This window comes from Paenibacillus xylaniclasticus (assembly GCF_004001065.1).
In the GTDB taxonomy this organism is placed as follows: Bacteria; Bacillota; Bacilli; order Paenibacillales; family Paenibacillaceae; genus Paenibacillus_T; species Paenibacillus_T xylaniclasticus.
Genome location: NZ_BIML01000007.1, coordinates 1 through 115,343, shown reverse-complemented (window position 1 = coordinate 115,343; position 115,343 = coordinate 1). Strand labels below are relative to the sequence as shown.

Below are 115,343 nucleotides of genomic sequence, written 5' to 3'. Positions count from 1 at the left end.
ACCGGAACCCTTTGTTCTGCAGCAGCAGCACGAGAAAAACGTCAATAACCGTAATAAGAACGCCGTATATGATCGGAATGCCGAACAGCAAATTAAGCGCAATAGCTGTACCGAGCACCTCCGCCAAGTCGCAGGCAGCAATAGCAAGCTCGCACAGCACCCATAGTGCAACGGCCACAGGCTTACTGTAATGATCCCGGCACGCTTGCGCTAAGTCTCTTCCCGTGACAATGCCAAGCTTCCCGGCGAGCCCCTGAAGCAGCATGGCCATCACATTCGACAGCAAAATAATGAAGAGCAGTGAATAACCGAACATCGAGCCGCCGGCAATATCGGTAGCCCAGTTTCCGGGATCCATATATCCAACCGCGACGAGGTAACCGGGACCGGCAAACGCAAGAAATTTGCGGAACCAAGATCCGGTCTTCGGAATTTTCATGGAACGATGCACTTCAGGAAGACTAACGGCATCCTGCTCGCGGTTCCAGCCCTGCTTGTGTATGACCATTCTGGATTCTTTATTCAAGATGAATCACCTCATCTCTTATAAGATGCTAGTTTTTGTACTAGGCAAATGGTTTTGCTCTAGGTCAACTTTTATCGTAAAAAAAAGCTATGTCGTCATTGTATGCCTCGAAATACAGTAATGTGCCTAATTTCATTGTACATTGCCAAAAAAGTTTGTCAATTGCAACTTTTTTGGGACTAACATAATTTCGAGCATATATGAGTAGATTAATGTCCACTACCTGCTAGTGTACCGATTTCTTCAGCCCTTACTCTTCCAAATGAAGGGCCTGAATCTCAATGTAGATCATGGATAACAAAAAAAACAGCACGGTTTCCCGATGCTGTCTTGTAATCCAGCCTTATTCATTTATTTCTTCGCCCGCTTATCCTTATTACGTCTAAGCTGTTGATTCTGGCGGATTTTATCCTCCATCCCCTGCTCAGAAGCCTCGTAGAAATGCTGCCCATGTAGAGAATCCGGCAAGTATTGCTGGGTTACATAATTTCCCGGGAAATCATGCGGATATTGATAGCCGACATGCCCGAGCTTAACGGCTCCTTTGTAATGCGCATCTCGCAAATGAAGCGGAACTTCCAGCGTTCCCGACTGTTCGATGATGCCCATCGCTTTACTAATCGCAACCGCCGTTGCATTCGACTTCGGACTTTCGACCGCGAACAGAATGGCCTGCGCGATATTGTATTTGGCCTCCGGCCAGCCAATCTTCCGATAAGCCTCCAGCGCTGTTGTCGCCTGCACCATCGCTTGCGGATTCGCAAGACCTATGTCCTCACTGCATGCAACAATAAGACGGCGGATGAACGTCATCGGCTCCATGCCAAGCTTCTCGACAGCATACAGAAACCAGAATAATGCAGCGTCGCTCGATCCACGGACACTTTTATGAAAGGCGGAAAGCACGTCGTATTGCGTCGACTCATCCGCCTTCGCGATTGGCTTGCGCACCGATTCCTGCGCAACTTCTAGAGTAAGATGTACGGAACCGTCTGGCTCAGACGGCGTCGTGACGGCTGCTAGCTCCAGCGCATTCAGCGCCCGTCGGATGTCTCCCCCGGCCGTCTGGGCAATATGCTCAAGCGCATCCTCGTCTACCTTCAGCTTCATAAAGCCGAGCCCTCGTCCTTCGTCGGCCAATGCTCGGAGCATCGCTTCGCGGGCATGCTTCTTCGTAAGCGGCTCCAGCTGAAACAACGTAGACCGGGACAATAATGCACCATTCACATAATGAAACGGATTCTCCGTCGTTGCACCGATAAAGATAATAATTCCCTGCTCTACTGCTGGCAATAGCGCGTCCTGCCGGGAGGAGTTGAAACGATGCACCTCGTCCAGAAACAAGATCGTCTTACGCCCGTACAGCGACTTCGATGACTTCGCCCGGTCGATAACGTCCCGCACATCTTTAACCGATGCATCGACAGCATTCAGCTTTACGAATTCAGCTTCTGTACGACGCGAAATAATGTGTGCCAGCGTCGTTTTGCCGCATCCGGGCGGACCGTACAATATAATCGACGATACCCGATCGCCCTCAATCGCACGCCTAAGCAGCTTACCTGGTCCTACGATATGCTCCTGCCCAATATATTCGTCCAACGTCTCGGGACGCATTCGATCCGCAAGCAGCCTCGCCCTCGGCGTCTGCTCCTCGCCATAGCTGAATAAATCCATGATGGCTGCAGCTCCTTCGTTCCATATCCTAATCTTTATTTTAGCACATCAGCCAATGGCCCGCACATTTGTTCGACTAAGAAAACCGTTCATCACTCTCTAATTGAAGAAAAAGCTGACCGATTACCAATAGGCATATCGGTCAGCTTTATATCATTTATCGCTAGGCAGCTTCAGGCTGAACGACAGCTTCTCAGCGCTTGCGTCAACTCAGTTCTGCTCACTCTGGCGACGGGCCTACAGAACCGCTGCCTTCATGCCTTTTGTAAGCCGAACCATCTTGAGCGCGTTATCTGCCGTCATTACACACCTGCCGCCCTCGCTTCTGCTATTTGGGTTTCGCTTCCAGCAGCTCCTTAATGCAGACGCTGACCATAATCAAGCCGGCCACCGGCGGCACGAACGCGTTACTTGCAGGCGGCTGCTGCGCCTTGCGAATTTCTGGCGCATTCTCCGGCACGATCCGCTGCGTTACGTCCTCACGCGGCTTCATTGGCTCCTCCGACGAGAAGACAACCTTCACGCCTTTCTTAATCCCATCCTTACGCAGCTTCTGACGTACAACGCGTGCAATCGGATCGGTATGCGTCTTGCTAATATCGACGACCTGGAACTTCGTCGGGTCCATTTTGTTCGCTGCACCCATGCTGGAGATGACTGGAATATTACGCTCCAGGCACTGCTTGATCAGATGGACCTTGTACCCGATCGTATCTGAAGCATCAAGCACATAGTCCAGTTTATATTCGAACAGCTTCTCGTACGTCTCCTCCGTATAGAACATGCGAAGCGCTACCGCATCACATTCCGGATTAATCAGCTTGATCCGATCACGCATCAAGTCCGCCTTCGGCTGACCGACCGTCGTCGTCAACGCATGAATCTGTCGGTTAATATTCGTAATGTCTACGACATCTTTATCGATCAAAATGATACGGCCGACGCCCGTACGCGCCAGCGCTTCCGCCGCGATCGAGCCGACGCCGCCAATACCGAGCACCGCCACCGTGCTTCCTTTCAGCACTTCAAGTCCTTCCGGACCGATGGCCAGCTCCGTACGCGAGAATTGGTGCAGCATAATCAGGCCTCCTCATACTTATGCAGGATAGGTCGTATTTATGGAAAAATGTCCGGCGCTATGCTGCCTGCAAGATGCAGCAGCCTCGAACGCCGGACGTAATACTTCGCTTGAAGGCAGCTGCCGCCTTCATCCAAGCAGGCGACATCGGCTACCAGTAGAAGCGCAGCCTTATGCTTTCGGCGCGCCGGCTGCTGCTGCAGGCTTCGCGCTAGGCTTCGGCACGGTACGGACGTGCAGCTGCTCGAGCTGAGACAACTCGACCTGAGACGGAGCACCAACCATAACGTCGGTTGCGCTAGCTGTTTTAGGGAACGCGATCGTCTCGCGCAGGTTCGAACGACCCGCCAGCAGCATGACAAGACGGTCTAGGCCGAACGCAATACCGCCGTGCGGAGGAGTGCCGTACTCGAACGCTTCGAGCAAATATCCGAACTGTTCATAGGCCTGCTCCATCGTAAAGCCAAGCGTCTTGAACATAAGCTCCTGCACATCACGCTTATAAATCCGCATCGAGCCGCCGCCGATCTCATAACCGTTAAGCACGATGTCATACGCTTGTGCGCGCACTTTGCCTGGATCTGTCTCAAGCAGTGCGAGGTCATCGTCGTTCGGACGCGTGAACGGATGGTGCATCGCCACATAACGCTTCTCCTCTTCGTCCCACTCGAGCAGCGGGAAGTCCACAACCCACAGGAACTTGAACTTCGAATCGTCGATAAGGCCAAGGTCACGGCCAAGCTTCAGACGCAGATTGCCAAGCACGTCAGCGACAACCTTCGGCTTGTCAGCCGAGAACGTCAGCAGGTCTCCTTCCTCGACACCCAGACGCTCCGTCAACGCTTCGATTTCTTCCGGCTTCAGGAACTTCACGATCGGACCTCTCCATTCGCCGTCCTTCACCGTAATCCAGGCTAGACCTTTACCTCCGTAACGGGCTGCGAATGGCTGCAGGTCGTCAAGCTCCTTGCGGCTCCAGCTCGCGCAGCCCTTGGCATTCAGCGCTTTAACGACGCCGCCGGATGCTGCTACGGATGCGAATACTTTCACGTCGCTGCTTGCAACAATGTCCGTAATATTCTTAATTTCGAGATCGAAACGAAGGTCCGGCTTGTCAGAACCATATTTGTCCATCGCTTCAGCATACGTAATGCGTTGGAACGGCAATGGAATTTCAACGCCGATCGTCTCGCGGAAAATACGAGCCATCAATCGCTCCATCATCTCGAGCAGCTGATCCCGTGACATGAACGACGTCTCAATGTCCACCTGCGTGAACTCCGGCTGACGATCAGCGCGAAGATCCTCGTCGCGGAAGCAGCGAGCAACTTGGTAGTAACGCTCCAATCCACCAACCATCAGCAGCTGCTTGAACAGCTGTGGAGATTGCGGAAGCGCATAGAACTCCTCCGGATGAACGCGGCTCGGCACGAGATAATCGCGTGCACCTTCCGGTGAACTTCTCGTCAGAATCGGCGTTTCTACGTCGAGGAAGCCTTCAGAGTCAAGGAAGTCGCGGAACACCTTCGTCGTCTTCGAACGGAGCAGCATCGTACGCTGCATCTCCGGACGGCGCAGGTCGAGATAACGGTGCTTCAGACGAATTGGCTCGTCAACCTCAACGCCATCCTCGATTGGGAACGGCGGCGTCTTCGCTGTGTTCAAAATTTCGATTTCTGTAACGCGGATTTCAATCTCGCCTGTCGGAATGTTCGGGTTGAACGTTTCTGGATCGCGCTCAACCACTTTGCCGCTAACGGCAAGCACATACTCGTTGCGCGCCCGATCGGCGATTTCGAGTGCTGCTCCAGAGAAATCTGGATTAAATACGATTTGAACGAGACCCGTACGGTCACGCAGGTCGATGAACAATACGCCGCCAAGGTCGCGACGGCGCTGTACCCAGCCGTTTAGCGTAACGACTTGGCCGACATCGGCTTTCGTTAACGTGCCGCAGGAATGAGTTTTCAACATCATGGTCAATCATTCTCCTCTATAAAAATGTTAGAATACTTTACTTTTCTTATTTACTTGCTGCTTTTAATCTCGTCCGCCAGCTCGTGAAGCGCAACGAACCGCTGCTCGCCTGTCGCCATATGCTTCAAAGCGATTTCCCCACGGGCCAGCTCATCATCGCCGAGAATGACCGTATAGCGGGCCTGCAGCCGGTCGGCCGATTTCATCTGTGCCTTCATTTTACGGCCCTGGTAATCGCGCTCGACAGCCAGCCCTTCGAGCCGCAGCTGGTGAATAAGCTTCGCTGTTTCCCGTTCTGCCGCTTCGCCAAGCGCAATGACGTAAGCATCAATGGCATGCAAATTCGGCAGCTCCGCCTGCTGATGCTCAAGCAGCATAACCGTTCGCTCAAGACCTAACCCGAGACCGACGCCAGGCTGATCCGGACCGCCGATCTCTGCGACTAAGCCGTTATAACGGCCGCCGCCGCCGATCGTATCAATTGCTCCAATGCCTTCCGCCTTGTACTCGAACGCCGTATGCGTGTAATAATCGAGACCGCGAACGAGTCGTGGATTAACCGAGAACGGAATTTTCATATCGGTCAAATAAGCTTGCAGCTTCTCAAAATGCGTCCGGCACTCCTCATCAAGGCTGTCCACAATAGACGGCGCACCTTCGAAATGAGCTTGGTCTACCTTACAGTCAAGCACACGCAGCGGATTGCGATCTATACGCGACTGGCAATCCTTGCACAGCACGCCGCGCTTCGGCTCCAAGAATGCAAGCAGCCGCTCGCGGAATGCGGAGCGTACGGACGGCGTACCGACGGAGTTAATTTCGACGCGAACGCCCTTCAAGCCAACCTCCGTATAGAACGTATAACCGAGCGCAATGACCTCTGCATCCAGCGCTGGATCTACTGCACCGAGCGCCTCGATACCGAACTGATGAAATTGACGGTACCGTCCCGCCTGCGCACGTTCATAACGGAACATCGGACCGATATAGTACAGCTTCGTCAAATCCGGCTCGCCGTACAGTTTATTCTCTACGAAGGCACGAACAGCGCCAGCGGTTCCTTCTGGGCGGAGCGTCAAGCTGCGGTCGCCTCGATCGGTGAACGTATACATTTCTTTCTCGACGATATCCGTCGTCTCGCCGACGCCCCGCTGGAACAGCTCGGTCGCTTCGAAGATCGGCGTCCGGATTTCGCGGAAATTGAAGCGGCGGCATATATCGCGCGCTTTGCTCTCAACGAACTGCCAACGCTCTACAGCGCCTGGCAGAAAGTCCTGCGTTCCCGGCGGTTTCTGGAATGCCATGTCAATCCCCCTGATTCTGTTCAATAATAAAAAAACTCCCGTCCCTGAAGATCGATTGCCCGATCTGTCAGGGACGAGAGATTGCTGCTTCTCCCGTGGTGCCACCCACATTCCGGTCCCGTCTGCATCGTAACAGCTTAACATCTGTTCGATCAGCAGAACCGCTTCAAACGGTTAACGCCCGTTACACGCGCTACGGCTAATGATGACGGTGTCTCATGCTTACAGCCTCTACTGAAGCCGCTGCTACCATCCGTCCGTTCACCGCACGTTCTCCGGGAAGTCCTTCCCCACCGCCATCATAAAGACGCTTCCAGCCTAGACGTCTCTCTCTGTATACGTGCACGAGGGTACTCTATCCCATCATCGAATCGACCACTTATTCCTTTAAATTTTACTCGTACCTGCATCCGAAGTCAAGCCACAAATTGCTCACCCTAAGGACAGAAAAAAGCCTGCAGCACCAATCTGCAGGCTATCCAAATATATTATTAAAAAGGGGGTCGAGATCTAGTATAGACCGGTCATGTTAAAACAAGATGATAATCGGATTACAAACAGATTACAATAAATAAAGCGTTTACTTATGTAAACGTTTAATATCCGAATGAGCAGCCGTTCATCCGGTATATGAGTCTACCTCACAGCTTTATTCGGATCCTTGCTCCCTGCCATGACGCCTCGCCGGCATCGTGCCGTACGCCCATTCGGCGGCGGCCTCCATCTCGTCCTCCCACTCATCGAGCAGCATCGCTTCCTTACGGTCAGCCGACAGCAGCCTGTTAGATGCCCGCTGAATACTCTGCTCCTTACGCGATTGATGCATCGGATACACTCCTATCCGGTTAAGTAGTTACGCACGTGTACTCTACCGATAGTGTTTCCGAATTTTGAGCATCTATTCTATTCGTAAACAGCAAAACAGCCGAAGCTACTCGCTTCGGCTGTCCAATATAAGCGTAACCGGGCCCCAATTGATAAGGGATACGTCCATCATTGCCCCGAATACACCGGTCGCAACGCGCAATCCTGAAGCCTGCAACAGCTCATTGAACCGGTTATACAACGCTTCTGCCGGCTCCGGCCGTGCTGCGGTCATAAAGTTCGGACGCTTGCCCTTACGGCAATCCCCATACAGCGTAAATTGCGAAATCGACAAAATATCACCGCCGACATCCTGAACGGAAAGATTCATTTTGCCGGACTCATCTTCGAAAATACGCAAGCCTGCAACCTTATCCGCAAGCCACTTGGCGTCCGCCTCCGTATCCTCATGTGTTACGCCGACGAGCAGCACGAGCCCTTGTTCAATCTCGCCGACAACGCTGCCTTCCACTTCAACCGAGGCGCGCTTGCTTCGCTGCACAACAACTCTCACATTCAGCCCTCACTTACCGCTATTGCATAATCCTCTGTACAGAATAAATATCTTTCACTCGTTTAATCTTCTCGACTACCGATTCCAAATGCTGCACATTGCGAATCAGAATCGTCATATGAATCATCGCCATCTTATTCTTGACGGCGCGGCTCGTCACCGCCGAGATGTTCGTCTTACTCTCGGACACCGCCTGCAGCACCTCGTTCAATACACCTCTGCGATCATGACCGGTAATCTCGATATCAACGCTGTAGTTCGCTTCAATCGAATCTTCCCATTCGACCTCAATTACACGTTCTGCCTCTTCACCTTCACCGCTCACTGGTATATTCGTACAATCCAGCCGATGTACGGACACGCCTCGTCCCCTCGTAATGTAGCCGATAATCTCGTCTCCAGGCACCGGGTTACAGCAGCGGGCGAACCGAACGAGCAGGTTGTCAATGCCTTTGACGGTAACCCCGTAATTCGGCCGTTTCTTATTAGCACCCGGCGTCTTCATCTCACGCGGCTCGCTCGTCAGCTCAATAAGGCTCGCTTCCTCAGCCTCCTTGCGGAGACGCTCCGTCAGCTTGGAGCATACCTGTGCAGCTGTAATCCCATTAAAGCCGATCGCTGACAGCATATCCTCTACATCATTGAACGTGAACTTCGTCGCAACCTCCTGCAGCTTATCGTCAGTCAGCCAGACTGAAGCCTCCAGACCGAGACGTTTAATCTCACGCTCAAGCAGCTCGCGTCCCTTAGAGACGTTCTCTTCACGCTTCTCTTTCTTGAACCATTGCTTAATCTTGCTGCGGGCGTGCGATGACTGTGCAATTTTGATCCAGTCCTGACTCGGTCCATACGAGTGCTTGGACGTTAATATTTCAACAATATCACCCGTCTTCAGCTTATGGTCGAGCGGCACGATACGTCCGTTCACCTTCGCGCCAATGGTCCGGTTGCCAACCTCGGTATGGATGCGATAAGCGAAATCTAGCGGCACAGAGCCTGCCGGCAGCTCGAACACTTCCCCCTTCGGCGTGAACACAAACACGAGGTCGGAGAAGAAGTCCATCTTAAGCGATTCAACAAACTCCGAGGCATCCTTCGCATCCTGCTGAAGCTCCAATATTTCACGGAACCACGACATTTTATCTTCAAAATTGCCGCTGGCGACGACATGGTTGCCGCCTTCCTTGTAAGCCCAGTGTGCTGCTACGCCGTACTCGCTCGTCCGATGCATGTCCCACGTACGGATTTGCACCTCGGTCGGCTCGCCATTCTGTCCGATAACCGTCGTATGAAGCGACTGATACATATTAGCCTTCGGCATTGCGATGTAGTCTTTAAAGCGGCCGGGCATCGGGCGCCAGAGAGTATGGATGATTCCGAGCGTTGCGTAACAATCTTTAATATTGTCCACAATAATACGAATGGCAAGCAGGTCATAAATTTCGTTGAACTGCTTGTTTTTCATAGTCATTTTCTTATAAATACTGTATATATGCTTCGGCCGTCCCGATATATCGCCCTCAATGCCCATCTCATCGAGCTTCTCCTGGATTCGCCCGATTACTTCTGCAATATACTGCTCCCGCTCAGTCCGCTTCTTCTTCATCAGATTCGCAATCCGGTAGTACTGCTGCGGATTCAAGTAACGAAGCGCAATGTCCTCCATCTCCCACTTGATCGCACTGATCCCGAGCCGATGAGCAATTGGACAAAATATTTCGAGAGTCTCGTAAGCAATGCGGCGCTGCGCTTCCTCCGATTGAAACTTCAGCGTACGCATATTATGAAGCCGGTCCGCCAGCTTAATTAGAATGACCCGAATGTCCTGTGCCATTGCGACGAACATTTTACGGTAGTTCTCATTCTGCTGCTCTTCCTTAGACCGGAATTTAATTTTCTCCAGCTTGGTCAATCCGTCGACAAGCATCGCGCATGTATCGCCGAAACGGGTCCGGACCGCTTCAAGATCTACTGTCGTATCTTCAACAACGTCATGAAGCAAAGCCGCAATAATCGACATGACGTCCATCTGCATGTCGACAAGAATATCGGCTACGGCAACAGGATGCAGAATATACGGCTCACCCGATTTGCGGACTTGGCCGTAATGCGCCTGCTCCGCAAATTCGTACGCTTCGCGCACGCGCAGCAGATCCTGTTCCTTCATATAGGTCGATGCCTTTTCAAGTAACTGCTCTATGCCCATGCAACGTCCCTTTCCGAAACGAGCCGCTTACGTCTTCGTCTAACGCACCCGTTTACCTATTCAAACTTACTACCGTACCCGCTAATTCCATAACATTAATGGATTAAAGCTATTATGCCTTCTATGTATGCGCTGCGTCAACTCTAGAACGATACCGGCAGAGTAAGGCAAGCAGATAAAATTGACTCTAATCGATTCAAAAAGCCCGCAACCGCTTTTTCGCGTTTACGGGCCAATCTTTAAATTAATACGTGATGAGAGAATTGACCTCGATACCTTGGAGCTTTTCGCGGCCTGGCAAATAGCCAAGCTCAATCAAGAAAGACGCGCCAACAACCTCGCCGCCCAGTTGGCGGATCAGGTTGATCGTCGTTGCGATCGTACCGCCTGTCGCAAGCAGATCATCCGCAATAAGTACTCGCTGTCCTGGTTTGATCGCATCTTTATGAATCGCAAGGCTGTCTTTGCCATATTCAAGATCATAGCTGGCCTGAATCGTATCATAAGGCAGCTTGCCGGGCTTCCGGATCGGCACGAAGCCTACGCCCAGCGCGAGAGCCAGCGGAGCGCCGACAACGAAACCGCGCGCTTCCGGACCTGCCACAACATCAATCTCCTTATGCTGGACTGCTGCTTTCATCGCATCGATCGCTTGTCGGTATACTGGTCCGTTCTGGAGCAGGGTCGTAATGTCCTTGAAGCGGATACCCGGCTGCGGGTAATCTAGAATAACACGAATATGGTCTTTAAAATTGGTCACATCAATCTCCCTTTCGTAACATACTGAGCAAATGACTCTATAGAATCATAAATGATACCGTTCATAGCTGCTTCCTGCTGCGACTGCCGATATATCGTAGACGCAGACAGCTCTGTCTTGGCCGGTGATTCCACGACCGTCACGATACCGTCTTCTCTGCGTATAAATAATAATTCCTCGAATACACTGAGCATCATTGTCATTGTTTCCGGCGGCCAGCCGCTTAGCTCGGCCAGCCGCTCTGGAAGCCCTCGCTCTGGAGCTCTCCTCATTCTTCTCAGCGCTTGGTAGACCACTCCGAAATCGGCTCGATCGGGAAAACCATTCCTGCCGGTTCGATTGCTCTGCGGCTTCATGGGATAGAGTAAATGTATCGCCTTTATTTCAGGCAGCAACTTCACCGCCGAGAGCAAGCTGCTCGCGGACGGTGGAGTACCGTATACGATAAGCTCGCGATATCGCGCACAGTCATCAGGAGGCGTACCACCATACTGCCACAATGTATACCCTTCACTACCAGTATCTATTCTAGCACAAGCCGCAGCCGTTTCACTGACAGACTCTGCCGCCGTTACAATCGCTACCGGCCGGCCGCTCCTGCTTGAAGCTTCAAGCAGCTGCCGAAGCAGAGCGTGCGGCTCTCGTTCCTCGCGCCAGTCGAATAGCTGAAGCTGATCAATACGCAGATCCTGCAGCATCAATTGGGGCTTCCGGCTGCCGTTCCATTCGTTAACTGACAACTCGCCAAGCAAATCAACCGCAGCGCCATGAGAAATTCGCTCCGCTAACTCGCCGAAGCCGAACCCGACAGCTTCGATACGGCCTCGGCCGCTCCCAACGGTCAACCGGAGATGACGGTTATCCTTGCCCATCGTTCGCTTGTCGACAATCGGCTGTGTAGCAATCATAATGCGCGGAGCAGGGTTGCCTGCACCGAACGGCTCGAGCATTGCCAGCTGATCAATCGTCTCAAGTGTCAGTTCGTTCAGCTCGCACACGATATCAATTGTCGTTCTCGGAATCCAATCGTCCGGCGTCAGCCATGCATCTGCAGACCGCACTAGACTAGCCTCAAGCTCCTCCAGTCGATCACGGTGCAGACTCATGCCTGCTGCCGCCTGATGTCCTCCGAAATGCTCAAAGAGCTCTTCACATTCCGTCAGGGCGGCATGCAAATCAAAGCCGTCTATTGAACGTGCTGAGCCTTTACACATTCCGGTCTCCGAGTCAATGCCTAATACGACGGTCGGTTTATAGTGCCGTTCTAGCAGCTTGGAAGCGACGATACCGATGACGCCGGCATTCCAGCCTTCGCCGGCAACAACGATGACGGATGGCTCCGGCTTACCTGCCGCGGCCGCAGCTGTACATTTATCCGACCACTGGCGCATCGCCTCCTCGACGATTTGCTCTACAATGAGCTGACGTTCACGGTTAAGAGTATCCAATCTTGCAGCAAGCCGATCAGCCGATTCACGATCGGAGGTCGTAAGCAGCTGCACCGCTCCATCTGCATGATCCAGCCTACCGCTAGCGTTGATTCTCGGTGCCATTGCGAAGGCAACATTCGTTGCTGTGATACGCGCAATATCGACTCCAGCTATTTCAGCTAATGATACAAAGCCCGGACGAGCGCCGAACGCCATCTTCTGTAAGCCCAGCTTGACAAGCACTCGGTTCTCTCCGGTCAACGGCATTACGTCGGCAATCGTGCCAAGCGCTGCGATATCGGCCCACTCGACAGGTGGTCTTCCCAATAGTGCCGTCGCCAGCTTGAATGCCACACCGACTCCCGCAAGCGACTTATAGGGGTAAGAGCATCCCGGCTGCTTCGGATTGACGATTGCATAAGCGTCCGGCAGCTTCTCTGGCGGTTCGTGGTGATCGGTTACGACGACATCAATACCTAAAGTACTCGCATATTCAATCTCGTCCACGGCACTAATACCCGTGTCGACCGTGACGATCAACGAGACGCCTGCTTCAGCGGCAAGCTCAACTGCCGCTCGATTCATTCCATAGCCTTCTCGAGTACGATGTGGAATATAATAATCGTAATCTGCACCGAGTTGTTTCAACAAGTGGATCATTAAGGACGTACTGGATACACCATCGGCATCATAATCCCCGTATATCCGAATGCGCTCTTGCTTCTCCAACGCCCGGCGGATACGCTGCACCGCTAATTCCATACCGGCCAGCTTATACGGATCATGCAGTTGCTCAATTCCGCCGTGCAAAAAAGCGGAGGCTTCCTCTGCCGTCTCGACGCCGCGGCCGACCAATAGCTTGGCGACGAGCGGCGGAAGCTTAAGCGACTGCATAATAGCGGCCGCCGCCTGTTCCCGGCGTTCATCCCATTCCGGGTGAGACCACCTCGTTCTGGACTCGATCATCGGCGTAATGCCTCCTGTTCTTACACAATGAAAGACGCTGCGGCTACTGCAGCAGCGTCGGCATATGTTCTTGATTCGGATCATGATTCGATTTGTACGGATAGCCTGGATCGTACGGCTCAACATGTACGGTTGCCTCGGTGACGTGAATATACCGTTTCATAATGAGCTCTTTTACCCGTTTTGCAATTTCGTGGCCCTCCAGCACAGATATGCGCGGATTTACGCTTATAACAATTTGAACGACAATATAATGTCCATGCTCACGGGCACGAAGCGATTCGACCGTTACAACGCCTTCTACGCGCTGAATAATTTCCATAAGCTCAGATGCCTGTTCCTCTGCTCCGATCGATTGACGCTTGTGCGTCGTAAGCTGCAGCAAGCAGCCGTATCCTTTATACACAACAATTAATGCAACGACAATAGCTGCACAACAATCAGCTGATTCCAACAGCGGAGCATTAGCATAGCGGCTGTACGCCGAACCGCCTGCACCGATAATCGTAACGATGGAGGCGATCCTGTCGAACAGCTGTCGTCCGTGCGACGGCAGCAGCCACTCTTTTAACAGCAGCGCAGCTGCGGCGAACGCTGCAGCCGTCCAATCCGGAACTGGTACGGAATCGTTACGCAAGCTGCGTATCGCTTCGAGACCAATCTCGACGCCCAGCAGCAACGTAATCGCAGATACGATTATAACAGCGGCTGCACCGTTGTTATCACGCGACTTCTTACTTCCGCGCAATCTGCTCTCATCGGCTTGAAATCCGCCTGCAAGCGATTCAGCACATCCGGCGATAGACCGAATGGAATCTGCCATTAATGCCGTGCTTCCCGATAAAAGCGCTACAGCCGCCTTACCAAGCGCCAATGCTCCATTACCCCATATCCCTGCATGCATCGCAGAGAACCGCTTGTCTGATAATCGATTAGCGCTCATGCCAGCCTCCTCTTACGAAGCGACCGGTGCTTTTGCCGTCTTACTCGGTTTTGGTTTATCGCCGCGCAGGATGAGCCATAGCGGGCTTGCGATACAGACGGAAGAGTAAGCACCGCTCGCAAGACCGATAATTTTCGCAAGTGCGAACAGCTTGATCGATTCGCTGCCGAACAGATATAAGCTCACTGCAACAATCAATACAGTAAGAACGGTATAGATGTTACGTGCCATCGTCTGCCACAGACTCGCATTGACGAGCTCAGCCAACTGCTCTTTATTCTTCTGCTTACTGAACCGCAGGTTTTCACGGATTCGGTCGAAAATAACGATTTTGTCGTTGATCGAGTAACCGATCGTCGTCAACACCGCCGCAATAAACGGAAGATTTACTTCTAGACGAAAAATCGAGAACAACGCTACGACTACGAAGGCGTCATATAGAATCGCGATGTTCGCAGCAAGTGCAAATCTCCATTCGAAGCGAATCATGACATAGATCATAATCGCGATACTAGCGATAATAACCGCATAGATCGTCTTGACTCCGAGTTCTCGTGCCATATCCGGCGATACGACGTTTACTTCTTCGGTCACTTGATCGCCGAACTGCTCTCTGAACGTCTTCAAAATTTCGGATACTTGTGTCTGCTCAAGCACTTCGTCGAAACGGACGGATACGCGCTGATTGCTTGCACCGCCGAGCGTAAGCTCGATGTTGTCATAGCCGAGCTTATCAAGCGTCTCCGCTGCCTGCTCTTTCGTAATAGCTGCTCCGACTTCAAGGTCCATATGGGTACCAGCTTTAAAGTCAACGCCAAGATTCAATTGAACTGCGAACAGCGAAATAATGCCGATGACGACAAGAAGGGCTGACGCAATGAAAAATTTCTTCTGGTGCTTAATAAAATCAAAGCGGATTTTCGTATGGAATCGTTCGTTATAGTGCACGGATCTCCGCCTCCTTCACGCCATAATAGCTTGGTTTCTTAAACATATTGCTCTTAATGAGCAGATGAATAAGGAAACGGGAGAAGAAAATATTCGTAAGGATACTAACAAGAATACTGAAGATCATCGTCAGCGCAAAGCCGCGAATCGCGCCGTTGCCGATGACATACAGAACAACGCTGGCGATAATGTTCGTAATATTCGCATCCATAATCGTACGCAGAGAGTTCTTCGAACCCGCCTTAAGCGAAGACAGCAAGCTCTTGCCGCTGCGAATCTCCTCTTTAATCCGTTCGTACATAATGATGTTCGCGTCAACTGCCATCCCGACACCAAGCACGAATGCCGCGATGCCTGGCAGTGTAAGCGTTGCGTTCATGAGATTGAATACAAGCAATAGCAGCCATATATACGACACAACCGTAATGCCTGCCACAACGCCTGGAATACGAAACAATGTGATAAGCAGAATCAGAATGATGGCGGAGCCGATCGCACCGGCTTCGACCGTCTGGTGCAGCGACTGCTGACCGAGCTTTGCGCCGACGCTTTGCGTATACTTCTCCGTCAGCTTCAGCGGAAGTGCGCCAAGGTTGATCGTATCCTTCAGCTTGGTTGCTTCCTCAGTCGTATAGCTGCCGCTAATTTGCGCCGTGCCGCCGCTGATTGGGTAATTAACCATCGGAGCGGACAGCAGCTCTTCATCGAGATAAATCGCCATCGTCTTGCCCGTCAGCTTCGTCGTCACATCCTCGAACTTCTTCGCATCCTTCAGCTTAATGGTGATGATTGGATTACCGAACTCATCACGCTGCAGGCCTGCACCATTCTGTACGAAGTCGGTGCCGTTGAGCACGACATTGCCGTCAGGATCACGGAACGTCAGGTTGACCGGCTTCTTCAGCATATTACGAACTTCTTCTTCATTCGTTACACCGGCCAGCTTAACACGAATTCGGTTGCTGCCCTCAGTCGTAATCTCTGGTTCGGCGATGCCTTGTGCGTCGATCCGTTTCTCCAAGCTCTTGCTTGTTTCTTTCAAAGACGAAGGCGTTACCTTCTCTCCACCTTCAATAGGCGAAGCTTCATACAGCACCTCGAAGCCGCCCTTCAAATCCAAGCCTAGCCTAACATCGTTGACCAATCCCGGGGTTGTCCAAGCGAATACGCCGGCCATAATGACGATAATACCCAGGAAGGCAATAAACCTGCTGCTTCCTTTCATAACCCGATGATCCCCCTTATATTCACAATAGTCCTATTATACCGAGTGGGCAAAATGCAGTCAAAAAAATGCCGTTTCTCGTCAGAAACGGCTGCCTCGATACGCATTCAACGTCAGCTGATTCATGAAGGTTGTGACCTTGAGTGATAAAATGTCATTCACGATTGTATGCAGCGCCGGTTGACCGCTCTTATGATACTTGCTGCTCACACAAGACCATATTTCTTCCGCCTCAACATGCTCGTATCCGATAAGCCGAAATTCTTCCGCCTTACTTTCGCACAACGTTTGCACCACTCGTTCAAACTCTTCTTCCACCATCGCCCGCACTTCCTTTCCATTGCCATCCTTTCAATCATGCTTTGGGCAACATTTATGTTAATTCGCCTTGGCAATATCGAAATCCTGCCGGGAAATTTTGAAAAAACAGTCGCACTTCGCTACTCTACTTTGGACATGCGCCTTCACTTGTCCGCATATGGATGGTGTATGGAGCTTGTTCATGAAGAGAGGGAAGAATGTGACGAAACAATCATTTATGAAGGGCGCTATGATTCTGCTGATCGCGGGCGTCGTGAACCGACTGCTCGGCTTCGTGCCGAGAATTGCTCTGCCGCGCATCATCGGCGCTGAAGGCGTCGGCATTTATCAGCTCGGCTATCCGTTTCTATCGGTGATGCTGACAATCGTCATCGGAGGCATTCCTCTAGCTGTCTCCAAATGGATTGCCGAAGCAGAATCGCTCGGCGATTCGCGCAGAGTCAAGCAAATCTTCAGGGCTGCCATGGCACTAACCCTCTCGCTCGCGCTTGGGTTGACCGTGCTGCTTGTGTTGTTCGCGCCGATGATATCGACTCGTATTTTGCCCGATGCCCGGGTCTATCAAACGTTCTTATGTATGACGCCGCTCGTAATTATCATCGGTATTTCGTCTGTCTATCGCGCATACTTCCAAGGCAAGCAAAATATGATACCAACCGCCGTTTCCCAGGTGACGGAGACGGTCATCCGTATCGTTTTCCAGCTCATGCTGGCCGCGTTACTGCTGCCATACGGCTTAGAATGGGCGGCAGCCGGCGCAATGCTCGGAACGGTGGCAGGCGAAATCGCCGGTCTAGGCGTTACGCTGTACCATTATTACAAGGATCGCAGGCTGCAATCCAAGCAAACGGTCGATTCGTACCCTCCATCCCATCAGCCTTCGACCAAACGTCACGCACCAGTTACACGCCGGCTGCTGCGATTGTCCATTCCGGTAACGGGAAGCAGAATGGTCGGGTCCATGTCGTATCTGCTCGAGACGATCTTTACGAACCGCAGTCTTGCGATTGCCGGCATCGCCGTTGGAGCAGCAACCTCCCAGTATGGTGCCCTTCAAGGAATGGTCGTCCCGTTAGTGCTGCTCCCTTCCGCGTTAACCTACTCGTTATCCGTTTCGCTTATTCCTTCCTTAGCCGAAGCTGCTGCTCGCGGGGATTGGCCGCTCATTCAGAAACGAATTCATCAATCGCTTAGATTATCACTCGTCACCGGCGCCCCGTTCGTCGTCGTCATGACCCTGTTCGCTGAGCCGCTTTGCCGGATAATATATCATCATCCCGATATAGCGCCAATGCTAAGGCTCATTGCGCCTTTCGGACTATTTCTCTATCTGCAAGGGCCGTTCCAAGCAGCGCTTCAAGCGCTCGATAAGCCGGGCACCGCCCTTATGAATACATTTATAGGTGCAATTGTTAAGCTCGTTCTCATTTTGCAGCTGGCCTCGAAGCCTGAGCTTGGAATTTACGGCGCGGCGATCGCGATTTGTCTCAATATCGTGATCGTCACCGTATTGCACGGCTGGAGCGTCTCAAGGCTCATTGGATACCGGATGAAATTGTTAGACCTCGTCAAGGTAGCTGCTGCGATGACGATCATGAGCGCTTTCGCTCTATGGTTAATGAGAAGCGCTTGGCTGCCGCATGAGGCGCTTAATTTGATGGTTGCTGCCTTGGGAGGCGTATTGCTCTACACTGTCATCATGGTCATGACGGGAATCATTGACCGTTCGGATATGGTCCGGGTGCCGCTTATCGGTAAATGGTTTAAGTCTTAAGCTCATTTTTTGATCCGTTTTCCATCGACATACCATCTTCCACGATGATCGATCGTACACAGGAACACGTCCTTAAAATCGGTAACCCCATATTTTTGCAGCTCATTTTTGAGCCAAAATCTTGTTTTTTCCATCTTCTTCAGGTTCTCGTCCTGAACCTTGCCATCCATGATAAGCGGTACTGGAAGCATCTCAAACCGGTACTTTTGCGGAAATAGATCGGACTTGCGCTCTTCCTGCTTAGTCACCATCCCGAGCGGGGATGCCGTTTCGAATTGCATAAGCCTTGTATCGAGCCTTCCGAAACCTTTCGAAGGCTCCGCCGTACGGTGCACATGTTCCTTTTCTTTTTTAATAACCGACAGCTTGCCGCTTGTCTCCAATATCGCGAAATCGACATCCCCTACCGTGCTGACGCCGTTTTCCCTAAGCTGCAGCATCAGATCGTCCAAATTATAACGGCCCTTTCTCATTACACTCCGATTCAACTTGCCGTTCTGAACAATAATACTCGGTTTGCCATCGAACAACAGCCGGATCTTTCGGTTCTTCATCGCGATGAACGAGATAATGATCTGAATGACCATTAACAACGCCATCGGGAAGACGCCATGCCACATGGAACGACTCGTATCCTCAATAACGATGACCGCAATTTCAGCGATCATGAACGAGATGATAAGATCAAGCACCGACATTTTGCCAATTTCTCTTTTACCCATAAAGCGCATGACCAAGAAGACGACGAGGTAAATCAGAACCGTTCGAATAAACAGACTTCCGAACTCAGCTGCTTCCACGCCTAAATCGACCTCCTTTTCCTGCGTCCATCTTGTACTCGGTATTGTCACCTGCACTGCGTGCCGTCATGCGGCCGAATTGTTTCGAATTATTGCCACGCTTGTACTAAACGGACTTCCTGAGCCATAAAGTGAAAGTAAGTCCAATTATCGATCCGTACGATGGAAATGGGAGGTTGGTTCGGTCGTGAATCCTATCAAAAATGTATCGAAGGTCAGTGTTTCTTCACCAACTCTTGCCGGCGCCATCACAGCGTGCATTTGGCTAGCGGCAGGCGCACTGCTACTTTCGCTGTTTCTCCGTTTCGGCAGCATGCAGGAATCGTCGCTCCCGATGTACGCCTTGACGGTTCATGGTTGTTCCTCACTCGCTGGAGGATTCTCCTCAGGCAAGCGCTCTGGCCGCAAAGGCTGGTATTACGGCGGAGCACTCGGCATTATCTATTCGCTGCTAATCATTTTGATCGGCTTTCTCTCGATTAACGCGGGCTTATCTGCTCATACTTGGAAAATGCTTGCCATTGTTATTCCAGCTGGCGCCATCGGAGGCATGATCGGAGTGAATATGAAAAAATAATGGCTTCATCGTGTTCTTCCCCCTAATTGATGTATACGAATACAGTCGCTCAGGACATCATGAACTACATAGGGGGTTCTTTAATGGTTTTGTTCGACAATATGGGAACTGTGGCGCTGTATACAACAGTTGCCGTTATTGTACTGATTGCATTCAGCATCGCTGGTAATCCATTCGCTGCGGGCATTGAATTTATAATAAGTCTAACTTCTTCCCCGCGATACATGTTCCACTTCATTGCCATGCTAGCCATACTCGTGCTGAACAAGAACGAAATGAAGCTCGAAAGAAGTATGGAGTACAACATCAACTTCACCCGATGGTTCCATTCCATTGAAGGAGACTTCGTCGCGAACCTGCAGCACACGTTTCAGAACGCTATGTTAACCGCTGTGCTTTCTTTTCTCTATATCGTCGTGTTCCAGGCGATGTTAATTGCTTCGATATTTATCTATTCGTACAAGAACAAATCGAAGCAGCTGTACTATGCAACTTGCTATGCGGTAATGATTAACTATTTTGCTGCGATTCCGTTCTTTCTGTTCTTCCCGGTTGATGAAGTATGGGCGTACGCTCCGAACGTCGATTTTCTAATGCTGGACGTATTTCCTAATTTCGAGACCCAGTACCGCGCACTATCAGGACTTAACAACTGCTTCCCAAGTCTACATACTTCGATGTCCGTTACGATCGCGATTCTAGCTGTCTATTCCGGAATTAAGAAATGGGCAGCCTTGACCTGTATGATGGCAGCGGCGATCATTTTCTCGATCTTCTACTTAGGAATTCATTGGTTCATCGACATGTGCGGAGGAGTAATACTAGGCGTATTCGCGTCCTGCCTCGCAATCAAATTGTCCCAAATGAACCTATTCCGCTTTCCGGATCGTCTCACGTCCCACCCATTTGCACCAGAAGAATTGAAATAGGAATATATGAAAAAACACACCTAACGGTGTGTTTTTCGTTCTCTGTCCTATTCTGTCTTCTCCAACGATTTCTCCAGCTTATCTGCTTTCTCCGGCTTCTCAGCCGGTGCAGGTGCACTGGAGACAACATTGCCGATCGCACTGCGCTCGAACGTCATCTTAACCGTATCGTTAACACGAAGAACGACTGTATCGCTGTTGAGCTCTACGATCGTACCGTGCAAACCGCCGATCGTCGTAATTTTGTCGCCTTTCTTAAGCTGGTTCATCATCGCGTTACGCGCTTTCGTTTTCTTCTGCTGCGGACGCAGCAGCAAGAAATAGAATACGGCGAACATAAGAATGAAAGGCAGGAGCAAACCCCAAATACCACTGCCTCCGCTGGTAGCAGCTTCTTCTGCAAGATACATTGTGTAACCTCCTTTGTTAGAATCCTCTCTCATTGTCATTCAGTCCGTACTGAGCGAAGAACTCATCCCGGAAATCAAGTAGCCGGTCGTCCATTATCGCTTGGCGTACATTCCTCATGAGCTGCAATAAGAAGTGCAAATTATGGTACGTCGTCAGTCGAATGCCGAATGTTTCATCGGCTTTGATCAGATGACGAATGTACGCGCGTGAATAATTGCGGCATGTGTAGCAATCGCAGGCAGGATCCAATGGTCCAAAATCATCTGCAAATTTAGCGTTTCGGATGACAAGACGACCTTCGCTTGTCATCGTCGTGCCGTTGCGTGCTATTCGAGTCGGCAGCACGCAGTCGAACATATCGATGCCGCGAATAGCGCCTTCGACCAGCGCATCGGGCGAACCAACGCCCATCAAATAACGTGGCTTGTTCGCAGGTAAAAGCGGCACCGTACAATCGAGCATCTCATACATGAGCGGCTTGGATTCACCTACGCTAAGTCCACCTATAGCATAACCCGGGAAATCCATAGCGGTCAATTGCTCCGCGCTTTGCTTGCGCAAATCGGCGTACATCCCGCCTTGAACGATTGCAAACAGCGCTTGGTCATGCTTGCGGGCATGTGCATTCAAGCATCTCTCAGCCCAGCGTGTCGTCCGTTCAAGCGATTGCTTCACGTAATCGTAATCAGCCGGATACGGCGGGCATTCATCGAATGCCATCATAATGTCGGAACCAAGTGCGTTCTGAATTTCCATCGCGACTTCCGGGGAAATAAACAGCTTGTCCCCGTTCAGATGCGAACGGAATGTTACGCCTTCCTCGGTAATCTTACGCATGTTCGCTAGACTAAACACTTGGAAACCGCCGCTGTCCGTCAGAATTGGCCTGTCCCAATTCATAAACTTATGCAAGCCGCCCGCTTGCCGAACGATCTCGTGCCCAGGGCGAATAAATAGATGGTACGTATTGCTCAATATAATATGGGCATCCATCGATTTCAATTCTTCCGGGCTCATCGTCTTGACCGTCGCCTGCGTGCCTACCGGCATGAACGTCGGCGTGTCAATTACACCATGCGGCGTATGCACCCGTCCGAGACGAGCGCCCGATTGCTTGCACACTTTAATCAACTCGTATTTAACTGCCACGTTGTCCCTCTTCCGTTCCTCAATCGAATTCGATCGATCTTAATAGATAAACATTGCGTCACCGAAGCTGAAAAACCGATATCGTCGTTCAACCGCTTCCGCATACGCCTTCATAATCGCTTCCCTGCCGGCGAGTGCACTAACAAGCATGACGAGCGTCGATTTCGGAAGGTGAAAATTCGTCAACAAAGCATCTACAAGCTGAAAATCGTAGCCCGGGTATATAAAAATGTCTGTCCACCCGCTGCAAGCTTGAATGGGTTTACCTTCAAACCGACGGGCAACGCTCTCCAGTGTGCGGGCAGATGTTGTGCCCACCGCAATAATACGTCCTCCGTTCGATTTGGTTTCAACGATTTGCTTTGCTGTCGTATCCGAAATTTCGTAATACTCACTGTGCATGACATGCTCCTCGACCGTATCAGAGCTCATCGGCCGAAACGTACCCAGCCCGACATGCAGCGTTACATACGCTATCTTTACGCCTCTTCGCTGGAGCCTCTCAAGCAGCTCCTTCGTGAAATGCAGCCCTGCCGTCGGAGCGGCAGCCGAGCCTTCGTGACGTGCATAGACGGTCTGATAACGCTCACGGTCCTCCAGCTTCTCCTTAATATAAGGAGGAAGCGGCATCTCGCCCAGCTGATCTAGCAGCTCATGGAAGATCCCTTCGTACACGAAGCGCACGATTCTTGCTCCATGCTCGCCTTCTTCTTCGACGACCGCCTTCAAGAGCGTACTTCCATCCTCCTTGCTTCCGAAAGCAAGTGTCGAGCCAGCCTTCAACCTCTTTGCCGGCTTCGCAAGCGTCTCCCATCGGTTGTCGCCGAGCTCCTTGAGCAGCAGCAGCTCAACCTTAGCTCCGGTATCCGGCTTTATACCGAACAGCCTTGCCGGAATAACGCGCGTGTCGTTAAGTATAAGCAGATCGTTCTCGCCCAGCTGCTGCTCAATATCAACAAACGTACCGTGCCGAATATCGCCCGTCTCCTTGTTCAGCATAAGCAGACGCGATGCAGTCCGCTCGGCTAAAGGCGTCTGAGCGATTAACTCCTCCGGCAAATCGAAATCAAATAAATCTACATTCATTGTGTCCGTCCTAACTAATCTAATAGAGCCTGTCCCTTACTGCCCTTCGATCGTAATATCTTTATAATAGTATTTCAAGATGTAAGCATAGTCATACCCAAGCTGTGCCAGCCCGAGCGCGCCGTACTGGGACAAACCGACGCCGTGACCATTACCATATCCATTGAAATAAAATTGCGGATCACGGGTTGCAGCACGTACATTACCGTCGCCGTCTGCAATGTAGAAATCAGTGGAGGACAACGCTTGACTCGTTCCTGCCGCTCCCTGGATGTACAGCGTTGATGGACTATTCGGCCGCTCGCTCGTTGCCCCGTTAGCGCCTAGCACCGTAACTCTTGCCGTCTCATCGATCGTAAACCGTGTGCTCGGCAATCCACCCATCAGCGTTCGGTAATTAATTGGCGACTTCGTCGTCAAAGGCGAACCATTAGCCTCCATCGCGATCACCCGTCCTGACGGACCGAATGTCGCTTCCAGTGTACGAACCGGCGAGGAAAGACCGGCCGATTTCATAATATCCTCTGCCGAATAAGGTCCCTTCACCCAAGACATCGTGTTGGATTCCACAACCTTACCGAGTACAACGACCTCTGTCCCTGATGCCAGCTTAGCGATCGGCGTTAGTTTATCGTCGACGACCGGCGTTAACCGAACATTCACATTGTCCGTATTCGTAGCCATCACTACAGCGCCGACCGGGTTCTTTTTGCCTGTCTCCTTGAGTAGATCTTCCCGTATGTACCCTGTTCTTCCAGCAGGTATGGCGACCTTATACCATCGCTTTAAATTTTTCTCTGCACTCTGATCCGGGCTTGGCACCGACTTTAAATAGGAAACTGCGTTACCCCATATTTCGGTTGCGTCAGCCGTCTGACCGCCTGCATTCGACGAGAACAAGGCTTCAATCGGCTTGCCGTTATAGAGCGCAACCTGCCCCTCCGTAGCCTTCACCGCACTCGTCGTCGATTCCTTCTCGGCCCCGATTCCTTTATATACTTGACTAAGCTCTGTATCGTTCACATGGGCAATACCAAAGCCAAGTCCTTGATACAGCGCGTATGAACGAGCTGCGACAGCCTGTGATTTCAACGCTTCAGCAGGCCAAGATGCCGGCATCTCTGATGGAACAACAGAATATAAATACTGCTCGAATGGCAGTTCATTAATTATAGCAAGCTTGCCGTTATAAGCACTCGCCTCGAAGCTTCCACGATATGTTTGCTCAGAACGCTCCTTCAGCGAAATGCCCTTCGATCCATCCGTCGACAGCCATACTTTGGCTGATCCCGCTGGGAACGAAAACGATCGATACGACGACTTCGCAGTGCCGGTAACGGTATGATCGTCACGAATAAGCAAATAAGGCGATGAGCTATCCGCCTCATGAAGCGCAATCGAGCTGCTCACCTTAGCCGCTTGGCCTTTGATTGCCGACAACGCTGCAGCATCTGCTGCTGAACCGACCATTACGCTATATACCGTCTTGCCGCCAGTGCTTCGAATCACCGGATAGGCATCCAGCCCCGCCGAAGCGAATTGCAGCGCGACTTTTCTTGCTTCCGATTCGCTGGCATATCTTCCGCTTTCAAGATGAAGCGGTCCCATGACGATGCCTTTCGTCTTGCCAAGCAGCGAGCTGATTGTGCCGTCCGTACTCCACTTATCAAGTGCTGTTTTGGCTTCAGCTGCTGTACTATAGCTGCCTTCCGCAACGACAAAAACCGTCTTGCCGCTCTTGCTCTGCGAAGTGATAACCGCTGAACCGCCAAGCGCATTCAGTCGCTTCTGTATGGACTGCGCTGTAGTAAACGTAGTCGTTTCAATTAATTTCGCTTTGTAATCATCAATTGAAATTCGAATCGGATCACTACCTGCTGTAAACCACGGCTCTATAGCAGCTGGCGTCCGCATGCCGATCTGAAGCTCGTTTGCTGTGAACGTTGCTGCTGATGTTTTGAGGCTGTACTTGCCTGGAACATTTATAAACAGAGCAACGCGTATCGTCTCCAACCTTGGAACCGATGCCCCTTCTGACGGCGGTGCCGTCCATACCGACACGGATATCGCAATTGCTGCCGTCAACACGGCAGCAACCGCCCCTCTCTTCAACTTCGCCCGATTAATTGCCACTTTAGAAGTCCACCTCCTCTGTCCATTCCGTTATCCGATAGGAAAGGCAATCGGAATCTACGATTCACCAGGAACCGGAATACCTAAATGACGGTATGCCTGATGAGTTGCAATTCGGCCGCGCGGCGTTCGCTGCAGCAAGCCAACCTGCATCAAATAAGGCTCGTACACGTCCTCGATCGTTTGGCTTTCTTCACCAATGGTCGCCGCGATCGTATCAAGACCAACCGGCCCTCCCCGGAAACCCTCGATCATCGCTTTCAGCATCTTATGATCGATTGCATCAAGCCCCATCGGATCGACGCGCAGCAGCTCAAGCGCATTACGCGCCAGCTCGTGCGTAATAATACCGTCGCCACGTACCTGAGCGAAATCGCGTACCCGCTTCAGCAGCCGGTTCGCAATACGCGGGGTTCCGCGAGAACGAAGCGCAATCTCTGTCGCAGCCTCGCCGACGATGGTGACGCCAAGAATGTCAGATGCACGAGAAATAATGAACGCTAACTCATCCGTCTTATAATATTCCAATCTACTGACAACGCCAAACCGATCGCGAAGTGGAGCAGACAGCAAGCCTGCCCGCGTCGTCGCACCGATAAGCGTAAACGGTGGCAGATCGAGCCGGACTGACCGAGCGCTTGGTCCCTTGCCGATCATAATATCCAGCGCGAAATCCTCCATCGCCGGATACAGTACCTCCTCGACCGAACGGTTCAACCGGTGAATCTCATCAATGAATAGGACGTCACCTTCCTGCAGATTGGTCAGCAGTGCGGCAAGATCGCCCGGTCTTTCGATCGCCGGACCTGAGGTCGTTCGCAAATGAACACCAAGCTCATTGGCTATAATGTTCGAGAGCGTCGTCTTGCCAAGTCCCGGTGGACCGTACAGCAGCACATGATCAAGCGCTTCCTTCCGCATCTTAGCCGCTTCTATAAAAACTTTCAAATTATCCTTCACACTTGACTGGCCGATATATTCGGCCAAATATCGGGGACGGAGACTCAGCTCAACCGCCTGATCCTCCATCATTAAATTGGCGGATATTAATCGTTCATCCATGCCTCATCCCCCTTTCATACATCCCTTACCCCTTGAACAGCTGCTGCAGCGCACGCTTCATCAGTGAGTCGATTGACTCCTCCGGCGTTATCGTGTCTCGTAGTCCAGCATACGCTTTGTCCAGTTCCGCTGCAGTATAACCAAGCGCACCGAGCGCTTCACGCGCTTCCGGCCAAGCGCCGGCCGCTGCCTGCTCGCCCGAGGCTCCACCGACTGCAGCAGCGTCGTTCCACGCGGAAGCATCGGCACCGAACGCCAATGGCGCATCGCCGAGCTTATCCTTTAAGTCCAATATCATTCGCTGCGCCGTTTTCTTCCCGATACCAGGCAGCTTCGTTAGAAAATTAACGTTCTCCTGCTGAATAGCCGCTACGATCGATTCCGGCTTGCCTCCCGCAAGAACGCCAAGCGCCACACGCGGTCCAATACCCGAAACCTCGAGGAGCTTACGGAACATCGTCTGTTCTTCTCTAGTTGAGAAGCCGAACAGCTGAATCGCATCTTCCCGGACATGATGATGAATGTATACAGTAATTGGTTCACTGGAACGGGCGAACGAATAAGGGTTCGGTGTAAAGATACGATAGCCGACGTCCCGAACATCCATTACAATGTATTCCGTCTCCCAATGAACGACCGGTCCTTTTAAATAATCAATCATAATTTCGGCACCCCGTTCATTCTGTTATTCAAGACAACGGAGTGTGCATGACAGATGGCAACAGCCAGCGCATCCGCGACATCGTCCGGCTTCGGTATGGCGCTAAGCTTAAGAAACATACGCACCATCTCCTGCACCTGCCGCTTCTCCGCCTTACCATAGCCGACTACGGCCTGCTTCACCTGCAAAGGGGTATACTCCGCAACCGGAAGCCCCCGCTGGGCAGCAGCCAATATGATGACGCCGCGAGCTTGACCAACAGCAAAAGCCGTCGTCACGTTGCGGTTGAAAAAAAGCTTCTCTACCGCGACGGAGTTCGGCTTATATTTATCCATGAGCGCTCCGGCAGACTCGTATATCTGTACCAGGCGCGTTTCTTGCGGGGTACCCGCCTTGGTCTCGATCGAACCGTACTGCACGGGCGTGAGCTTGTGTCCATCCTTGTCTATAAATCCGAATCCCGCGATCGCGATCCCGGGATCTATGCCAAGCACGCGCAATGACGTCCTCTCCTTACGAACCTATTAACGAAAGCTATCTTCCATTATAGCAAAAGTTCGTTCACATGAGAACACGCGTTTCTCTTATCCTGCTAACAACACGAACTAACAAGCGGCCGCTCCATCATGGAGCCGCCGCTAATGCAGCATCTCTATCGCTTACTGCGGGAAGGAAGCATAACATCTCTCGAAGCATCGATCGCAAAATCGCTGAACGAGGACAGAACACTATAATAGGTTTCTTTGTCTTCAATGCGAATGCCATCTGTTAACCGCTTTACCTCCTCCCTCGGCAGCCTGCTTTCCATCACCCGGATGTCGAGCTGATAGAACGTCCGGACGACCTTCTCTTTGCGGGGAGGACCATCATACAGAGTAAGTCTTCCTGCCCGGTCCAAACCGAATACGGCATGCTGCTTGCACGCTTCTGATAGATCGCTTACTTTTTCCTCAAGAACAAGAAGCGGTACTCCATTCTTCGGCTGGTTAAGCCTAGCGAATGACACGGACGGCCTTTGCGCGGCTCGTTTGGCTCGCTCGACGGACAATAGGCCTAGCGAACGGAATTCTTCTCCGCACAAGTAAGTACGGTGAATGCGAACCTTCAGGGGACGATTAACCTTATCAATCGCTTGTGCAATCTCCTCCGCTTGAATTGGCGTAAGGTCAGACGCTCCATGGGCATGCTGCCCGTCCCCTCCTGCCAGCAAACTATATCCAACGGCAGCAATGATGCTAGCCAGCGTCCATACCGGGCGTCCGTTGCGGCGAAGCTTACGTTTGAGCTGTTTCCATAGACTAAGAGCCCTCATGGCGAATAACCCCTTACATCCCTTTTTTCCGTTAGTGTGGCACAATGTAAGGGAAATATTCACCGCTCATACCAAACCAAACAGCACGGCCGCAAGACCGCGCTGTTCGAAGGTGTCATTATTATCTATCATTAATCCAAGGCTTGCTGCGGCGGCGAACCTGTGGACGCGGCACAACGCTGCGTACGGACACCTTTTTGACCGGCTTGCGAGGCGGGTTACGTCTCACCGGGTTCGTCGTGTTCGTCGTATTCGCCGTGTTCACCGTCGGTCCCGTATCCACTCCAGCATCCGACTGGCTTAGCTGCGCATCTTCTTCGTCCCGGCTGCCGCAGCCGCATGATTGGTCAGATACCGCTTGCTGCACCGGCCATGTCGGATAGGCGCCATACGGCCAAGTCGATTGACCCGTCGACCATGGATCGACAGCCGTCGGTGAGCCGTAGCCATATTGCTCCGGGCTAATGCCTGCAGGCGATACGCTTGGAATACCGTAACCAAACGGCTCTATGCCGGCTGGCGATAGCGCAGGATTGCCGTAACCGTAAGAATCCGAACCGACATTAGCAGGTGAGACGAGCGATGGAGAACCATATCCATGCTGCTCATGACCAATACTCGCAGGTAAGACGGTCGGTGCTCCATAGCCATAATGCTCCAGACCGACGCTGGCTGGCGACACGACAGACGGTGTGCCGTAGCCGTATTGCTCCGGTCCAACGTTCACGGGCGACACCTGCGATGGCGCTCCGTAACCATAATGCTCCGGCCCAACGCTCGCTGGCGACACCTGCGATGGCGCTCCGTAACCATAATGCTCCGGTCCAACGTTCACGGGCGACACCTGCGATGGCGCTCCGTAACCATAATGCTCCGGCCCAACGTTCGCTGGCAATACCTGCGTCGGAACTCCGTAGCCATAATGCTCCGGCCCTGCATTCACCGGCGAAACGAACGATGGTGCTCCATAGCCATAATGCTCCGATCCAACGTTGGCCAGCGAAACATCAGGTGCTCCATAGCTCGTATGATAACCTGTATCAGCAATCGGACTTACGGCAGGCTGATCGCCATACCCATAACCGTACTCACCATACCCATAGCCAGTCGAAGCAGGCGAGATGTGCTCTGGCATATGCGGAACACCGTATATGGCACCAGCTTCAACAGCTGGAATACCGCATTGCTGAAACAGGTGGACATTCTGCTGATGATATTCCACATGAACAGGATAAGGCTGAGGCTTCTCAACAACGAGCTTTTCTGGTGCAGGCATTGGGGCCGGGATCGGCGCAGGTATCGGTGCAGGAGTCGGCGCCGGAAGCGTTATTGGGGGCTGCTCTGCTGATTCCGCCTTCGGCGCTGTCGGTGTCTTTCCAATTGGCGCTGTTGGAGTTTTTTCAATCGGCGCTGTCGGCGTTTTGCCCGTCGGTTTCTTCCCTGGGAGGATACCGGTAGGAATTTTACCCGCCAAGTCTTGCACAGTGTTCAGGATCGAAGAAGGCTTAAACGGATTGTGGCCGCCTGAAGATACAGGGTTCAATTGAGCATGCACATGATGTTGATTCACCTTTGGAATGTTTACGATGTCGCCTGTCAGCAGAACATTCGGATTTTTAAGCTGAGGGTTTGCTTTAATGAGATCGTTCAGCGGAACTCCCCAAGCTTTGGACAGCTTCCATAACGTATCGCCCTGCTTCACGACATGCTGATGCATGATCGCTCCGCCTCCCGAATGCTTGCTGCCCCCAGACCCATGTTTAGAGGAAGGCACCTTCACCTTCATTCCTACGTCAATGACATCGGGGTTTGTAATACTCGGATTTAGCTTTAAAATTTCTTCGAGGGTAACGCCGTATTTTTGCGCGATCGCATACAACGTATCCCCTCTTTTGACAATATGGATTTTCACTCCCCGCAAACCTCCTGTCACGGTCTTATCGCAGGCGATGCAGCACTTATAGGGCATCTGCCCGCCAATCATTACATCCTATGCAGGACGTAGGCCAATGTCCCCGACCGGACGAAAAAAATTTGCAGGCCAAATTATGGACTGCCGAAAGTCAATAAAACCGACAGACAGTCGCCCCTTTTATTTGAACTCATGAGTGTGGGCTTATACTTTCGCAACAGATGAGTATGCGACTGTCGCGATTCCTGCATTGCGTGCATGCTTTGGTCAACTCGCATTCCACAAATGGCCCAGTTAGTACGCTAAGTGCAGGAATTTTCCCTTCATTCCAGATCACAACGAGCTTCTTGCGCGACTTTTTATGTATTTGGTGCAGACTTCTCGAGTTCAACAAAAAAAGGTTGGGCAGAAAACAAACACATTGTTCTCTACCCAACCACCATTAATTCATTATCATTCAGGCTTGTATGTAAAAGTCGGATACGACCCCAGCAACCGCACCTGAAATCCAATGGCTTCGATCTCTGCAACCGCGGATTGCAGCAAAATCGAATCCATAGACATTTCGATATCGATCAAAAAATAGTACGTACCTAGACGTTTCTTCGTCGGACGGGACTCGATGCGCGACATGTTGATACGGCGCCATGCGAGCGCCGATAACACTTGATGCAAGCCGCCCGGGTAATCCTCTTGATGCGACACAATGATCGTCGTTTTATGCTTGTCAGATAATTTGCCTTGAAGCGGCTTCGGTCCGACGAGCAAGAAACGGGTAAAATTGTTATGATGATCCGTTATCGATTCCTGCAAAATATCAAGGCCATTGTTCGCAGCAGCCGTTTTCTGGCCGATCGCCACCCAGCCCCGTCCTGGATTGTCCCGTACGATACGTATCGCATCAGCCGTCGAGCTGACATGCTCCAGCTCCGCGTTCGGCATATGATTACGAATAAATTGCAGGCATTGCGCCATCGCAACAGGGTGACTCATCACTTTAACGATCGGGCTGTAATCAAGCTCACCGGTATCCGGCAAACGATCGAGCTCCGATAGTCGACCGACGAGATTTTGTACAGAAGGATATATCCATTCAGCCTGAATAGGCAGATCGACCTCGTTCACTAAAATCTCGGTATGGAGGCTCACAGAGCCATCAATCGTATTCTCAATCGGGATGACGCTGAAGTCCGTCTTGCCCTCTACCGTACTTGCAAAGACGTCCGCAATCATTTGGTAATAGACAAACTCTACACCTTCAACATCTTTGAGGAGATAACGGGCTGCCTCGTCCGATGTAGAGCCTTTGGTCAATACGGCAACCTTCATTATACAGTCGCCTCTCTTCCGATCCGGCTCATCAATGGCGTTAGATCCTCTTCCGCAATCCGCTCCCATTGTGCGCCATGCGGATACGGCTTCAGCCATAACGTTTCTGCTTCAATGCCTTCTTGTCCAAGCGTATCCTTCAAGAAACGCTCCAGCTCCTGCTTACGGCTGCTGCCGCTGTCCACGAAGCTGATCAGCGTCGGGCCTGCACCGCTAAGCGCCGCGCCGAGCGCCCCGTGCTCCACAGCCTGTTCCAGAATAGTCGTCATACCCGGAATAAGCGCCGCACGATATGGCTGATGAAGCCGATCACGCATTGCTTTGCTAATCAAATCAAGCTTGCCCGCTCCAAGAGCAGCAACGAGCAGCGAGCTTCGTCCAATGTTGAACACCGCATCCTTCAGATCGACTGTCTTCGGCAGAGCATGACGCGCTTTCTCCGTTGACAGCTGGAACGACGGTACCGCTACGAGCGTCTCAAGCGACGGATGCGGCTCGATACGTACGTGGTCGGCGCGTTCTCCGTCCCATGACGAGACAACAATGCCGCCGAACAACGACGCGCCGACGTTGTCGGGATGGCCTTCCAGCTTCGTAGCGAGCTGAAACAGCCGGTCATCGGACAACGGCGACCCGATTAGAGCATTCGCTGCAACGAGCGCACCGACAATAGCCGATGCACTGCTGCCAAGCCCGCGTGTAAGCGGAATGTCACTGTACATCGAAATGGCGAGCTCCGGCACCGATACGCCCGCTTCCTCAAATACCATTTGTGCTACTTTATAGATCAAATTCGTCTTATCTGCAGGTACGCCTTTCATTTGGTCTCCGTGCATAGTAATACTCGTTTCCTTCGCAGCCGACATCTCGATCCATGCGAACAGAGACAGCGCCATTCCGAGTACGTCAAATCCCGGTCCCAAATTGGCCGTACTGGCCGGCACTTTAACGATTACACGTGATCCGTTCATAATTCCCCTCTTTTCAGCCTATTTCAAACGTCGAACCGGACGTCCGCATCATCGCGCCGTCCGGTCCCGATAAATCCGGTAGTATAGATTCGTATGGCATTAGCCTTCGACACGATAAACACTCTTCACTTGGCGAATGACGTCCAGCGATTCGAAAGTATGGAGTACCTTCTTCATCGAAGCCTTGCTTGCATCATGCGTAATAACAATAATTTCCGCCTCAGGGTTGTCCGGGTTCGGCTGCTGCAGTACCGATTGCAAGCTCACTTCATGCTCTGCGAACACTTGCGTAATGCGGGCCAGAACGCCTGCACGATCCTCTACATGGAGAAGCAGGAAATATTTCGAGCAGATTTGCTCATCGGTTTTCAGCTTCTTCTCTTTGTATGCCGTAACGCCCTGCAGGCCGTTAACGCCGAGCTTCATGTTTTTCACGACGGCCACCAGATCGGCTACGACTGACGTTGCTGTCGGCAACTCGCCTGCCCCGGCGCCGTAGAACATCGTCTCGCCTACCGCTTCGCCGTGAACGTACACAGCGTTGAACACGCCATTGACCGATGCGATAGGATGGCTCAGCTTCACCATCGTTGGCTGAACGCTGACGCTGATGTAATCATCTTGGCGCTCCGCGATGCCAAGCAGCTTCACTTCGTAGCCAAGGCGTTTCGCGTACGCAATATCTTCTTGGCTGACAGATGAGATACCTTTGACGTCCACATCCTCCAGCGCTACGTTCGCACGGAAACCAAGCGTCGATAGAATCGTCATCTTGCGAGCAGCGTCGAGCCCTTCCACGTCGGAAGTGGGATCTGCTTCGGCATATCCGAGTTGCTGCGCTTCCTTCAGCACACCTGCGTAAGAGGCGCCTTCCTGACTCATCTTCGTCAGAATATAGTTCGTTGTACCATTGACGATACCCATAATTTTCGTAATACGGTCCGAAGAGAAGCCTTCAATCAGCGTGCGGATAATCGGAATGCCGCCCGCTACGCTAGCTTCGTACAGAATGTCACACTTATTCTCCTTAGCTGCCGCAATGATCTCCGGCCCGTGCAGCGCCATCAAATCTTTATTCGCCGTTACGACATGCTTACCGAGCTTCAACGCTTCTAGGATGTACGCTTTCGTATCTCCGATTCCGCCCATTACCTCGACGATAACGTCGATTTCAGGATCACGGATAATTTCCCAAGCATCCTCAGTCAGCTTCGACGAATCGATGCTGATCGCACGCTGCTTGGATTTATTTTGGACTAAAATCTTCTCAATTACGATAGCGGAGCCCACTTGACTCTGCAGATCCTCCTGATGACCTTCAACAATACGGACAACGCCCGTTCCGACCGTTCCTAGACCAAGCAATCCTACTTTAACTGGCTTCATGCATGTATCCTCCATCAACCATTAATTTATCCTTGCCCGATAATTGACGCCTTCCGGACGCCATCTAGCTGACGAAGACGCGTAAGCAGCTCCGACAGCTCTGCTGTCATGAATGAAGTATCGACCGACAGCACGACATTCGCAAGCCCTTGAAGTGGTATGCTCTGATTAATCGTCAGTACATTACCTTCCAATCCAGCCACAAGTCCAAGAACCTTGGACAGCATGCCCGCCCGGTGCTCAAGATCCATCGACACCGTCACTAGCCGTTCCCGATCCAGCTCACTCAGCGGATATACGCCATCCTTATATTTGTAGAACGCGCTTCGACTAAGTCCGACTCGTTCCACCGCCTCATGTACCGTTGCCGCTTCGCCCCGCTTCAACATATCCTTCACCTGAATCGTCTTCATGATCGCTTCCGGCAGAAGGTCCTCGCGGACGACATAATAAACCTCTGTCATCATCGTCCTCCCAGGAAAGACAACTGTTCATCTATAGTGGACATTATACCCGACTTCAACGAATGCGGCAATAGGCAAAAAGAAAGAGGGACAGCTAGTCGTAATATTCCTCGAAATAAAAAAGACGGGCGGCCCCGTCCTTGTCTAAAATATATAGTCACTGCCTTCGAAAAATTCAAACTGGTAATGTCCAATCCGGCAAATGTCTCCGTCCTTCGCACCAATCTTCCGCAGCGCAGCGTCGACACCAAGGTTGCGCAGAATGCGGGCAAAACGCATAACGGCATCATAGGAGGTCAAGTTCGTTCGCTTCAAGATACGTTCAATTCCTTCGCTCTCGACGACGAAAATTTCATCTTCTTTATAGACACGGAAAGTAATTTCATCCCGTTTCTCGAACTTGTACACCTTACGCTCAGCGAGCTCGCTTACTTCCTCCAGCAGCGGCTGCTCCGGTACCGTCTCCAACACATCGGCTGCCTTATAGAGCAGCTCCTGTATTCCTTGTCGCGTTAGCGACGATATTGGCACAATGTCGTAATGACGATCTCCTGCTGCTTCCGCAAGCTGCTCCTTGAACAGCTCAAGCAGCTCCTCGGCGCCCGGCATATCCATCTTGTTCGCAGCTATAATTTGCGGACGATCCGCCAGCTTCTCGTTGTACTGGCGAAGCTCGTTATTAATTTTGACCCAATCCTCGAACGGATCGCGTCCTTCCGTTGCCGCCATGTCGACGACGTGAATGATAACACGTGTACGCTCCACATGGCGTAAAAATTCGTGACCGAGCCCGACACCTTCACTTGCGCCTTCAATCAGGCCTGGCAAATCTGCCATCACAAAGGTACGGTCGTCTCCAACGTCCACAACACCGAGATTAGGCGTAATCGTTGTAAAATGGTAAGCGCCGATCTTCGGCTTCGCGCCGGATACAACCGAGAGCAGCGTCGACTTGCCCACGCTTGGGAAGCCGACCAGACCAACATCGGCCATAACCTTCAGCTCAAGCACAATCCAGCGCTCTTCGCCTTCTTCTCCGTTCTCTGAAATATCCGGCGCTGGGTTAGCAGCGGTTGCGAACCGCATATTACCGCGTCCGCCCCGACCGCCTCTCGCGACGATAACCTCTTGCCCCTGACGGGTCATATCGGCGATAATTTCCTGCGTATCATCATCAATAATAACAGTGCCCGGCGGAATCCGTACGATCATATCTTCCGCATTCGCACCATGCATGCCTTTCACTTTGCCCCGTTCGCCCGGCTTTGCTTTAAAGTGCTTCTGGTACCGGAAATCTACCAACGTACGCAGCCCCTCGTCAACACGAAAAATGACGTTGCCGCCGCGTCCTCCGTCACCGCCTGCAGGACCGCCGTTCGGAACGTACAACTCCCGACGGTACGATACGATCCCGTTGCCGCCATCGCCGCCTTTGACAAATATCTTCGCTTTATCTACAAACATGCTGTATCTAGCCTCCGTTTCAACCGCGCAGTTCAGCCTTTAGCGGCAGTTCCGCAAGCGATTGCTCCGAACTGATCGGCTGCAGCGGCGAATTTCTTAGCCGCTGTTTTATTTTGTGCATCGAATCACCGATGTCATTCCATTCTCCATCGCAGAAAAAGACGGCATGCAGCGATTTATCGTCCCGGTACAATCGGAGCGTCAGCTTAGCCGGTTCCCCGGTTCCTTGCTTAATGCCGCTTCTGTACATATTCAAAAGATCGATTAAGGTAAGCGCTACGCCTTCCCGATCGATCGGTAGTTCCTCCAGATCCAAATCGCCGTCGATATCTACGGACAACTGAACCGAATGAGTCATCGTCCGGAACGATTGCAAGTACGTCACAAGCGACGGCACTCCAAGCTTCGCGATGCGGCTCTCCGCCGCCATCCGTTCCCGGTTGCCTTCGATGTACTGTACAATTCTTTCCTGCTTATTCATCCGGATATACCCATAAAGCACCTGAAGATCGTTCATCCAATCGTGCCGATGATGATTGATCGTGCGGATCGATGCGATCTGCAGCGCCCTTTCTACCCTTTGAAGCCTAATTCGCTGCTCCTTGCGCTCCGAGTAAACCCATACCACAATCGTAATGAACGTCCATAGAGCCGCAGTAACGATCGGCCACCAAGCGTTTCTCCAAACGAATAATGAAATAAAGGGAAGCAGCAACGATATGGACACGATATATTTTGCCGATCCTATCCGATTCATTCGTGATAATCCCACTTTCTATGTAGGGCATATAGGCAATATAACACGGATGAGCTGCTAAATCATGAAAAACCCGGCCTGTTACTTCAGGCCGGGCACTTGTTGAAGCGGTATTATTCGACTGCTGCAGCTACCGCTGCTTCAGCAACTGGATATACGCTAACTTTTTTACGATCGCGTCCCCAACGCTCGAATTTAACGACGCCTTCCACTTTCGCGAACAGCGTGTCGTCTTTACCGATGCCTACATTGTTACCCGGGTGAACTTTCGTTCCGCGTTGACGGAACAGAATGCTGCCCGCTGTAACGAGTTGGCCGTCAGCGCGCTTCGCGCCCAGACGCTTCGAGTGGCTGTCGCGTCCGTTCTTCGTCGAGCCTACACCCTTCTTGGATGCGAACAGCTGAAGATCCAATTTCAACATGGTGGTTTCCCTCCTCTATTGTACGAATTGCTCTTGAATGGTCACGTACTTCCTGTACGATTCCTGGATCGATCCGATCATGACCGCCATACTTTCAAGCAGCAGCTGAACTCGTTCGTCGACGGACGAATCAGCTTGCGCCGGTATATCCGAACTCACCCATCCGTCACGTACCGAGTAGGGCAGTACAACGCCTGCAACTGCTTCAATCGCATTCACTGTACCAACGGTTACGGCGGAGACGCCCGCACAGACAATATCTTGTCCCCGCTTCGCATAGTTCGCATGTCCAGAGACTTCGAACCTTACGATTCGGCGAGTCGTAACGTTCCGCGTTAATGTGACCGTAATCATGCAGTAATCCGATTACGCTTGAATTTTCTCAATCGTCACTTTCGTGTACGGTTGACGGTGGCCTTGCTTGCGACGGTAGTTTTTCTTCGCTTTGTATTTATAAACGATGATTTTTTTACCGCGGCCTTGCTTCTCAACTTTAGCAGAAACCGATGCGCCAGCTACAACTGGCGTACCTGCTACGAGTGCGTCGCCTTTGGAAACGGCAAGAACGCGGTCGAACGTGATGCTCTCGCCTGCGTTAGCGTCGAGTTTCTCGATGTAGAGTACATCGCCCTCTTGAACTTTGTATTGCTTGCCGCCCGTTTCGATAATTGCGTACATGGATGGTGCACCTCCTTAATAGTGAAGACTCGCCTGATGCAGGTGGCAACGCATAACGTTGCACTTCTCATACCTGATCGGTGCGGTACCTGTGCGTATGAAAAATATACTCAAAACATACACCCGATCATTATAGCATGCCCAATAGTCTATTTCAACGATTATTATTGAGTTTCACGCTGCTTACAGCTCGATTCGGACGCTTCGCCCCTTGCTGTGCGCTTCGTAAATCTTGCTTTCTTCCTGGTTATTTCAAGTAAACCCAGTCTTGTCCACCCGACAACTGTACAGCGGCTTCGATCTCCTCTTGTCAACGTTTCGATACGCTGTGAGATGCGCTGGCGGTTCGCCTCTTCCTCCATATCAATGAAATCAACGATAACAATACCGCCGGTATCGCGAATTCGGAGGAGCCGCGCAATGAGCTCTGCCGCTTCTTCGTTCGTTCGGTACATCGTTTCCTCTAGGCTGCCGCCTCCCGTAAATTTTCCGGTATTCACATCAATTACAGTGAGCGCTTCTGTCTCCTCCCAGACAATATACCCGCCGCTAGCCAATTGAATCATTCTCGCGAAAGCCTTCTCCAACTGAACGTCGACGCCGAATTGGACAAACAGCCCCGCCGCTTGCTCACTGCGCCGCACGATTCCCGCAAACCCGGACATCGGCGATTGCTTCATCAGTTCCTTCATTTCAACAAGAATATCGTCATTCTCTACCCAAATCTCGTCCGTATCCGTCGTCAACATATCCCGGATGACGCGGCGGACAAGCCCCGACTCCCGATGCAGGACGGCAGGGGCTTTCACCTGCTGTGACTGACGGGCCGTTTCTTGCCACACTTCTCGTAATGACGCAACCTCCTCGGCTAATGCCGAATCCGGCACGCCGCTTGCAGCGGTCCGGATAATAAGGCCCTCCTCTTCCGTCCGCAGCCGCTCACCTAATACACGAAGCCGTTCCCGTTCCGCTTCGTCTCCAATCTTGCGCGATACGCCGACATAAGCAGCCTCCGGCATATAAACGAGCCATCTTCCAGGTAACGAAATATGCGTCGTAATACGGGCACCTTTACCGCCACCCGGCTCCCGCATCACCTGCACGATCAGCTCCTGCCCAACCCGCACGACATTCTGGATCAACGGCTTCTGCTTGCCTACAGCACGCTCACGCTTTTCCAAATTCGGATGCAATACATCATCAATATAGAGGAAGGCGTTTTTGGACAGTCCAATATCAACAAATGCCGCCTGCATGCCTGGCAGCACATTCATTACCTTTCCTTTGTACACGTTGCCAAGCAAGGAGCTAGAACCGCCGCCCGGACGATCCTCCTCACGCAGCTCCGAAGCATAATCGATTAGTACACCATCTTCTAATACTGCGGCATGAATTCCATCATCCTGATTTTGAATTAATAGCTGCCTCATCTGTTCATCCTGCTCCTTGCCAGTCCGCATATCAATCTAGGACGATTATAGCATGAACAGTATAACGGTCAAACGATCAATTCAATGACAGGCTGATTTGGACTAGGCGAAATAAAAAAATGGTACAGCAGTACATTCTCGGGCAATACACCAAGCAGCTCTCCTCGCGGAGTCGTCACGTAGACAAGATGTACATAATCCCTACGCAAGCGGCGCAGTATCGATTGTACCGCTGCTTCCGGACGCACGATAATCGGCGATGGGCCTGATTCTTGCGAAAGTCGCCTTGCGGCAAAGCGTTCCCGATTGACTAGAAAGCGGATGAACAAAAACGGCAGATGACGAAGCTGAGTCCAGTTCGTGGCGAGAAGAAACAAGGCAATCGTCAACACGTTTAGCTGAATACCGCCTCCAGGCCATAGGGGTCCAACAAGCGCCGCCGCGGCAAGCATAACACTCATCGCAATACTTAGGCGGATTGACCATAATAATGACTGATGATATGACAGCAGCCGTCCCAGCAAGCATTGCAGCAGCTTGCCACCATCCAACGGGCTGATCGGAATAAGATTGAACATCATAATAAGCAGATTGGCTTTCACCAATTCTTCCGACCATGGCAAGCCCCATCCGATCGAATGTCCGAGCACCCATGCCACTGCTGCCATCCAAGCATTCTGCAGCGGACCTGCGATCGCGACGATCACCTCCTCCTTCGTCGGCATACCGCCCGCTTCCTCCACCTCTGCTACGCCGCCGAACGGAAGCAGCTTCACCTCGCGGATCGTCCAGCCCAAAGCACGGGCTGCCGCTACATGACCAAGCTCATGTACGAAGACGAGCGCGAACAGCGTAATAAGCTCAGCGAATCGTCCCGCGGCAACGGACAACAGCATGACGATAACGAACAGCGGATGAACGCTCCATACGATGCCGCCCCATTTAATCAAGTGGAATCACATCGGTCGGATCGATGAACCGTCCGTCAACCTTCACGGCAAAATAAAGCAAGCTGTGCCCGCCATCACCGCCGCTTACAAGCCTGCCGATTATGTCGCCTGCTTCGACCCAGTCGTCCTTGCGCACCTTCGCCTCACCTAGCTGTCCATAGAGGGTTTGCCTGCCGCCAGCATGCTGAATAAGAACCGTCTGTCCTTCGCCAGCATCCGGTGTGACGAGTATGACTTGTCCAGTTGCTGCGGCCGATACAGGGGCATCAGGCAATCCTGCCAGTTCGATTCCTCCAAGCGACTGTGCGAATGACTTCACAAGCGTCGATTCCGGCAGTGGCGAGACGAACGCTTGCGGCGTCAAAGCCGCACCTTCTACCGTCTCAGTATTACCGCCGCTGCTGAATAACGGAATAAATGCAGGAGAGCCTGCGAACGTTCGCTCATACCAGGCCGATACCGACTGAAAATCAAACTCGGTTGTGAGCGCCGCCGTAACCGCAGTCTGAACTTGCTGAGCAGGTTCGCCTTCGAGCTTGAACTCCCCCCATATAATTCCGAACAATATTACGCTGACGATCAGCTGATTGCGGAAATGCCACCAAAATTTGGAGCTCCCTTCAACTCGATATATATCATTATATTTGCGGCTGCCGCTCTGCCTGTCAGAATACGATCCAAGCCATGGTGCAGCATTAGCCTTCCACAGCTTCTCCGGGTCCTGCTCATACGCAGCTTCAGACAGCCTCGTGCTTCGCTTCTCTGCTGAAATCGAAGGTGACGGAGTATCCAAATTTCCATGCACTGGCATCGGGGCTGCCCAGTCAACCGGCGGCAAACTGTCCATGGTCTGATCCTCCGCCTTCCTGGAGTGCTCTTCAGTTGACTGCCGCTCCGATTTGTTCGGAAAACGGTTAGAGGATTGGAACTCATGGAATGGATTAAGAAAAGCACCCGGTACACCGCCCGATTTAGACTTATCGATCATTTGAGCCTGTTCGATAAGCTGCCGGATTTTCTCCTTATGACGCTTCCGAATCCGCTCGTTATTCATCCGCTTCGCCCTCCTTCACTTGTCCTATATGTATGAAGAAGGGGAGATAACTATGAAAGGCAGTCCACGATGAAAAAAAGGTCCTCGGCTGTCCAATCTGCCAACGGCAGTATAGGAACAGTCGAGGACCGCTCTGCTGGTTCGATCGATTACAATACGTTGACCTGGTTAACCGGGCTACCGCTAATAAATTGCTTCAAATTGTCCGCTGCAATCTCCATCAACCGCTGTCTTGCCTCGAAGGTCGCCCATCCGATATGCGGCGTAATATAGCAATTGCGTGCTCCGATAAGCGGATTGTCGGATGGCGGCGGCTCAACCGACAGCACATCGACTGCAGCGCCGGCGATCCGCCCTTCGTTCAGAGCGGCAGCCAAATCCGCTTCGACCACATGTCCGCCGCGTGCCGTATTAATCAGCAACGCCGAAGGCTTCATCCACTCTAGCGTTCGACGGTTAACCATTCCTTGCGTATCTGGTGTAAGCGGACAGTGCAGCGTCACGAAATCAGAAAGCTTAAACAGCTGCTCCAAGCTGACGAACCGAACCGATTCAAGCCCTTCGATCCGTTTCTCTGTTCGCGTATGCACGATGACATTCAATCCAAACGCTATTGCGGTTCGAGCAACCTGCTGCCCGATTTGACCGAAGCCGACGATACCGATCGTCTTGCCCACCAGCTCTATGAGCGGGAAGTCAGCGAACATAAAATGTTTGCTGGCGCTCCAGCGGCCGCTATGGACAGCGTCGCTGTGCTGCTTCACATGATGACAATGCTCCAGTAAGTAAGCGAACACAAGCTGAACAACCGATGCTGTACTGTAGTCGGGGATGTTCGTCACTGCAATTCCTTGCGACGAAGCCGCTGCAAGATCAATTACATTATAGCCTGTTGCCAGCACTCCGATATAGCGCAAGCGCGGCAGACTAGCAAGAACGGATGCGGAAAGCGGCGTTTTGTTCGTTAATACCGCATCCGCATCCTTCGCCCTTTCGACGATTTGATCCGCCTCTGTTCGATCGTACACCGTCACGTTGCCAAGCGCCTCAAAGCCCTCCCAACTCAAATCTCCAGGATTAAGCGTATATCCATCTAACACGACAATATTCATTTCCTATCTCCTTTACTACTGCTATAGACCGCTTCATCACCTTGCTCTTGTCTATCTATCATATACGGAACAAGGAAAAAATTATAGAAGGTGACTCTAATCCGAATGCAGCAGATCGTAGAGTGTCAACGTAACAATCCGAACTGCTGCCGCGACATCTGTCAATCGTACATGCTCGTTAGCCCGATGCCCGTTTGCTTCCTCTAATGTGCGCGGCCCGGCTCCGAACATAACGGTCGGCACCCCCGCCTCGTAGAAATGCCGGGCGTCCGCATATAGAGGTACGCCTTCAACCGGCAGCTCGCCACCGCCCATTATGTCTGACCAGTTTTGCTTCAACGCCCCTATGAGCGGTGACGACAGATCAACAGGGCCAAATGGCCGGGCAAGCAGGACGCGCCTCGTGTCTACCGAGATGTCCGACAGCGGTTCGATCACGGCTTCAATCCGCTCAATCAACTCACGCTCGACGAGCAGCGGATCTTCATCAGGAATAATCCGCCGATCCAATCGTATCGTACATTCGTCCGGCACGACGTTCGTATTGATGCCGCCGCTAATTAATCCAATATTCAGCGTCGGGCAGCCAATACCAGGTACTTCGGATTGTTTCTCCATTAAGACAGACCGATATTCATAGAGATCGGTCAGCAGCCGATTCATCGCCTCAAGCGCATCCGCTCCCGTGTCAGGAATCGCAGCATGCGCGGACCTGCCTTTGACCCTTACCTCCAAGTGAAGACATCCATTATGCGCGTTTATAGCCGAATGCGTAAACCCTGCACATATCGCGTAATCTGGGCATAGCCTTCCCGTGTCTAGCAGCCTTTTCGGCCCGATCTGTCCACCTGTTTCTTCATCGAAGGTGAAGGCAAGCACAATCGAGCCAGTTGCGCATGTCTTACTCTCCCGCAGTGCCATTGCCGCAAACGTATAGACTGCAATATCCGCCTTGGATACAGCCGCTCCTCGGCCATAGAGATTGCCATCTGCGATGAGCCCCCCGTACGGATCATAGCTCCAACCGCTTCCCGGCGGTACGACATCACCATGAGCATTAAGCGCGATGACAGGCCCGCAGCCTGCTCCTAGCTTAAGCTCAGCTACAATATTATCGACAGCAATCATTCCAGCATCCCGAACTACATCAGACGGAACCGGAAGGATAATCGGCTCGAACCCAAGCTCTGTCAGCCAAGTTGCTGTCTCGGAAGCGATTGCCCGGCAATCTCCGTTCGGATTGTCGGATGGGACTCTCACTAACGATTGAATCATTTGGATCAAACGTTCGTCACTGTTATCCAGCCAGCTCAGCAGCTTCTTTCGGTCAGCCGCTTTCTTCAAGATGTCTGCTTCGATACGGTCGTCCCTCATCGTCGTTCCCCCTTAATAGTAGATGACAGCAATGGCCTGGCACCCATTCGTCCCGTTACTCGGAATCCGTCCTTAGCACCGATGTCGGAGCCAATACACTAGGACGAACAAGCATCCCGCCTCCAGCTTCGCCTGATAACGCTCCATCCGCGTACACCGTTACACCCCGTACTATCGTTCTCACAACACGGCAGCCGAATTGCCGTCCGACGTAAGGACTATGTCGATGCCGATCGAACAGCAGCCCCCGCTCAAGCTGGTATGACCCGTTCAGGTCGACGAGGACGAGATCAGCGTGGCGCCCGACTTCAATCGCCCCCTTACGATCCGTAATGCCGAATCGTTCAGCTGGAGCCCCGGCTGTTAACTGGGCGATTCGAGAAAGCGGGATGCCTCGTTTCATGTGACCTTCATCAAGCATAAGCTCCAACGTGCTTTGCGCTCCAGATATGCCGCCCCATATCGCGAAGAAATCATCTGAAGCTTTCATCTCCGGCGGACAAGGAGAATGATCGGACGAGACGATGTCTATCGTTCCGTCTGCAACGAGCTCCCACAACCTTTCCATATTAGCCTTATCACGCAGTGGAGGAGAGCATTTCGCCGCCCCACCGATTTCAACCAAGTCATCTTCTGTCAACGTCAAATAATGCGCGCACGTCTCAATTGAAGCATCAAGTCCTGCACGCCTTGCGTCAGCAATATCAAGCGCCGCAGCCGCGCTGCTAATATGGACAAAATGAACTGGACACCCCGTAAGCTCTGCTGCAAGCAGCGCCCGCCTTACCGCATCCCGCTCTGCCCATACTGGACGAGCTCTCGCATAGGCTCTTGCATCGGTCCTTCCAGCACGCCTCATCTCCTTCGTCAATGCAGCGACGATCGGCTCCGATTCGGCATGCAGTGCGAGCAGCCTTCCCGTAGGAGCGATAGCCTCCATTCCTCTTAGCAAATAAATGTCGTCGACTTCTCGGAAATCGCCTTCTGCTGTAGAGCCTGGGAAGCACATAAACGCTTTAAAGCCAATGACGCCCGCCTCCGCAAGCGGACCGATGCTGTTCATATACCCCGGCATCAAGCCGCCCCATATGCCGTAATCGATCCGTGATGAGCGGGCAGCGGAAAGCTTTAACTGCAGTGCATGCTCCGTCACCGTTGGCGGTCTGCCGTTAAGCGGCATATCGAAATAAGTGGTGCAGCCTCCAGCAGCCAGTGCAGCAGTTCCCGTGTCGAAGCCTTCCCAGTGACCAAGTCCGGGCTCGTTAAGATGAACATGCACATCGACCGCTCCCGGCAGCACCGTCAAGCCGCTTGCATGTATCGTCTCCTTACTGTCACCATGCACCGTCTCCTCAATAGCAGTGATGATGCCGTTCTTGATGCCGATTTCGACTTGCTTCACGCCATCTTGAAATACGACTGCGGCGCCTTTCACAATCAAATCCATCGTCATCGCATCATCCACCCATCTTTAAATGTCAGATTTAATAACATATTACAACGGTTTTCTTGTGGTGTCATGGGTAAAATAGACTCAATCGTGTTCTTATGAATTGATCGATCGATATTATAAATGACATAAATATGACACAATATCTTCCTCATTATTCCACATGTCTTACATACAGAAAAAGGGGCGGAACCAAAGCTCGACTTTGGTCCTGCCCCTTATTCCCTTATTATTGTATAACAACTCCATTACTGTTACTGCGTATCCAACTCATACTTCTCCTGATGCACTTTAATGCTGAGCACCAGACCAATACAGATCATATTGAGCAGCAGTGACGTGCCCCCGTAACTAATAAACGGCAGGGTAATGCCGGTAATCGGCATTAATCCGATCATCATCCCAACATTCTCGAATATTTGGAACACGAACATGGAGACGATGCCAATAATCATGAACGCGCCCCTTTTGTCGAAGCACTGGAATGCGATCAATATCATCCTGTATATCAAGAGGAAGTAGAGAAGCAGCACGACAGCGGAGCCTTGGAAGCCGAATTCCTCACCAATGACGACGAATATGGAGTCTGAATACGGATAGGAGATGAAGGCATTGTTCTTCGAGTCGCCCTGCAAATAACCGTCTCCTGACAGTCCACCCGAACCGATTGCGATCTTCGCCTTCGTCGCTTGATAAATTTCCTTCTCCGAACCGCTGCCCGGATTCAAAAAGCCGTTAATCCGCTCATACCAGTGTAGTCTCTCATGCTCAACCATATACGTCTTAATCTCATCATTAAACGTATTAAACAGAATGCCGAACAATAGGATGAACCCGACGACGGCCGTGAGTCCGATGAGCACATGTGTATACTTCACATTGCCGATCCACAGCATGCCTAATACGATGACGATATAGATAATTGCATTACCAAGGTCCGGCTGCATCATGACAAGCAGAAACGGTACAAACGCAAAAGCACCAACCGCAAATACATCGCTCGTCAAGCGCAGCGGATCTCCTTGCCGCTTTCCCATCAGATGGGCTATGCCGATAATAAGGACGATCTTGACCATCTCGGCAGGCTGGAACTGCAAACCGCCCGGGAGAGCGAACCAGCTGCGAGCCCCGTTAATTTCTTTGGCTAAAAAGAATACGAGAATGAGCAACACTATACCTATACCGTACCATATATGCCAGCCCTTCAAAAGCAGTCGGTAATCGATCAACGATACGAGCAGAACAATGACGAAACCGATTGAATAGAAAATGAGAGTCTTGGTGTCATAAGTGGCATACTTCGGATCGTACAACGTGGCGCTGTGTACGATCAGCGTGCTGATGCACATAAAAAAACCAAGCAGCACTATAATGCCCCAATCAAGCTTTTTAAATTTATGAATCACTGCTAACTCATCCTATTCCCAGGAACTTGCGAATTCGCTTAAATGCGCCGCCCGACTTCTCATCCAGCTGCATTAGCGGTACCATATCTCCCAAAATACGCCGCGCGATGTTCCGATAGGCAATCGCAGCACGCGAGGAAGGGTCCATTACCGTCGGTTCGCCAGCATTCGCCGATTTAATGACCTTCTCGTCGTCCGGCACGATACCGAGCAAATCGATCGCGAGAACTTGACATACTTCATCAACCTCAAGCATATCTCCCGTTTTGAGCATATTCGGACGAATCCGGTTAATAACAAGTTTCGCCGATACGTTTGATTGCTCCAGCAGACCAATAACGCGGTCTGCGTCGCGAACAGCCGCATTCTCCGGCGTCGTCACGACGATCGCACGGTCAGCCCCTGCAACCGCGTTGCGGAAGCCTTGCTCAATACCAGCTGGACAATCGATCACAACATAATCAAAATCTTTCTTAAGCTCTAACACAATATCACGAACCTGCTCAGGCGTCACGTCATGCTTATCTTTCGTCTGAGCGGCTGGAAGCATGTACAGCTCCTCGAACCGTTTATCTTTCACAAGCGCTTGCGGCAGCCTGCAGCGACCTTCAACAACGTCGACGAGATCGTATACAATTCGGTTCTCAAGTCCCATCACGACATCCAGATTACGCAGACCGATATCCGTATCGACCATGCACACTTTTTTGCCGAGCAGTGCAAGCGCCGTTCCCAAATTAGCTGACGTCGTCGTCTTGCCGACACCGCCTTTGCCCGATGTTATGACTATCGCATCTCCCATGACTTCTACACTCCTTTATACACAAGCGGTTCTTTACGCATCCGGAACAGCTGAGTCGTCTTATCGACCTGCATAACTCCCTCGTTCAGAAAGGCATATTCCATAGCAGCATCCCCCGTCATCCATTCCTCTGGAGGACGGCTGATCACTTCAGCAATTCGAAGCTGCGTGGGCCGGAGAAGGGACGCAGCAATAATCGCATCCGTATTCCCTTCCGATCCGGCATGAGCCATCCCTGCCAAATTACCCATGACATAAATATCGCCTGTGCAAATAATCGATCCGCCAGGATGCAAATCGCCGAGAAGCAGCAAGCTTCCATCATGCGTTACGACTTGGCCGGACCGAATAATTCCTGTCATCACTTTCAATTGCTGTCCTTGTCCGTCCGTCTGAGGCTTAAGCTCCGCCTCACTCTGAATCGATTGGACAATCAAATTGCCGCGCTGGCGGAGCACCGACCTGATTTGTTCCTTCTCATCCTCTGTCGTTATCCGATTGCCTAGCTTGACATGAACGTGAATGAGCGGACCTGTCAACAGCTGCTGATGGGTCTTCTCAATCTTATATTGTAGTTCATCGAGCAATGCCGAAAATTCGCAGCGATCATCGAGAAGGAACACGAGACCTTCTTTGACGCCTTTTATAATAATATGTTGTTTCTCGGTCAACGCACGTCCCTCCCATGATCTATTCCTTCTTTTCGACATGCCCCGAATCCTGCCGAACCATTCGATTATTCTTCTTCATTTTCTGGACTGTGCACTGGCCGGACTGCGTTCTCCATCCATTTCCTTACTGGAACGTAAACCGCGAGCGCGAACCCAAGCTGCAAAAACGTACTAGGCACCATATGATCAACAAACGCGTATGAATAGGTCTCACGAGTAAAGCGGAATACGCGATAGACCGCATATAGAATTGATTCATACGTCATACACGCCAATATGATGACGGAGAGTGCGTTCAACATGGTTACCCGCCTCTTATCAAGCAGAAGGCCGGCCAAATAGCCGAGAAGCCCCATTGCAAAAGAGTTCACGCCTAACAAGTTGCCAAAATAGACGACATCCTGCAGCAAGCCAAAGCTCAATCCGAATAATAAGGCCTTATGACGACCAGAATACAGCGCTGTGTACAAAACGAATACGAATGTGAAATGAGGGATGATTCTGCCTGCTAACGATTCCGGTATAAACCAGGGAACAAGCGTCCCCTCTACAATAAATAAAAGGAACATAACGATGATCAAACGACCGGCCGTCATGGCGTTTCTTCTCCCGTCTCTGCCATCTTCACAACGAAGACCTCGGTCAAGCGGTTAAAATCTGCGAGCGGCTTCACGGAAGCGACCTTAGTCAATCCGAAATCGTCCGCCTGTGGGGTCGTCTCTACTGTCCCAACGACGAGTCCTCTCGGGAAAACACGGCCAAGTCCTGAAGTAATGACCGTATCTCCGACAATCATCGGATCGTTCTCTGGAATACGGTTCATCACGAACCGGCCTTTATTATGGTCGAATGTACCAATGATGCCGAACGATTCATTCTCTCGGCCAAGTACTGTGACCGAGATCGATTTAGAATTCGGCGACTTCTCATCCAGTGAAGTAATCGGCTCAACGTTCGAGGAGAAGGCAGAAACTTTGGTGACAATGCCAACCAGCCCGTCATCCGAGACAACAGCCATATTTTCCTTAATGCCGTTCTCCGATCCGAGATCGATCTTAATTGTCGAATTATAAGGATCAGGGCTCACCGAAATGACTTGCGCGATCAAATATTCATAGTTGTTCAAGCTGCGCTGACGCTCCGTAAACTTAAGCTTGTTCTCTAAATCCTCGACTCTTTTCTCAATGATGTTATATTTGATCTTGTCTCGCGCATATGCCGCCGCCGTCGTTCGGAGCTGTTCATTCTCTTTCTGCAGAGATCGGATGTTGCCAATATCCTCAAACAAGCCCGCTATATAGCCAGCGGGCTTGTAAAACCATTGTTGTACGTAGGCGACGGAATCATTGACAAATTTCTCAGGCGCCGACAATTGTCGGTCGCGAAGCGAGAATCCGAGCGCTGCGATGAACAAAATTAATCCGATCATGAGGACGAACAGCCGCTTGTTTCTCATCAGATTAAACAGTTCAATCACCGCCCATCGTTATACTCTCTATGATGTAATGCTAGCCTAAATCTTATCGTCTCGACCGCGGCGAAGCCGACCGGTTGTTCTTGAACAGGTGAATGTTATCAAGCGCACGGCCCGTTCCTATTGCTACGCAATCAAGCGGATTGTCAGCGACGATGACCGGCATTCCCGTCTCGCGCGACAGCAGCTTATCGAGACTACGCAGCAGGGCGCCGCCGCCCGTCAGAACGATGCCGCGGTCCATAATATCGGCAGACAGCTCTGGCGGACATTTCTCCAGCGTAATCTTAACCGCTTCGACGATGGAGTTCACGGTATCCGTCAGCGCATCCGTCATCTCATCAGACGTAATGGAGAGCGTCTTCGGCAGTCCCGATACGAGATCGCGGCCGCGAATCTCAATCGCCTCGCTTTTGTCGAGTGGAAGTGCGGAACCGATCTCCATCTTCAGCTGTTCCGCAGTACGCTCACCAATCATTAAATTGTAGACGCGTTTGATATATTGGATAATTGCCTCATCCATTTCGTCACCCGCTACACGGATCGAGCGGCTCGTTACGATGCCGCCCAGCGAAATGACAGCCACTTCTGTCGTGCCGCCGCCAATATCGACAACCATGCTTCCCGTCGGTTCCCATACTGGCAAATCCGCGCCGATCGCCGCTGCGAACGGCTCTTCAATTGTAAACGCCTCACGCGCGCCCGCCTGCTTCGTAGCATCTTCAACAGCTCGTTTCTCAACCGCCGTAATTCCAGACGGAACGCACACCATCACGTTCGGATGGCGTGGGAACAGCGCGCGCTGCTTCTGCGCTTGACGAATAAAATATTTAATCATCGTAGCGGTAGTCTCGAAATCGGCGATAACCCCGTCCTTCATCGGACGAATCGCCCGAATGTTGCCTGGCGTTCTTCCGATCATCTTCTTCGCCTGCTCGCCTACCGCTGTAATTGTCTTCGTATCGGTACGCAGGGCTACCACGGACGGCTCCCTGACGACAATTCCTTTACCTCTTACATAGACTAGGGTATTCGCCGTCCCAAGGTCGATGCCCAAATCTTTTGCTCCTCCAAACATGTGTGTAAAGCTCCCTTCTCTTCTTGACGACAATCCTTATTATTATATTACAACAGTCCCCGCTCCTTCAAACTAACAAACTTTCCATCTCCGATAATAATATGATCTAACACTTCGATACCGATCAAGGCTCCCGCTTCACGAAGCCTCTGGGTAAGCGCAATGTCTTCCGGACTCGGAGTCGGATCGCCGCTAGGATGATTATGGGCACATATAATAGATGCACTGCTGCGCTTAATCGCCACGCGGAACACTTCCCGTGGATGAACAAGAGAGGCGTTCAGCGTTCCGACCGACAGCGTCTCGCGCGCAACGACATGATTTTTCGTATTTAGAAACAGGCACATAAAATGCTCAACGGTCTGGTAACGGAGCTCGTCCATAACAAGATCGGCCGCATCCTGCGGCCGCTTAATGACAGGACGATCGCCGAAACGGGCCGCAGCCATCCGTCTGCCCAGCTCAATGCCCGCTTTTAATTGCAGCGCTTTGGCTGGACCTACGCCACGAACAGCCATCAATTGCTCAACGCTCATATCGGCCAAATAACGAAGTCCGCCGCATTCTTGCAGAATGCTGGCCGCCAGCTCGACGACCGATTCCCGCTGGGTACCGGTTCTGAGCAGTATTGCAAGCAGTTCAGCGTGACTAAGCGCTTCCGCCCCATGTGCCATCATGCGTTCTCTTGGACGTTCTTCACGGGGGACATCGCGCATCAAATGCGCTTTCGATTCCATGTCCCAAGTAACCTCCCGATCCAAATAAATAAACCGTTCTTATTATTAATAAACGTTGATGCCGAAATCACCAAGCATATCGGATAACAACGGCAACGGCAGTCCGACGACGTTGAAGTAACAACCGTCGATCCGCTCAATATTGACTGCGCCGAGCCCTTGAATAGCATAACTGCCTGCCTTGTCCATCGGCTCGCCGGTTGCGACGTAGCGTTCAATCTGATCAAGCTGCAGCGGCTTCATCCATACTCGTGTTCGGCTGTGTCTTACATCGCGAACACTATTCACGGACGATAAGCAGCATACTCCGGTATATACCTCATGCTCACGTCCTTGCAGCCGCAGCAGCGTAGCTACTGCATCCTGCTTGTCTGCAGGCTTTCCCAGCACTTCGCCCTCCAGCACGACAATTGTGTCAGCGCCAATAATGAGAGATGGGATTTGCTCCCCCTCTTGGCCAAGCTGCTCGCAGGCCGCCTCTGCTTTACGCAGCGCAAGCTGCTCCACGATCTCGGAAGGCGACCATGAAGGCTCTGCCGTTTCATCCGCATTCGTCGACAAAATACGAACCGGCAAGGAAAGGTCGAGAGATGCGACCAGTTCCTGCCGGCGCGGAGACGATGAGGCCAGCACGAGTTGGCCTATTCTATTCAGTTCGGATTGAAATCTAGTTGCCTTCACCGTGGTGGCACTTCCTTTCTATAATCAGAAGCCAGCACAGCTTCTGTCGATGTTACAGTTTGCGGTACAGCCAAATCGCTGCAACAAGTCCGGCAATGCTCAGAATGCCGAGCTCCAGCCGAATTGTAATATCATAGCTCACTACGTAAAGATTGACCGCAGACGACCAATTCACCGACGTCGTATCCGTCAGGAAGGACAAGCCTGGCGCCTTCTTCAGCCATCTCGTTACTAATGCTCCTGTTAACAACCCAAGCACGATAAATAGAAGGAGCGTCCAGCCATTCTTCTTCATCGTCCAACGCCTCTCGCCACGAATTGACACCTATGGACATTATAAGCGTTAGCTCTGCTGTTTACAATCTGCCGCTCGATTCCAACCATCCTTTTTCTGCGAAGACGGCGGCCATAAGAGCGGACTGCGCATTCCACAGATGGGACGCTGACGGCTTTTTATCGAACTCGGCAAGTGATACTGCAGCCGTATTAATTGCCTGAGCTAGCTGCCCTGCCGCTTTCTTATTCTGCTCATTCGTCAGCTTCGCCGTAGCGGCTGACGATGCTGATAACCACTGCTCGTGCAGCTGCTTCCATGCTGAGGCTTGATCAGCGCTGAACGGCTTCAAAGTTCCTAGCTCCAGCTGTCCGAGCGTCAGTCTATCCAGCATTTCGATTAACTCATTCGTCGCCGACCAATAATTTTGCAGCATCTGGGCATCCCCTGAGAATGGCATCGTCTGGACAGCTGGCAGCTCGATTTCCTTCACATATACTTCTATTCCGTTTAACAACTGACTTAAAGCCAGTGCTCCATCACGGTCGCTCGACATCCCAACATATACTCTGAAATCGTTCTCCGTATCCCAACGATAGGCGGCTAACCCCTGATCTGCTAGCTCCGATACCGCCATATCGGCTCCTTCCGCCGAGCTGAAAACGCCGTATTGCAGCGCATGGAACGACTGTGCCTTAAGATTCACCTGAGCAACAGCGGCAGCTCCGTCCGATACAAGAGGCGAATCACCGCTATCCGGTATGCCTATATCTACGATCCCGCCAGATACACCACTGCTATCAATAGCAGTTCCGTTGTTACCAGAAGAGGCGTCTGGATCAAGCGAAGGAATAACAGCCGTCTCATTAACCGCTGTACTTTCGCTATTACTTCCGCCAGACCACGGTCCTTGTCCGGCAAACAGCGCAAGAGCTAAATACCCGAATAAAGCCCCTGTTGCAATTGCTCCCGCAACCGAGGCAAATACCTTCAACCAAGATGGTCCCCGTGAACGGATACGTGAGTAATCTGCAATAGATGGAAGATTTCCGACCCGTCCGCTCGTATGTGAGCCTTCCAGGCTGCCCAAATCCCAATCCGATATGCTGTACGGCTTGTCCTCCACAGGGGTGAACTGCTGAGGCAAGTCCGTATTGTCCAGTTGTACAACGGGCGCAAGCCCTGTCGAAGACATCGGCACTGTACCTATCGCCACCGATGGCGCCGAATGCTGTGTCACCATATCTCCATCCTCAATACGATTCGAAGCCGCAAATAGTTTTTGTTCGGTTTCGACATTTGTTACCTTTATTTGCCTAATAGGCTCAGGAAATTTCCATACGCTCGGTCCTTTCGCAGCTTGCACCCGATCCGGCTCATCCGTGCTCTTATTCGGCATCATACGCTCCCGATCAGCAATCGTCCCGCTTTCATGCCGAATAAGCCGCTCCAAAGCTTGTATTTCATCTTCAGACTGCGGAAGAAACGTACGCTCTTGCTCTTCACTCGTCACATTTGACCTCATTCCAGCTTCTGATTGCCTATCCGACAGCGCTCGCGAATCCAGATGCATCCGCCCATTCTCGTCCGTAGCCCTATGGCCATTCCTCATCAGCTCAGCGCCGCCAAACCGAATCGTCATCTTATGGTCTCGCTTCATGTCATTCTCTCCTTCACCTTTGCCTTATAGGCAATAGCAGCCTCGGAAGGCTCTCGTCCATCCTGTACTAGTAATCTATGAGAGAAGTGCGAGATTTATGACGTCAGCCTAAAATTGTGAGCTTTAAGTTCAACAGCGTACTTCATGCTTTACCCAATTATCGAGAATAGAAAACAAAAAAATACTGGGCAGCTTCAACGCTGCCCAGTAGCTCTTCAGTTACAGATCAACAATTTCTTGAATCACCCAATTGCCGCTGGCATCCTGCTTCAAGAACAGAACTGAATCAAACGAGTACAGCTCCCCCTCATCCTCAACTTCGAATGTAACGAGAACTGAAGCTGTTCCGTTCTTCTCATCCGCCGCGAACAAGAATACGTCGGACGGTGTATAGTACGAATCGTAATCCTCGAAATCATAAGTCCAATACTCGATTTCTTCAGCCGCGCTTTCGGAATCTGCCGCGAACATGCTTGCGATCGCATCGACATTCTCATCATTCAAATTTGCTGCATACTGCTCAATAAATTTATTGACGCTTGTCTTGAATTCCGCCGATGCGGATGCCGACTTCTGTGGCAAATCATAATCCGCGCCCGTCCACTCTTCGGACTTAATCTTCCATACGCCAGCCGAATCCTTCACCAGCACAAATGTAAGCTCATGAATCTCATCGAGAGCATACGGGCTTTGTACATCGACTTGAACGACAGCGTCGATTGTCACCGAAGCTCCTTTGAACGAAACGATCTTCGTCGATTTAAGGGTCAGCTTCTCTGTTTGCTCCTTGAACTGCTCTTTCATATCAGCTTCATCTTGGGCGCTCCAGCTTGCCGGCAGCCAAGTTGCTTTCACCGACTTTAAATCTTTATTCGAGAGCGCTGTTATGTACGCCTTCACAACATCCGCTGCTTTCCTCTTGCTAGCTGCCTCCACCGAAGCCGGAGACGTCACGACCAGCTGGCTCTTGCCATCCCATTTGGCCGTCCCGCCAAACGATTGCACGACAAATTCTGCCGGTACAATCATATACCCCTTCACGGAATACGGCGCCGCAAGCAGCGTTTTCTTCGTATTGTTAACCGTTGCAGATTTGCTGCCAACCGTCAGCTTCACGACAGTCGTGCCCCGTTTGAGCGTCGCCGTATTCGATTTTGAATCGAATGCATAGGTTGCGCCGATTTGCGCCGCCAGTGGCTTCGCCTCCACCAACGTCGCTTTGTCTTTACGGACCGGTGCATTCGTAAACTTCACCGTTTTGCCATCAACCGTTACACTTACAGCGGCATTCGCAGCAAGCGCATAGGCCGGAACGATCATGACTGCAAGGCAGATAAGCAGGAAAGCCTTAATACTTTTACTCATGATTACCATCCTTTACTAAGAAGTAGATATTCTATAGTTATATCGTCGCGGGAAGTAAGGTTCTGAAGTGTGTGGAGTAGTGCCAAAGATTCATTTCTTTAAAAATTATTGATGTCCCGTTTATAATAGGCACTCAATAGTGAGTTGCAGCTCAAGGCCATCTAATACAAAAGGGCGGTCTATCAGTCAGTATTCACTGACTGATAGACCGCCCTCTCATTGAACGGTTTTACAAACTTTCTGCGAGCGCCGCTGCCACCTTCCAGATGTCGCCAGCTCCCATCGTAATGATGAGATCACCAGGCTTCATCTTCGATTTAAGCTGCTCCAGCACTTCTTCCTTCGTCGGTACGTAGCTTGTGTTCTCGTTGCTGTTCTTTATGATCAGCTCAACCAGGTTGCGAGAGCTCACACCTTCAATCTGCTGCTCGCCTGCAGGGGAGTAAATATCCGTAATAATGACCTCGTCCGCTTCTCCGAACGCACAGCTGAACTGCTCCAGCAAAAAGTACGTGCGAGTATAACGCTGAGGCTGGAATACGGCAACAATTCGCTTGCCTGTCGCCTTAGCTGCACTGATCGTTGCTTGAATCTCGGTCGGATGATGCGCATAATCATCGATGATAAGAATGTCATTCTTCTCACCCAGCACATGAAAACGGCGCTTCGCACCGCGGAACTGCCGAATCGCTTCGGCTGCTGTTGCGAACGGCAGCCCTGCTTCCATACATGTAATAATCGTCGCCATCGCATTATAGACATTATGGCGGCCTGGTACAGACAGCTCGACCGTGCCAAGCTGTTCACCTTGACGACTCAACGTAAAGGTCACCTTCCGGTCACCTAGGCGAATGTCCGATGCACGGAACTGTGCCGCCTCCGACTCAATGCCATACGTCACGACCTGCTCTTCCTTCAGCGAGCCGCTGCCTACCTGCGGCAAGATTTCCTGCACATTCGCATCATCAATGCATACGATTGCTTTGCCGCCCGGCTTCACCTGCTGAAGAAAACGAACGTAAGCACTCTTCAGCTTGTTGAAATCTCCGTCATAATTTTCAAGATGATCCGGTTCAATGTTCGTCACGATCGCCATCATCGGATGATACTGCAGGAACGAGCCGTCGCTTTCGTCTGCTTCCGCTACAACATACTCACCTTTGCCTGCCTTCGCATTCGTACCAACATTAACGATTTCGCCGCCGATAATGTACGTCGGATCGATACCGCACGTTTCCATCACGAGGGCAATCATCGAGGACGTCGTTGTCTTCCCGTGCGCGCCGGCTACGGCAACGCCTTTGCCTGCGTTCATAAGCCGAGCAAGCATCTGAGAACGGTGAAGGATCGGAATGTTCAAATCCTCCGCTGCCTTGCGCTCGACATTATCCTTCGGAAGGGCCGTCGAGTACACAACCAAATCGGCGCCCTTCACGTGCTCGGCCTCATGACCGATGAAGATGCCGGCGCCCTTCTGCGCCAGCTTCTCCGTCAGCTCCGCCCGGACCACGTCGGACCCCGTAACTTTATATCCCATCTCCAGCATGACACGCGCAATCGCGCTCATCCCGTAACCGCCGATGCCGATAAAATGCACATGTTCTGCCGTATTCAAAGACGGTTCACCAACCTTTTTCAGAATCCATGATATGAAGCAACTTAGAGCGCGCGTCGGAAATAAGGTACAAGGTCCCCGTCACAACGCCGAGATCTCCATCCTCTATCGTCTGCTCTAATTGATCAAGCGCCTTACGCCAATCGGGCTCAACAATTACATTAACCTTCAAGCCCAATTCTGACGCAAGCTCGGCAGCAATAGAGGCGAGAGATTCCGCACTCATTCTTTTACGAAAATCAGGCTCGGTCACGATCAACGTATCCGCTATTGGCAGTATATGCCGAAGAGTCTCACGGTGATTCTTATTCTCCAACATTCCCATCAAGACATGAGCCCGATTATACGTATACGTAGTTTTCAATGTGGAAGCAAGCGCTGCTGCCCCTTCCGGATTGTGTGCACCATCCAGTAAAATCCGCGGCTTGTGCGATACCATCTCCAGCCGGCCTGGCCATGCTGCTGCCCGAAGGCCGCGAATTAAATCCTCGTCCTCCAGAATGAGCGCATTGTACTGGCGGAGCACCTCAAGCGCCATCACAGCCAGCGCCGCATTCGTCTGCTGATGCACACCGCTGAGCGTAATCTCGAGAAGCTCGATCGAGCGGAACGGACCGTGGAAGCTGAAGCTCTGCAGCTCCTCCTGCACTGACAATGTATCATAATGGAACTGCTCACCGAGCTGATACAGCGTGCTCTTCGAATCAGCTGCCTTCTCCTTCAAGATCTGAATGACCTCCGGCTGAGCTGCCGTACTGACGACAGGAACGCCGGGCTTAATAATGCCTGCTTTCTCCCGCGCCACCGCTTCAATCGTATCGCCCAAAATATCCATATGGTCATGACCGACATTCGTAATGAGCGAGATGGCCGGCGCGACGATATTCGTCACGTCCATCCGTCCGCCAAGTCCCGTTTCCCATACGACATAATCCGGGAAAGTCTTCTTAGCGAAGTACAAGATCGCTATCGCCGTCGATACCTCAAACATCGTCGGTGAACCAAGCTCCGTTGCCGCCAGCTCCTCAACATGCGGCTTCAGCATGTTCGCAAGCTCTAGCAGCGTCTCTTCCGGAATATCTTCCCCGTTGTATTGGAATCGGTTCGTAAACTTCGTAATGTAAGGAGACGTGAATGTTCCCACGTCATATCCGCACGCCATTAGCACTGATGTTAAATAAGCACAGGTCGAGCCTTTACCGTTCGTGCCCGCAACGTGAATGAAACGCAGCCGCCGCTCCGGGTGACCCATCCGTTCCATCAGCAGCTTCATCCGCTCCAAGCCCGGCCGGATGCCGAACGGAATTAATCCGTTAATCCAATCCGCAGCTTCTTTGTATGTACGGAGCGAAGCGGCGCTGCCCGCCGCTGACGCCTCCGACTGAAAATCACTCATGCTGTTTCACTACCTTCCGTCCGCTGATTACCCGCGCAGCTCCGCGATCCGAGCAAGCACTTTGTCGCGTTTGCCGGCGTAATCTGCCATTTTCGCTTTTTCTTCTTCGATGACCTTCGCTGGCGCCTTCGATACGAAGCCTTCGTTGCTCAGCTTCTTCTCGATACGCTCCACCTCGCTGTTGAGCGTCTTCAGCTCCTTCTCCAGACGCACAATTTCTTGAGCAATATCGATTAATCCGGCGAGCGGGAAGAACAGCTCTGCCCCCGTTACGATAGCCGACATCGCTTTATCTGGCGAAGCAGCCTCAATCGATACCTCAAGGCTTGACGTTCCGCAGAAGCGTTCCACGAAATCGCGGTTCCGCTCTACGATAGCAAGCTCGGATTCTCCGGAAGGTTTAATAATCAGCTCAATTTTTTTGCTCATTGGCACGTTCACTTCAGCACGGATGTTGCGAACCGCACGGATTAGATCCATCAGCAGCTCCATCTCCCGCACCGCTTCCGGCGACTCAAGTGCTGGATCGAACACCGGCCATTCGGCAAGCGTAATCGTCTCACCCTCATGCGGCAAGTGTTGCCAGATCTCTTCACTAATAAACGGCATGAACGGATGAATGAGCCGCTGCGTCCGGTCAAGCACATAAGCAAGCACCGATTGCGTCGCTTTCTTAGCTGCAGGATCGGTACCGTACAGATTCAGCTTCGCGAACTCGATATACCAGTCGCACAGATCGTCCCAAATAAAGTTATACAGCAAGCGGCCGGTTTCGCCGAAATCATAGCTGTCGATAAGACGCGTCACATCGCGAGCTGTTTCATTCAAGCGATGCAGAATCCAACGGTCTGCCGTGCCAAGTGGTACGGTAATGTCGATGTCGGCAGCGGTAACGCCGGAGAGATTCATAAGCGCAAAGCGCGAAGCGTTCCAAATCTTGTTCGCAAAGTTACGCGCCTGCTCAACCTTCTCCCAGCGGAAGCGTAAGTCTTGGCCTGGCGTATTATTCGTCGACAGCATGAACCGCATCGCGTCGGCGCCATATTTCTCGATAACGTCGAGCGGATCGACGCCATTGCCGAGCGACTTAGACATCTTCTGGTTGTTCTCGTCACGCACGAGACCGTGCATTAGCACATCCTTGAACGGAATTTGGTCTGTGAACTCAAGCGCTGTGAAGATCATTCGAGCAACCCAGAAATAAATAATATCGTAGCCCGTTACGAGCAGATCGGTTGGATAGTAGCGTTTGAAGTCTTCACTGTTCTCATCCGGCCAGCCGAGCGTAGAGAACGGCCACAGCGCCGAGCTGAACCACGTATCGAGCACGTCCTCATCCTGACGCCAAGGCGATCCTTCTTGGTCAGCACCTGCTGGCGCCTCGATTCCAACGAACGTCTCTCCCGTCTTGTCATTGTACCAAGCCGGTATACGATGGCCCCACCACAGCTGACGGGAAATACACCAGTCGCGAACGTTCTCGATCCACTGCAGATACGTACGCTCGAACCGATCCGGTACAAAGTTAACGCCCTTGCCATTCTTCTGCGCTTCGATCGCGCGCTCAGCCAGCGGCTTCATCGAGACGAACCACTGCGTCGACAAGTAAGGCTCAACGACAGCGCCGCTACGCTCGGAGTGACCGACTTGGTGAACATGCTCCTCGATCCGGATGCAGACGCCTTGCTCTTGAAGGTCCTTCACAATCGCTTTACGGCATTCCGCACGGTCGAGACCTTGATAAGGACCGGCATGCTCATTCATTTTGCCGCTTTCGTCCATTACCGTAATTTGCGGCAGATCATGGCGCAGACCGACCTCGAAGTCGTTCGGATCATGCGCTGGCGTTATTTTAACGGCACCGGAGCCGAAATCCTTTTCTACATACTCGTCTGCAACAATCGGAATTTCGCGGTCAACGATCGGAAGACGCAGCATTTTTCCAATAAGGTGCTTATAACGCTCATCCTCTGGATGAACCGCAACAGCCGTATCGCCGAGCATCGTCTCCGGACGCGTCGTCGCAACCGTAATATGTCCGCTGCCATCCGCGAGCGGATATTGCAGATGGTAAAGAGCACCCGTTACTTCCTTGTACTCCACCTCGATATCGGACAGTGCCGTACGGGCCGCCGGGTCCCAGTTAATAATTTTTTTGCCGCGGTAAATTAAGCCCTTCTCGTACAGGCTGACGAATACTTGGCGAACCGCCTTGGACAGCCCTTCGTCCAGCGTGAACCGCTCGCGGGAATAATCGAGGCCGAAGCCCATCTTCGCCCACTGCTCTCGAATCGTATTATTATACGTTTCTTTCCATTCCCATACTTTCTCCAGAAACTTCTCGCGGCCAAGGTCGTAACGAGACAGCCCTTGCTCACGAAGCTTCTGCTCTACCTTCGTCTGCGTTGCGATACCAGCATGGTCACTGCCCGGCAGCCACAGCGCATCATAGCCTTGCATCCGTTTCGTGCGGGTCATAATGTCCTGCAGCGTGAAGTCGAGCGCATGACCGATATGGAGCATGCCCGTCACGTTCGGGGGCGGGATCACAATCGTATATTTCGGCGCGTCAGGACGTTTACCCGCTTGAAAGTAATTTCCTTTCATCCAGTAATCGTACCACTTTTGCTCCGCTGCTTTCGGATCGTATGTCGTCGGCATCGAGATTGTCGACTGATTATCAGACATGTTTCATTACCTCCATAGGCTAAAAAATAAAAAAACCTTCCGCCGCAAAGGACGAAAGGTTCTAGCTTCCGTGGTACCACCTTCATTCCATGACGAACATACGCATAGAAGCCTGTATGCCGCATGGCACTTAAACAGATAACGGCTGTAACCGGCCGGACCTACTGCCTGACCTTCCGTCAATCGGCAAAGTCACTTCAGTCCGGGCAACTCCAGGGCGACACGCGGCACCGACAATCCTGCGGCTCCTCTCAGCGTAACGGCTCCGCTCTCTGAAGGCACGAATGCTGCGTTTCCCTTTCTTCGTTGTTGCCAATATAATAGGTCATCCGACAGCAGGCCCGCCGTATTAGCTAACCTAATCGAATAAACACGTATATCGTAATAATACTGCTCTTCACGATACAAGTCAACGATACGGGCTATTCGCCTGGAGTCGAGTCCGTTACAATCTCGAGTCCATCGACATGCTTGCGGTTCATCAAATGCCGCTTCTTCCTATTATCCTTGGAATCAAATACGATGCTCATATCATAATCTTCACCCGGGTAGAGCTTTGTTCGGTCAATATATGGCGCAAGCCTCTTATGATTGAATGCTATTTTTCGCTGCTCCACCTGTACGATTACGCTACCGCGTTCGTCTGCTTCCTTATATACAATGCCCGTTCGTCTTAATGGGTGAATCCATACGCAGTCGCCTGTACGTAATGGCTGACGATGCTTCTCCCCATTGTTCGGCTTTCCCGCATCCTTATTCACTGTGGATTCAGAATGTTCGCTTCTGCTCGGCTTCTTCTGCCGCTTTGCAGCATCACTAGCATTCAAGAGTGAAGTTCTACCACTTTCGATTCGGCCCAACTGGCTGGCTGCAGCTGCCGCCGGCTGCAACACGATAGCCTCCGCGCGGGCAACAATCGATTCCGGCAGGCCGAACCTTCGAGCGACGGCAAAAGCCCGGCTTTCTCCCGCTTCCCCTATCACTAGCCGGTGAAGAGGCTTCAATGTCTCGCGGTCGAACGTCATGCTGGCATTCATGCATCCTTCAGTTTCCGAAGCATACTTCTTAATCTCATTGAAATGAGTCGTAGCCGCTACGAGCGAACGCTTCTGCATTAAATGCTCTAGTACGGCAACAGATAGGGCAATGCCTTCCCCGGGATCGGTTCCCGCCGCCAGCTCATCGAGAAGCAGCAGAGAACGTTCTCCCGCCGCATTTACCATCGATGCTACATTCGTCATATGCGCGGAGAATGTGCTTAGAGACTGCTCTAAATTTTGCCCATCGCCCAAATCCGCCATTACTTGTTGAAAAATGCCAAGTTCGCTTGTCGCAGCAGCCGGAATCAGAAATCCGCATTGATGCAGTAGGACGAGCAGTCCGAACGTCTTCAGCACTACGGTCTTGCCGCCCGTATTCGGCCCAGTTACAATTAGCTGCTTCCATGCGCCGCCAAGCTCCGCATTAAGCGGTACGCACTGCCGCCTATCAATCAGCGGATGGCGGGCGTTCACGAGCCGTATGACAGGCGTTCGACTCATGACCGGCCGTCGACCATCGTATGAGCGGGACAGCTTACCTCTTGCCGTAATGAAATCAAACGCCGCCATCGCTTCAACGTTCCAAATCAGCTCGGCTGCGCGTTCTCCCGCCATCCCAGACAGCCGCGCCTGAATCGCGTAGCATTCCCGCTCCTCATCCGCTTTCCAGCTATCCCACTCTATCTGCAGCGAAGCGATATCAGCCGGCTCGACGAACAACGTTTGGCCGCTTGCTGATTCATCCCATACCGTGCCAGGCACCTGCTTGCGCAAATCCCGCTTGACCGCAATGACATAATGACCGCGCCGTTTACTAATAATCGCTTCCTGCAGTGCGCTTTTGTACTTATTCATCGACTGCTCCAGCTTCTTCTCGATTTTCGCTTCAATTGTATACAACTGGCGACGAATACGTCCCAGCTCCGGACTCGCTTCGTCCGTCAGAGCACCGCCGCGCAAGCAGCGATCTAACTCCTTGCGCAGCTCCGGGCAATCGCTCATCGAATCGGCATAGGATGCAATTCTAGCTGCTATCTGCCGTTTGCTGTCCATATATTTCTTTAACTGTCCAATGGATGTTAACCAAACGTTCAATTGGTGCAGCTCCGACACCGAGTACACTTTTCCTTTGCCCAGCAGTGCAACAATAATATCGATCCCTTCCATGGCTGACAAAGGAATGCTGGCGCCAGCAGCAAGCAACGCCGCCGCTTCCTCCGTTTCCTCCAGCCATGCCGCCACCTGCCGCTCATCTGCGCTCGGCTTATGCTTCTCCGCAAGACGCCTTCCTGCAGGCGATACCGTGTACTCGGCGGCGGCAGCCAGCATTTTATCCAGCTCTAGCATTCGTATCGTAGATTCATTCGCAACCATCATGTTTACCTCCATTTTCGATTATAGGCACAAAAAAAAACAGGACAGAACGCGAGTAATCGCTTCCGTCCCTGCGAATATAGCTCTCCCGATATAGATCTTCATGGTCCAATCCAACAACAAAAGCCGTGCTGTCAGAGCACGGCGATTCAGACCAACCGGAAAGCTAACGTTCAGGTGGAAATCTCTCATGTTCTTAACTTTATTGGTGGGAATCCCGATTGAACGGAACGCAGCACAAAAATAACCTTCGGATTGAAAGTTTTTTCAGAAGCTGACGAAATTCATTCGGTTATCGCCATATCCAATTATTAGTTAAGAACACCGGTAATCATTAAAATTTCCCCTGCCATATAAGGTAACTTCCCCCTTATCATATCTAAATCTATTTTCGTCTGTCAAGAAGGCTAACTTCATACAGTTTGAATAGCTAATACAGGTTCACTATTGCCTTTCCTCCAAAACCAAGTATAATACTTGGTATAAATCCATCGATCAGGTGATGCACATGAACAGCACGATCCACCAGCAATTGGAGACATGGGTAAACGATCATCTCGATTTGTATAATTACGCTGTCAGAATCGGTGACCAGGAGTGGCAGCTGCAAATTTTGGCCTCCTTAGCGAATAAGGACGACTATGCAGCAGAACTGAACAACCAAGCAGTCAAGCTTCAGTTATGGATGGAGTTCGAATGGATAAACCGTGAAATGCTGGCGCTGTTCGATGTGATGCGAACGCAATCGCCTGACGAAAAGCAGTTCACGAAGCTGCGCCAAGCGATGCATGAGTTGAAGCAACGACGGATTGCTATTATGAAGCAGATTAAATCATCGCATTAATTATGATAGACATACTGCAATCACAAAGGCGCTGCAAGCTCTCCTTGATTGAAGCTTGCAGCGCCTTTGTCCGTTCATACTCACTTATGGAATATACAGCACCTGACCTTCGACTAACGCTTGATCTTGCAGCCGATTGTATAGCGACAGCTCTCTAGAATTTTTGCCATATCGGGCAGCGATGTCATCCAATGTCTCTTCGCGCTGGACGATGCACATCCGAACTCTCCGGAACGCCTGCTCATCCGCCAGCTTGCCAAGGAACAGCGTCTTCCATTCGATCTCATCCCCCGTTGTCACGCGGGAAGCTTCTTTCACGGGCTGTTGTTGGGCTGATTCCGCTGTCTCACGCGATTCCTGTTCCCGGCGCGAGGAGGCCAGCAGTGTACGGAGACCGACATTCTCTCCCTCAGACTCCTCCTCCTCCGTACGCTTACGTCCAAATGCAACACGCGGTTCTTTCCGTTCCGGCTCATTCTCCTGCTGTTGTCTTGCTTCTACCGAAGCAGCGGTAGGCTGCTGAGTGAGCGGCGTAACGCTTGACGATACAGCAGCTGCTTGAGCTTGCTGATTCGGCTCAGAATGCGGCTGAATGCTTGGTGAAGCGAAAGAGAGAGCAGAAGCACTCGAATCCTCTTTCTCCTCCTGTAACGACGACGCATCGGTTCGCGAATGCGAAGAAATGTCGCCGAATTGTCCCAGTGCACTCCGTTCTTCCGAGGACGAATATACCGATGGTTCCAACTGCTGAGGGGTCTGATCCAGCAAGTCACCTAGCTGCTCCTCCGGCCGTCCCTGTGCGTTTGCTATCTCGGGCGGCTGCTCAATTGGCTGCTGGTTGGCAAATGCAGACCAGTTGATTACAGGAGGATGAGACTCTCTCTCCTGCGGCTGCTCCTCACTCTCGCTCCGAATAGGCTGACCTGCACTGTTCCAGATGGGAGCCTGCTGTTGAAGCTCCGCCTGTCCCGATTCAAACGCAAACGGGTATGGCTGGACTGGCTCTTGTGGAGGCGGCTGGAATGAAAATGGCTGTCCCCAAGGCAGAGGTGCCTCCTCCTGCCGATGCAGTGGAGCTGGCTGTTGGACTGATTGTTGTTGTACCGACTGTGGTGCTGCTTCCTCCGCTCGATGCTGAGCCTGTCCGTACCCATCCTGCCGAGCCGTCTCCGTTAACTCACGGAATGCCTGTTCGGGCTGCGGTTCGGCGGGCTGTGCAGACTCCCGCCGATGTACAACGGTAATCGGCTCCTCCTGCCATGCTTGGTTCTGTGCCTCCTGCTGGTCTGCCTGAATGCCGTGCAGCGATAATATGCCTGTAATATTAAGCGTACGAGATGATAAAAGGTCGACATCGAAATGATCAATTTCTACCGAAATATCATCCAGACTGTGCACCCGATTCATGGGCAGCGTAATTTCAACCGGAATCCAGTGCTCTAAATTTTGCGGCTGCTGCAAATCATGCTGCGACCGGTATACGCCAGACAGCAGCAGCTGACCCTCGAGCAGCGCCTGCTCCCCCTGCTGGACGACTTGAATACGAGGCACAAGCTCAATCTCTTCAAGCTCCTCTATTGCAGCGACGTCATCGGGTAAGTGCACCCGTTCATACACATCAAAGCGCAATCCGTTCGATTGATCCGGCACGCTCCAATCCTCCCTTCCGCCATGCAAGCTTGGGCTATCATATCATTCAATACCTATCATATGGCAAGGCGGGATATAGCATGACTATGAAATTCACGAGGCTGGCCGAGGATCGGGACTATACTTTCAGCAAGCCGTCATACAAGAAAAGGGTGAACAAAGGCTGGCTTACAACAGCACTTTGTTCACCCTCTATGATATATATGGTTACAGTTATCATTTGGCACCGGACATAATCTCGTATAGCCGTTTGAACCAGGCCGGATAAGGCGATACCGTCTCCATCTTCTCGCCATGCAGCGGATGGGGAAAGAGCAGACGCTCACCGTGCAGCGCTTGATGAGCCAGCCACTGCGTCTTGCCTCCATAGAGCGAATCACCAATCAGCGGATGACCGATATAGCTCATATGTACTCGTATTTGATGCGTCCGTCCCGTCTCCAGCTTCAGCCTGACAAGTGCAGAATCCCGAAACTGCTCCAGCACCTCGTAATGGGTGCAAGCTGGATCGCCGCTTTGCACGACACGCCGCCGAGATGTATGATGACGATCTCGTCCAATCGGCGCGTCGATCATTCCGCTACTCTTCCTCAGCTTCCCATGCACGAATGCCGCATAGATACGGTCAATCGATTTGACCCTCATCGCTTCGTCCAGCCTATGCTGAGCGAGATCATTCTTGCTGTACAGCACCGGTCCTGATGTCTCATTATCGAGTCGGTGAATATGTCGTATTGGCAGCGGGTCACCAGACATCAGCATATGGCGTGCAGCCGCTTCATCAAGCGTACCGCGTTCGCCCTGACGGGAAGGATGTACGGCCATACCTGCAGGCTTATTCATGACGAGAACATGATCGTCCTCGAATAGCACTGCTGCTTCATCGGTTCGATCCGTCGACGTCGGCGGCAGCGAGGCTAACCGGTACAACGGGTCATCAGACAGCCCTACTTGCCGGAACGCTGCGAGTGTAATCCGGTCACCATCCATTCGAATGCCGCCGACGGAGAATAGCAGATTCACCCACTTAACAGGAAACCAGTTCTTAGCAATAAGCCACTGACGGACGGCATGCGGATGAGTATCCGGCTGCGGCCAATCGGCAGCGTCAGCACCGGCCACATATCCTTCCCGATGTAGAACGAGCAGATGCCCATCCCTTCCAGCTCCGGTCTGCCAATCGAATCGTCCGCCATCCATGCGCTCTATAGGCGGGACAGCGCAATATCATGCGCCTGAATGGTCAAATCAATATCCTCTTCCGTATGAACGCCGGATACGAACATTCCCTCATATTGGGAAGGAGCTACGCTGACGCCCAAATCGAGCATCGAAGCGAAATACGAACGGAAGTAGTCCAGGTTCGACGTCTTCGCCGTCTCAAAGTTAATAACGTGAGTGTCTGTAAAGAATGGACACACCATCGAACCAACGCGGTTGATCGTGGACGGAATGCCATGCTTCGCCGCGTTCGCCTCGAAGCCGCGCTGCAGACGTGCCGACAGCTGCTCCAGCCGCTCGTACACCTCCGGCGTCAACAGCTTCAGCGTCGTATAACCCGCTACCATCGCAAGCGGGTTACCCGACAACGTACCCGCCTGATAGATCGGGCCTGCAGGAGCAATTTGCTCCATCAGATCGCGTCTGCCCGCGTAGGCGCCGACCGGCAGGCCGCCTCCGATTACTTTGCCAAGGCAAGTCAGATCCGGCGTAATCCCGAACAGCCCTTGTGCACAATGATAATTAACCCGGAAGCCTGTCATTACCTCGTCGAATATCAACAAGCTGCCATATTGCGTCGTAATATCGCGCAGTCCTTGCAGGAAGCCTGGCAGCGGCGGCACAACCCCCATATTGCCGGCTACCGGCTCAACGATCACGCACGCAATTTGCTCGCCGAATTTCTCAAACGCAAGCTTAACCGACTCGATATCGTTATAAGGCACCGTAATCGTATGGGAAGCGATGCTTTCCGGCACACCCGGGCTGTCCGGCAGACCGAGCGTTGCAACGCCGGACCCGGCTTTGATCAGCAGGCTATCCGCATGACCATGATACGAGCCTTCGAACTTCAAAATTTTGCTGCGCTTCGTATACCCGCGAGCCAAGCGTAATGCGCTCATCGTCGCTTCCGTACCTGAGTTAACCATACGCACAATATCAGCAGAAGGCACCCGTTCGCAGACAAGCTGCGCCATCAGCGTCTCTAGCTCGGTCGGAGCACCGAAGCTCGTCCCTTTCTCAGCCGTCCGTTTGATCGCTTCGATCACCTCAGGGTGGGCATGTCCCATAATGAGAGGTCCCCATGAAGCGACATAATCGATGTAGCTGTTGCCGTCAATATCGTACACACGGGAACCGCTCCCGCGCTCCATATATGCTGGCGTCAGCCCTACCGATTTAAACGCACGAACCGGACTATTCACGCCGCCGGGAATGTATTGCTTCGCTTGCTCGAATGCAGCCTTCGACCGCTCGTCGCGGCGCTTACGGCTTGGATCAATCGTTGAGCTCATCGTAACCGTCTCCTTCAATCCTATATGTTCACTAGTCCTGCAGCCAACGAGCGGCATCTTTCGCATGATAGGTTATGATCAAGTCCGCTCCCGCCCGTTTTATACCCGTCAATGTCTCCAGCGTAATAAGACGCTCGTCGATCCAGCCATTAGCAGCAGCAGCCTTCACCATCGCATATTCGCCGCTGACGTTGTAGGCTACAAGCGGAAGGTCGAATTGATCCTTCAACGTCCGAATGATGTCGAGGTAGGACAGTGCAGGCTTGACCATTAGGAAGTCTGCTCCTTCCAGCACGTCCGACTCAGCCTCGCGAAGTGCTTCACGCGCATTAGCCGGGTCCATTTGATACGTCTTACGATCCCCGAACTGCGGCGCAGAATGAGCCGCCTCGCGGAAAGGTCCGTAATATGCGGAAGCATATTTAACGGAATAGGACATGATCGGCACATTCGTAAAGCCGGCCGCGTCCAATCCTTCGCGAATGGCCGTGACGAAGCCGTCCATCATATTGGAAGGAGCAATAATATCTGCTCCCGCTTCTGCTTGCGATACGGCCGTCTTCACGAGCAGCTTCAGCGATTCATCGTTGTCGACCTCTGCAACGCCTGTCACCTCATGCTGATGCACGATGCCACAATGACCGTGGTCGGTGAATTGGCATAGGCACGTATCCGCGACGACAACAAGCTCCGGCGCCCACTGCTTAATTAGGCGAGTAGCTTGCTGAACGATGCCATTCGCATCGTACGCAGAAGAGCCTACCGCATCCTTACTTGATGGAATGCCGAAAAGAATAACCGATTTGATACCCAATGCGACAATTTCACGAATCTCCTGCTCCAATAGATCAAGCGAGAAATGATACACACCAGGCATAGAGCGAATTTCTTGCTTAATGTTCGTTCCGTGCACCACATAAACCGGATAAATAAAATCGTTCACAGACAGCACCGTCTCACGCACCATGCTCCGCAGAGAAGCCGAGGCGCGCAGGCGGCGGTGTCTAACAGTTGGAAAGCTCATGATTGTCATCCTCCTGCAGCTCTATTATTTATTACAATAAATATATAATGGCGATAAATCCACCGTTTAACTCATTCTTTACTGCTCAGTCGAACGCTGTGCCAAGCGATGTGCCGCAATGGCAGCTACAAGCGACTCGATCGTCGCTTCCTCCGGCTCAATCGATACGTGAAGCCCAGCTTCTTGTGCTGTTGCTGATGTTATCGGTCCAATGCTGGCAATTTGCGTCTTGGCAAGCAGCTGCTGGGGCTGCTCGATTCCGCTGCGCCGCAGCAGCTCAAGCAGATTCGTAACCGTCGAAGAGCTGGTGAACGTGACCACATGAACTGCGCCTTCCTGCAGCAGCTCAAGCACCATTTCGTCCTGATGCTCCGCAATCACCGTTTCATATACATCCAGCTCCACCGCATCCATTCCGCGGCTTCTCAGCTCGCGCGGCAGCCATTCCCGCGCCAGATCGCCTCTAACAAGCAGTGCACGCTGACCTTGCACCAGTTCTCCCTCAAGACGCTCAAGCAGTCCTTCCTGACGGAACTGCGCCGGCAGCTCCTCTACGGTAAGCCCCCGCTCCTGCAGTGCTTTAGCTGTCTTCGGTCCAACTGCGGCAATGCGTGCCTTCGTGAAGCGGCGAATATCGGTTCCTGTACGGCGAAGCCAGCGGACGAACGATTCGACGCCGTTCACGCTCGTAAAAATAAGCCAATCGAACGTACTCGCTTCTCCAAAGGCCTGCTCGACCGCAGCGATCTTCTCCGGCTCCGATACGTCCTTCGTCTCGATGACCGGATACTCGCACGGCTCGCCGCCCAGCTCCTCAATAAGCCGAACAAGCTCGCTCGCCTGCGCACGTGCGCGCGTAACTAGGACACGGGTGCCGAATAACGGCTTCTTCTCGAACCAACGGAGCGTATCACGCTGGCCTACGACTTCGCCAACAACGATAACAGCTGGAGGCTGGAAATTCGCTGCCGCTACTTTCTCCGCAATGTTCTCAAGCGTGCCGACTAGCGTCTCCTGCTCGACACGCGTTCCCCATCGTATAAGCGCGACAGGCGTCGATGGCGATTTGCCGTGATGCATAAGCTGTTCGCTAATATACTTAATTTTGGCAACACCCATAAGAAAAATGAGCGTTCCCGTCGCATTCGTTACTTTATCCCAATGAATCGACACGTCGAGCTTCTCTGGACTTTCATGGCCTGTTACAATCGACAGTGAGGACGCGAGGTCACGGTGAGTAACCGGTATGCCCGCATAAGCTGGAACAGCAATAGCAGACGTAATGCCCGGGACAATCTCGAACTCGATGCCATGCTGCACAAGCAGCTCCGCCTCTTCACCCACACGGCCGAATATCGTCGGATCTCCGCCCTTAAGACGAGTTACAACTTTACCCTGCAGAGCTAGATCGACAAGCAGCTGATTAATTTCCTCCTGCTTCATCGTGTGCCGATCTGGCAGCTTGCCGACGTATACCCGCTCCGCATCCGGTCTTACATACGCCAACAGCCGCGGACTTGCCAGCCTGTCATACACGACGACGTCCGCCTTCTTCAAGCATTCCAATCCGCGCACCGTAATCAGCTTCGGATTGCCCGGTCCTGCCCCAACTAAATAAACTTTCCCCAGCATACAGCCTCAACCCCTAACCTGAGCCAAAATGTCCTCTGCGCCGTTAGCCCGAAGCGCTGCCGCAACATCTTGACCCAGCGATTCCGGATCGGTTCCCTTGCCGATCTCTTTCAGTAATATACGGCCGTCTGGCGAACCGACAATGCCGACGAGCTCGATGACCGCTCCTTCAAGCGAGCCTTCTGAAGCATCCTTGCTTAGCTTGACGACAGCATGCGCACCAATCGGAATCTGACAGCCGCCATTGAGCGCGCCGAGGAAGCTCCGTTCCGCCCGCACTGCCAGATCGCTAACCGGATCGTTCAGCAAAGACAGCAGCTCGCGTACTTCCTTGTCCGATTCCCGACATTCGATACCTAGAGCGCCTTGGCCGACAGCTGGCACACATAGCTCAATTGGGAGCGACTCCGTAATACGCGACTCCCAACCCATCCTTGACAAGCCGGCTGCCGCAAGCACGATCGCATCGAAGCCTTCCGTCTCCAGCTTGCGAAGACGGGAATCGATATTGCCGCGAATGGAGACGAGCTCAAGGTCCGGTCTGCAATGCTTGAGCTGGCACGCACGGCGAAGGCTGCTTGTTCCGACCTTCGCGCCTTCAGGAAGCGAATCGAGGCCTTCGCCAGTTGACGTAATGATCGCATCACGCGGATCTACCCGCTTCGGAACCGAACCGTTCATTAAACCGTCAGGCAGCTCGAACGGCATATCCTTCATACTATGTACGGCCATATCGATCTCGCCGTCTAGAAGCGCCTGCTCGATTTCTTTCACGAACAGCCCTTTGCCTCCAACCTTCGACAGCGTAACGTCCAGAATACGGTCGCCTTTGGTCACAATTTTGACGGTCTCGAATGAATAGCCCAGCCCGTGCTGATCGCTCAATTTCTTCAACTGATCGATGACTTGCCCCGTCTGTGTCAATGCAAGAGCGCTTTGTCTAGTACCTACTCGAATTACCCGATTGCCTCCTGGCGTATGGTTCGCTGCAGCCACCGGCTGTCCCTCCTATGTTTGCTGCGTCTTCAGGCGCTCGATCCAGCGATCAAGCTCCTCACACAGCTCTATCGTATAATTAATTTCAGATTGTTCCTCATTGTATAATGAATCCGGCAGCAGCGCTGCTACAGTCCGCCAGCCGAGCTCATCTTCGGCCGCGGCGCGCAAAAGCTTGCGCCTCATCGCTGAGTCATCGAACGGCGGATTGCCAACCTCGCCACTGTATCCGTACCTTCTCATTCCCAACAGTCGCTCCCGCAGCATACGAAGTGCTCGCAGTCTTGGCTCATAATCGTCTCCGAGCAGCTGCTCCAGCTCCGTCCTCAGCTTCGCAGCAAGCGCAGGACTAGCCCCTCCGGTCGACAAAGCGACAATAAGCTCGCCTTTTCGAACGACGGCAGGCGTAATCATTGTTCCCGATTCGCCATCAGATGCTATGTTCACCCAAATTCGGAGCCGCTCGGCCTCTGCCGCAATGGCTGTATTCACTGCCGGGTCGTTCGTTGCCGCAATCACAAGAGAACTACCCGCCAAATCTCCTTCCCTATAAAGGCGATGTATAAGGCGAATGCCGCCTTCCTCCCCCCATCGTTCCAGAGATTCCGTCATCTGGTCACTAATCACAACAATTTCGTCCGCTCCCGCTTCCAGAAGCGATAACACCTTGCGCTCAGCGACCGGTCCGCCTCCGACTACGATGCAACGTTTGCCTGCAAGGCGAAGCATAACCGGATACCATCCGTTTACGTGGCTAGACATCGGTCCTCTCCCTCCGGCTATTATCGCTTAATGAAAATTTGAAATCGGGTTCAGCAGCACGTTCAGAATAAGAACGCCGAACGAAAGAAGATTGAGACGGGCAGCGTCGAAGCCGACTTGTCCCTTCAGCTTTCTCCGAAGTAAGTAGACTCCGTACAATATCAACGCGATAAGCGAGCCTACAACCTTCCAATCATAAAAATAACTCCATCGTTCCTCCACTACGATCGAAGCGATCGCAACAGAAAGTGACATAGCCAGCAGAGGCGCGCCAGCCGAGGTGAGACGAAAGGAGTACAGATCGATCAATTCCAGACTCGGCAGCCTGCGAACCGGTTTGGTCCAGCTTTTCTTCTTCAGCTTACGATGCAGGAACATGTACATTCCCGCGAATACGGCCGAAATGGTCAACGCCGCGAATGAGCAAGTCATCAGGCTGACATGCATAACAAGCAAATCTTTGGCTGCATCGTATGGTTGTATCGGTAGTTCCGGTTCAGGGTTGACGAGCAGTAGAACGGTCAGTACCGCAAAACCGATTAGATTAACGATAAACACCATATATTCGATCCGGAAAAACCGGCTGATGACAAGTGAGGTGGTGACGAGCAGCCATGAAAAAGCAAACCAATATTCAAACCCCGAAATATAAACGGCGACATCCAGATGCGACATAAGCCGGTATACAAGATAACCGGATTGCAGTGCCCATACAAACACAAGCAGCCCTGCTCCAATCCGTTTGGCACTCCGATTCGCATCAACGAAATCGGAGAAATAAAACAGAAGGCTCAGGGCATACACATACAGCATCGCATCATAAAACCAATTTGATGTAATCATAAGCGCCCCCATCCTCCGACACCACACGAACAGCAAAAAACCGCCGCAAAGCTTGCGGCGGCTCCTTATGGCGTTGCCGCTGCAACGCCAGCCGGCATTTGAACCGGAGCAGAATCGACCGCAGCCTGCGGTTGAGATGACACAGGAGACTTCAAGACTGGCGCCTTCTTCGCTCCCTCCTCAAGCGCTTGCTCTAGAGCAAACAGCTTGACGAACATATCCATCGCTTCTCCAGCATGCTTCTCGCCAGCCATTTCTTTAATGCGCATGATCGGATCGCTCATCATTTGATTGACGATGCTCTTCGTTAGCTTGCGAATTACTTTCAATTCGCGTTCTCCGAGATCCGGAAGCTTCTTCATCATGCTGTCCATCGTTTCGGCATGAATGGTCTCCGCTTTCGACTGCAGGGCGCGGATAAGCGGTACGACGCCAAGCGTCTTGTACCAGCTACGGAACGCCTCCAGCTCCTGCGCAATCATTGCTTCGATCTTCGCCGATTCCTTACGGCGCTGCTCCAGGTTGCTCTCGACGATTCCTTCAAGATCGTCAATATCATATAGAAATACGTTGTCGACCGTCGCAATCGTTGGATCAAGATCACGCGGTACCGCAATATCAATCATAAATAAATTACGCGATTTGCGTCGCTGCATCGCGGCAGCAACTTGCTCGCGCGTCAGTACATAGCCGCTTGCACCCGTTGAGCTGATGACGATATCCGCTTCATGCAGCCGATTGATCGCTTCGTCCAGCGTGCATGGCGTACCGCCCAGCTTGTCCGCCAGCTCAGTTGCTCGTTCCAGCGTACGGTTCGCGACAATGACACGATCAGCGCCGTTAGCGGATAAGTGTTTACCCGTAAGCTCGCTCATTTTGCCTGCACCTATAATCATGACCGTCTTCTTCGCGAAGTTAGGGAAGATTCGCTTGCCGAGCTCCACTGCAGCATAGCTGACCGAAACGGCCGCTTCGCCAATCGAAGTCTCAGTATGAGCGCGCTTCGCCATCGTTAACGCTTGCTTGAACAGCATATTGAACAGCGTTCCCGTTGCCTTCTCCTTCTGAGCTAGCAGAAAAGCTTCGCGAACTTGTCCGAGAATTTGCGTCTCGCCGATAATCATCGAATCAAGACCACTCGTAACACGGAACAAATGCTCAATTGCTTGGTCATCTTCATACATATACAAATGGTTCGTGAACTGCTGTCTCGGCAGCTTGAACCATTGTTCCATAAAGCTGCGAATATAATGTCCGCACAGATGATGCCTGTCCACAACCGCGTACAATTCCGTCCGATTGCAGGTCGCAACAATAACGCCTTCTAGGATGCTCTTCGTCTGCTTCAATTGCCGCAGTGCAGCGGGCAAGTCGTGCTGAGCGAACGTGAAACGTTCCCTTACCTCGACAGGTGCCGTACGGTAATTCAAGCCAACTACAATGATGTGCATGCGTCCCTGCCTCCTTCAGATCGAGATGTACCTTACGGTCACGAACATTATAGCATAGTCTCCTGCTTACTTGCGCCTTCATTTATGAAAAATGTTTGAAGTAAGCTCTGTCCCTAGTGTTGTCAGACAAAACTTCCCTTATTCGCTTCAAAAAAGAAATGGCCATGGATAATTGTCCATGACCACTCCTTCTATCCAATGCATTACGCATGTTCATTCCATCTTGGGTGCTTCGTAATTATACGAGCTCCACTTGTTTCATGACAGGTTCAACAACTTGCAGTTCACCCATGCCGCGTACGAGCTTCTTCGCATACGAAGCTTTCGGCTTCAATACGGCCAGCATGTAATCAATTGCCAGCTGCGGATCCACGGTTTCACCGCAGGTATAACAGTCGAGCGCCGCGAAGCCTTTCTCTGGATACGTGTGGATCGAGAGATGGCTTTCCGACAGGAGTACGAGTACCGTCGCGCCTTGAGGATCGAATTGCTTAGCTTGAACCGAAAGTACGGTAGCACCGCAAGCTTCAGCGGCCTCCACCATTTGTGCTTGCAAAGCCTCTGCATTGTTCAGCAGGTCAAAATCTACACCCCAAGTATCGACAGCAACGTGTCTTCCGAAAGTTGAATATTCCATCTTTCGGTTCCCCCTTCCTAGGAATAAAATGTTTAAAAAAATTTCATCCGCTAGGACCTACGTCATTCACTTCCCGAGGGAATAATCTCTCGCAACATTACTATGTCCTGAGTGAATCCTGGTTCCTATTTTGTTCAACGAAAATAAAAATAACATCTATCGAACTGAAATGCAACAGTTTTTTTTGGGCTGTTTGATTGGAACCGGGATGCCATACGAATCAAACAATCCGTATACAACGTATGTTGAATAATCGGACATTGTGCACGCCGTATAGATTACATTACAAGATGTATGTTACGTCAGGACAAAGAGAAAAGGCCGCACCTTAGTGCGACCTTTCAGGTCATTCCCGCTATCTTCTCTACGCTTCAAGCACGAACAGTTGATGTGTAGCTTGGCGAAGACGCTCGTCGATGTCCTGGATTTGGCCTCGGTCTGCCGTCTGATTGCGAAGGTCGAGCAGTTCATTGATGGTGCCGAGCACCATCTCGATCTCACGCTCTACGGTCGTCGTCCGAAACTGGCGTTCCAGTTGTCCAAGCGTATCTTTACGCTCGAACACGATTCGATCGCAGCCTCCCGCACGTTCCACAATCCGGCGGACTTGCCCCTTATCGTAATGATAGATCATCGTATAATTGCTGTAAATTCGATTGACGATCGCATCGCCACGGAAAGCGGATACCGCTTTGCGCATTGCATTCGTTAATCCAGGATGAACGAGTCGGCAAGAAAGCTCACAAACGTACATTTCTTGATGACGTTCAAATACTAGGCGGATTTCTTCCCTCCCTGCCACGTCTTCGAGTACAACCTCTTGATTCCCATTCTCGAGAACCTTCACGCCGTAGCGAATTTGCTGATCCTCGAAAAACCGGACAAAACGAGACATTTCCTCAACCGACAACTGCAGATTGGCTTTAACATACTGAGTGGCTAACCGCTGAGCCATAAAAATCTCCTCAATTCTTTAAGCTTGCACGCCTTTGACTCTCTGCCTTAAGTTTATTATACGTCATCCCGAATGTTTATTCCTGCCCGACGCCTGCGATTTTTACGCATATTTCTGAATAATCGGCCCGTTTTCGTGAAGAGGTCAACAATAATTCCACAATCCTTTGTTTTTGCTTGAAAGTTCTTTACCTTTCTCCCTCACCCGCTGATCGTCTGCAAAATGTGCTCCCACAACTGATCGCGGCCTTCACCAGTTTCGGACGAAAAACGTATGACAGCGTCGCGCGGATCGGCCCCGAGCGTTTCCTTCACCATTTTAATATGCTTGTCCCATCGGCTCTTCGGAATTTTATCTGCTTTCGTCACAACGATGCAGGTTGGAATCTCAAAATGCTTGAGCCAATCATACATGAGGCAGTCGTCTTTGGACGGCTCATGCCGAATATCGATGACGAGTAATACAAGCTTCAGCTCATTCCGTTCCTTCAAATATCTCTCGATCATCCGGCCCCAAGCCTCGCGTTCTGTCTTCGATACTCTTGCGTAGCCATAGCCCGGAAAGTCGACGAAATATACTTGCTCATTGATACGGTAATAATTTAATTGCTGTGTCTTGCCCGGCTGTGAGCTCGTGCGGGCTAAGTTCTTACGCATAATCATTCGATTAATCAGCGATGACTTGCCGACATTGGAGCGCCCTGCCAGAGCGATTTCTGGCAAGGCATCGGTCGGATATTGGTCCGGTCGTACAGCGCTGATTATAAATTCTGCTGATGTTATTTTCATGTAACGGTTGTCCCTGCTTTCTGTTGATGCGCTTCATGACTAGTCTTCTCAAGCTTCGGGCCTGACGGCAGAAGCGCGTGCTTTAGCACCTCATCCATATGGCCGACCGGCACGAACGTCATCTCGGCACGTATACTGTCCGGTACGTCGACCAGATCGCGCTCGTTATCTTTGGGCAACAGCACTTTACGAATGCCGGCCCGATGCGCTGCCAGCGATTTCTCTTTCAGACCGCCGATCGGCAAGACGCGGCCGCGAAGCGTAATCTCTCCGGTCATCGCGACTTCACGCGATACCGGACGGTTCGTCAACGCGCTAATTAGCGCGGTCGCCATCGTAATGCCTGCCGACGGTCCATCCTTCGGAATGGCGCCTTCGGGAATATGAATATGAATGTCATTCTTCTCATGAAATTGCGGATCGATCTGAAGCTCTTCCGCTCGTGACCGCGTATAACTGAATGCAGCTTGAGCCGACTCCTTCATAACATCGCCAAGCTTACCGGTAAGGGTGAGCTTACCGCTTCCCGGCATTACCGTCACTTCAATGACAAGCGTATCGCCGCCAACCTCTGTCCAGGCAAGACCGGTAACCGCACCGATCTGATCCTCCTGCTCGGCAAGTCCGTAACGGAATTTCGAAGGCCCGAGCCAATCCTTTAGCTTGCCCGCGTCGACGACGATCGGCCCTTCCTGGTCGGCAGCCGATACGATCTGCTTCGCCGCCTTGCGGCATAGCGCCGCTAGCTGCTGCTCCAGGTTGCGGACGCCGGATTCCCTCGTATACTCACGGATAACCGTCCGCAGCGTCTCAGCCTCTACGGTAAGCTGCTCTTCCTTCAAACCGTGCTCCCGCTTCTGCTTCGGCAGCAAATACCTCTCCGCAATTTGCAGCTTCTCCAATTCAGTATAGCCCGGAATATATAGCACTTCCATCCGATCAAGCAGCGGCCGGGGCACGTTATGAAGTCCGTTGGCAGTCGTTACAAACATAACATTCGACAGGTCATATGGCACTTCAATGAAATGGTCGCTGAACGTTGAATTTTGCTCCGGATCAAGTACTTCAAGCAAAGCTGATGCCGGATCTCCCCGGAAATCCATCGCCATCTTGTCAATTTCATCGAGCAAAAATACCGGATTCATCGTACCCGCCGTCTTCATCCCTTGAATGATACGCCCCGGCATAGCGCCGACATAGGTACGGCGATGGCCGCGAATTTCCGCTTCGTCGCGCACGCCGCCGAGCGAGATACGAACGAACTTACGGTCAAGCGATTTCGCGATTGAGCGCGCAATCGATGTTTTACCAACACCCGGAGGGCCGACAAGACATAGAATTGGTCCCTTCAGCTTCTGAACCAGCTTCTGAACGGCCAAATATTCGAGCACCCGCTCCTTCGGCTTCTCGAGGCCGTAATGATCCTCATTCAGAATCGCCTCGGCCTTCTCCAGATCAAGCTCGATTCCTTCTTCTCCTTTGTTCCAAGGCAAGCCTAACAACCAATCGATATAATTGCGGATGACACCGCCCTCCGCAGAGGTCGATGGCATCTTCTCGAGACGGTCGATTTCTTTCTCAACCTTCTCCCGAACTTTATCCGGCAATCCCGCTTCATTCAGCTGGTTGCGCAGCTCTTCTACTTCGCCGGCACGCCCCTCTTTGTCGCCAAGCTCCTTCTGGATCGCCTTCATCTGCTCCCGGAGATAGTACTCCTTCTGCGTCTTCTCCATCTGCTTCTTCACGCGCTGATTAATTTTTCGTTCCAGCTCGAGCACCTCACGCTCGTTTTGAAGAATATCAAGCAGCTTCTCGAGACGGGCGCGCACGTCTATCGTCTCCAGAATATCCTGTTTGTCACGAATCTTAAGAGACAGATGGCTTGTAATGACATCCGCCAGACGACCCGGCTCGTCTATATCAGAGACAGCTGCAAGCGTCTCTGGCGTCACTTTATTGGACAGTTTGATATAATTCTCGAACTGGCTGAGTACGGTCCGCATTAACGCATCTGTCTCCGGATCATCCGTCTCCTGCTCTGGCAGTTCCCGAATCATGACCTCATAGAAGTCATCGTTGGGCAAATAGTCTACCACTTCCGCCCGAACGACGCCCTCTACTAGGACGCGAATCGTACCGTTCGGCAGCTTCAGCATCTGACGTACACGAGCGATCGTACCAATTCGATATATATCTTCTTGTGTCGGTTCCTCAATGTTCACTTCCGATTGTGAGCAAAGCAGAATGTTGTGATCCTCGACCATTGCTCTCTCTAACGCTCTGACCGACTTTTCCCTTCCCACGTCGAGGTGGAGAACCATGCTGGGATATACGAGCAGCCCCCTGAGTGGAAGCAGAGGCAGCCTGCGTCCTTTTGATTTACCCGGCCCCATACCAGCACCTCCAATTGAGTTGTCTATTCCATTTTATCACTCTGCAGAATCTGCCTGCAAATAGGGTACGGCCTGCGATATGTAACGCTCCTGTACAGCCGTCGTATCAAGCGCTTGAATTTTCTCCTCCGATTGCGGGAACACGAGTGCAAACACCTCTTCTACCCGGTCAACCGGTGTAATGGTAACCCCTTCTAACCCTTCAAATATAGCTTGCCAATTTTCACGCGGAATGATCACATGCTCAGCACCAGCCTGAAAGGCCGCCTCTACCTTCGCCAGTACACCACCTACTGGCTTTACGTTACCGTGTATGCCGACTTCACCGGTCATTGCAAGCTTGTTGTTCACCGGTTCTCCCTTAATAGCCGAAGCAATTGCCGTTGCCATTGCAATACCAGCTGACGGACCATCAATCGGCGTACCGCCAGGGAAGTTAATGTGAAGATCGTAATCATGCGGACGGAGACCATAACGGCGCAGCACAGTAAGCACGTTCTCTACCGATCCCTTAGCCATACTCTTGCGGCGAAGCGTCCGGGAACCGCCGCCAAGCTCCTCCTCGTCCACAACGCCGGTTATCGTGAACGTTCCTTTACCAGTTCGAACCGGAATCGCACTTACCTCAATTTCAAGAAGGGTCCCCATATTAGGACCATATACGGCAAGACCGTTCACAAAGCCGACTTGTGGCTCGGCTGGAACCTTCCGATCCGGTCTCGGTGGAATTTGACTGCTGTTCACTACCCACTCGATGTCGGCAGCCGTAAGCTCAGTGCGCTTCTCAGACAAAGCTAGACCGGCAGCAAGCTGAATGACGTTGACCGCTTCCCGACCGTTTGTTGCATACCTCTTCACAACCTCAATCGCAGCAGGCGAAGGCTCAAAGCCGATCTTCTTCATTGCATTCGAAGCAATCTGTGCAATCTCGTCGGCAAGAAGCGGACGGAAGTATACTTCCATGCAGCGGGAACGAAGTGCCGCTGGCAGCTCCTGTGGTGAACGAGTCGTCGCACCAACGAGGCGGAAATCTGCAGGAAGACCGTTCTGGAACACGTCGTGGACGTACATTGGAATGTTCGAATCCTCAGAGTTATAATAGGCGCTTTCCAAAAATACTTTTCGATCCTCAAGAACTTTTAATAGCTTATTCAGCTGAATAGGGTGCAATTCCCCTATTTCGTCGATAAACAGAATACCGCCATGCGCTTTCGTAACAGCGCCCGGCTTCGGCTGCGGAATGCCAGCGACCCCCATAGCACCTGCGCCCTGATAAATCGGATCATGAACCGACCCGATTAGCGGGTCCGCGATGCCTCGCTCATCGAAACGAGCGGTCGTTGCATCAATTTCTGTAAACTTCGCATCCGACAAGAACGGAGAGGCCGGATTCTTCTTCGCTTCCTCCAGCACGACTCTCGCCGCCGCAGTCTTGCCGACACCCGGCGGTCCATATATGATGACGTGCTGCGGATTCGCGCTGCATAACGCTGCCTTTAGTGCACGCAGTCCATCTACTTGGCCAACGATATCCTGCATCGCCTGCGGCCTGGTCTTCTCCGCCAACGGCTTCGTCAGTGAGATCGAGCGCAGTTTACGGAGCTTATCAAGCTCCTTGCGTGATTCTCGGTCGACAGCGGAACGGTTCGTCTTCTGGTTGCGCAGTAAATTCCAAAAATATAAGCCGATAACGACAGCAAAAAACACTTGGATCAGCATTAGCACAAAACTTAATGTCATATCGAAATCCCCTCCTTAATGTTTGGCGCAAGAGCCAATACAAAAAAACACCCGCAGGTCTAATACTTGTCAGTATTCCCTGCAGGTGTTCGATTATACGGAGAGGATTCGAATCAGAGCAATCGCTACTTCGTGTGCAAATGCTGCTTACGTCCCGGTATTTCGCCGGTCGCTTCGAATACGCGTACGATCTCGTCGATTTCTTTCTTTAATTCGGATAACAGCTCGGCTTCCGGCACTTTGCGAATCATCTCGCCATACCGGAACAGCATGCCTTCGCCGCGTGCGCCTGCGATGCCGATATCCGCTTCACGCGCTTCTCCCGGCCCATTAACGGCACAACCAAGCACCGACACTTTAATCGGCACTTTAATCTTGGAGATGTATTCCTCCACCTCGTTCGCAATCGAGAACAGATCGATGTCAAGACGACCGCATGTCGGACAAGAGATAAGCGTCGCAGCATTCGTAATGAGACCAAATGTCTTCAGCAGCTCACGCGCAACTTTGACCTCCTCGACAGGATCGGCACTTAAGCTGATACGAACGGTGTTACCGATTCCCATTGCCAGCAGCGCTCCAATACCCGCCGAGCTCTTAATTGTGCCGGTATGAAGCGTGCCCGCTTCTGTAATTCCAAGATGCAGCGGATATTTGATCTTCTCTGCCGCCATAGAGTAGGCCGCGATCGCCATCGGCACATCGGACGCTTTCAAGGAGACGATAATATCGTGGAAATCAAGCTCTTCAAGAATACCGATATGGAATAAGGCACTTTCGACCATCGCTTCCGGCGTAGGGTATCCGTACTTCTCAAGCAGATGGTTCTCCAGCGAACCGGCGTTAACACCGATTCGAATCGGAATACCCTTCTCCTTACACGCCTTAACAACCGCTTCGACCTTCTCGCGGCGTCCGATATTCCCCGGATTAATCCGGACTTTATCGATCCCGTTCTCGATCGCAAGCAGCGCTAAACGATAGTCGAAGTGAATGTCTGCAACGAGTGGAATATGAATCCTTCTCTTAATTTCTTTGATCGCTTCTGCCGCTTCCTTGTTGTTGACGGTTACGCGAACGATCTGACAGCCGGCTTCTTCCAATCGTAAAATCTCGGCAACGGTGGCTTCCACATCAGCCGTCTTCGTCGTACACATACTTTGGATGATCACTTCATCACTGCCGCCAATTGTCAGCGGGCCGACTTTGACCGGTACCGTATCCTTGCGCAAATACATGACGTACTCTCTCCCATAGAACGCCAAAGTCCACCCGGCGGACAGACGGAATAACTTCCGTCCGCCGGGGTGGAAGCTCCGACGGTAATATATGATGTCCTGGCACCTGTATCAAGAGGTGGCTAGGCGCTTTCTTCCTTCTTCTTGCCCTTCTTCGTCGTCAACTCCGGCATAATCTTCTCGTTGACAACCTGCTCCGTAATAACGCAGCTGCTTACATCGTCGCGTGAAGGCACCTCGTACATCACCTCGAGCATAATGCCTTCGATAATCGCACGCAGCCCCCGTGCACCGGTGTTCCTCTTGATCGCCTCGCGGGCGATTGCTTCGAGCGCAGCCTTCTCGAACTCAAGCTTAACATTATCCATCTCGAGAAGCTTCTGATACTGCTTCACAAGCGCGTTCTTCGGTTCAGAGAGAATACGCACAAGCGTCTCTTCGTCGAGTGGCTCAAGCGACGAAATTACCGGCAGACGGCCGACGAATTCCGGAATGAGCCCGAATTTGAGCAAGTCTTCCGGCAGCACCATTGACAAGTATTCGCCCGGCTTCAATTCCTTCTGGCTGTCGCCAGCAGCGTTGAAACCGATAACCTTCTTGCCGATTCTCCGTTTGATCAGCTGCTCCAGGCCATCGAATGCACCACCGCAGATGAACAAAATGTTCGTCGTATCAATCTGAATAAATTCTTGATGCGGATGCTTCCGGCCTCCTTGCGGAGGGACGGATGCAACAGTACCTTCCAATATCTTCAGCAGCGCCTGCTGTACGCCTTCTCCCGAAACATCGCGCGTAATCGAAGGGTTCTCCGATTTGCGTGCAACCTTATCGATCTCGTCAATGTAGATAATACCGCGCTCAGCTTTCTCTACATCATAATCAGCCGCTTGAATCAGCTTCAGCAAAATATTCTCAACGTCTTCTCCGACATAACCAGCTTCCGTCAGCGACGTCGCATCAGCGATTGCAAATGGCACGTTCAAAATCTTCGCCATCGTCTGTGCAAGCAGCGTCTTACCGGATCCTGTAGGACCTACGAGCAGAATGTTGCTCTTCTGCAGCTCGACATCCTCCAGCTTGCTCTGCGAGTTGATTCGCTTGTAATGGTTATATACCGCTACCGCAAGCGATTTCTTAGCACTCTCTTGTCCGATGACATAAGAGTCGAGAATCGCGCGAATTTCTTTCGGCTTCGGAATATCCTTCAGATCGAGCTCTTCCTCATGGCCGAGTTCTTCTTCTACGATTTCCGTGCACAGCTCGATGCATTCATCGCATATATAAACGCCGGGGCCGGCGACAAGCTTGCGAACCTGCTCCTGAGACTTGCCGCAGAACGAGCACTTCAACTGGCCTTTCTCGTCGTTGAATTTAAACATGGGATCACCCTTTCCTTCTATAGTGACGTAATCACCTTGTCGATCAGACCGTATGCAACGGCTTCCTCGGCCGACAAGAAGTTGTCACGGTCCGTGTCACGTTCAATCTTCTCGTACGGTTGACCCGTCCGTTCTACGTAAATTTGGTTTAGCTTCTGCTTCGTCTTAAGGATCCAGTCTGCATGGATCTTAATGTCCGACGCTTGACCGCGGACGCCGCCTAGCGGCTGATGAATCATCACTTCACTGTTCGGCAGTGCAAAGCGTTTGCCCTTTGCGCCTGCTGTTAACAGCAGCGATCCCATGCTCGCCGCCATACCGACACAAATCGTCGATACATCCGGCTTAATAAACTGCATCGTATCAAATATACCCATACCTGCGGTTACTGAACCGCCCGGGGAGTTAATATAGAGGTGAATATCTTTCTCTGGGTCGTCGGCCGCCAGAAACAACAGCTGTGCAATTACCGAGTTTGCAACGTCATCGTCAATTGCGCTCCCGAGAAATATGATACGGTCTTTCAAAAGCCGCGAATAGATATCGTAAGAACGCTCTCCACGATTTGTTTGTTCAACTACGATCGGTACTAAGTTCATTGCGACCAACCTTCTTTCTTTATCGAAATGGTTACTTCCTTATTTTATCACGTCGCTGCGCCGATGTCATTTTCCTAGCAATACGAAGCGGCAGCATGAACGACGAGGTGTTGCCATTATGTATGTAAGATAGGGAATCGTCCCTGTAGCGGTGACAATTGTTCACCATTAAGTATATGTTATGTATATGCATGGAGTGGAAAATAAGGCACGTTCGAGAACGTGCCTTATTTCCGATCCACTTGCCGAAGCAAGCGCCATATGTGCTAATGCCTTAGGCACTAACCGCTTCTTTGCTGTTCTCGAGAAGGAACTTGATCGTTTTGCGAAGTGCCAAGTCATCCTTCAGGTTATCAAGATTACCGTTGCGAGTGAAAATATCGCGAAGCTCAGCTGCAGGACGGTTATATGCTTTGGACAGCGTCTCCAGCTCTTCGTTCACATCTTCTTCGCTCACTTCGATACCTTCAGCCTTAGCGATCGCTTCAAGCACGAGATTGTTGCGAACACGCTTCTCAGCATCGCTCTTCATTTGGCCGCGGAGTGCTTCTTCGTTCTGGCCGGAGAATTGGTAGTACAGCTCAAGGTTCATGCCCTGCATACGCAGACGATTCTCGAAATCCTTCAGCATGTAATCCGTTTCCGTATTGATCATCGCTTCTGGAATGACTACTTCAGCTGCTTCTGCCGCTTTCTCAACAACAGCCGCCTCGCGAGCGCCTTCCGCTTCTTTCGCTTTGCGTTCTTTCAGCTTGCCTTCGAGATCCTGCTTGAATTCAGCAAGCGTATCGAACTCGCTTACGTCTTTGGCGAACTCGTCGTCAAGCGCAGGCAGGCTCTTACGTTTAATCTCATGAAGCTTCACTTTGAATACAGCTGCTTTACCAGCCAGGTGATCCGCATGGTAGCTTTCCGGGAACGTCACTTCTACGTCCTTGAAGTCGCCCGTACCCATGCCGATGATTTGATCTTCAAAACCCGGGATAAAAGTACCCGAGCCGATTTCGAGCGAGTAACGCTCGGATTTGCCGCCTTCGAACGCTACGCCGTCAACGTAACCGTCGAAATCGATAACCGCGATGTCACCTTTCTCGACCGTACCTTCGTCAACAACGTTCAATTCAGCGTGACGCTGTTGCAGACGCTCAAGCTCTTCATTAATCTCTTCTTCCGTAACGGATACTTCTGCAGTTGGAACCTCGAGGCCTTTGTAATCGCCGAGCTTCACTTCAGGTTTAACCGTTACTTTCGCCGTAAATTTGAATGGCTCGCCTTTAGCGAATTGTTGTACATCAATCTCCGGACGGTCAACCGGCAAAATTCCCGTCTCATTCACGGCAGCCGTGTACACTTCCGGAAGGATGATGTCAATTGCATCTTGATACAGCGATTCTACGCCGAAACGCTTCTCGAACAACGCGCGCGGCACTTTGCCTTTACGGAAGCCCGGAACATTAACTTTCTGTACGACTTTCTTGAATGCTTTATCCAGAGCTTCAGTAACTCGTTCTGCTTCAACTTCTACGCTGAGCGAAACGAGGTTAGTGTCTATTTGCTCCCAAGTTGCTTTCATGGTCTGTTGTCCCCTCCAACAATTACGCATACAAATGCGAAAATCTCACGCTTATAAACCATTATATTATAAACAACATCCCGCTATTTATCAAGACTCGGGACTTCTGCCAGGCTGTCCATAGGCTGCGGCTTGCCGCAGTGACCTGCATGCCTGCTCATATCGAAATCGAAGTGGTTCCGAAATGCCATATGTATCACGAACTGCATCATCGTCAGCAGTACCATATACAGTCAGCATCAGAATGACATGAAGCGCGCCAGCCCAACAGTCGATATTGTGCTCGCTGCCTTCCTGCAGCCAATCGAACGCCGTTGTACCATATAGATATTGAAGTAAATCTCTCCATAGCTCCCGGGCAAAATGAGGCAGCGTAGGGTCCACAGAATCTACAACCGAGACTACTCGTTCCAGCGCCTGGAGCGCTGATTCAGGAAAATCATCCCATGACAACGGCGTCATCTCAATATCAAGCGTAACGGTCTCATCCATCTTCACCATCGTCACCGTTCCGCTCGCACCCCGCCTCCGCAAGCATTGCAGCGCTTTGAATTGAACAGCCGGATGGAGCGGCCCCCTCTCAAGCCAGCTCACAATGACTTTATCAACCGACGGATCGTTCAAATGAACAGCCCGCTCCAGCGCCAGCATCTGCTGATCAGCCATCGGATGATGTTCAATAATATAGAGTACCTGCTTCACATACGCTTCATCCTGTACGCTCGGCTGCAGTGCCATCCGGCGGAAAGCTTCTTCGTCCTCTTCGTCATTGGCAGTATCATGCGGAGGCTCCGCATCCCATGCGTCTTCGGGAAACGCCATCTCCAACCATGCGAGCAAGCTGCTCCATTCCTCATAATGGCGTTCATCCTCGCCCCTGCACTGAAGCAGGAAACGGATTAAATCCTTTGCTTCACTGAACTGCTCAGCCTCAAGCATTCGCGTCAACTGAATTTGATAATGGTCCAGCATATTCGGAAACAAGTATAGATTATCCCGACCGCCTTCCCGTGGCTCATTCGTATTCGTAATGGTAGCACCGCCTTGCATTGGCAGAATCGAACATACGCTCCGCCAAACTTTGGTTCATTATACCATGCCAAGCGATGAAATACACGAAAGCTGTTCGTCCGATGCACCGGTCTGTTCGTACTATTGCAGTTTTGTCCGATTTCCGTCTATTTTAAACGAATAGAGCATATAATTTTATTTTGCAAAATCTCAATTTTATTATTGCACGATCACCAATCATATGTTATTATAAAATCCTCATGTCCCGGTAGCTCAGCTGGATAGAGCAACGGCCTTCTAAGCCGTCGGTCGGGGGTTCGAATCCCTTCCGGGACGCCATTCCCTATTAAATTATATAACTTGTTATAAGAACTCTTGTGATTATATACGCAGGAGTTCTTTTTATTTTACCCTTCCTATATAAATATAGGCATCCATTCAAGCATATCTCACCTGAATGAATGCCATAATTTTTTACTTATACTTAAGCTAGCTGCTTTTTGCGCATTACAAAAATTTGCGGCACCAAAGTTACGAAGAGAAGAACGATAAATATCCCAATCATTCTTGTATAGCTAATATGACTTGCAACTTCTTGTCCAAAACCTTCACCTATAGAAGGTACGATATAAGGATCTGATAACTCTGAATAAATAACTACTTCCTGACCCTTAACCTCGAAGGATTGAATCTGGTTAAGCATAAGCTGATCTTGTGAACGCAAATCAATATCTATGAAAGAGCCATTCTTGCTTGCCTTAACTTCAGCTATTGTGACTGCCCCCGGATTGATACCAAAATCAAACCTAAGCTGAGTAACATTAGACACAGGCAGCTTAACGACCACCTTATGGAAATTTTGGCTTCCTGCCACCGCAACGATCCTTGAATTATTCTCTGCAAACCCAGCATCGTTCGTCGAGTAATAAACTTGCAAATTCATATCATGATCGTTCTGAATCGTAAACTCGATCTCCACGTCCTTATCTAGAATCAGTTTCGGTGAAATGGAGTACAACAAGAACAATAGTGCAACAGCTGCACAAATGCTTATTATCAACGACTTAGGCCTCTTAACCATCAAAATACAATACCTCTTAAATTGACCGAGCACGTCTGAAATTTGCAAAAATCTTGAGTGTTCATCTGAATAAAAGAGCTTCTTATAGACATAATCCGAAAATTTAACACTGCCTTGGTCTACATATTTAGCAAACAAATAAGCAAGTCCTAATATGAACAGAAGCGAAATGAAGAATGTAATCAAGAAGCTGACGGCGTATGGCACCGAATGCTGGTCAACGAGATTATAGAAAATGTTTTTCGAAAAATAGAACACAACCAGATTATGAGTCAAATACATCGAAAACGAGACATATCCTAAAAAGATCATTAACTTACTGGAAAATAAAGCTTTAAGCGTATTGGAATTCAATAACACAAGCAAAACTAGAAACGCAGCAATCGAGTGATAAAATGAGTCGGCTCCCGACAGCTTCGCAAAAAAGGAGTAAACCGTATCATCTATCGGAACAGAATTCCCCATCTTACCCAATTGATTTGGATACGATCCGATAAAACCTGCTATAGCGAGTAAACATAGTTTCACGAGTCTGCTGCGGATTTGATCCGCCCTAAACAATTTATTATAGTAAAGATCACATAAAAGGACACCGAGCATGAAGCCTAAATAATAAGTGTCCCATGTCCAGTAAATGAAGACAGCATAGAATACAAATCGGTTTTTAATTGTCCCAAAGAGTGCGCAGAATAGAAAAACGAGCATTGAACCAAGAAATTCGAAGGTCATCGTCCAAAGTACAACGTTATAATGGGCCTGATGACTAATAAAGCTTCCAATGAGTCCCTCATATAAAGCTTGGTGAAGAATTGGAGCGTTCTCCTCAAAAATATAAAAAGCGATAAAAAACAAAACCACAGAGGTGAACACCGGCAGCACTAATCTAAAGTATCGTTTAATTGCTCTTTCACGTAAAACCTGTATGTTCTTCGTCTGGAAAAACTTAATACTCAATACGAAGCCGCTCAAAACAAAAAAGATACACACCGCAAAATTACCGCTGTATAATACATTGAGCGGTGTCGTGGCAAACATACGCTCTATACCGCCATTTGCGTGCTCGTTCCCGAATGTACCATAAATCGACGCAGGATAAAAAGTACCTAGAAAATGGTATATTACAACGATAAATGCAGCAAAACCCCTTAACCCCTCCAGAAATTTTACTTTCATTATGTTCCCCCGTATTGTTCTGATTTGCCTTATAAAATATAGTTCGTTTAAATAAATAAATCAATATGAAACCTCCTCTTTCGATAAATATTCATGTCATTCAAGTAATTTATTAATTACATGTTGACCTTCTCGTTACGTCAAGTTTTATGCTCAGGATGCAGCTACTACAAACGTGAATCCAATCAAAGAGGGGATTTCAATGCCTAATCATGATCAAATCTACAGCAGCGAAGCCGAAACGTATCACGGGATGATCTCGCGTCAAGGTTCATTAGAGGCGTATATCGAGGAAATACGTCCATTCGACGGATTAGACATCGTCGATGTCGGCGCCGGAACGGGCAGATTCACCGTTCAGCTAGCACAGCGGGCAAAACACATAACGGCGCTGGACGTTTCTAAGTCAATGCTTAACGTTACAGCGAGGCGGCTGACAGAGGCCGGATTGACGAATTGGACTACGAAGACAGCCGACCACCGCCAGCTTCTTCTTGAGGACAACAGCGCCGACCTTATCATCGCCGGCTGGACCATCTGCTACACCGTCAACAGCTCCAACCCCGAATGGGAGCATGACTTATCTGTTATCTTCGCGGAGATGAAACGTGTTCTACGCCCAGGCGGGACGATCATCATTTTCGAAACGATGGGAACGGGGAATGAGACGCCAGAGCCTCCGCACTACCTAACGGACTATTATAAGTCACTTGTCGAGAAGTATAGCTTCTCTCATCGCTGGATTCGGACGGACTATCAATTCAACAGCCTGACAGAAGCAAAGGAGGCAGCGCGCTTCTTCTTCTCCGAAGAGCTAGTAGACCGTATTGAGCGTAACAATTGGGTCCGTCTGCCGGAATGCGCAGGAATTTGGTGGTTGCACGTGCAGGGATAATAAAAGTTGTTGTAAAAAAAAGCTTCCTGGACATCTGGCTTCAGACAATCCGGAAGCTTCTTCTATTAATCTGCATACGCCAATCTGTACAACAGTTCCATGAGCACCTCCGTGCCAGCTGCGATGTCAGATGTATCGGTGTATTCCATCGGCGAGTGACTGATGCCAGATCGGCTTGGCACGAACAGCATCGCTGCCGGGCATATGGAACTCAAAATTTGAGCGTCGTGCCCCGCTCCGCTGTACAGTCTGTGGCAGCCAATCTGCTTGCGTCGACAGATCGACTCCAGCTCCGACTGCAGCCGTGGGTCCATCGGCACCGGATCAGCATGCATCCATTGACGATGCGAAAGCTTCAACGATCTAGCAGCAGCAATGCCGTAAAATATCTCCACTATGCGACGGGACATCAACTCCAGCGCATCGGCATCCGGATGACGAAGATCTACAGTGAATAAGACACTTCCAGCAATAACATTGGAAACGTTCGGAGCCACTTCCAGCTTCCCAACCGTTGCCACGAATGGATCGCCTGCAGCTAACGCTTCCCGTTCTAACGCCAGCGTCATCTCCGCTGTACCAGCAAGCGCATCCTTACGCCAGCCCATCCTTGTCGTTCCCGCATGATTCGTCTCGCCGCACACCTCGAACGTTAATCGGACTTGCCCGACAATGCCTTGTACGATGCCGACAGGCAGGCCGAGCCGTTCCAGCACCATACCCTGCTCAATATGAAGCTCGATATAAGCGTATAGATCGGTGCGCCTGCAGGATCGGTAAGTGCCAGGACCGAAGCCGGCAGCCTCCATTGCCGCCGACAGGCTGACTCCTTCATCATCGGTTACATCAGGAATGCGGCTCATATTCCAACGCCCCGTCATATTGCCCGAGCCCCAGAACGTGACCGGAAATCGGCTCCCCTCCTCTTCGCACAGAGACACGACCTCCAGCGTGCGCTTTGGCTTGCCGAACCGCTCCTTCAGCCGCTGAAGTGCCTTTAATCCTGCGGCAACTCCAAGCGCCCCATCATATAATCCTCCGGTGCGGACGGTATCAATGTGAGATCCGGTGAGCACGACCTCATCCGGACGTTCCGTGCCCTCCAATCGCCCAAACAGATTGCCTGCGTCATCAAAGTAAGGGGCAAGCCCAGCATCCTTCATCCGTTCGAATAACGCACGCTGCGCTTTCTGCCATGCTGGAGAATATAGCAAGCGGGTAACGCCGCCTTCTCTATCGGCGCCGTGATGAGCGAGCCACTCCAGTAGATTGTGAAGCTGCTGCTCTAGGCTCAACTGCGGATTCATCCGATCCCCCTCCCGTCAGCTGCCGCGATAAGTACTGTAACCTCCAGGCGCTATCAATAACGGGATGTGATAGTGCTGACTTTCATCCAATACACGAAACCGGATGACAACCGTCTGAAACGGCGTCATATCTACTGCCTCGTCGGCTTTATCCATGTAATATGAACCAATCTGGAATTGCAGCTCGTAGTTTCCCTGCAGCATCACACCGCCGGCAAGAAGCGGTTCATCGGCTCGGCCGTCCGCATTCAATATGGCTGTTGATAGCCGCCGTCTCGATTCGTCTTCCACCCGCCATAGCTCGACCTGCAGCCCTTCAGCCGGCTTAGCGAGCCGAAGATCTAATGCGTGTGTCGTAATTTTGCCTGTATTCATCCGCTTCGCTCCTTGTCATCGAATAACGCTGGAAACCGTACGGCGGACGTGGCTCTGTATAGACAGCTCCCTCACCCGTTACAGCCTGCTCGACGACCGTCTCCCAAGTCCGGTTATTCGACTCGAATGAAATGGCAGCTAGCTGCGGGAATCGTTCTAATATTCGTAGTCCGATTAGATGAAGCAAGTGCTGAATCGAAGGAGAAACCACCTCGTGGAATACAGTCTGCACGATGTCTCCAATCTGCTCTGCCGGCACATAGCGGGACATATCTCCTCCAATAGCATCGTCAAAGTCGTCATAGGTCCAAGTGAGATTCAAATAGATGAATAGCGGACGGTCGCTCGTCTCCGGCAGCGTCGTATATTCATCGCGTATAAAGCCTGCGAACGAGCTTCCCTTCACTTTAATGAGCTGAACGCCGACAAGCCCGCCTTGAAGCGCTGTAATGAGCGGTCCGGACGGCGTTCGCTTCATCCGGATTGCTGCTGTTGTCCGCTCATTGCGGGACCGGCGGAATACGAGCGGACTTGCCGTAACGCTGCTGCCTGTCCCTATTGCCACAGGATCGAATGGCAGCCGTTCAGCGCTGAGCTCTACCTCGTCGACATGGCTGTACCGGTTCATGAACCTTGCCGCCATCACATACAGGAACGATTCAATTGTACTTCCTTCGAAATTGGCGGCATGGCGCAGTATAAAATTTTTCATAGAATCGGTAGCCACAACCAACGCATTATCCCCATCTACGAAAGAAGAGCGGAAAGCTTCACCTCCGAGCGCTACGTTCACATTCCAGGCGAAGATAACATTATCATCCCCCACGTAAGCTGACTCCGGAATCGGTGTCACTCCCTGCAGCGGCGTCGCATAGGTTCGGTAGACGAATACATCGCCCTTGCCATACATCAATCCACGGTCCATGAACATGCGGCATCACTCCCTATTCGTAATAGCGATTAAGCGGCCACCTATGCGGTGCCGATCGTCACGCCGAGCTCCTTCAGCATCCGACGGTAAGCAATGCTTAGTCGATCGCATCTTAGATGCAGCTCCGCCTGAAGGTCGAGCGGCAGCAGCTCCGGCTGCTGCGCTTCTACAATAATCCGATCCTGCTCAAGCAGCCGATTTTGAAAGTCGACGAAAACACGATCCGGAACGTCTGCCGCATAATTGCGATACTGCAGCATGAAGGCTGTGCAAGTCGTCTCGGTCTCCGGCAGAACGACGAGAAACAAATGGAACTGCTCATCCTTGTCGGTTGGCTGCTTGAACAGCTTCACGCATAACGGACTGAATATTTCATAGATGTACCGGTTATATACGCCGAGGCCCCGCCCGTCCGGGTCGGGCTGATACACAACAATTTCATCTGTTCTCAGCCCCTCTCCGGCTGCATGCACGGAGTAATCGTTAATTTCGGCGTGCTCCGGATCGCCGAGCAGCCCTTCATGGACGAACATCAGATGCGAGACGTCAAGAAAATTCTCGATTACACGCGGGGCAGTAGCTTTTACCGGATAAGGTCCCATTCGAATCGCTAGCAATTTGTCATCGATTCGTCCGTAAATCGGAGGCATAGGCGTCCGGGGCTCAGACAGACAGATCCAGATCACCCCATACAGCTCCATACAGGCGTACGATTGGGTTCTCGCCTTGGGCGGGATCGTCTGTCCTGCCGACAGCGATGGAATGCAGACGCAGCGACCCTCGCTATCATACCGCCAGCCATGATAAGCGCACACCAGCTCTCCCTGATTGACCATACCGAGCGACAGCGGCACTCCGCGGTGAACGCATAGATCGCGCAGCGCTCGGACTCCAGCCTCTGAGCGGAACAAGACGACAGCTTCGCCAAGCACCGTAACAGGAACAGGCTTCTTGGCGACATGCTCGGACAAGGCAGCAGGATGCCACTGATCGTGCAGCGCAGAATCGTATCGGAGCATAGCCTTTCACCCTCTTAAGATTTAGGAATCGTACCGCTTACTCCTTGAACGAACCACATCATATTATGAATATCCTCGTCGGTCAGCACGGTGCCAGCCGCTGCTTTCTCATTGCCATCCTGGTCGATAATCGGTCCGGAGAACACTTGATATGTGCCGTCAATAATTTCTTTCTTCTTCGCCTCGATCAAGTCACGGACATCTTGTGGAACGCTGATACCGAATGGCGCGATGTCTGCAACGCCATCGGCAATCGAGCCCCAATAGCTGGACGATTGCCACGTCCCGTCAACGACCTGCTGCACTTGATCGATATAATAAGGCGCCCAATTCCAAGTCGGATTGGTCAAATAATAATCCGGCGCATATTTGTTCATATCCGAATCGTTGCCCAGACCATAGACGTTCCGTTCCGCAGCCGCTTGAATGCCCGCCGGCGAATCTTGATAGTTCGCCAATACATCTACTCCCTGATCAAGCAAGCTGATAGCGGCCTGCCGCTCGACTGCCGGATCGAACCACGTATTCGTCCATACGACCTGTACGGTCGCATCCGGATTAACGCTCTGCGCACCAAGCGTGAATGCATTGATGGTATAGATGACTTCCGGTATCGGGAATGCTGCCGCGTAGCCGATTTTATTGTTTTTGGTTATTTTTCCAGCAGCCATGCCGGAGAGAAAGCCGGTCTGATATCCGCGTCCCGCATAAGTGGATAAATTATCCGCCGTCTTATACCCCGTTGCATGAGCGAACTTCACATTCGGATATTTCGCTGCCGCATTAACCATCGCATCCATATACCCGAAGCTTGTTCCGAAGACAATGTCGTTCTTCTGCGCCAGCTCCTCGAATATGCGCTGCGCATCCGGTCCCTCCGGCACATTCTCGACGGTCGTCGACTTGATGCCGAACTTCTCATCAACAGCCTGCCGGCCGAGATCATGCTGATACGTCCAACCACCGTCGCCCGGTACGCCGATATAGACGAACGCAACACGCGGCTTCTTGCCAACCGCTTCCGTACTCGTCTGCGCCGGCTCCTCCGCCGTCGTTCCGCTCGCATCCGATGGCGTCTCCTTCTTCGAAGACTCCTTGGAACACGCTGCAGTGAATGCGAGTATAACCATGATGAGTAACAGCATCCATTTCTTCATATCCGCTCTCCCCTCCCGTGTTAGAGCCGATTACCGCTGTCTGTATAGGCTGGCCGCAGCATCGGTCAAAACGCGTTCATGATGTCGGATCTAGATGGGATGAAACTCGCATCACCGCTCTAATAATTCCTTCATAGCCGGTACAACGGCACAGGTTGCCGCTAAGCGCTTCTTCAATCTGCTCCCTTGATGGAGAAACGGTTTGTTCAAGCAGACCAGCCAAGCTGATGACGATGCCCGGCGTACAATAACCGCACTGTAATCCCCCTTCCGCTACAATCGCCCGCTGAATAGGATGAGGCTTAGCAGCTTCGTTATCACCGCTGCCAGACACCCCTTCAATCGTAACGATGGAGCGTCCTTCACACTGGTAAGCCATGAGCAGACAAGCATTCATCGGCTCGCCATCGACAAGAACCATACAAGCCCCGCACCGCCCGACCTCACACCCCGGCTTGACGCCTGTTAGCCCAATATCTTCCCGGATAAAATCGAGCAGTCGGCGGGTCGGCGGCACACGCCGCTCAATCGGTTCACCGTTAATCGTACAGGACAGCCGGAAGCTCGTTTCAATCATTCCAATCTCCTCCCTCCCTATGCTGCCTCGCTGTATGATAGGGCCGAATGAGCTGTTCAGGACGAATGGGCAGCTTGTTGATCCAACTGCCGCAGGCGCTTCTCACCGCTGCTGCGATAGCTGGAGCCAAGCCAACCGTGCCGATCTCGCCGACACCGCGTGGACCGAACGAATCCCCCTCCGGCAGCTCCTCTATTGCCTCTACAGAGACCTGCCGAGGAATGTCACGGATGGTCGGGATCATATAGCTGTCGAGCTGCCCCCGGACGTAACAGCCTTCATCCATCACGACCTCTTCGGTCAACGTAAACCCTAGCGCCATTACGCTTCCACCTTCAATCTGACCGAGGAAGCCCATCGGATTCACGACCGGACCTGCAGCTACTGCGTGATCGGTCCGAAGCACACGTACTTTGCCGGTCAACAGGTCAACCTCAACCTCCGCAACGACCGAAGCATAGCTGTACAGAAAATGAGCACCGACTGCTGCCGATTCCGTAGGCGTGATCGGGAAATCAAATGCCGTCTCTTGAATAAGCGGCTCCGTCAGCGCCTCCGCCAGCTGACCGTACGTTAACGCTAGTTTCTTGCAGCTAAGCGAATTTGACGGCTGTGACATCCGTTCCGATTGGCAGTCCCACAATGGATGAGAGGCATCCGTCCGCCATATCCCGCCTTGGCCTGTCTCTAATTCATTGCAGCTGCAGCCGAGCAATTGTGCTGCTTTGCGGAGCATGGATTCAATGAACGGAGGCGCTAGGTGCCGCATCGCCTGCCACGCCATCGCCGTCGCTCTCGATGCTGTGGCAGAGCCCGTATGTGGAACAGCGTCAGTATCGCCAATCACGATACGGATATCGTCTTCCGCACAGCCGAAATGCTCCTGTACCAGCAGCGTCAGCACGGAAATTATGCCTTGACCGAATTCCTCAAACCCGAATTGAGCCTCCAGTTTACCATCGGCCGCCAAGCGAAGCCGTCCGCCCGCTGGATCAGGAATCCCGTAGCCAAGCCCCCCTCCATGCATGACGAGCGCTGCACCGACGCCGCGAAGCTGCCAGGACTCCGCTCCTTGAGTAGAGCCGCCTCGCTTCGCCATAAGAGGAGAGCGAAGCGCTGCCTCCCATACTTGGCGGGCTCCGTCGGTCGGTGCAATCGTCTGCCCAAGCGGCCCTGGATCGTCTTGCTCCCGCAAATTACGCCGCCTCAGCTCCCACGCATCGAGTCCGAGACGATCTGCGAGTCGGTCAATCTGACCTTCTACCGCGAATATAACCTGATTGCCGCCAAATCCGCGGAATTCTCCCGCCACGCCATTGTTCGTAAATACGCTTAGTCCTTCAATTCGAACATTCGGAATTCGATAGGGGCCCGTCGCATGCTCCGTCGCAAACTGCAGCACTTCCCGCCCCAACGTTACGTATGCTCCGGTATCCGCGACGATGTCGGCACGATGAGCAATAATACGTCCATCCTTATCCGCTCCCGTCTTCATCCGAATTCGCATCGGATGCCGCTTAATGCTGGAGCGGATCGATTCGCGGCGGCTGTTGTGCATCTTCACTGGCTTGCCCGTACGCATCGCCAGCAAAGCGCCGTAAGGCTGTACATTCAGCTCATCCTTGCCGCCGAACGAGCCGCCGATTGGGCTAGAGACGACCCGAATCGATTCCTGCGGCACCGCCAATATCCGCGATAATTGCAGCCGATCCTTATAGCCATGCTGCGTGGGCGAATAGACCGTAAGCCGGCCGTCCTCCTCGGGCACGAACAATCCGCCTTCCGTCTCCATGTAAAGATGCAGCTGCCTTGGGGTTACATACTCTTCTTCTACGATCACCTCGCATCGCTCGAATGCCGCCTCGGCATCGCCGGATACATAGCAGGTTCGGGCTAGCACATTGCCTCCTTCATGCAGCAGCGGCGCATCTGGCTGCAGCGCGCGATCCGGGTTATCGATTACGGGAAGCGGGTCATACTGCACCCGTATCGCTGACAATGCTGCAGCCGCCAGCTCCGGTGTATCTGCCGCTACAGCAGCAATGACATCGCCTATATGCCGGACCCGGTCGGTGCAAAATACTGGTATGTCCTGTGTTACGATGCCGTAACCGTTCAGCCCCGGCACGTCATCTGCTGTCAATACAGCATGCACTCCGGGCATTGCTGCCGCAGCCGATACATCCACATGCAGAAGTCTCGCATGCGGGTAGCAGCTGCGCAGCACTTTTCCGTACAGCATTCCTTCCCTCTTCATGTCGGTCAAATATACAAGCTTACCCGACGCCTTGGCCGCTCCATCCGGACGCTCCATCCATTGACCTTCACCCCGCCGCTTGGTGATTCGGTCAGGCGGAATAGCTCTTATGCCGAGGGGATTAGTGCTTGACTCCTCCATTCGCCCGCTCCCCCCTTCGGCGGCCGTACACACGATCGAGCTCGGCCGCAATGACGTTAGCTGCAGCCATTCTTCTATAGGCTGCGCCTGCATAATCATCAGCTACGGACGGAATTCCCCTCCGAACGGCTGTATAGACACAAGAGACGGAAGTGCCGCTTTCAGCCGCCGTTTCCGCATCATACAGCCGAACCGGTACCATACCCGCGCCGCCAACAGCCAATCTTACATCCGACAACACCCCGGAGCTTGCATCCACTCTATAAGCACAAGCAATCGTCAGAACGGATGGCGTGAACGCCTCTCGACGGCCAAGCTTGCGGTACCAGCAGTCTCGACCTTTCAATAGTCCGATTTCGAAGCTGATCGTTAGCCGATCCCGGTCGCCGCCGTCCGTAGTAAGCCATTGTGCAAGAGGGCGCCGCTCATAACGACCATTGCTGTACAGAATGATTACGGCATCTAGAGCTAGCAGGGCCGGAATAAGATCACCGCTGCGAGTCATGACATTGCCGCCGATCGTTGCCTGTCGGCGTACCGACGGCGCCGCCACGCTATTCGCAGCCATAGCAAGCAGCGGAGCCTGGCTCTGAATATCGGTATGATGTTCGATGACAGATAACGGTGCCGCTGCGCCAATACGCAGCACCCTCGGCGCAGCATCCGTCATCGGCTGCCGAATTTGAATCGTGCGAAGCGCAGCGATTTTATCCAGGCTGATTAAATGAAGCGGAGGGAAGGAGCTCCCTGATTCCCAGCTTGTTCGCAGCCATGTGCCACCTGCCGCATAGCTGGCATGCTTGCCGTATTGCCGTTTCAGCCGCCACGCTTCCTCTGGCGAATCCGGTCTCCATACTTGAACCATACCGATAGCATCCCTAAGAGGCTCAGAATGACCGGGACTCTCCATCTTATCCCCTCCTCCTTCCCCATCCTTGGCGAAGCTATAGACCTGAAGCGGCCGCAGCCATCACCTTAACCCGGCTCACATCCTCCAGCAGCTCCGCGGCGATGCTAAGCGCGATTCGTTCAGCACCATCCGTCCCGGCTACGATACCTACAGGCGAGCGAAGCCTTGAATCACCGGATTTGAACAACCCTTCAATCAATGCTGCCCGCCGCCTAGCCGAGCCTAATATTCCGATATAGCGAAGAGGAGAATGAACCAATCGCTCCAATATCGACCGATCCTGTTCCATTTGGTGCGTCATAACGACAGCTCTGTCATCATGCCGAATCGCAATTGCGGCCAACATATCATCTACGCCGCCTGTAATCGTTGCTGCCGCCTCTGGAAACCGCTGCGCCGTGCACAATGCTTCTCTTCGGTCCGCAACAATGACGCTAAATCCAATCCGCGCCGCCAGCTCCGCGACTGGTACCGCGTCGTCTCCCGCACCGAACAGCAGCAGTCTCGGATTCGGCTCATAAACGAACGTAATCGTCGACTTCATGCCGCTTCGATTCTCCGAGAATCGGACGAACCGCTCATGCCACCTGTCACCGCCCCGAATCCGGTATTCTGTTATCACTTCGTTTGCCGACAGAATGCGCACCAGCTTCACCGGAAACCCTTCATTTAACAAACGATGCATGGCGCCAAGCGCCTGCTCGAGCGCCGAATCGACCGGCTCTAGCAGTATCCGGAGCAACCCTCCGCAGCCGACCGCTTCGCCGAATGACAGATCATCCGGTTCGCGAACATCATATACGGCAATGTCCGTGCAGCCGGATACTATCACCTGCTTTGCCCGCTCCATTAAGTCCATCTCAACGCAGCCCGGACTCAAATGGCCGACCGCCGTGCCGTCCTGATCGATCAGCATGACTGCACCAGGCTTGCGGTATGCATGACCCTCAGCAGCAACTAGCGTCGCCAGCACGCTCCCCTTTCCCGCCGGCCATCTCCGTCTTAACAGCGAATGAAAGCTGTCCATCGGAAACCCCTCCCGTGTCGTTCAGCATACAATTCGTCTGTCACTTCCAAAAGCTTACACCCAATATATGAGAACGTTATATCGAGGTCAACTAATCTAACACAAATTTGGGATTTGATCCAAAACAAAAAGCGACGATTGTGCAGAATGCACTTCATCGTCGCTCTGAAGTTATTTTATGTGACATTCACATCGATTTCGCACAATAACCAGCACGCATCCGTAGGGCATAATGCCATTCATCTGGAGTATCAATATCCAAGAAGCTGCTCGACTCCGCCGGTACGAGCACGCCAGAGCAGCTCGGATTGTTAAGCAGCCTTCGCGCGCCCTCATCCCCAGTCAGCTGTAGAACTCGCGGATATAAGCGGCTGGACAGAATTACAGGCGGCATCGCTTGGCCATTGCAGGAAGCAGCTGCCCAATCGGCATTGCCAGCGACTTGAAAAGCGTGGACAAGCCTACGCATCAGTCTGCAACCGACGAAGGGCTGATCGGCAAGCGCAATAAGCGCGCCATCGGCGCCTAACTGTGCCGCAGCGGTTATGCCTGCGCGAAGCGAGGCGGCCATTCCTTCCGTCTCCGACTCCGCGCACCGCACAATGCTGCAGCAATCACTGCCGCCCGGCTGCGCACGCTGCTGCTCCAGCTCATCCTGCAGCCAATCAAGTGGATCATCCGGTCGGACGACTAGAATCGTTCTCATCACCGACTGCCGCAGCTGCCGGAACGATTCGCCGCCTATTGAACGGCCGTCGGGCCAACGGAGCGCCAGCTTCGGCCTTCCCATCCGGCGGCTGGAGCCAGCAGCTAGCAATATACCGACAACGCGCGGAATCCGCACATTCTGAACATCAACGGTTGGATAACGAAGAAGTCTGCCCATTATGCCATCCTCCCAATTAACCGGCTGATCGCCACATCTGATTCCTGCAGTACGGCCGCTTCATTGATCGTTGTGACAATCCGGCTGCGCATGACGATGCGTCCGTCAATCCATACCGTATCCACGTCTCCCCGTCCAGCTGCATACACAACACGGGAATAAATGTCGGCGTCGTGGGATGGAAACGTATGAAATTTGTTGAGATCAAGCATCACCAGATCCGCTTTTTTACCTACCTCAATCGAACCGATCATCCGCTCCAGTCCAAGCACTTCAGCGCCGCCCATCGTCGCCATCCGCAGCACCGTTCTCGCGTCCATCGCAGTCGGACCATGCTGCACTTTATGAATCATCGCGGTCAACCGCATTTCTTGAAACATGTCCAGATTGTTATTGCACGGCGCGCCATCCGCTCCAAGTCCGACCTGCACACCGCTTGCCAACAGTCCGGGCACACCAGCAATACCTGAAGCAAGCTTCAGGTTCGAGCCTGGGCAATGCGTTACTTTAACGCCCTTGCGCTTAATAATGTCCCGTTCCGCATCGTCAAGCCAAATCGAATGAGCAAGTACAAGACGAGGAGTCGCCAGGCCGATATGATCTAAATACACGACATTCCGCATACCGGTATCGCGTTCCACCAGCTCGATCTCGCCGCGGTTCTCCGCGGCGTGAGTATGAACGAGCACCTGATAGCGCTCCGCAAGATCCCGAACCGCAATGAGCAACTCTTCCGTGCACGAGACGACGAAACGGGGACAGAATGCATACTGCAGCCTCCCACCATCATAACCGTGCCACCGTTCCAACAGAGCGACGCTATCCTCAATGGACTGCTCCGTCCGCTCCTGCAGCGCTGGCGGAATATGTTCCCCGCTTCGGTCCATCATTACTTTGCCGGAAATAGCCCGGATGCCGCTCTCAGCCATCGCACGAAAAGCAGCATCCGTATGATGCACCGTCTCCATATCGAGCAGCGTTGTCGTACCGCTCTGAATGAGCTCACCAATGCCAAGCAGCGCCGAAATATACACCGATTGCTCGTCATGCGCCGCTTCCAGTGGCCAAATTCGCGTACGAAGCCAATCCATCAGCTCCATGTCGTCTGCTCGGCCACGGAACAGCGTCTGGCATAGATGCACATGGGTTTGAACGAAGCCCGGTATAACAACTTTCCCGCTTGCCTCAATGATTTCGTCAGGCACAAAGCCTTCTTCACCGAAAGCGCCGCCTATTCCAACTATCCGATCATCTTTAATTCGAACATCGCCCCGTATAACATCCCATTGCTCGTTCATTGTAACAACCGTAGCATCGCGAATGAGCGTGTTCCCCATTACTGCACCTCCCGCTGCCAGCCGCTGTTTAATCGGCTGGCTGTTCCTCCTTCAATATATGCCGGAATAGAAACGCTAATTTCATTCGGAGCAGATCCGACGTTTTCTTAAAATCGACCTCCAGCATCTCACCGATCTTCTCCAGACGATAAGCAGCCGTATTCCGGTGAATGTACAACTGCTTCGCAGCCTCCCCAATCTGTGCATCGTAGCGCAAAAACATATCGAGCGTCCGCATCAACTCACGCTCGTTCTCATTCTCTTCATCCGTCAGCTTCTTCAACACCGCCCGGCAGAAACGGTCCATTCGTTCCCGAGGCACTCCTTCAAACAAGAACGCCAGCTCTTTGTCCGAGAACGTTACGACCTCCTCTTCATCGGCCGAACGGTCCGACAATCGGATAGCGTCTCGGCATTCAACATAAGCTTCACGAAGCTGGTTCGGAGCCGTCTTCTTGTAGCTGATCGAGATTCGCCGAAGCAGCCTCCCGCCCTTACGTCTAATCGAATCCATACATTCCCTAAGCACGGCGGCCAGCTTGTCGACGCTGTGAAACGTCTCTGCCGGTACGACGAACACGCTGTCCTCGTCGACCGAGAAATGGACGATTTGCAGCCCCATAAGACTTGGATGCACCATCATCTCTTGGCTTAAGCTGCGGTCTACTCCTTGGTGATGAGCCCGCATGTAGACTGCTCCACGACCCGAGCAACGTTCACCTTGAACGCCAAGCACGCAATAATATTCGCCATTACACAGCATGACGCCGATTTTGCGCGCACGCTCCATAAGCAGCTGTGACGGCAATCCACCTTGCAAATAGCGGACGAACAGCGTTCCAAGATCGTCAGGCGCTAACAAAGCAGAAGAGTCCGGCTGAAGCTGTGAAACATGATGCGTGATCAATTCTGCGGCTTGGTACAGCATATTTTCTTCCGGCTTCGTCGTCTGGCCAATTGACTGGAACAGTACACAGCCTATCGTCTCTTCGCCGCTCGCCAATGCGATTCGCAGCACCCGAATGCCTTCGAAGCCGGCCCAGCGGCCGAGCGGCAGCCGTTCCCAGTGACGACGTAGTGCTGCCTCTGAGCTGGACGTCGAATTGAATACGATCTGCCCGCCCTGCAGTAGTACCGCGACCGGAAAGCCGATAATCTCAGCTATGTCTGTAATGTGGCTTTCGCCGCCCCGCTCTCTTCTCAGCGCTAGACGCAGCAGCTTCTTTTGCTTCTCCATAACATCCTGCACCGTAATCAACTGCCTTCCAAGCTCAGACCGAAGCAATCCATCTAGGTCGGCCTCGCTATGAAATGCATCAGGCAGCGCGATGACGGGCAGCTGAAGCCGTTCTGCCTCTTCCACTAAAGCACTGGCATCATGATAGAAGCTGCCCGCTCCTCCTGTTACGCCGGTGACGCCGATAACTGCCGTTCCAAGCTCATGCAGCATGTGCACAAGCCGCGCTACCTCTTCCTGGCTGCCCGACAGAGCAGTAACAGGCACAAGCAGCATGTCGCCTGGACGTACACGTCCCGAGAATTCTGACGTTCGAATGACATGAACCGCACGGATGATACGATGGAGTCCCATTTTACCCGCAACTAGCTTCCCTTCAGACAACGGATACAACGACAGCACCTGCTCAACCGTCATACGCACGAGAACCCCTCCAGAACGGTTTAAAATGTCATTATATCTTACATTTTATTCCGTTTTTGTGAACTGATCAATAGATGTCGTCAGATTTAATTACATTTTGCGAAGGGTATAGGGCAGGTGGTCGGAAATGGTTGAGGGCGTCTTTATGCTGGTGCATCACTTTTTGTGTCACTGTGGAATAACAGGTTACTTCAGAGACCGAAGTGCCTCGCCCCTACTATCGGTAAGCTAATATTCTACGATACATCGTTAAGTCCTTCAGCTTGCGAAAAGGAATAATTTGCGGAGTTGTGTTCACCTCAAGCAGCCACGCCCGGCGCTTATGGTCAACGGCGATGTCAAGGCCAAGTTCAATGCAGCGCGGATAGGCAACGGCGAATTGACGGGCAATACGCAGACTTAGCATCTCTACTTTCCGCTCCATCTCATTGGTGCTCGCGCTCGACATATTCGCTCGGAACACTTCCCGCGTCGTATGAATCGTTGCCCCCTTGCTGCCGTTCGTCACCACCTTCCCTCTCGCCGCTACACGGGCTAACATTCCCGTAACGACAAATTTGCTGTTCGGATGCTTCCGCTGCGTCATGACGCGCAGATCAAAGCTTCTTCCATTAAATTTCATCATACGAATGCCCTGCTGGACCAAATAGCTTCCGCTCCACTTATATTGACGAATAAGCCGATACAGCTGTGCAAGCGTAGATACTTTCCTCCTCATCAGGTTGTATCGCCATTCGTATCCGCCGCCTTGAAGCTTGCGCGCACGCATTACGCCGTTGCCGAGTGAGCCAACATTCGGCTTTACATACACCATTCCATACGTTCGAAGCATACTGCCGAGATTATTTTCTGTCAGCATAACGGTCTTCGGTATTGCGGACCGGATACGGCTGTCGCCAAGAAGCACTTGAGTCTTTCTCATTTTACTGCGCTCATACTTCCCGCCTTTTATGATTGATTTCATATGTCCCCTCCGGCAATAGTTTACATTTCTTCAGCTTATGTGCGCTGGCTAGTCCAATCTTGGACTAGCACCCATTCAAGCTGGCCTGTTTGAACATACGATATGTAATCGAGGCGAGGGAGGTATTCGATTGAAAACACGCCATATGAACCGGCTGGCCGCTTATTACGCGCGCCGATTTCCTTGGTATGCCGAGCTGCTGCGGTCCCATTCCCAGCATGAAGGCCAGCTGCCTATTATGACAGCCGACCTGTTGGAACGCCATTATTACACCGCTCCTGCACCCAAGGGCTCATTCGTCTATCGAACATCCGGTACGAGCGGCGGTACACGCAAAGCGATCGTCTATTCCCATGCGGACGAGCGCCGATATTTGCAGGTGAAAGCGAAGCTATTCTCCCATATTACGAACAGCAAGCCGATCCGCCGCGCGCTTGCCGACATGGGAACCGGGCATGCGGCTGCAACGGCGCTGGACGTATTTCGGAAGCTCGGCTGGGAAGCGGATGCCATCGCATACGACGCACCACTGTCTGAGCATGTCGAGCGGCTGACAACCTTTCGTCCCGACCTGTTCTACACGATGCCTTCTCTTCTGGACCGCGTCGTATGCGCACTTAAAGATCCAGCATCGCTCGGCGTCCGCTGTATTGTGACCGTTGGCGAGCCGGTATCGCCTCAGTGGCGAAGTGCAATGGCGGCTGCTTTTGGACTGTCCGAGAAAGACGTCATCGACACTTACGGCTCGATTGAGATTGGGACCATCGCCTGGTATGACCAAGCTGCAGGCGTGTATCGTCTGGCAGACGGCGTTAGCGCCGAAGTCGTGCAGCCGCAGGAGCTTGGTCTATCGGATACGCTTGCGCATGACGAAGCAGCGCTGCTGCTGACCTCAACGCAGCGAGCCGCTTTTCCGGCGATTCGGTTCGCAACCGGCGACGTCGTTCGCGGCTTCACGACCGGCGTGAAAGGAGAAGGAACGGAAGCGACGTTCGAGGCAATCGTCAGACGAATCGGACCGGAGCTGAAGCATGGCGAGAAGATCAGCATTCACGACATCGAAGCTGCCGTATTCACTCATGTCAGGCGGGTTCAGGTCAGAGCCGCTTCAGAAGACAGCCGGCTCGTTATCTACTTGTACGGCCCCGATGCTACACCGAGCGCCGCCGAACGGATTGAAGCGGAGCTCAGCCGCAAGGTGCCTGAAATCGGCGCCATGATCCGTGCAGGCATGCTGCCGCGTATCGAAATCGTGCTGGCTGCCCACGAGAACGAACTGCCGCAAGGGAGCGTGAAACAAAAGAAATGGCACCGTCCAACCGACTTCAACTAAACATGGAATCCGGTATACTCCGGTTTATTGGGAGAACGCCGCTTGTGCCTCTGCGTCACCTATACCCGGATGCACCCGTCAACATTTATGCCAAGCTGGAAATGTATAATCCCGGCGGCAGCGCCAAAGATCGTCCAGCTCTTCGCATGATGAAGGAGGCGATTGCGAGCGGACGTATCGGCCCCGATACGACGATTGTCGAATCAAGCTCGGGCAATATGGCCATCAGCCTGTCGATGATATGCGGTGTTCTCGGCTTACGGTTCATCTGTGTCGTCGATCCGCGTACCGCCGAAACGAATCTGCGCATTATCCAATCGTATGGTGCAGAAATCGACTTCGTCAGCGAGCCCGATCCTGAGACCGGCGAATATCTGCCTGCCCGAATCGCTCGCGTCAATGAACTGGTGAAGCTGATCGGTGATGCTTATTGGCCGAATCAATACGGGAATGAATTTAACGCCGCTGCACACCGCGATACGACGATGCCGGAAATTGCGGCAGCAGTAGGCGAGATCGATATGCTGTTTGTAGGCGTCAGCAGCTGCGGCAGTCTGCGCGGCTGCGCAGATTATGTGCACGGACAAGGCTGGCGCACAGCCGTCATCGGCGTGGACGCCGCAGGCAGTGCGATATTTGGCGGACCTGGCAGCAGGCGGCTGCCAGGGCTTGGCGCTGGCATCATTCCGCCGCTGTTCAAGCAGGGGCTTGCAGACAGCCACGAAACGGTGAGCGATCTTGATTGTGCCATCGGCTGCCGAAGACTGCTGCGGCGGGAATCGATTATGGTCGGCGGATCGGCAGGCGGCGTCATTACAGCACTCGGGCGGAGACTCCATCAACTGCCGGATGGAGCTAACGTCGTCGTCATTCTGGCTGACCGCGGCGATCGATATTTGGATACGGTATACAATGACAACTGGCTGAGAAGCTGCTTCGGCGAAGAAGCGGAAGCCCGATTGGCAGCTGAGCTATAAGATGCTGTATTTGAATGAATCCGACTTGCTTACGCTCGGAACGGATTGGAAGCAGCTGATCGAGGCGATCACCGAGGGGTTGCACTGCATGCGGGACGGCCGATACGTACAGCCGATCAAGCCGTACCTTCGTTTTAACGATCCGAACAACCGGATTATCGCTATGCCTGCATACATCGGCAGGAAGTTCGATACTGCGGGAATCAAATGGATTGCCAGTTATCCTTCCAATCCAGCCAGCGGCATTCCAAGGGCCCACAGCATCGTCGTGCTGAACGAGTCAGCAACCGGCAAGCCCTATGCGTTCATTAATAGCCCATTGCTCAGCATACTACGGACGGCCTCCGTCAGCGCCGTTATGCTGCGGCGTTGGCTGGAGCTGCCGAATCAGCAGCATGATCGCCCTTTGAACGTATGCTTAATTGGCTGCGGCCCGATCGGTAAGTGGCATATTAGGATGCTTACAAGCATACTTGGACCTAAACTCGGACTGCTGACCATCTATGACTTATCTGCCGAGCGTGCACAAGAGGCAGCGAGTCTTGCCGGATCTTCAGGAACTAGAGCAGCAGATTGGCGGGCAGCCTACTTGAAAGCCGATATCGTGCTTACCTGCACCGTATCCAGCAGCCGATATATTGACGTGCCTCCTCCGCCCGGCAGCCTGCTGCTGCACGTATCGCTGCGCGACTATATGCCTTCTGCCCTGATTGATATTGAAACGATCGTTGTCGATGATTGGAACGAGATTTGCCGCGAAAATACGGACATCGACTATATGCACCGCACAGCCGGCCTCACCCAAGAGCAGACGATTCCGCTATACGACGCTGTACTCGGACACGAGATGCTGCTCCGCTCAGCTCAAGGCAACCGCCTGCTGTTCGCTCCGATGGGTATGGCCGTATTCGATATCGCCGTCGCTTCCTATTACGTCGGACTTGCTAAACAGTACGGGATAGGGATTGAGCTGGAGTAACCGATCATCAAGAAGGGCTGAGATCTTACAAGTCTCAGCCCTCACCTTTATTGCGCCCGACGGTAAGCCAATATTTTACGATACATCGATTTGTCCTTAAAATAACGGAATGGATAAATCCCCGGCTTCGTATTCAATTCGAGCATCCAAATCCGATGATTACGGTCTATAGCAATATCGATCCCCAACTCGACGCAGCTCGGAATTAAGACCGCATATCGTTGTGCGATTCGAAGGACCAGCCTCTCGACTTGTTCGATCATGGAACGGACCTTACTCTCCGAGAGATTTGCACGAAGTACTGGCTGGACCAAATAGACATCTGCGCCTTGGGCAGCATTAGTTACAATCTTCCCCTTCGCCGCTACTCTTGCGAACTTTCCGGTAATGACCCATGGGCCACTTGTGCTCTTGCGCTGCGCCATTAGGCGAAGGTCGAAGCTCCTCCCTTTATAGGTCATAAGGTGAATGCCTTGTTGGACTAGATAGCGTCTGCCTATTCGATAACGCTGGATAAGCTTATACAGACCGACGACCGTTGCCGTTCTATTACTCATCCGCTTATATCGAAACTCGTACATGTCTCCTAGCTTCCTGACGCGCATGACGCCCTGACCCTTCTGTCCGTTGGAAGGCTTGACGTACACCATCCGGTAACGGCCCAGCATCCGGCTCAATTCAGTCCTCGTCAGGCCGACCGTCTCCGGTATGGTGGAACTGATCGTCTTGCTGCCTCGCATCCATTGGGATACTTTAACTTTATTAATGAAAGGAACTTTTCTTCCGCTAGCACGAGCCGTCATTTTTCCCCTCCGCTATTTGCGATTTCTTCAGCATATGTGGAGAGGCGGCCGCAATCTTGGATATATACCCAGCAGAAGCCTTCGATTCTGGCATTATGTGCAGAACTCGAAGGCTTCTTGATAAATTCAGTGTATCCGGTTGTTATGAAGAAACTGTTTCGTTTCGTCCGTACCCAAATCGTATAGCATATCATATATCTGGTGAATGATCGCATCGGTTCCGCCATTGAGCGCTCGTTCATCATCGGTCTCATATGGATGTCTTACAAAATGAAAAGCTTCCGCCTCGTCCATGCTCGAATATTCGCCGAACAGCTCCTTGAGCTTGTTCACCTCGTCGTCATTCGCCTCGATCACAAGCTCATATGCTGCAGCCTCAGGGTCCTCCAGCACTTGACCACTCGCCACGGAAACGTAGAACAAACGCCGCTCTCCCGCATCTCCATTCGTATGCGGCTCTTTATGCCCCATTTTGCCCCCTCCTTCCTTATTCGATGATTGGACAGCCTTCCATAGCTTCTCCCTATGGACAGACATTTTATTCTATATTTCAGCATATAACTAGTATTATCTCGACAAATAGACGTCTGCCCTCACCTAACAGGCATGGGCGGGCGGCATCATGATAGAACGAGTGGTTGCCGACAACATCCTGAAGAAAGGGATGAGAGTAGATGTGTGGAATTACCGGTTGGATCGATTGGAGCCGTGATCTGACACAGGATAGCGAACAACTTGAACGGATGACGGAGACGATGGCCCCTCGTGGTCCGGATGCGGCCGGTACGTGGATATCCGCCCACTGCGGTCTTGGACATCGGCGGCTGTCGGTTATCGATCCCGAGAACGGCGCTCAGCCCATGATCCGGCGAGATGGTGATCGCACTTGCGTCATCGTCTATAACGGAGAATTGTATAATGCGCTTGAGCTGCGAGCCGAATTGGTAAGCCATGGCCGTTCCTTCACAACGAGCTGCGATACAGAAGTGCTGCTGCTTGCTTATATGGAGTGGGGAAAAAGCTGCGTCGAGCGGTTTAACGGCATTTTCGCATTCGCAATATGGGACTCTGCCGAGCAGCATCTGTTTCTAGCCCGCGACCGACTGGGCGTCAAGCCGCTTTTCTTCCGAGAGGGAACAGGAACGTTCATGTTCGGCTCGGAGCCGAAGGCGATTCTGGCGCATACAGACGTTCAAGCTCGAATCGGAGCAGCAGGCTTGGCTGAAATTTTTATCGTCGGACCTGCCCGAACGCCTGGCCAAGGTGTATATGAGGGGCTTCGCGAGCTTCGGCCCGGTCAATGCTTGACCGTAACGCGCGATGGCAATCGAATTCATACGTATTGGAGGCTGGAGAGCAAACCGCATACCGACGATGTGCATGCAACGGCCGCCCGTGTGAGAGAACTGCTGCAGGATACGGTTGAGCGGCAGCTCGTATCCGACGTTCCGGTATGTACACTCCTCTCAGGGGGCTTGGACTCGAGCGCGCTCACTACCTTAGCCGTCCAATATTATAAGGGTACCGGTCAAGGTAGCATCCATACGTATTCTGTTGATTACGTCGATAACGACAAGCATTTCAAGGCTCATGCATTCCAGCCTAATGCAGATGCGCCTTGGATTACCCGGATGAGCGAGCATCTGGGCACCATCCATCATAACGTTCAATTCGACACACCGGAACTAGTCGATGCGCTTCGCGCCGCAACGCTGGCCCGCGATCTACCGGGGATGGCAGACGTCGATGCGTCGCTGCTCCTATTCTGCCGCGAGATTAAAAAGGGAGCTACAGTCGCCCTGTCTGGCGAAGCGGCGGACGAAATATTCGGCGGCTACCCTTGGTTCCACCGTGAGGAAGCGCTGAACGCCAATACGTTCCCATGGTCGCTTGCCGCCGGTATGCGCACCGAGCTGCTTCATCCCGATATTGTCGATTGGATTCAACCGCAGCAATATTTGGCCGACCGATATGAAGACGCACTGGCTGAGGTTCCTCATCTCGATGGCGAGGACGCGCAAGCTCAGCGCATGCGAATCATGTCTTATTTGAACATTACACGCTTCATGCCCACGCTGCTCGACCGCAAAGATAGAATGAGTATGGCCGTTGGGCTTGAAGTTCGGGTTCCGTACTGCGACCATCGTCTTGTCGAGTATGTGTTCAATATTCCCTGGGAAATTAAAACGGCGGGAAGCCGAGAGAAAGGCATTCTACGACAGTCTCTTACTGGAGTACTGCCGGATGATGTGCTGTGGCGCAAAAAAAGTCCATATCCGAAAACGCACAATCCGAACTACTTGGAAGCCGTCCGCTCGAAGCTGCTTGACGTGCTGAACGATCCGAGTTCTCCTCTTCTGCCGCTGATCAACGTTCAGAAGGTGCGCGAGATTGCGGCTTCGACTGATGCAAGCTCCAATATTCCATGGTTCGGCCAGCTGATGAGCGGACCTCAGCTGTTTGCCTACTTGTGGCAAACGGACTTGTGGCTGCGAGAATATAATGTGTCGATTGGATAATAGGCAGTTCCTAAAGCGGCGCAAGGATCTAGCGGTTGCGCCGCTTTATTTTTGAGAAATTTTTCCCATCTTTTTTGTCTAATTCTCTTATGAATTCGCTTACATCATCCGACATTATTCTTGAGAAAATGATTCAGGGCAACTGTGTCTACGTACGAATGCCCAGATGGGAGGCTGTCCATGCAAGAAGAAGGAAGCTTTGTGAAAGGAGTTAGTAATGCCTTAGGAATATCCGCATTGCTCTGGTCGGCGATATTGATTAGCCTATATGGCTGGTACAGCCTGCATGGCTAAGGAGATTGGCAGAGGCTTGATATGGAGGACATGACATGATGAAAGGTCACAGATGGACAGCTTCCGCCGCCCATCTGTGACCTTTCGTAATTTACACTTTCTTCCGAAGCTGCGAGAACAGCTCACGGAGCGCAGCGCCGCGATGACTGATCGCCTGCTTCTCCTCCATCGTTAGCTCAGCCATCGAGCATCCCATCTCTGGCAGCCAGAATAACGGGTCGTAGCCGAACCCGCCCTCTCCGCGCGGTGAAGAGAGAATGCGACCTTCAACAGCACCTTCCGCATCCATAAACGTTCCATCTTCAGGATCGTACAACGCCAGCGCGCATTTAAATCTCGCACCGCCGTACAGCACGACGCCGTGCGCTTCGGATGCCGGTACATCGCCAATAGCCCCGGCAAGCTGCTTCAGCTCACGAAGCAGCTTCGCATTATTGTCCGCGTCGGTTGCACCTTCACCTGCATAACGAGCTGAGTAGACGCCCGGCGCACCACCGAGCGCATCGACGCACAAGCCCGAATCGTCCGCAAGCACAGGCAAGCCCAATGCATCGCCAATCGTCTTCGCCTTCTTGCGTGCATTCGCTTGAAACGTATCGCCATCCTCAACGATGTCCGGAAGTCCGTCGAAATCACGCAGGCTGCGAACCTCCATGCCCAGCTCGGCGAACGCATGGGCGAACTCCTTCACTTTCCCTGCATTACCAGTAGCAACGACAACCACTTGTCCGCTCTTCAGCATTAAACCTAGCCTCCGATCCGAGCGCCCGCTCCGCCAAGCGCTTCGCGCTGCTTCGTCACCAATTCAAGAATGCCGGATTCCGCCAATCCAAGCAGCGACTGAAGCTCATCCCGCGAGAATGGCGATTCCTCGCCCGTTCCTTGCACTTCAACGAATTGACCCGCTCCCGTCATGACGACGTTCATATCGACCTTCGCCTTCGAGTCCTCATCATAGTTCAGATCAAGCAAAGGTTTGCCGTTAATAACACCGACGCTCACTGATGCCAAGTAGTCGGTTATCGGATACTTGCTGAAATTGTGCTTCTCCGACAGCTTATGAACAGCAAGCGCCATCGCGATGAATGCGCCGGTAATCGATGTCGTCCGCGTTCCGCCATCGGCTTGAAGGACATCGCAATCAAGAGTGATCGTCCGCTCGCCAAGCGCAGGCAGATCGACGACCGATCTTAAAGCACGGCCGATGAGCCGCTGAATTTCCATCGTGCGTCCTCCGAGCTTCCCTTTGGCCGACTCGCGTTGATTCCGAGTTTGCGTTGCACGCGGAAGCATCGAATATTCAGCTGTTACCCAGCCTTTGCCTTGCCCCTTCATAAAAGGAGGAACCCTATCCTCAACTGTCGCTGTACACAGCACCTTCGTATCCCCGAATTCAACCAGGACGGAGCCTTCCGCGTATTTGTTCACATTCGTTTGTATCGTAACAGGCCGAAGCTGGCCTTCCTGACGCCCATCTGTTCTCATGCTGGTCCTCCTAGCTTTCTGTTCTAAATCACAGCCTTCCCCATTTTACCAGACGATCACAACAAAATCGACTTACATCTTCAGAACGCAAACTGCCCTTCGTTCATGGCAGTTGAACCGGCCAGTTCACGAAAGGCAGTCGAAGCACCGAGTTGGGATTTATAGCTTATGGTGAAAAATCATAAAATAATGCGTTACGATTTCAAGGCATTTATAACGGTCGGACGTTCTACAGGCTGGCTATAAGAAACGTTATTCTCATCGAGAATATTCGTCTTGCCATTGAGCTTAATTTGTACTTTGGACGCACCGGTATTCTCGGTAACGGACCATACGATCGCTTGCAGCATGTCGGCCGGCTCCAGCTGCCCTTCCGCAAAGCCTTCATCCGTCAGATCGACCGTTACGATATCGTCCTGCGGCGTGACACTCTTCACCTGAACATCCGGCGTCACGACGCCGATTAGACTGCTCTGCTCCGACGGTCCGAGTACGAGCTGATCGATCGCCGCCTTCGCAATATCATCCGTCCGATTAATCAACCGGGTAACCGGAACATAATACATCTCGCCGCTTGGTGTCTCCGAGGAGAAATAGAGTGTAACCGGCACAGATTGGCTGTAATCGACACCGTCCGCCGTTTCGAGATTGATACCAACCGAGCGAGTAAGCGGACGATCAAGCGGATAGGCTTGCTCCGGCATTTCTTCCAGCTTGGCCCCTTCAAGACGAAGCTCTACACCTTGTACATTCGGGATGCCGGTGAGTGTCCAGGCGATCGCCTCGACGATTTTACGTTCTTCATTGGCGTTATAGTTGGCGAAGGATTGCGAAAAATCAACGGTCGCCAATTTTTTGTCCTCCGATTCGGTGTAGCCGATCACTTCCGTCCCCTTCGGCAGAACGCCTCGGAAGCCAGCAGGCAGCTGATCCGCATACGGACCTCCGTCGACCATCATTTCGAGCGCCTTCTTGCCAAGCTGGGTGTCGCCTAAGGTTGTCCGGAGCGTAACTGGCGCTAGATAATTGTTATTGTCCAGCAGGTATACGGTCATGTGCGTTTCACCCGTCTTCAAATCGACGGAAGCGGTCGGCTCCGAGCCTGTCATGCTGTGCGGAGCAAACGTAGTGCTTGCGTCATTTTGCGTTTCAACCGGCGGCGGGTCGATCTCTTTGGTCGTATTCTGCGAGAATACCCCGCAGCCCGCCGTCAATAACGGTACGACGAATACCCCTGTCCATGCTGCCCGGCGAATCCAACGATATTGGCTCATTTTTCGTTTCTTCCTCCCATCATCTTCGCGCCGTGCCCCGGCGAAATATGAACCTTAAGCCTAACCATCTAGGGTTCGGTTGATAGTACTATGTATACGAGCCCCGGCTTGTTTTAGACCTGTCTGGTCTCTCTGCAGGCGAATGTTCTTCTGACCGCAGGGTCACTCCGCAGGCGATATCTCCAGAATCATTCGCCTGCTCCGTTCACGCGATACCTCCAGAATCATTCATTGGTAGGGTGACAGCGAAACTCCAAAGCCCGCACGTTATACAATCTCTAAGACATAATAAGTGGATGAAGTA

Annotated in this window: 102 protein-coding genes, 1 tRNA gene and 1 other annotated feature (1 of these 104 running past the window's edge); of the genes, 10 read left to right on the top strand and 93 right to left on the bottom strand. The window is 52.1% G+C overall.

Features of this window, described 5'->3' with window-relative positions:
* From PXY01_RS11015 to PXY01_RS10955, 15 genes are all read right to left on the bottom strand, one after another.
* Positions 1–508: the beginning of an Nramp family divalent metal transporter gene (locus tag PXY01_RS11015; protein WP_127570006.1), read on the bottom strand. 833 nt of this gene lie to the left of the window's left edge; only the first 508 of its 1,341 coding nucleotides appear in the window; it begins with the start codon at positions 506–508; its stop codon lies off the left edge, out of view.
* A 369-nt stretch (positions 509–877) separates the two neighbouring features.
* Positions 878–2,203, bottom strand: coding sequence for a replication-associated recombination protein A (locus PXY01_RS11010; protein WP_127569905.1), 1,326 nt, complete (start codon positions 2,201–2,203; stop codon positions 878–880).
* 328 nt (positions 2,204–2,531) lie between these two features.
* Entirely contained in the window at positions 2,532–3,281 is a 750-nt protein-coding gene (locus tag PXY01_RS11005; RefSeq protein ID WP_127569904.1) for a tRNA threonylcarbamoyladenosine dehydratase, read from the bottom strand.
* A 171-nt stretch (positions 3,282–3,452) separates the two neighbouring features.
* A complete protein-coding gene (gene aspS, locus PXY01_RS11000) occupies positions 3,453–5,258 on the bottom strand; it encodes an aspartate--tRNA ligase (protein WP_127569903.1) in 1,806 nt (601 codons plus the stop codon).
* A gap of 50 nt (positions 5,259–5,308) precedes the next feature.
* Positions 5,309–6,562 (bottom strand): histidine--tRNA ligase, encoded by a 1,254-nt coding sequence (gene hisS / locus PXY01_RS10995; RefSeq protein WP_127569902.1) that lies wholly within the window; start codon positions 6,560–6,562, stop codon positions 5,309–5,311.
* 199 nt (positions 6,563–6,761) lie between these two features.
* On the bottom strand, positions 6,762–6,908 hold the full coding sequence (locus PXY01_RS22340; RefSeq protein ID WP_164744382.1) for a hypothetical protein: 147 nt from the start codon (positions 6,906–6,908) through the stop codon (positions 6,762–6,764).
* 303 nt (positions 6,909–7,211) lie between these two features.
* Positions 7,212–7,388, bottom strand: a complete 177-nt coding sequence (locus PXY01_RS22335) for a hypothetical protein (protein ID WP_164744381.1) — start codon at positions 7,386–7,388, stop codon at positions 7,212–7,214.
* Positions 7,389–7,493: 105 nt separating this feature from the next.
* On the bottom strand, positions 7,494–7,940 hold the full coding sequence (gene dtd, locus PXY01_RS10990; RefSeq protein ID WP_127569901.1) for a D-aminoacyl-tRNA deacylase: 447 nt from the start codon (positions 7,938–7,940) through the stop codon (positions 7,494–7,496).
* Positions 7,941–7,959: 19 nt separating this feature from the next.
* Positions 7,960–10,146 carry a RelA/SpoT family protein gene (locus tag PXY01_RS10985; RefSeq protein WP_127569900.1) on the bottom strand — a complete coding sequence of 729 codons (2,187 nt, stop codon included), beginning with the start codon at positions 10,144–10,146 and terminating at the stop codon, positions 7,960–7,962.
* Between the two features lie 244 nt (positions 10,147–10,390).
* Positions 10,391–10,906 carry an adenine phosphoribosyltransferase gene (locus tag PXY01_RS10980; protein ID WP_246027873.1) on the bottom strand — a complete coding sequence of 172 codons (516 nt, stop codon included), beginning with the start codon at positions 10,904–10,906 and terminating at the stop codon, positions 10,391–10,393.
* The gene (gene recJ, locus PXY01_RS10975) at positions 10,903–13,302 is read right to left on the bottom strand and encodes a single-stranded-DNA-specific exonuclease RecJ (RefSeq protein ID WP_127569898.1); all 2,400 of its coding nucleotides are present in this window, start codon (positions 13,300–13,302) and stop codon (positions 10,903–10,905) included. The genes PXY01_RS10980 and recJ overlap by 4 nt, the downstream gene beginning before the upstream one ends.
* Before the next feature lie 43 nt (positions 13,303–13,345).
* Positions 13,346–14,245 (bottom strand): cation diffusion facilitator family transporter, encoded by a 900-nt coding sequence (locus PXY01_RS10970; RefSeq protein ID WP_127569897.1) that lies wholly within the window; start codon positions 14,243–14,245, stop codon positions 13,346–13,348.
* A 12-nt stretch (positions 14,246–14,257) separates the two neighbouring features.
* Positions 14,258–15,193, bottom strand: coding sequence for a protein translocase subunit SecF (gene secF, locus PXY01_RS10965; protein WP_127569896.1), 936 nt, complete (start codon positions 15,191–15,193; stop codon positions 14,258–14,260).
* Positions 15,183–16,418 carry a protein translocase subunit SecD gene (gene secD, locus PXY01_RS10960; protein WP_127569895.1) on the bottom strand — a complete coding sequence of 412 codons (1,236 nt, stop codon included), beginning with the start codon at positions 16,416–16,418 and terminating at the stop codon, positions 15,183–15,185. Before secD ends, secF begins: the two co-directional genes overlap by 11 nt.
* Before the next feature lie 81 nt (positions 16,419–16,499).
* On the bottom strand, positions 16,500–16,739 hold the full coding sequence (locus PXY01_RS10955; protein ID WP_127569894.1) for a post-transcriptional regulator: 240 nt from the start codon (positions 16,737–16,739) through the stop codon (positions 16,500–16,502).
* 199 nt (positions 16,740–16,938) lie between these two features.
* Between PXY01_RS10955 and spoVB the strand changes: the two genes are divergently transcribed.
* Positions 16,939–18,513 (top strand): stage V sporulation protein B, encoded by a 1,575-nt coding sequence (gene spoVB / locus PXY01_RS10950; RefSeq protein WP_127569893.1) that lies wholly within the window; start codon positions 16,939–16,941, stop codon positions 18,511–18,513.
* Between the two features lie 2 nt (positions 18,514–18,515).
* Here the strand turns inward: spoVB and PXY01_RS10945 are convergent, their stop codons facing one another.
* Entirely contained in the window at positions 18,516–19,313 is a 798-nt protein-coding gene (locus PXY01_RS10945; RefSeq protein ID WP_246027872.1) for a YetF domain-containing protein, read from the bottom strand.
* 187 nt (positions 19,314–19,500) lie between these two features.
* On the opposite strand from PXY01_RS10945, the gene PXY01_RS10940 reads away from it, so the two are divergent.
* Together PXY01_RS10940 and PXY01_RS10935 are read left to right on the top strand one after the other, a co-directional pair.
* On the top strand, positions 19,501–19,890 hold the full coding sequence (locus tag PXY01_RS10940; protein ID WP_127569892.1) for a TIGR04086 family membrane protein: 390 nt from the start codon (positions 19,501–19,503) through the stop codon (positions 19,888–19,890).
* Positions 19,891–19,973: 83 nt separating this feature from the next.
* Positions 19,974–20,819: a phosphatase PAP2 family protein gene (locus PXY01_RS10935; protein ID WP_127569891.1), complete on the top strand. Its 846-nt coding sequence runs from the start codon at positions 19,974–19,976 to the stop codon at positions 20,817–20,819.
* A 47-nt stretch (positions 20,820–20,866) separates the two neighbouring features.
* On the opposite strand, the gene yajC is transcribed toward PXY01_RS10935, so the two are convergent.
* The 39 genes from yajC to PXY01_RS10740 all read right to left on the bottom strand — a co-directional run bounded on the left by yajC (position 20,867) and on the right by PXY01_RS10740 (position 63,650).
* On the bottom strand, positions 20,867–21,229 hold the full coding sequence (gene yajC / locus PXY01_RS10930) for a preprotein translocase subunit YajC (RefSeq protein ID WP_127569890.1): 363 nt from the start codon (positions 21,227–21,229) through the stop codon (positions 20,867–20,869).
* A gap of 16 nt (positions 21,230–21,245) precedes the next feature.
* Positions 21,246–22,379, bottom strand: coding sequence for a tRNA guanosine(34) transglycosylase Tgt (gene tgt / locus PXY01_RS10925; protein ID WP_127569889.1), 1,134 nt, complete (start codon positions 22,377–22,379; stop codon positions 21,246–21,248).
* A gap of 39 nt (positions 22,380–22,418) precedes the next feature.
* A complete protein-coding gene (gene queA / locus PXY01_RS10920; protein ID WP_127569888.1) occupies positions 22,419–23,465 on the bottom strand; it encodes a tRNA preQ1(34) S-adenosylmethionine ribosyltransferase-isomerase QueA in 1,047 nt (348 codons plus the stop codon).
* A gap of 36 nt (positions 23,466–23,501) precedes the next feature.
* Complete coding sequence (locus PXY01_RS10915) at positions 23,502–25,598, bottom strand: SpoIID/LytB domain-containing protein (protein ID WP_246027871.1); 2,097 nt, start codon at positions 25,596–25,598, stop codon at positions 23,502–23,504.
* Between the two features lie 57 nt (positions 25,599–25,655).
* Positions 25,656–26,660, bottom strand: a complete 1,005-nt coding sequence (gene ruvB, locus PXY01_RS10910) for a Holliday junction branch migration DNA helicase RuvB (RefSeq protein WP_127569887.1) — start codon at positions 26,658–26,660, stop codon at positions 25,656–25,658.
* A gap of 25 nt (positions 26,661–26,685) precedes the next feature.
* Complete coding sequence (ruvA, locus tag PXY01_RS10905; RefSeq protein WP_127569886.1) at positions 26,686–27,321, bottom strand: Holliday junction branch migration protein RuvA; 636 nt, start codon at positions 27,319–27,321, stop codon at positions 26,686–26,688.
* A complete protein-coding gene (gene ruvC / locus PXY01_RS10900) occupies positions 27,318–27,821 on the bottom strand; it encodes a crossover junction endodeoxyribonuclease RuvC (RefSeq protein ID WP_127569885.1) in 504 nt (167 codons plus the stop codon). The genes ruvA and ruvC overlap by 4 nt, the downstream gene beginning before the upstream one ends.
* Before the next feature lie 152 nt (positions 27,822–27,973).
* Positions 27,974–28,633 (bottom strand): BofC C-terminal domain-containing protein, encoded by a 660-nt coding sequence (locus PXY01_RS10895; RefSeq protein ID WP_127569884.1) that lies wholly within the window; start codon positions 28,631–28,633, stop codon positions 27,974–27,976.
* A gap of 121 nt (positions 28,634–28,754) precedes the next feature.
* Positions 28,755–30,545 carry a LysM peptidoglycan-binding domain-containing protein gene (locus PXY01_RS10890; RefSeq protein WP_164744380.1) on the bottom strand — a complete coding sequence of 597 codons (1,791 nt, stop codon included), beginning with the start codon at positions 30,543–30,545 and terminating at the stop codon, positions 28,755–28,757.
* 453 nt (positions 30,546–30,998) lie between these two features.
* A complete protein-coding gene (pheA, locus tag PXY01_RS10885) occupies positions 30,999–31,877 on the bottom strand; it encodes a prephenate dehydratase (RefSeq protein ID WP_127570002.1) in 879 nt (292 codons plus the stop codon).
* The gene (thrB, locus tag PXY01_RS10880; protein ID WP_127569882.1) at positions 31,874–32,845 is read right to left on the bottom strand and encodes a homoserine kinase; all 972 of its coding nucleotides are present in this window, start codon (positions 32,843–32,845) and stop codon (positions 31,874–31,876) included. Before thrB ends, pheA begins: the two co-directional genes overlap by 4 nt.
* Positions 32,846–32,944: 99 nt before the next feature.
* The gene (locus PXY01_RS10875) at positions 32,945–34,231 is read right to left on the bottom strand and encodes a homoserine dehydrogenase (RefSeq protein WP_127569881.1); all 1,287 of its coding nucleotides are present in this window, start codon (positions 34,229–34,231) and stop codon (positions 32,945–32,947) included.
* A 26-nt stretch (positions 34,232–34,257) separates the two neighbouring features.
* Positions 34,258–34,695, bottom strand: a complete 438-nt coding sequence (gene thrR / locus PXY01_RS10870; RefSeq protein WP_127570001.1) for a transcriptional regulator ThrR — start codon at positions 34,693–34,695, stop codon at positions 34,258–34,260.
* A gap of 144 nt (positions 34,696–34,839) precedes the next feature.
* Positions 34,840–36,159: a GTPase ObgE gene (obgE, locus tag PXY01_RS10865; RefSeq protein WP_127569880.1), complete on the bottom strand. Its 1,320-nt coding sequence runs from the start codon at positions 36,157–36,159 to the stop codon at positions 34,840–34,842.
* 19 nt (positions 36,160–36,178) lie between these two features.
* The gene (locus PXY01_RS10860) at positions 36,179–36,916 is read right to left on the bottom strand and encodes a Spo0B domain-containing protein (RefSeq protein WP_127569879.1); all 738 of its coding nucleotides are present in this window, start codon (positions 36,914–36,916) and stop codon (positions 36,179–36,181) included.
* Between the two features lie 113 nt (positions 36,917–37,029).
* The gene (gene rpmA, locus PXY01_RS10855; protein WP_127569878.1) at positions 37,030–37,338 is read right to left on the bottom strand and encodes a 50S ribosomal protein L27; all 309 of its coding nucleotides are present in this window, start codon (positions 37,336–37,338) and stop codon (positions 37,030–37,032) included.
* A 15-nt stretch (positions 37,339–37,353) separates the two neighbouring features.
* Positions 37,354–37,692 carry a ribosomal-processing cysteine protease Prp gene (locus tag PXY01_RS10850; RefSeq protein WP_127569877.1) on the bottom strand — a complete coding sequence of 113 codons (339 nt, stop codon included), beginning with the start codon at positions 37,690–37,692 and terminating at the stop codon, positions 37,354–37,356.
* A gap of 12 nt (positions 37,693–37,704) precedes the next feature.
* Positions 37,705–38,016, bottom strand: coding sequence for a 50S ribosomal protein L21 (rplU, locus tag PXY01_RS10845; RefSeq protein WP_127569876.1), 312 nt, complete (start codon positions 38,014–38,016; stop codon positions 37,705–37,707).
* Between the two features lie 15 nt (positions 38,017–38,031).
* Positions 38,032–38,111 (bottom strand) — a sequence feature (ribosomal protein L21 leader region).
* Between the two features lie 69 nt (positions 38,112–38,180).
* The gene (locus PXY01_RS10840) at positions 38,181–39,446 is read right to left on the bottom strand and encodes an Rne/Rng family ribonuclease (protein WP_127569875.1); all 1,266 of its coding nucleotides are present in this window, start codon (positions 39,444–39,446) and stop codon (positions 38,181–38,183) included.
* A 68-nt stretch (positions 39,447–39,514) separates the two neighbouring features.
* Positions 39,515–40,396, bottom strand: a complete 882-nt coding sequence (locus PXY01_RS10835; protein ID WP_127569874.1) for a site-2 protease family protein — start codon at positions 40,394–40,396, stop codon at positions 39,515–39,517.
* Positions 40,389–41,450: a M23 family metallopeptidase gene (locus PXY01_RS10830; RefSeq protein WP_127569873.1), complete on the bottom strand. Its 1,062-nt coding sequence runs from the start codon at positions 41,448–41,450 to the stop codon at positions 40,389–40,391. The genes PXY01_RS10835 and PXY01_RS10830 overlap by 8 nt, the downstream gene beginning before the upstream one ends.
* A gap of 149 nt (positions 41,451–41,599) precedes the next feature.
* Entirely contained in the window at positions 41,600–42,562 is a 963-nt protein-coding gene (locus tag PXY01_RS10825; RefSeq protein ID WP_127569872.1) for a D-2-hydroxyacid dehydrogenase, read from the bottom strand.
* Between the two features lie 96 nt (positions 42,563–42,658).
* Positions 42,659–43,936 carry a M20/M25/M40 family metallo-hydrolase gene (locus PXY01_RS10820; protein WP_127569871.1) on the bottom strand — a complete coding sequence of 426 codons (1,278 nt, stop codon included), beginning with the start codon at positions 43,934–43,936 and terminating at the stop codon, positions 42,659–42,661.
* A 55-nt stretch (positions 43,937–43,991) separates the two neighbouring features.
* On the bottom strand, positions 43,992–45,389 hold the full coding sequence (allB, locus tag PXY01_RS10815; RefSeq protein WP_127569870.1) for an allantoinase AllB: 1,398 nt from the start codon (positions 45,387–45,389) through the stop codon (positions 43,992–43,994).
* A 251-nt stretch (positions 45,390–45,640) separates the two neighbouring features.
* A complete protein-coding gene (locus tag PXY01_RS10810; RefSeq protein ID WP_127569869.1) occupies positions 45,641–46,792 on the bottom strand; it encodes an FtsW/RodA/SpoVE family cell cycle protein in 1,152 nt (383 codons plus the stop codon).
* A 7-nt stretch (positions 46,793–46,799) separates the two neighbouring features.
* Positions 46,800–47,594 (bottom strand): septum site-determining protein MinD, encoded by a 795-nt coding sequence (gene minD / locus PXY01_RS10805; protein ID WP_127569868.1) that lies wholly within the window; start codon positions 47,592–47,594, stop codon positions 46,800–46,802.
* A 5-nt stretch (positions 47,595–47,599) separates the two neighbouring features.
* Complete coding sequence (locus PXY01_RS10800) at positions 47,600–48,304, bottom strand: septum site-determining protein MinC (protein ID WP_127569867.1); 705 nt, start codon at positions 48,302–48,304, stop codon at positions 47,600–47,602.
* A 26-nt stretch (positions 48,305–48,330) separates the two neighbouring features.
* Complete coding sequence (gene mreD / locus PXY01_RS10795) at positions 48,331–48,861, bottom strand: rod shape-determining protein MreD (RefSeq protein WP_127569866.1); 531 nt, start codon at positions 48,859–48,861, stop codon at positions 48,331–48,333.
* Entirely contained in the window at positions 48,858–49,742 is an 885-nt protein-coding gene (mreC, locus tag PXY01_RS10790) for a rod shape-determining protein MreC (protein ID WP_127569865.1), read from the bottom strand. The genes mreD and mreC overlap by 4 nt, the downstream gene beginning before the upstream one ends.
* A 43-nt stretch (positions 49,743–49,785) precedes the next feature.
* Positions 49,786–50,817, bottom strand: coding sequence for a rod shape-determining protein (locus PXY01_RS10785; protein WP_127569864.1), 1,032 nt, complete (start codon positions 50,815–50,817; stop codon positions 49,786–49,788).
* Between the two features lie 47 nt (positions 50,818–50,864).
* Positions 50,865–51,554, bottom strand: coding sequence for a RadC family protein (radC, locus tag PXY01_RS10780; RefSeq protein WP_127569863.1), 690 nt, complete (start codon positions 51,552–51,554; stop codon positions 50,865–50,867).
* Between the two features lie 45 nt (positions 51,555–51,599).
* Positions 51,600–52,235 (bottom strand): Maf family protein, encoded by a 636-nt coding sequence (locus PXY01_RS10775; RefSeq protein WP_246027870.1) that lies wholly within the window; start codon positions 52,233–52,235, stop codon positions 51,600–51,602.
* A 52-nt stretch (positions 52,236–52,287) separates the two neighbouring features.
* Positions 52,288–52,530, bottom strand: coding sequence for a DUF4321 domain-containing protein (locus tag PXY01_RS10770; protein ID WP_127569862.1), 243 nt, complete (start codon positions 52,528–52,530; stop codon positions 52,288–52,290).
* Positions 52,531–52,591: 61 nt separating this feature from the next.
* Entirely contained in the window at positions 52,592–54,169 is a 1,578-nt protein-coding gene (locus PXY01_RS10765; RefSeq protein WP_127569861.1) for an SPOR domain-containing protein, read from the bottom strand.
* Positions 54,170–54,388: 219 nt separating this feature from the next.
* Positions 54,389–55,534, bottom strand: a complete 1,146-nt coding sequence (locus tag PXY01_RS10760; RefSeq protein WP_164744379.1) for a copper amine oxidase N-terminal domain-containing protein — start codon at positions 55,532–55,534, stop codon at positions 54,389–54,391.
* A gap of 229 nt (positions 55,535–55,763) precedes the next feature.
* On the bottom strand, positions 55,764–57,149 hold the full coding sequence (gene murC / locus PXY01_RS10755) for a UDP-N-acetylmuramate--L-alanine ligase (protein ID WP_127569859.1): 1,386 nt from the start codon (positions 57,147–57,149) through the stop codon (positions 55,764–55,766).
* Between the two features lie 7 nt (positions 57,150–57,156).
* Complete coding sequence (locus tag PXY01_RS10750; RefSeq protein ID WP_127569858.1) at positions 57,157–58,545, bottom strand: bifunctional folylpolyglutamate synthase/dihydrofolate synthase; 1,389 nt, start codon at positions 58,543–58,545, stop codon at positions 57,157–57,159.
* 27 nt (positions 58,546–58,572) lie between these two features.
* Positions 58,573–61,233: a valine--tRNA ligase gene (locus tag PXY01_RS10745; RefSeq protein ID WP_127569857.1), complete on the bottom strand. Its 2,661-nt coding sequence runs from the start codon at positions 61,231–61,233 to the stop codon at positions 58,573–58,575.
* Between the two features lie 422 nt (positions 61,234–61,655).
* A complete protein-coding gene (locus PXY01_RS10740) occupies positions 61,656–63,650 on the bottom strand; it encodes an endonuclease MutS2 (protein WP_246027869.1) in 1,995 nt (664 codons plus the stop codon).
* 505 nt (positions 63,651–64,155) lie between these two features.
* On the opposite strand from PXY01_RS10740, the gene PXY01_RS10735 reads away from it, so the two are divergent.
* The gene (locus tag PXY01_RS10735) at positions 64,156–64,491 is read left to right on the top strand and encodes a hypothetical protein (protein ID WP_127569856.1); all 336 of its coding nucleotides are present in this window, start codon (positions 64,156–64,158) and stop codon (positions 64,489–64,491) included.
* An 84-nt stretch (positions 64,492–64,575) separates the two neighbouring features.
* Here PXY01_RS10735 and PXY01_RS10730 read toward each other — a convergent pair whose 3' ends face one another.
* From PXY01_RS10730 to PXY01_RS10640, 19 genes are all read right to left on the bottom strand, one after another.
* Entirely contained in the window at positions 64,576–66,141 is a 1,566-nt protein-coding gene (locus PXY01_RS10730; protein WP_127569855.1) for a LysM peptidoglycan-binding domain-containing protein, read from the bottom strand.
* A 216-nt stretch (positions 66,142–66,357) separates the two neighbouring features.
* Positions 66,358–67,341 carry an RluA family pseudouridine synthase gene (locus PXY01_RS10725; protein WP_127569854.1) on the bottom strand — a complete coding sequence of 328 codons (984 nt, stop codon included), beginning with the start codon at positions 67,339–67,341 and terminating at the stop codon, positions 66,358–66,360.
* A gap of 5 nt (positions 67,342–67,346) precedes the next feature.
* Positions 67,347–68,657, bottom strand: a complete 1,311-nt coding sequence (gene hemL / locus PXY01_RS10720) for a glutamate-1-semialdehyde 2,1-aminomutase (protein WP_127569853.1) — start codon at positions 68,655–68,657, stop codon at positions 67,347–67,349.
* A 31-nt stretch (positions 68,658–68,688) separates the two neighbouring features.
* Entirely contained in the window at positions 68,689–69,681 is a 993-nt protein-coding gene (gene hemB, locus PXY01_RS10715; protein ID WP_127569852.1) for a porphobilinogen synthase, read from the bottom strand.
* Between the two features lie 78 nt (positions 69,682–69,759).
* Positions 69,760–71,313 carry a uroporphyrinogen-III C-methyltransferase gene (cobA, locus tag PXY01_RS10710; protein WP_127569851.1) on the bottom strand — a complete coding sequence of 518 codons (1,554 nt, stop codon included), beginning with the start codon at positions 71,311–71,313 and terminating at the stop codon, positions 69,760–69,762.
* A 6-nt stretch (positions 71,314–71,319) separates the two neighbouring features.
* A complete protein-coding gene (gene hemC / locus PXY01_RS10705) occupies positions 71,320–72,309 on the bottom strand; it encodes a hydroxymethylbilane synthase (protein WP_127569850.1) in 990 nt (329 codons plus the stop codon).
* Positions 72,310–72,321: 12 nt separating this feature from the next.
* Entirely contained in the window at positions 72,322–73,071 is a 750-nt protein-coding gene (locus PXY01_RS10700) for a precorrin-2 dehydrogenase/sirohydrochlorin ferrochelatase family protein (RefSeq protein ID WP_127569849.1), read from the bottom strand.
* Positions 73,072–73,098: 27 nt separating this feature from the next.
* On the bottom strand, positions 73,099–73,914 hold the full coding sequence (locus PXY01_RS10695) for a cytochrome C assembly family protein (RefSeq protein ID WP_127569848.1): 816 nt from the start codon (positions 73,912–73,914) through the stop codon (positions 73,099–73,101).
* A gap of 65 nt (positions 73,915–73,979) precedes the next feature.
* Positions 73,980–75,365: a glutamyl-tRNA reductase gene (hemA, locus tag PXY01_RS10690; protein ID WP_127569847.1), complete on the bottom strand. Its 1,386-nt coding sequence runs from the start codon at positions 75,363–75,365 to the stop codon at positions 73,980–73,982.
* 238 nt (positions 75,366–75,603) lie between these two features.
* Entirely contained in the window at positions 75,604–76,002 is a 399-nt protein-coding gene (gene speD / locus PXY01_RS10685; protein WP_127569846.1) for an adenosylmethionine decarboxylase, read from the bottom strand.
* Between the two features lie 364 nt (positions 76,003–76,366).
* Positions 76,367–76,957 carry a non-ribosomal peptide synthetase module gene (locus tag PXY01_RS10680; RefSeq protein ID WP_127569845.1) on the bottom strand — a complete coding sequence of 197 codons (591 nt, stop codon included), beginning with the start codon at positions 76,955–76,957 and terminating at the stop codon, positions 76,367–76,369.
* A gap of 200 nt (positions 76,958–77,157) precedes the next feature.
* A complete protein-coding gene (gene yihA / locus PXY01_RS10675; protein ID WP_127569844.1) occupies positions 77,158–77,745 on the bottom strand; it encodes a ribosome biogenesis GTP-binding protein YihA/YsxC in 588 nt (195 codons plus the stop codon).
* Positions 77,742–80,138 carry an endopeptidase La gene (gene lon, locus PXY01_RS10670; protein WP_127569843.1) on the bottom strand — a complete coding sequence of 799 codons (2,397 nt, stop codon included), beginning with the start codon at positions 80,136–80,138 and terminating at the stop codon, positions 77,742–77,744. Before lon ends, yihA begins: the two co-directional genes overlap by 4 nt.
* Before the next feature lie 36 nt (positions 80,139–80,174).
* Positions 80,175–81,878 (bottom strand): ATP-dependent protease LonB, encoded by a 1,704-nt coding sequence (gene lonB, locus PXY01_RS10665; protein WP_127569842.1) that lies wholly within the window; start codon positions 81,876–81,878, stop codon positions 80,175–80,177.
* Positions 81,879–82,003: 125 nt separating this feature from the next.
* Complete coding sequence (gene ispG / locus PXY01_RS10660; protein WP_127569841.1) at positions 82,004–83,116, bottom strand: flavodoxin-dependent (E)-4-hydroxy-3-methylbut-2-enyl-diphosphate synthase; 1,113 nt, start codon at positions 83,114–83,116, stop codon at positions 82,004–82,006.
* A gap of 122 nt (positions 83,117–83,238) precedes the next feature.
* Positions 83,239–84,495 (bottom strand): ATP-dependent protease ATP-binding subunit ClpX, encoded by a 1,257-nt coding sequence (gene clpX, locus PXY01_RS10655; protein ID WP_127569840.1) that lies wholly within the window; start codon positions 84,493–84,495, stop codon positions 83,239–83,241.
* Positions 84,496–84,512: 17 nt separating this feature from the next.
* Entirely contained in the window at positions 84,513–85,094 is a 582-nt protein-coding gene (gene clpP, locus PXY01_RS10650; protein WP_127569839.1) for an ATP-dependent Clp endopeptidase proteolytic subunit ClpP, read from the bottom strand.
* A gap of 274 nt (positions 85,095–85,368) precedes the next feature.
* Complete coding sequence (gene tig, locus PXY01_RS10645) at positions 85,369–86,667, bottom strand: trigger factor (protein WP_127569838.1); 1,299 nt, start codon at positions 86,665–86,667, stop codon at positions 85,369–85,371.
* Positions 86,668–86,757: 90 nt separating this feature from the next.
* Positions 86,758–87,717 (bottom strand): hypothetical protein, encoded by a 960-nt coding sequence (locus tag PXY01_RS10640; protein ID WP_246027868.1) that lies wholly within the window; start codon positions 87,715–87,717, stop codon positions 86,758–86,760.
* 223 nt (positions 87,718–87,940) lie between these two features.
* Here PXY01_RS10640 and PXY01_RS10635 point away from each other — a divergent pair.
* A tRNA-Arg gene (locus tag PXY01_RS10635) sits at positions 87,941–88,017 on the top strand.
* A gap of 145 nt (positions 88,018–88,162) precedes the next feature.
* Here PXY01_RS10635 and PXY01_RS10630 read toward each other — a convergent pair.
* Positions 88,163–89,932, bottom strand: a complete 1,770-nt coding sequence (locus tag PXY01_RS10630; protein WP_127569837.1) for an acyltransferase family protein — start codon at positions 89,930–89,932, stop codon at positions 88,163–88,165.
* 202 nt (positions 89,933–90,134) lie between these two features.
* Here PXY01_RS10630 and PXY01_RS10625 point away from each other — a divergent pair, with 202 nt between their 5' ends.
* Complete coding sequence (locus tag PXY01_RS10625) at positions 90,135–90,827, top strand: class I SAM-dependent methyltransferase (protein ID WP_127569836.1); 693 nt, start codon at positions 90,135–90,137, stop codon at positions 90,825–90,827.
* 65 nt (positions 90,828–90,892) lie between these two features.
* Here the strand turns inward: PXY01_RS10625 and PXY01_RS10620 are convergent, their stop codons facing one another.
* The 13 genes from PXY01_RS10620 to PXY01_RS10560 form a co-directional block, all read right to left on the bottom strand.
* Positions 90,893–92,134 (bottom strand): Zn-dependent hydrolase, encoded by a 1,242-nt coding sequence (locus PXY01_RS10620; RefSeq protein WP_127569835.1) that lies wholly within the window; start codon positions 92,132–92,134, stop codon positions 90,893–90,895.
* A gap of 15 nt (positions 92,135–92,149) precedes the next feature.
* The gene (gene uraH, locus PXY01_RS10615; RefSeq protein WP_127569834.1) at positions 92,150–92,509 is read right to left on the bottom strand and encodes a hydroxyisourate hydrolase; all 360 of its coding nucleotides are present in this window, start codon (positions 92,507–92,509) and stop codon (positions 92,150–92,152) included.
* Entirely contained in the window at positions 92,460–93,440 is a 981-nt protein-coding gene (gene pucL, locus PXY01_RS10610; RefSeq protein ID WP_127569833.1) for a factor-independent urate hydroxylase, read from the bottom strand. The genes uraH and pucL overlap by 50 nt, the downstream gene beginning before the upstream one ends.
* Positions 93,441–93,481: 41 nt before the next feature.
* A complete protein-coding gene (locus PXY01_RS10605; protein WP_127569832.1) occupies positions 93,482–94,459 on the bottom strand; it encodes an aromatic ring-hydroxylating dioxygenase subunit alpha in 978 nt (325 codons plus the stop codon).
* Positions 94,460–94,473: 14 nt separating this feature from the next.
* Positions 94,474–95,616 (bottom strand): BMP family ABC transporter substrate-binding protein, encoded by a 1,143-nt coding sequence (locus PXY01_RS10600; protein ID WP_127569831.1) that lies wholly within the window; start codon positions 95,614–95,616, stop codon positions 94,474–94,476.
* Between the two features lie 76 nt (positions 95,617–95,692).
* The gene (locus PXY01_RS10595; protein ID WP_127569830.1) at positions 95,693–96,193 is read right to left on the bottom strand and encodes a (2Fe-2S)-binding protein; all 501 of its coding nucleotides are present in this window, start codon (positions 96,191–96,193) and stop codon (positions 95,693–95,695) included.
* On the bottom strand, positions 96,186–98,591 hold the full coding sequence (pucD, locus tag PXY01_RS10590) for a xanthine dehydrogenase subunit D (protein ID WP_127569829.1): 2,406 nt from the start codon (positions 98,589–98,591) through the stop codon (positions 96,186–96,188). The genes PXY01_RS10595 and pucD overlap by 8 nt, the downstream gene beginning before the upstream one ends.
* The gene (locus tag PXY01_RS10585) at positions 98,572–99,501 is read right to left on the bottom strand and encodes an FAD binding domain-containing protein (protein ID WP_127569828.1); all 930 of its coding nucleotides are present in this window, start codon (positions 99,499–99,501) and stop codon (positions 98,572–98,574) included. The genes pucD and PXY01_RS10585 overlap by 20 nt, the downstream gene beginning before the upstream one ends.
* A 34-nt stretch (positions 99,502–99,535) precedes the next feature.
* Entirely contained in the window at positions 99,536–100,528 is a 993-nt protein-coding gene (locus PXY01_RS10580) for an XdhC family protein (protein WP_127569827.1), read from the bottom strand.
* A gap of 187 nt (positions 100,529–100,715) precedes the next feature.
* Positions 100,716–101,414, bottom strand: coding sequence for a nucleotidyltransferase family protein (locus PXY01_RS10575; protein WP_127569826.1), 699 nt, complete (start codon positions 101,412–101,414; stop codon positions 100,716–100,718).
* On the bottom strand, positions 101,414–102,751 hold the full coding sequence (locus PXY01_RS10570) for a 5'-deoxyadenosine deaminase (RefSeq protein ID WP_127569825.1): 1,338 nt from the start codon (positions 102,749–102,751) through the stop codon (positions 101,414–101,416). Before PXY01_RS10570 ends, PXY01_RS10575 begins: the two co-directional genes overlap by 1 nt.
* A gap of 28 nt (positions 102,752–102,779) precedes the next feature.
* A complete protein-coding gene (locus tag PXY01_RS10565; protein ID WP_246027891.1) occupies positions 102,780–104,405 on the bottom strand; it encodes a helix-turn-helix domain-containing protein in 1,626 nt (541 codons plus the stop codon).
* Positions 104,406–104,628: 223 nt separating this feature from the next.
* The gene (locus PXY01_RS10560) at positions 104,629–105,375 is read right to left on the bottom strand and encodes a YheC/YheD family protein (RefSeq protein ID WP_127569823.1); all 747 of its coding nucleotides are present in this window, start codon (positions 105,373–105,375) and stop codon (positions 104,629–104,631) included.
* A 130-nt stretch (positions 105,376–105,505) separates the two neighbouring features.
* On the opposite strand from PXY01_RS10560, the gene PXY01_RS10555 reads away from it, so the two are divergent.
* The 3 genes from PXY01_RS10555 to PXY01_RS10545 are packed head-to-tail and all read left to right on the top strand — an operon-like array spanning position 105,506 to position 108,664.
* A complete protein-coding gene (locus PXY01_RS10555; protein WP_127569822.1) occupies positions 105,506–106,708 on the top strand; it encodes an AMP-binding protein in 1,203 nt (400 codons plus the stop codon).
* Positions 106,681–107,685 (top strand): 2,3-diaminopropionate biosynthesis protein SbnA, encoded by a 1,005-nt coding sequence (sbnA, locus tag PXY01_RS10550; RefSeq protein ID WP_127569821.1) that lies wholly within the window; start codon positions 106,681–106,683, stop codon positions 107,683–107,685. Before PXY01_RS10555 ends, sbnA begins: the two co-directional genes overlap by 28 nt.
* 1 nt (position 107,686) lies before the next feature.
* On the top strand, positions 107,687–108,664 hold the full coding sequence (locus PXY01_RS10545; RefSeq protein WP_127569820.1) for a 2,3-diaminopropionate biosynthesis protein SbnB: 978 nt from the start codon (positions 107,687–107,689) through the stop codon (positions 108,662–108,664).
* Between the two features lie 47 nt (positions 108,665–108,711).
* Here the strand turns inward: PXY01_RS10545 and PXY01_RS10540 are convergent, their stop codons facing one another.
* Positions 108,712–109,467: a YheC/YheD family protein gene (locus tag PXY01_RS10540; RefSeq protein ID WP_127569819.1), complete on the bottom strand. Its 756-nt coding sequence runs from the start codon at positions 109,465–109,467 to the stop codon at positions 108,712–108,714.
* 126 nt (positions 109,468–109,593) lie between these two features.
* Positions 109,594–109,938, bottom strand: coding sequence for a hypothetical protein (locus tag PXY01_RS10535; RefSeq protein ID WP_127569818.1), 345 nt, complete (start codon positions 109,936–109,938; stop codon positions 109,594–109,596).
* Positions 109,939–110,141: 203 nt separating this feature from the next.
* Here PXY01_RS10535 and asnB point away from each other — a divergent pair, with 203 nt between their 5' ends.
* On the top strand, positions 110,142–111,986 hold the full coding sequence (asnB, locus tag PXY01_RS10530; RefSeq protein ID WP_127569817.1) for an asparagine synthase (glutamine-hydrolyzing): 1,845 nt from the start codon (positions 110,142–110,144) through the stop codon (positions 111,984–111,986).
* Between the two features lie 385 nt (positions 111,987–112,371).
* Here the strand turns inward: asnB and PXY01_RS10525 are convergent, their stop codons facing one another.
* From PXY01_RS10525 to PXY01_RS10515, 3 genes are all read right to left on the bottom strand, one after another.
* On the bottom strand, positions 112,372–113,022 hold the full coding sequence (locus PXY01_RS10525) for an XTP/dITP diphosphatase (RefSeq protein WP_127569816.1): 651 nt from the start codon (positions 113,020–113,022) through the stop codon (positions 112,372–112,374).
* Between the two features lie 5 nt (positions 113,023–113,027).
* The gene (gene rph / locus PXY01_RS10520) at positions 113,028–113,765 is read right to left on the bottom strand and encodes a ribonuclease PH (RefSeq protein ID WP_127569815.1); all 738 of its coding nucleotides are present in this window, start codon (positions 113,763–113,765) and stop codon (positions 113,028–113,030) included.
* A gap of 194 nt (positions 113,766–113,959) precedes the next feature.
* Complete coding sequence (locus PXY01_RS10515; protein WP_127569814.1) at positions 113,960–115,039, bottom strand: GerMN domain-containing protein; 1,080 nt, start codon at positions 115,037–115,039, stop codon at positions 113,960–113,962.
* Between the last annotated feature and the right edge of the window lie 304 nt (positions 115,040–115,343).

Excerpts from the sequence above, each read along its gene's own strand:
- PXY01_RS11010 (WP_127569905.1), bottom strand. The coding sequence starts at position 2,203 with ATGGATTTATTCAGCTATGGCGAGGAGCAGACGCCGAGGGCGAGGCTG.
- PXY01_RS11005 (WP_127569904.1), bottom strand. The coding sequence starts at position 3,281 with ATGCTGCACCAATTCTCGCGTACGGAGCTGGCCATCGGTCCGGAAGGA.
- aspS (WP_127569903.1), bottom strand. The coding sequence starts at position 5,258 with ATGATGTTGAAAACTCATTCCTGCGGCACGTTAACGAAAGCCGATGTC.
- hisS (WP_127569902.1), bottom strand. The coding sequence starts at position 6,562 with ATGGCATTCCAGAAACCGCCGGGAACGCAGGACTTTCTGCCAGGCGCT.
- PXY01_RS22335 (WP_164744381.1), bottom strand. The coding sequence starts at position 7,388 with ATGCATCAATCGCGTAAGGAGCAGAGTATTCAGCGGGCATCTAACAGG.
- PXY01_RS10985 (WP_127569900.1), bottom strand. The coding sequence starts at position 10,146 with ATGGGCATAGAGCAGTTACTTGAAAAGGCATCGACCTATATGAAGGAA.
- recJ (WP_127569898.1), bottom strand. The coding sequence starts at position 13,302 with ATGATCGAGTCCAGAACGAGGTGGTCTCACCCGGAATGGGATGAACGC.
- PXY01_RS10970 (WP_127569897.1), bottom strand. The coding sequence starts at position 14,245 with ATGAGCGCTAATCGATTATCAGACAAGCGGTTCTCTGCGATGCATGCA.
- secD (WP_127569895.1), bottom strand. The coding sequence starts at position 16,418 with ATGAAAGGAAGCAGCAGGTTTATTGCCTTCCTGGGTATTATCGTCATT.
- PXY01_RS10955 (WP_127569894.1), bottom strand. The coding sequence starts at position 16,739 with ATGGTGGAAGAAGAGTTTGAACGAGTGGTGCAAACGTTGTGCGAAAGT.
- PXY01_RS10935 (WP_127569891.1), top strand. The coding sequence starts at position 19,974 with ATGGTTTTGTTCGACAATATGGGAACTGTGGCGCTGTATACAACAGTT.
- yajC (WP_127569890.1), bottom strand. The coding sequence starts at position 21,229 with ATGTATCTTGCAGAAGAAGCTGCTACCAGCGGAGGCAGTGGTATTTGG.
- queA (WP_127569888.1), bottom strand. The coding sequence starts at position 23,465 with ATGAATGTAGATTTATTTGATTTCGATTTGCCGGAGGAGTTAATCGCT.
- ruvB (WP_127569887.1), bottom strand. The coding sequence starts at position 26,660 with ATGGATGAACGATTAATATCCGCCAATTTAATGATGGAGGATCAGGCG.
- ruvA (WP_127569886.1), bottom strand. The coding sequence starts at position 27,321 with ATGATTGATTATTTAAAAGGACCGGTCGTTCATTGGGAGACGGAATAC.
- PXY01_RS10895 (WP_127569884.1), bottom strand. The coding sequence starts at position 28,633 with ATGAGGGCTCTTAGTCTATGGAAACAGCTCAAACGTAAGCTTCGCCGC.
- thrB (WP_127569882.1), bottom strand. The coding sequence starts at position 32,845 with ATGAACGGATCACGTGTAATCGTTAAAGTGCCGGCCAGTACGGCCAAT.
- PXY01_RS10875 (WP_127569881.1), bottom strand. The coding sequence starts at position 34,231 with ATGAAGCCAGTTAAAGTAGGATTGCTTGGTCTAGGAACGGTCGGAACG.
- thrR (WP_127570001.1), bottom strand. The coding sequence starts at position 34,695 with ATGACAGAGGTTTATTATGTCGTCCGCGAGGACCTTCTGCCGGAAGCG.
- obgE (WP_127569880.1), bottom strand. The coding sequence starts at position 36,159 with ATGTTTGTAGATAAAGCGAAGATATTTGTCAAAGGCGGCGATGGCGGC.
- PXY01_RS10860 (WP_127569879.1), bottom strand. The coding sequence starts at position 36,916 with ATGAATCGGATAGGATCGGCAAAATATATCGTGTCCATATCGTTGCTG.
- rpmA (WP_127569878.1), bottom strand. The coding sequence starts at position 37,338 with ATGTTGAAATTGGATCTTCAGCTGTTCGCATCCAAGAAGGGTGTAGGC.
- PXY01_RS10850 (WP_127569877.1), bottom strand. The coding sequence starts at position 37,692 with ATGATTACGGTCACATTAACGCGGAACGTTACGACTCGCCGAATCGTA.
- rplU (WP_127569876.1), bottom strand. The coding sequence starts at position 38,016 with ATGTACGCAATTATCGAAACGGGCGGCAAGCAATACAAAGTTCAAGAG.
- PXY01_RS10840 (WP_127569875.1), bottom strand. The coding sequence starts at position 39,446 with ATGAGGCAGCTATTAATTCAAAATCAGGATGATGGAATTCATGCCGCA.
- PXY01_RS10830 (WP_127569873.1), bottom strand. The coding sequence starts at position 41,450 with ATGAATAACGAGCGGATTCGGAAGCGTCATAAGGAGAAAATCCGGCAG.
- PXY01_RS10825 (WP_127569872.1), bottom strand. The coding sequence starts at position 42,562 with ATGAATATTGTCGTGTTAGATGGATATACGCTTAATCCTGGAGATTTG.
- PXY01_RS10820 (WP_127569871.1), bottom strand. The coding sequence starts at position 43,936 with ATGAGGGACGACCGTATCGAAGCAGACATCTTGAAGAAAGCGGCTGAC.
- allB (WP_127569870.1), bottom strand. The coding sequence starts at position 45,389 with ATGACGATGGATTTGATTGTGAAAGGCGCCGCAGTCGTATTTCAAGAT.
- minD (WP_127569868.1), bottom strand. The coding sequence starts at position 47,594 with ATGGGAGATGCGATAGTCATAACATCGGGCAAAGGCGGTGTCGGCAAG.
- PXY01_RS10800 (WP_127569867.1), bottom strand. The coding sequence starts at position 48,304 with ATGTCGAAAAGAAGGAATAGATCATGGGAGGGACGTGCGTTGACCGAG.
- mreD (WP_127569866.1), bottom strand. The coding sequence starts at position 48,861 with ATGACGGCCGGTCGTTTGATCATCGTTATGTTCCTTTTATTTATTGTA.
- PXY01_RS10785 (WP_127569864.1), bottom strand. The coding sequence starts at position 50,817 with ATGTTTGGAGGAGCAAAAGATTTGGGCATCGACCTTGGGACGGCGAAT.
- radC (WP_127569863.1), bottom strand. The coding sequence starts at position 51,554 with ATGGAATCGAAAGCGCATTTGATGCGCGATGTCCCCCGTGAAGAACGT.
- PXY01_RS10770 (WP_127569862.1), bottom strand. The coding sequence starts at position 52,530 with ATGAAGAAGAATGGCTGGACGCTCCTTCTATTTATCGTGCTTGGGTTG.
- PXY01_RS10765 (WP_127569861.1), bottom strand. The coding sequence starts at position 54,169 with ATGAAGCGAGACCATAAGATGACGATTCGGTTTGGCGGCGCTGAGCTG.
- PXY01_RS10760 (WP_164744379.1), bottom strand. The coding sequence starts at position 55,534 with ATGAGTAAAAGTATTAAGGCTTTCCTGCTTATCTGCCTTGCAGTCATG.
- PXY01_RS10750 (WP_127569858.1), bottom strand. The coding sequence starts at position 58,545 with ATGAGTGATTTTCAGTCGGAGGCGTCAGCGGCGGGCAGCGCCGCTTCG.
- PXY01_RS10745 (WP_127569857.1), bottom strand. The coding sequence starts at position 61,233 with ATGTCTGATAATCAGTCGACAATCTCGATGCCGACGACATACGATCCG.
- PXY01_RS10740 (WP_246027869.1), bottom strand. The coding sequence starts at position 63,650 with ATGATGGTTGCGAATGAATCTACGATACGAATGCTAGAGCTGGATAAA.
- PXY01_RS10735 (WP_127569856.1), top strand. The coding sequence starts at position 64,156 with ATGAACAGCACGATCCACCAGCAATTGGAGACATGGGTAAACGATCAT.
- PXY01_RS10725 (WP_127569854.1), bottom strand. The coding sequence starts at position 67,341 with ATGGATGGCGGACGATTCGATTGGCAGACCGGAGCTGGAAGGGATGGG.
- hemL (WP_127569853.1), bottom strand. The coding sequence starts at position 68,657 with ATGAGCTCAACGATTGATCCAAGCCGTAAGCGCCGCGACGAGCGGTCG.
- hemB (WP_127569852.1), bottom strand. The coding sequence starts at position 69,681 with ATGAGCTTTCCAACTGTTAGACACCGCCGCCTGCGCGCCTCGGCTTCT.
- cobA (WP_127569851.1), bottom strand. The coding sequence starts at position 71,313 with ATGCTGGGGAAAGTTTATTTAGTTGGGGCAGGACCGGGCAATCCGAAG.
- PXY01_RS10700 (WP_127569849.1), bottom strand. The coding sequence starts at position 73,071 with ATGTCTAGCCACGTAAACGGATGGTATCCGGTTATGCTTCGCCTTGCA.
- PXY01_RS10695 (WP_127569848.1), bottom strand. The coding sequence starts at position 73,914 with ATGATTACATCAAATTGGTTTTATGATGCGATGCTGTATGTGTATGCC.
- hemA (WP_127569847.1), bottom strand. The coding sequence starts at position 75,365 with ATGCACATCATTGTAGTTGGCTTGAATTACCGTACGGCACCTGTCGAG.
- speD (WP_127569846.1), bottom strand. The coding sequence starts at position 76,002 with ATGGAATATTCAACTTTCGGAAGACACGTTGCTGTCGATACTTGGGGT.
- PXY01_RS10680 (WP_127569845.1), bottom strand. The coding sequence starts at position 76,957 with ATGGCTCAGCGGTTAGCCACTCAGTATGTTAAAGCCAATCTGCAGTTG.
- yihA (WP_127569844.1), bottom strand. The coding sequence starts at position 77,745 with ATGAAAATAACATCAGCAGAATTTATAATCAGCGCTGTACGACCGGAC.
- lon (WP_127569843.1), bottom strand. The coding sequence starts at position 80,138 with ATGGGGCCGGGTAAATCAAAAGGACGCAGGCTGCCTCTGCTTCCACTC.
- lonB (WP_127569842.1), bottom strand. The coding sequence starts at position 81,878 with ATGACATTAAGTTTTGTGCTAATGCTGATCCAAGTGTTTTTTGCTGTC.
- ispG (WP_127569841.1), bottom strand. The coding sequence starts at position 83,116 with ATGTATTTGCGCAAGGATACGGTACCGGTCAAAGTCGGCCCGCTGACA.
- clpX (WP_127569840.1), bottom strand. The coding sequence starts at position 84,495 with ATGTTTAAATTCAACGACGAGAAAGGCCAGTTGAAGTGCTCGTTCTGC.
- clpP (WP_127569839.1), bottom strand. The coding sequence starts at position 85,094 with ATGAACTTAGTACCGATCGTAGTTGAACAAACAAATCGTGGAGAGCGT.
- tig (WP_127569838.1), bottom strand. The coding sequence starts at position 86,667 with ATGAAAGCAACTTGGGAGCAAATAGACACTAACCTCGTTTCGCTCAGC.
- PXY01_RS10640 (WP_246027868.1), bottom strand. The coding sequence starts at position 87,717 with ATGCAAGGCGGTGCTACCATTACGAATACGAATGAGCCACGGGAAGGC.
- PXY01_RS10630 (WP_127569837.1), bottom strand. The coding sequence starts at position 89,932 with ATGAAAGTAAAATTTCTGGAGGGGTTAAGGGGTTTTGCTGCATTTATC.
- PXY01_RS10625 (WP_127569836.1), top strand. The coding sequence starts at position 90,135 with ATGCCTAATCATGATCAAATCTACAGCAGCGAAGCCGAAACGTATCAC.
- PXY01_RS10620 (WP_127569835.1), bottom strand. The coding sequence starts at position 92,134 with ATGAATCCGCAGTTGAGCCTAGAGCAGCAGCTTCACAATCTACTGGAG.
- uraH (WP_127569834.1), bottom strand. The coding sequence starts at position 92,509 with ATGAATACAGGCAAAATTACGACACACGCATTAGATCTTCGGCTCGCT.
- pucL (WP_127569833.1), bottom strand. The coding sequence starts at position 93,440 with ATGTTCATGGACCGTGGATTGATGTATGGCAAGGGCGATGTATTCGTC.
- PXY01_RS10605 (WP_127569832.1), bottom strand. The coding sequence starts at position 94,459 with ATGCTCCGATACGATTCTGCGCTGCACGATCAGTGGCATCCTGCTGCC.
- PXY01_RS10600 (WP_127569831.1), bottom strand. The coding sequence starts at position 95,616 with ATGAAGAAATGGATGCTGTTACTCATCATGGTTATACTCGCATTCACT.
- PXY01_RS10595 (WP_127569830.1), bottom strand. The coding sequence starts at position 96,193 with ATGATTGAAACGAGCTTCCGGCTGTCCTGTACGATTAACGGTGAACCG.
- pucD (WP_127569829.1), bottom strand. The coding sequence starts at position 98,591 with ATGGAGGAGTCAAGCACTAATCCCCTCGGCATAAGAGCTATTCCGCCT.
- PXY01_RS10585 (WP_127569828.1), bottom strand. The coding sequence starts at position 99,501 with ATGGAGAGTCCCGGTCATTCTGAGCCTCTTAGGGATGCTATCGGTATG.
- PXY01_RS10580 (WP_127569827.1), bottom strand. The coding sequence starts at position 100,528 with ATGGACAGCTTTCATTCGCTGTTAAGACGGAGATGGCCGGCGGGAAAG.
- PXY01_RS10575 (WP_127569826.1), bottom strand. The coding sequence starts at position 101,414 with ATGGGCAGACTTCTTCGTTATCCAACCGTTGATGTTCAGAATGTGCGG.
- PXY01_RS10570 (WP_127569825.1), bottom strand. The coding sequence starts at position 102,751 with ATGGGGAACACGCTCATTCGCGATGCTACGGTTGTTACAATGAACGAG.
- PXY01_RS10565 (WP_246027891.1), bottom strand. The coding sequence starts at position 104,405 with ATGACGGTTGAGCAGGTGCTGTCGTTGTATCCGTTGTCTGAAGGGAAG.
- PXY01_RS10560 (WP_127569823.1), bottom strand. The coding sequence starts at position 105,375 with ATGAAATCAATCATAAAAGGCGGGAAGTATGAGCGCAGTAAAATGAGA.
- sbnA (WP_127569821.1), top strand. The coding sequence starts at position 106,681 with ATGGCACCGTCCAACCGACTTCAACTAAACATGGAATCCGGTATACTC.
- PXY01_RS10545 (WP_127569820.1), top strand. The coding sequence starts at position 107,687 with ATGCTGTATTTGAATGAATCCGACTTGCTTACGCTCGGAACGGATTGG.
- PXY01_RS10540 (WP_127569819.1), bottom strand. The coding sequence starts at position 109,467 with ATGACGGCTCGTGCTAGCGGAAGAAAAGTTCCTTTCATTAATAAAGTT.
- PXY01_RS10535 (WP_127569818.1), bottom strand. The coding sequence starts at position 109,938 with ATGGGGCATAAAGAGCCGCATACGAATGGAGATGCGGGAGAGCGGCGT.
- asnB (WP_127569817.1), top strand. The coding sequence starts at position 110,142 with ATGTGTGGAATTACCGGTTGGATCGATTGGAGCCGTGATCTGACACAG.
- PXY01_RS10525 (WP_127569816.1), bottom strand. The coding sequence starts at position 113,022 with ATGCTGAAGAGCGGACAAGTGGTTGTCGTTGCTACTGGTAATGCAGGG.
- rph (WP_127569815.1), bottom strand. The coding sequence starts at position 113,765 with ATGAGAACAGATGGGCGTCAGGAAGGCCAGCTTCGGCCTGTTACGATA.
- PXY01_RS10515 (WP_127569814.1), bottom strand. The coding sequence starts at position 115,039 with ATGAGCCAATATCGTTGGATTCGCCGGGCAGCATGGACAGGGGTATTC.